This window comes from Allobosea sp. P2_B12 (assembly GCF_056404835.1).
This window is the reverse complement of the sequence record NZ_JBFUDG010000009.1, coordinates 54,553-167,102: the sequence shown is the minus strand read 5'-3', so window position 1 is coordinate 167,102 and position 112,550 is coordinate 54,553. Positions and strand designations below refer to the sequence as shown.

Here is a 112,550-nt window from a genome sequence, read left to right as displayed (position 1 = left end):
TCCATCATATAGGTCAGGAGCTCGCGGAACAGCGAGGTGTAGAGCGCGTCGATCTCGCCGTCGCGATGCCAGACCTCCAGCGCCTTCTGCTCATTGGCCGAGGCATAGGCGTCGAGCACGTCCTTGAGCTGAGCCTGGACCAGGCGGCTCATATGCTCCAGCCCGACGACAGCGCGATGCGGCGGCGAGAACTGGCCTGAGATCGCGACCGCGCGCTTGGCGATGTTCTTGGCGAGATCGCCGACGCGCTCGATGTCGGAGGCGATGCGGATCGCCGAGATCAGCTCGCGCAGATCGTTGGCGAGCGGCTGGCGCCGCGCGATGGTCAGCACCGCGCGCTCCTCGACATCGCGCTGCAGGTTGTCCAGGCGCTGGTCGGCCGAGATCACCTTCTGGGCGAGCGTGGTGTCGCGGCGCACCAGCGCCACGGTGGAATCGCCGAGCATGCGCTCGGACATGCCGCCCATCTCGGCGAGGCTGCGGCGTATGCCTTCGAGTTCGGCGTCGTAGGAGCGGACGATATGGTCGGTCATCGGCGTTTGTCCCTGTGCAGCGCGTGCGAGTCAGCCGAAACGGCCGGTGACGTAGTCCTGCGTCTGCTTCTTGCTCGGGTTCATGAAGATGTTGTTGGTCGCGGCGAACTCGATCACCTCGCCGAGATACATGAAGGCGGTGTACTGCGAGATGCGCGCCGCCTGCTGCATGTTGTGCGTCACGATGACGATGGTGAAATCGGTCTTGAGCTGCTCCAGCAGATCCTCGATCTTGCCGGTCGAGATCGGGTCGAGCGCCGAGGTCGGCTCGTCGAACAGGATGACCTCGGGCTTCTGCGCGATGGTGCGCGCGATGCAGAGGCGCTGCTGCTGGCCGCCCGACAGGCCCATGCCCGAGGCCTTGAGCTTGTCCTTGACCTCGTCCCACAGCGCGGCGCGGCGCAGCGCGCCCTCGATGCGGTCGTCGAGCTCGGATTTCGGCGGCTTCTCGTAGAGGCGGATGCCGAAGGCGACGTTGTCGTAGATCGACATCGGGAAGGGCGTCGGCTTCTGGAAGACCATGCCGATGCGCGAACGCAGCTCGTTCACGTCGATGTCGTTGGAGATGACGTTGCGCCCGTCGAGCAGCACCTCGCCGGTCGCCTTCTGCTCGGGATAGAGCGAGTAGATCCGGTTGAAGATGCGCAGCAACGTCGACTTGCCGCAGCCCGAGGGGCCGATCAGCGCCGTGACGTGGCGGTCGCGGAAGTCGAGGTTGATGTTCTTCAGCGCCTTGTGCTCGCCGTAGTAGAAATCGAGGTTCTTCACCGCGATCCGCACGGGGGCATCGGCGTCGAGCGATTGCGGGCTCAGTTCCAGGGTCGAAAGCATCGAAGGGTTCCTTCGGATCGGACGCGACGAATGTCGGAAGCGACGTAAATTACTTGGAGCCGCGCACGATGCGGCGGGCGATGAGCGAGAGCACCAGGATCGACATGGTGATGATCAGCGAACCAGCCCAGGCGAGCTGCTGCCAGTTCTCGTAAGGGGCCGAGGCGAACTGGTAAATCGTCACCGGCAGGTTCGAGACGCCGCCCTTGAGAGTGGGCGAGAACCAGAAATTGTTGTTCAGCGCGGTGAAGATCAGCGGCGCGGTTTCGCCGGCGATGCGGGCGAGCGCCAGCAGGATGCCGGTGACCATCCCGGACTTCGCCGCCCGCCAAGTGATCGAGGTGATCACCACCGAAGGCGGCGCGCCGAGCGCCGAGCCGGCCTCGCGCAGCGGTCCGGGAACCAGCCGCAGCATGTCCTCGGTGGTCCGCACGATGACCGGGATCGCGATGATGCCGAGCGCCACGCCGCCGGCCCAGCCGGAATAGCCGCCCAGCGGCTCGACCATGATGACGTAGACGAACAGGCCGATCAGGATCGACGGCGCCGAAAGCAGGATGTCGTTGATGAAGCGGATCAGGTCGGCGAGCTTCGAGCCCTTGCCGTATTCGGCGAGATAGGTTCCCGCCAGAACGCCGATCGGCGTCGCCACGACGATGCCCAGGAAGGTCAGCACGATCGAGCCGACGATGGCGTTGGCGAGACCGCCGCCTTCCGAACCGGGGCCGGGCGTGACCTGGGTGAAGGTTGCGACGGAGAGTCCGCCGATGCCCTTCACGATCAACATGCCGAGAATCCAGAACAGCACGAAGATCGCCATGAAGGTAAAGCCGGCAGCGATGACGCGCATCAGCTTGTCGGCGGTCCGGCGCGACTGGCGGACACGCCCCCATTCGGCATGGGGCAGGGCGCGGACGGTGGAGGGTGTCGTCAGGCTCATGACCAGCTCGCTCAGTAGGCTTTGACGCGCGACACGAGAATGCGCGCAATGACGAGGACGACGAAGGTGACGAAGAACAGGATGCAGCCGAGCGCAATCAGGGCGTTGAGCTGCAGGCCCATGGCCTCGTTGAACTCATTGGCGATGCGCGAGGCGATCGTCGAGCCCGGATCCATGATCGAGGCCGAGAGCCGGTTGGCGTTGCCGACGACGAAGGTCACCGCCATCGTCTCGCCGAGCGCGCGCCCGAGGCCGAGCATGATCGCGCCGATGATCGAGACGCCGGCCTGCGGCACCAGCACATGGCGCACCACCTCCCAGGTCGTCGCCCCGATGCCATAGGCGCTCTCGCGCAGAACGGAGGGGATCTGGTCGAGCATGTCGCGGGTGATCGAGGCGATGAAGGGGATGATCATGAAGGCCAGGATGATGCCGGCCGTCAGGATGCCCAGGCCCGAAGGCGAGCGCGAGTACAACACCGTGCCGACGATCGGGAGACCCTCGACGATGTTCGAGAGCGGGATCTGCACGTAGGCAGCAAACAGCGGCACGAAGACGAACAGGCCCCACATGCCGTAGATGATCGAGGGCACGGCCGCGAGAAGCTCGATGGCGGTGGAGACCGGCTGCTTGAACCAGGGCGGGGCGAGCTGCGTCAGGTAGACGGCGATACCCAGCGAGAGCGGCACGCCGATGACCAGCGCCAGGAAGGCGGTCGAAAGGGTGCCGACGATGGCGGGCCAGGCGCCGTACTGGTCGTTCTGGGTGTCCCAGACGCTAGAGGTGATGAAGCCGATGCCCATCTCGCGGAATGCCGGCCAGCCGCCGATGACCATCGAGAGCATGATGCCTGCGAGCAGGACGAGGACGAACAGCGCCGACAGGAAACTGGCGTTCTTGAAGATGATGTCGAAGGTGCCCTTGGGCGTCTTCCGCTGGGGCGCAGCGCCGGGAACGGTCATGTGGTCAGTCACGGCGGTCATCCAAAGGCTCCGGTGCGAAAGGCGCGCCCGTCATTTTCCGGGCGGAGCGGAGCGCAGGCCCGAATGGCTCGGGCCTGCGCGTCCTTGTTTCCGAGATGGCCGGGCCAGGCCCGACCATGACGACCATCCTCAGAAAATCGGCTTGCCAGCCGGGTCGGTGACGCCCTTCCAGGCGTTGCGGACCTGATCCTTGACGCCGGCCGGGAGCGGCACGTAGTCGAGGTCGAGAGCGAGCTTGTCGCCGTTTTTGAAGGCCCAGTCGACGAACTTCAGCGCGGCCTGCACCTCTTCCGGCTTCTCCGGCTTGGCGTGGACGAGCAGGAAGGTCGCGGCCGTGATCGGCCAGGCCTCGGCGCCCTTCTGGTTGTTCAGCGAGATGCCGAAACCGGGAGCCTCGTTCCAGTTGGCGTTGGCAGCAGCGGCCTGGAAGGCCTTGTCGTCCGGAGCCGGGTAGTTGCCGTCGGCGTTCTGGATCAAGGCGAAGTTCAGCTTGTTCTGCTTGGCGTAGGCGTATTCGACATAGCCGATCGAGTTGGCGACCTGCTTGACCGAGGCCGAGACGCCCTCATTGCCCTTGCCACCGATGCCGACAGCCCACTGGACCGACTGGTTGGCGCCGACCTTGGACTTCCACTCAGCCGAAACCTTGGAGAGGTAGTCGGTGAAGACATAGGTCGTGCCCGATCCGTCCGAACGGTAGACGGGGTTGATGTTGGCGTCGGGCAGGGTCACGCCGGCATTGAGCGCGACGATCTTGGGGTCGTTCCACTTCTTGATCTCGCCCATGTAGATGCCGGCGATGATCGGGCCGGTCAGCTTGAGCTTGCCGGCCTCGACGCCCGCCACGTTGATCGCGGGAACGACGCCGCCCATCACGGTCGGGAACTGGATCAGGCCGTCCTTGGTCAGGTCCTCGCCCTTGAGCGGGGCGTCGGTGGCGCCGAAGGCGACCGTCTTGGCCTTGATCTGGCGAATGCCGCCACCCGAGCCGATCGACTGGTAGTTGAGACCGATATTGGTCTCTTTCTTGTAGGCTTCGGCCCACTTCGCATAGATCGGGAAGGGGAAGGTGGCGCCGGCGCCCGTGATGTCGGCAGCCTGGGCCACACCGGACAGACCGATCGTGGCGGCCGCGAGAATGAGAATGTTGCGCATGAGATGTCCTCTCTGGATCGCACGTTTAGCGAGCCGTTCAGAACACCTTCTGCATGACAGCTTCATGACAGTTCGTCACGCACTCTGTCATGAAGCCGTCATCAGAGCTTAAGGATCAAGGCTTGCGCGGCGACGCCCCGAAGCGCGGCAGCACGGCGCGGAAGGTGGCGCCCTCGCCGAGCGCGCTCTCGATCGTCAGCCGGCCGCGATGGCGGAGCACGATGTGCTTGACGATGGCCAGCCCCAGCCCCGTCCCGCCGGCCTCACGGCTGGCTGCGGTATCGACCCGGTAGAAACGCTCGGTCAGGCGCGGCAGGTGCTCGGGCGCGATGCCCGGCCCGTCGTCGCGCACGCCGACGCTGGACTCGGCTTGCCCATCCTGCACCTCGATCAAGACCTCGCCGCCGCGCTTGCCGTATTTGATCGCATTCTCGACCAGGTTTTCCATCAACCGCAGCAATTCGTCGCGATCGCCGGCGACTTTCACCGGCTCGGCCGGCGCATTCAGCGTCAGCGTCACCTCGCGTTCGCGCGCCATCAGCGTCAGCGAATCGACGATCTCGCGCGAGATCCCGGTGAGATCGACCGGGGTCTCCGGCGCCAGATGCGCACGCAGCTCGATCCGCGACAGCGAGAGCAGGTCATCGACGAGCCGTGCCATGCGCAGCCCCTGCTCGCGCATGATGGCGAGGAAGCGGTCGCGCGCACCGGCATCGTTGCGCGCCGGCCCCTGCAGCGTCTCGACGAAGCCGAGCAGCGAGGCCAGCGGGGTGCGCAGCTCGTGGCTGGCATTGGCGACGAAGTCGACGCGCATCCGCTCGGTGACGCGCTGCTCGCTGAGGTCCTCGAAGGTCAGCACGACCGGTCGCCGCCAGCCGGCGCCGGGCAGCGCGGAAATATGGATCCGGAAGGTGCGCTCGACCGGAACGCGTTCGACGAGCTCGATGACCTGGCGACCGCCCTGGCGGGCGACGCCGTCGATCGCCTCGATCAGGTCGGGATCGCGCATCACCAGCGTCAGCGGCTGGCCGGTCTCCAGCGCCGGCATCAGCGCGCGCATCGCCGGGCTCAGCGCCTGGGCGACGCCCTGCACATCGAGCAGGACCACGGCGGAGCCCATCGCCTCGATCAGGGCATGCGTCGCGGAAGCAAAGGGATCGACGGCAATGGCCATGCGGAAGGAACCTCAGGCTCTCGCGCTGACGCGGCGGCCGAGGGGCCGGCTGCGGGACGACGGGGCCGCCCTTCCTGATCGTAAGCCCGGCGCGCGTCAATTCCCTTCGCAAGTCAGGCCGGCTAGGCTGCTCTCTTCACGAGGATCGTTGCGATGGCGAAAACTGTTTCCGGAAACCGGCCGAAAGCTGCGCTGCGGCTCGTTCCCAAGGCAGAGCAGGAGGCAAAACCAGCTCGCAAACCCGCCGCGGCGCGCAAGGCCGCTGGCGCCAAGGGCTTCGACATCGAGGCGGAGACCCTGCCCGCCGTGATCGTCGATGCCGCTTTCCGCAGCGGCGACTATCCCTATGGCAAGCGCATGAAGCGCAAGCGTTATGAGAGGGAGCTCGAGCCGTTGCAGATCGAGCTGCAGAAGCTAGCGAACTGGGCACGCGAGGCGGGCGAGCGCATCGTCATCCTGTTCGAGGGGCGCGACGGCGCCGGCAAGGGCGGCACGATCGGCCGCTTCACCCAGCATCTCAATCCGCGCCAGGCCCGCGTCGTGGCGCTGTCGAAGCCCTCCGACACGGAAGCCGGGCAATGGTACTTCCAGCGCTACGCCGCCCATTTGCCCACCGCCGGCGAGATCGTCTTCTTCGACCGCTCCTGGTACAACCGCGCCGGCGTCGAACGCGTCATGGGCTTCTGCACGCCCGCCCAGACCGAGGCCTTCCTGCGCGAGGCGCCGGCTTTTGAGGGCATGCTGACGCGCGACGGCATCCGCCTGATCAAGCTCTTCATCACCATCGGGCCGCAGATGCAGATGACCAGGCTGCATGCGCGCTGGCACGATCCGCTCAAGCGCTGGAAGCTCTCGCCGATCGATTTCGAGGCGATCCCGCGCTTCGAGGCCTATTCGCAGGCGCTGGACGAGATGCTGGAGAAGAGTTCGACGCGATGGGCGCCCTGGCACGTCATTCGCGGCAACGACAAGCTGCGCGCCCGGCTGAACGCCATCCGCCACGTCCTCCTCGCCATCCCCTACAAGGGCCGCGACGAGGCGGCGATCGGCGAGCTCGACGACAAGATCGTGGTCGATGCCGAGCGCTACCTCAACAAGGGCGGCGAGGCTTGAGCGCCCGCTTGGCCATCCCCTCAGCCCTCATCCTGAGGAGGCCCGCAGGGCCGTCTCGAAGGATGCTCCAGATCCTTCCGGAGCCTCCTGGATCATCCTTCGAGACGCGCCTTCGGCGCTCCTCAGGATGAGGGCTGGAGTGTAGCAACACTCCCACTCACCCCCACCGAGCCACTACTCCCCACACCGGTCATTCCCCTGTCATCGCTGGCGCTGCTTTTGCAGGGCATCGTCGGCCGGAACCAGACGAGCCAGAAGGCACCACCATGAGCAAGACCATCCTGATTTCCGGCGCGACCGCGGGCTTCGGCGCCGCCACCGCGCGGCGCTTCATTTCGGCCGGCTGGAAGGTGATCGGCACCGGCCGCCGCGCCGACCGCCTCGATGCCCTGAAGGCGGAACTGGGCGAGAATTTTTACGGCGCCGCCTTCGACATCACCGACGAAGCCGGGATGACGGCCGCGCTCGCAGCGCTGCCCGAGCCGTTCAAGACGATCGATGTGCTGCTCAACAATGCCGGCCTCGCGCTCGGCACCAAGCCCGCTCCGCAGACCTCACTCTCCGACTGGAAGACGATGATCGGCACCAACGTCACCGGGCTGGTGGCGCTGACGCATCAGCTGCTGCCGGAGCTGATCGCGCGCAAGGGCGCGGTCATCAACATCGCCTCGGTCGCGTCGAACTGGCCCTATTCCGGCGGCAACGTCTATGGCGGCACCAAGGCCTTCGTGCGCCAGTTCTCGCTCGGCCTGCGCTCCGACCTGCACGGCAAGGGCGTCCGCGTCACCTCGATCGAGCCGGGCCTCTGCGAGAGCGAGTTCACGCTGGTGCGCAATGGCGGCGACAAGGCGGCCTATGACGCGCTCTATGGCGGCGCCGATCCGCTGCAGCCGCAGGACATCGCCGAGACCGTGTTCTGGGTCGCGACGCTGCCGGCGCATGTCAACATCAACAGCCTCGAGATCATGCCGGTGAGCCAGTCCTTCGCCGGCTTCCAGATCCACCGCAACGCCTGAACGACGGCTCTCATGGTCTACGATCTCGCCATCGTCGGTGCCGGCGTCATCGGGCTCGGTCACGCGCTTGCGGCCGCCAGGCGCGGCAAGCGAGTCGTGGTGATCGACCGCGACGCCCAGGCCAGTGGTGCCTCCGTGCGCAATTTCGGCTTCGTCACCGTCACCGGCCAGGGCGCCGGCGATTGCTGGTCGCTCGCCCGCCGCTCGCGCGACATCTGGGCGGAGATCGCAGCCGACGCCGGGATCGACATCCTGCAGCGCGGGCTCGTGCTGGCGGCGCGCCTGCCGGAATCGGAAGCCGTGATCGACGCCTTCCTGCGCACGGAGATGGGCGACGGCTGCCGGCGCCTGACCAGCGAGCAGGCCCGCGAGGCGATTCCTGCTTTGCGCCCCGACGCGGCGCGTTTCGCGCTGCACAGCCCGCATGAGCTGCGGGTCGAATCCCGCCAGGCGATCCCGCAGGTGACAGCCCTGCTGGCGGAGCGCCACGGCGTCACGTTCCGCTGGAACACCAGCATCGTCGCCGTCGAGGCACCGCGCCTGATCACGGCCGGGGGCGACGTGATCGAGGCGGAAACCGTCGTGGTCTGCCCTGGCGACGAGTTCACGACGCTGTTCCCCGAGCGGCTCGCCGCCTATGGCGTGACCCGCTGCAAGCTGCAGATGATGCGCGTGCGCCCGGCGAACCCCGTCCCTCTCGCCAGCGCCGTGATGTCAGATCTCGGGCTCGGACGCTATCTCGGCTATGCCGATCTGCCGGAAGCCGAGTCGCTGAAGCGCAGGCTCGACGCCGAGATGGCCGCCGAGCGCCAGAACGGCATCCACCTGATCGTCACGCAATCGGCCGATGGCTCGCTCGTGGTCGGCGACAGCCACCACTATGCCACGACGCCCGACCCCTTCGCTTCGGAGGCCGTCGACCAACTCATCCTCGACGAGTTCGACGCCGTGCTCGATCTGCCCGGCCGCACCGTAAGCGAACGCTGGATCGGCACCTATGCCTCGGCGCCGGATCGCTGGCGCCTGACCGACAAGCCGTCCGATGCGGTGCGGATCGTCGTCGTCACCGCGGGCTGCGGCGCCTCGACCGGCTTCGGCATCGGCGAGGAGACCATCGCCGACCTGTTCGGACCGGCCGCGTGAAGCCCAACATCCTGCTCGTCGACCAGACGCTGGCCTACATCTCGCCGCGATCGGCGCTGTGACGCCCCGGCCTGCCGGCTGACCAGACTGCTCCCGGTATCGCCAATCATAGCCGGCTCGATGAGCCGGATCGTGGCGTCAATCTTGCTTGGTGAACCCCCAGATCAATTGCGGCTCCGCAGGGGCCGCGCCGGGCATGATGCTCGGTGACGATACCGAGGCCTTACGACCAAGAAACGCCATCCATCACAGGGGATCACGATGTCCAAGACGCACAGCAGGGCAACCATCGGCCGCCGTGACTTTCTGAAGCTCGCCGCTGCGGCCGGCGCGGGCGTCGCGATGCCCGCCATCGTCAGCCGCAGCGCCCTCGCCTCCTCAGGCGAGATCAACATCATGATGTGGTCGGACTATCTGCCCGAGAGCTTCGTCAAGGCCTTCACCGCCAAGACCGGCATCAAGGTCAACTTCACCGGCATCGGCTCCAATGACGACATCCTCAACAAGATGAAGGCCAGCAACGGCCAGGGCTTCGACATCGTCACCCCGACGGTGAACCGCTCGCCGCTCTGGAAGGATCTCGGCCTGCTCCAGCCCTTCGACATGAAAAAGGTCGCGCTCGAGAAGGTGAACCCGGCTATGGCGCTGGGCGAGACGCACTGGAACTTCGACGGCAAGGGCACACATTGGCTGCCGCATATCTGGGGCACCGAGGGCGTCTCCTGGCGCACCGACAAGTTCACGCCGGCCGGCTCCGCACCGAGCTATTATGACGTCTGGGATGATGCCAATGCCGGCAAGACCATGGGCCGCGGCCATTCGATGATCCTGGGCCTGGGCCTCGGCATGGAGCGGCGCGGCGAACTGGCGCCCGGCTCGGTCTGGGAGGCCTACAAGACCCCCGACAAGATGACCGAGGTCTGGACCAAGCTGACCGAGATCGCGATCAAGAAGAAGAAGAACATCAAGCTGATCTGGAACGACGCCGACGCGCAGAAGAACGGCCTGCTCAATGAGGGCGTGATCGTCGGCCAGACCTGGGACGGACCGCCGATCGCGCTGAAGACCGCCGGCGAGCCGGTGATGTACCGCGCGCCGGTCGAGGGCGCGATGGCCTGGGTCGACGGTCTCTCCCTGCCGGTCGGCGTCAAGAACATCGACCAAGTCTACGCCTTCATCACCGCCTGCTACGATGCGCAGCTCGCCGGCGAGGCGATCAAGACCCACGGCTACAATTCGCCGGTGGTCGGCGCCGACAAGTTCGGCGGCGATGTCTACGCCAAGAACTTCGCCGATGCCTATCCGGGCGACGCGCTCGCCAAGCTCAACCCCTGGCCGGCCGAAGCCCCCTGGTACGCGGCCAAGCGCTCGGAATTCACCAACAAGTTCATGAGCGCCTGACGCACCGGCTTACCTCTCACAGCCCTCATCCTGAGGAGCCGCGAAGCGGCGTCTCGAAGGATAGTCCAGATGTCTCCGGAACCTTCTGGAGCATCCTTCGAGACGCGAGCCTTGCTCGCTCCTCAGGATGAGGGCTGAGGGGGAACGACGGCCGCCGGGTCGGCGACCGACAGCCAAAACCTCCATCCAGGACCCGCATGACGAAAGATGTCGTTCTCGATCACGTCTCGATCCGGTTCGGCGGCTATACGGCCGTCGAGAACGCGCATCTGACCATCAGGGGCGGCGAGTTCTTCTCCTTCCTGGGTCCCTCGGGATGCGGCAAGACCACGCTGCTGCGCTGCATCTCGGGTTTCGTCCAGCCGAGCGCAGGCCGCGTCCTGATCGGCGGGGAGGACATGAGGAATGTCGGCCCCAACAAGCGCCCGACCGCGCTGATCTTCCAGAACCTCGCGCTGTTTCCGCTGCTCACAGTCGCCGAGAACATCGCCTTCCCGCTCGAGGTCCGCCGCGTCGGGCGAAAGCAGCGCCGCAAGCGCGCCGACGAGTTGCTCGAGATGATCGCGCTGCCCGGCACCGGCGACAAGAAAGTGCATGAGCTTTCCGGCGGCCAGAAACAGCGCGTCGCGATCGCGCGCGCGCTCGCCGCCGAGCCTGACATCCTGCTGCTGGACGAACCGCTCTCGGCGCTGGACCTCAAGCTGCGCCAGCACATGCGTACCGAACTGCGCGCCATCCAGCAGCGCGTCGGCCTGACCTTCATCTACATCACCCATGACCAGGGTGAAGCCCTGACCATGTCGGACCAGGTCGCGGTGATGAATGCCGGCGTCATCGAGCAGATCGATAACCCCGAGACGATCTACAACCGCCCTCGAACACCCTTCGTCGCCTCTTTCGTCGGCGAATCCAACGCCATCCACGGCGTCGTTCTCTCCCAGACCGGCAGGCTCGCGACGCTGGACACCCCGCTCGGGCCCCTCACCGGCCAGGCGGCGGGCGGGCGAACCTATCTGCCCAAGGAGCGCTGCACGCTGTTCGTGCGGCCCGAGCAACTCTTCATCGCCGACACACCGCCCGAGGTGAACACCATCAAGGCCAAGCGCGTCAACGAGGAGTTCGAAGGCTCGATCCGCACGCTCTATCTGCAGGCCGGCGGCGAGGCCTTGCGCCTTTACCACATGAACGCCGCCGTCTCGGCCGCGCTCGCCTCGGGCGACGGCGCGGTCACGGTTTCGTTCAAGCCGGAGCAGGCGACCATTCTCCCCGACGACCCGGCCCTGAGCGGCTGACGCGATGACGAGCCTCGCCCGCTTCTTCCGCGACTTCAGCAGCCGGCACGGGACCGGCGCCGCGAGCTTCGTCGTCGCGGCCGTGCTGTTCTGGATCGTCTTCCTGATCCTGCTGCCGCAGCTCGCGATGCTCGACGTCTCCTTCCGCCACAACCTGCCGCGCCCGGAGGTCGGCGGGCCCAGGGACGTCCATACGCTCGACAACTACCGCTACTTCCTGTTCGGCAACAGCGGCGGCGCGGCGCTGAACGCGCTCGACATCGGCGTGCTCACCAAGACGCTGGTCGCGGCCGTGCTGGTGACCGTGCTCGACATCCTGCTCTGCTATCCGATCGCCTTCATCCTCGCCCATTCGGCCAGCGGCGCCGGCGCCAGGCTGATGGTGATCGGGCTGATCGTGCCCTTCTGGATCAACGATATCCTGCGCGCCTTCGCCTTCCGCATCCTGTTCGGCGCCACCGGCGTCATCAACGGCGTCGGGCTTTCGCTCGGCCTGTGGGATCAGCCGATCGACTTCATCCGCGCCGATGTCGCGCTCTATGCCGGCCTCGCCTACACCTATGTCCTGCTGATGGTGTTCTCGATCTACAATGCCGTCGAGACGCTCGACCGCAACCAGATCGAGGCGGCCCGCGACATGGGCGCGAGCTGGTGGCGCGTGCACTGGCGCATCGTGCTCCCCGTAGCCAAGCCCGGCATCGCGTCGGGCGCCACCATGGTCTTCATGCTGACGGCCGGCGCGCTCGCCGCCCCGCAAATACTGGGCGGCCCCTCGAACCTCTGGTTCACCCAGCTGATCTACCAGTGGTTCAACGACGCCGGAGACTGGGCGCGTGGCTCGGCCTACGCCACCATCCTGCTCGTCGTCTGCCTTGCCTTCGTCTTCGTGATGATGCGGATCTTCCGCGTCTCGATCGGGGCGATCGGACGATGACGCGAGGTCCCGCACGATGAATCGCGGCGTCGGCGGCGGCCTCTTCGCCTTCAGCTACACGCTGCTGTTCTTCCTGTTCCTGTTCGGCCCGCTGATCATCATGGTGATCACCGCCTTCAACTCCTCGGCCTTTCCGCGTGTGGTGCCGTGGGAATGCTTCACCACCGACTGGTTCGGCCTGCTGATCCGCAACGAGCGGTTGATGACGGGTCTCTGGACGAGCCTGGCGATCGGCATCGCCGTGGTGGCGATCGCGGTGCCCTTTGGGCTCGCCGGTGCGCTCGCGCTCGCCGATATCGGCCCGGGCCTGCGGGCCGGGCTCTATGCCGTGCTGATCACGCCGATCCTGATCCCCGGCGTCGTGCTCGGCATCTCCACCATCGTCTTCTGGAGCTTCGTCGGCCGCAAACTCGGCGCCGGCTACGACACCGTCTTCTACAACGGCCTGTTCCTGACCCTGCTCGGCCAGGTCGCCTTCATCGCCTCCTACGCCATGCTGATCCTGAGCGCACGTCTCCAGCGCTTCGACCCGACGCTGACCGAGGCCGCGCTCGATCTCGGCGCGACGCCGGGCCAGGCCTTCCGCAAGATCCTGCTGCCCTTCCTCAAGCCGGCGCTGGGCTCGGCCGCCTTCATCACCTTCCTCGCCTCGTTCGAGAACTACAACACCACCGTCTTCACCATCCTCTCGGGCAACACCTTCACCACGGCGCTGGCCTCCAAGGTCCGGCTCGGCACCGACCCCTCGCTCTCGGCGCTCGCCGTGATCATCATCGCGGTGACGCTGATCGGCGCGATGGTGCAGGAGGCGCATCACCGCCGCCGCGACCTGCTGCGCGGCGGCAGACCGGAGCGCTCGCGGCTCTACGCCAATCCGCTGACGCGGCTTTTGACCCATCCCGCCGCGATCCTGCTGATCCTGGTCGGCTGCACCGGGGCCATCATCTGGCAGGCCAGCCATCACGACGCGCAGGCCTGCCGCGCCGACATCCTCAGCGAGAAGCAGCGCGTTCAGGAGAAGCTGCTGCAGGAGCAGCAGCAGCGCATGCAGCAGCGCCAGACGCAAACGCCGGCCGCGCCCACCGCACCAAGCAACAACCCCTCGCCGTTCGGTGGGGCCTTCAACCCCGGTTCGCTTGCGCCGAAATAACCGTCAGCCCTCATCCTGAGGAGCCGCGAAGCGGCGTCTCGAAGGATGGTCGAGCAGGCTCCGGAACCAGCTGGATCATCCTTCGAGACGCGATCTTCGATCGCTCCTCAGGATGAGAGCTGAGGGTGTCGGCTGAGGTTGTCGCCGGCCGGTCAGCGCCCCATCACCAGATTGGGCAGCCAGGTCGTCAGCGGTGGCCACAGCGTGATCGCGACGAGCACGGCCAGCAGCGGCAGCAGCCAGGGCACGATCGCCCGCGACATCGCCTCGAAGCTGATTCCGGCGATCTTCGAGGTGATGAAGAGCACGACGCCGACCGGCGGCGTGATCGTCCCGATCATCAGGTTGAGCACGAAGATCAGCCCGAACTGGATCGGGTCGATGCCGAACTGCGCCGCCGCCGGCGTCAGGATCGGGATCAGGATCAGCATCGCCGCCAGCGCTTCCATGAAGCAGCCGACGAAGAGCAGCAGCAGGTTGACGATCAGCAGGAACATCAGCGGGCTGCCGGCGAGATCGACCAGCATCGGCCCGACCGTCTGCGGGATGCGCGAGATCGACAGGCACCAGCCGAGCGCGGCGGCCGTCATCACCAGCGCCAGCACGACGCCGGTGGTCTCGACCGTCTGGACGACGAGCTCGGGCAGATCGTCGAGATCGAAGCTGCGATACACGAAAAGCCCGAGCACCAGCGCATAGGCCGTGGCAACGGCCGCCGCCTCGGTTGGCGTGAAGATGCCCGCCATCATCCCGCCGAACAGGATCACCGGCGTCATCAGCGCCCAATGCGCCTCCTTGTAGGCGACCCAGAGCTGCGCCGCGCCGGGGAAGGGATGACGCGGCAGGTCGCGCTTCCGCGCGACATGCACCACCATCGCCATCAGCGCGCCGGCCATCAGCAGGCCGGGGATGACGCCGGCGAGGAACAGCCCGCCGATCGAGACATCCGCCGAGACGCCATAGATCACCATCGGCAGCGAGGGCGGGATGATCGGGCCGATCGTCGCTGACGCAGCCGTAATCGCGGCCGCCGTCTCGGCGTCGTAGCCTTCGTCCTTCATCGCCTTGATCTCGAGCGTCCCGACGCCGCCGGCATCGGCCACCGCCGAGCCCGACATGCCCGCGAAGATCACGCTGGCGAGGATGTTGGCGTGGCAGAGCCCGCCGCGCAGCCAACCAACGCAGGCGGTGGCGAAGGCAAATATCCGGTCGGTGATGCCCGCCGAGTTCATGATGTTGCCCATCAGGATGAACAGCGGCGCCGCCAGAAGCGGGAAGGAATTGGCCGATTGCGCGATCTTCTGCGGCACGATGCCGAGCGGGAAGCCGCCCATGAAGGCAAAGGCGATCGCCGCCAACCCCATAGAGACGAAGAGTGGCACGCCGATCAGGAGCGCGGCGAACCAGACCGGCAGGATCTGCAGCATGATCGTGGTCATAGCGGCTGGCTTCCGGGTTCGGCCGCCGCGAATTTGCGGCCCGCCACGACATCGGCGATCTCGGCCACCGCCTGCAGGATCAGCGCGAGGCCGGCCAGCGGCATGACGATGTAGAGCGCCGCGCTCGACACCGGCAGCGCGATCGAGTCGACATCCCAGTTGCGCTCGATCAGCCCGTAGGAATAGCGGATCAGCACGGCCGCGAAGATGATGATCGCGAGCTGCGTGACGATCTCCAGCAGGCGGCCGGCACCCTCGGGCAGCTTCTCGGCAAAGACCGTGATGCGGATATGCGAGCGCCGCCGCGCCGCGATGATCCAGCCGACGAACCCGTTCCAGACCAGCAGATACTGCGCGAGTTCGTCGGTCCAGGCCAGCGGCGCATTGAGCTGGCGCGACAGAACGCCGAGCAGCACCGAAGCCAGCAGCGCGAGCAGCAACGCCACGGCGGCATAGCGCACGATGCGGTCGGAGAGGTGGAGAAGGGATTTCATCGACGTCCATCCGAGGGCGCGGGGAACCCCTCTCCTGTAAGGAGAGGGGTAGGGGTGAGGTGTCGGCCGTTGGACCAGCGAGGAACTGGGAAATATCGGTGACGGTCAGGTCACGACAGTAGCGCCAAGGGGCCGGCCCCTCACCCTGCCCTCTCCCTACGGGAGAGGGTTCCCCGCGTCTGATGCGGTCAGCACATTGTCTTCACAACGCCGCGAGCGCGTCCCAGGTGCCCTTGCCCCATTTGCCCTCGAACTGCTTGGGCAGGGTGGCGAGCACCGGCTTGGAGAAGCTTTCGAGATCGGGCTCGGTCACGGTCATGCCCGCGGCCTTCAGGGTCGCGACCAGGCTGCCTTCCTGGCTGGAGAGTTCGGCGTCCTGCCAGGTGACGCCCTCGGCGATGGCGGCTTCCAGCAGGCTGCGATCGGCGTCCTTGAGCCCCTTCCAGAAATCGGTGTTCACGATGACGAGGCGCGGCGTGATGATGTGGCCGGTCAGGATCAGGTGCTTCTGCACCTCCTGCAGCTTGGCGCTGTGGATCGTCGGCAGCGGGTTCTCCTGCCCGTCGACGGCGCCCTGGCTCAGCGCCAGATAAAGCTCGTTGAAATTGACCGGCGTCGCCTTGGCGCCCCAGGCCTCGACCATGGCGCGGAAGGTATCGACCGGCGGCACGCGCAGCTTGAGGCCGACAACGTCGGCGGCGCTCTTCACGGCCTTGGAGCCCGTGGTCAGGTGGCGCTTGCCGTAATAGGTCACCGCGGCCATGCGCATGCCGCGCTTCTTCTCGAGCTCCGCATTCATCTGCGCGAAAACCGGCGCCTTGGCGACCTTCGACATATGGGCGGCGTCGCGCCAGAGATAGGGTGCCTCGACCACCGAGAGCTGCGGCAGGAACGAGCCGAGCGCGGCCGCGCCGTCCGTCGTCATCGTCAGCGCACCGGACGCCACCGATTCCATCATGTCCTTGCCCGAGCCGAGCTGGCCGGCAGGGAAGGTCTGGATGTCGATGCGGCCGGAGGTCTTCTCCTTCACCTGCTTGGCGATCCGCTCGACCATCTGCACCTGCGGGTGCGTCGTGGGCAGCATCTCGCCCCAGCGCAGCACGGTCGCCTGCGCGCGCAGGACGGTCGGCATGAAGATCGCTCCGCCGGCGAGAGCGGCAGAACCTGCAAGAAAGTCGCGCTTGGAAATCCTGGTCATGGTCGTTCCTCCCTGTGCGGACCGTCGCCGACACTCTCAGCCCTCATCCTGAGGAGCGCTCGGCACGAGCGCGTCTCGAAGGATGCTCCCGATGGTTCGGGAACCTCCTGGAGCATCCTTCGAGACGCCGCTTCGCGGCTCCTCAGGATGAGGGTTGGGGGATGTCGGATACGGTTCCTTCCCTGATGGCGGCCGGTTATCCGGCTCGTCTGGCTTCGTCGTTCTTGGTCGTCAGTAGCTCATGGCCCGCGTGCGGGCGTTGCCGATATGGATGCTCATCTCTTCCGCCGCGCGGATCGGATCGCGCGCCTCGATCGCCGTGATGATCTTGAGGTGGTCGCGCATCACCGGCACGAGGATGTGGTTCTGGATCCGCGTCTCATATTGCCGGATCAGCCGGATTTTCAGCCAGGTGACGCGGAAGGCCTTGGAGACGATGTCGTTGTCGAGATGATCGATGATCGCCTCGTGCATCAGTCGGTCGACATCCTCGGCATCCTCGATCAGGGTTGCGTCGCCGCCCGCCTCGGCCCGGACGATGATCGCCTCGTGCCGCGCGCGCTGCTCGGCGATCTCTTCGTCGGTCGCGTTGGCCGCATAGAGCGCCGTCGCCTCCCTTTCGAGAAACAGCCGGAACTGGAAGGCATTGCGGATCAGGTTGAGATCGACATGGGCGACCTGCATGCCGCGCTGCGGCACCGTCTTGATCAACCCTTCCGCCTCCAGCCGCGGGATCAGCTCGCGGATCGCGCCGAGCGGCAGGCCGGTCAGCGCGACAAGCTCGCGCTGCGTCACGAACTGGCCCGGCTTGATCTCGCGCGCCAGCAGCCGCTCGGTGAAGGAAGCATAGGCGCGCTCCCTCAGCTTGAGCGGCTCAGCCTCGCGGGGCTCAGAGTCGGGCTGGTTCAAGACGTCGTCCCTCTCCGGCTGCCGTCAGGCGGCCTTTGCCATCGTGATCCTGTCGAACGCCGCGAACAGCCGCTGGCGCGTCGCCTCGTCGAGCGCCTCCAGCGGCGCGCGCATCGCGCCATAGCCGGCATCGCCATGCAAATGCCCGACCAGTGCTTTCACTGCGGGCAGCACCGGATGCGAGCAGATCTCGTCGACCAGCGCATTCACCATCGGGCTGTCGGTGCCCTGATAGACCATCGGCCGCAGCAGATGCGGCACGAGGTTGGCGACGCCGCAGATCGAGCCCTGGGCGCCATTGCGCACGGCCTTGGCGAGCTGGCGCTCGTCGCCGACGAGGATGGCGAGCTCACCATGCGCCTTCAGCAGCGCCTCGGTATTGGCGTAGCTGCCCGACGAATCCTTCACCCCGGCGACGATGCCGGGGAATGCCGTCTTCAGACGCTGGACGAGGTCGACGCTGATGTCGACGGCCGTCACCGACGGGATGTGGTAGAGGATGACGTTGCGCACGGACGAGCCGAGCTTCTCGAAATACTGCGAGAACCAGCGGTAAAGGCCCTCGTCGCTGACGCCCTTGAAATAGAACGGCGGCGCCACGAGCAATCCCTTGGCCCCGGCATCGAGCGCCAGCCGGCTTTGATCGACGGCCTCGTGCAGCGAGGACGCCGCGATGCCGGCGTAGATCTGCTTCGCCGGGTCGATGCCGGCGCCGATCAGCGCGCCCATCATCGCGCCCCGCGCGGCTAAGCCGAGCGCCGCGCCCTCGCCGGTGGTGCCAAACAGCGTGACGCTGTCGCAGCCTTCCGCCAGCACATGCCGCGCATGCTTGACCAGCCGCGGCAGGTCGATGCCACCGCCCTCCCGCATCGGGGTGGTGATGGCGCAGGAGAGGCCGAAGCGGTTGGGGTCGATGCTCATGGAGGTCGTCTTTCAGGATAGCGGGATGACTGACATGTTAGTCGGATGATACAAGCGAGACAAGCGCGCGGAGACCGTATTTTCAGCCATCCTTGAGCCCTCCCGCCGAGAGCCCGGCGACGATCTGGCGCTGCGCCAGCACGGTGACCAGCAGCACCGGCAGCGTCACCAGCAGCGCGGCGGCGGCCAGCGGGCCCCAGGAAATCTGCTCGAAGGTCAGCGAATTATAGACGGCCGAAGGCAGCGTTCGGCTGTTCTTGCCGCCGAGCACCACCGAGAAGATGAAGTTGTTCCAGGAGAAGATGAAGGCGAGGATGCCGCCGACGGTGACGCCTGGCATCGCCAGCGGCAGCGCGACATGGCGGAAGGCCTGCCAGGTCGACGCGCCGTCGATCCGCGCGGCGTCCTCCAGTTCCATCGGAACGTTCTCGAAATAGCCGATCATGATCCAGACGATGATCGGGATGGTGATGACGAGATGGGTGATCACCAGCGCGGTGATCGTCCCCACCAGCCCCGTCATCTGGAAGAGCAGGAAGAGCGGGATCAGATAGGACAAAGCCGGCGTCATCCGCGCGACCAGGATCAGGATCGCGAACTTCGTCGCCTTGCCGCGCGCGATGCCGTAGCCGGCCGGCACCCCGACCGCGAGGCCGATCAGCACGGCGCCGCCGGTGACCAGGATCGAATTCCACAGATAGAGCGCGAAATTGTTCTGCGCGAAGACGTCGACATAGTTCTTCAGCGTCGGCGGATCGGGAATGAAGACTGGCGGGAAGGCGGTGTTGTCGAGCTCGTTCTTGAACGACAGCGAGACCATCCAGAGGAAGACCAGCACCGCCGGCGAGACCAGCACGAAGACGGAAAAATAGAACCCGAGCTTGGTGGCGAGGCGCTTCATGAAGCATGGCTCCCCACACCCTCAGCCCTCATCCTGAGGAGCCGCGCAGCGCCGTCTCGAAGGATGCTCCAGCGCGTGCAGGAGCCTCCTGAAACATCCTTCGAGACGCGCTCCTGCGGAGCGCTCCTCAGGATGAGGGCTGAGGGAGACATCCGCCCCATCACGCGTTCCACTTGGACTTCTGCCGCGCATAGAGCAGCAGCAGCGAGAGCATGATCACGATGACGAAGAAGATCACCACCACGGCCGAGGCGTAGCCGATCTTGTAGAACTGGAAGGCCTGCAGATAGAGGAAGATGTTGAGCGTTTCCGAGGCCGTGCCGGGCCCGCCCTGGGTGATCACGAAGATCGTGTCGAAGGCCTTCAGCGCGTCGATGGTGCGGATCACGATAGCCACCATGATGAACGGCCAGACCAGCGGCAGCGTGATGTGGCGGAACATGTGCCAGGCATTGGCGCCGTCGATCAGCGCGGATTCATAGGGCTCGCGCGGCAGCCCGGCGAGGCCGCCGAGCACGATCAGCATGACCAGCGGCGTCCAGTGCCAGACCTCGACCAGGATCAGCGTCGGGATCACCGTGTCGGGCGAGTACACCCAGTTCTGCGGGCCGATGCCGACGAGCGAGAGCAGGTAGTTCAGCACGCCGAGCTGCGGGTGAAACATCATCGTCCAGACCAGAGCCACCGCCACCGGGGTCGCCATCATCGGCATCACGAAGACGGTGCGCAGCACCCCCCGGAACGGGAATTCGCGGTGAAAGACCAGCGCGGCGGCCGTGCCGAACAAGATCGGCAGCACCACGGCCAGCACCGTGAAATAGAGCGTATGCCCCATCGATTCGAGGAAACGCGTGTCGCGGAACAGCTCGGCGAAGTTCTGCAAGCCGACGAATTCCGGCCCGCCGCCGATCTTCCAGTCATGCGCGGACATGTAGAGCGTGAACAGCCACGGGAACACGATCACCGCCGTGACGACCAGCACGGCGGGCGCCGCAAACAGCCAATAGCGCGGCGTAAAATCGGCCGAGTGCTGGAAGGGCGTGGGCTTGCCCGGCTCGGCCAGTGTCGCTGAAGGCAATGTCGTGGCTGTCATGACTTATGCTCGAACAAACCCGTCATGCTCGCCCTTGTGGCGAGCATCCACGTCTTGAACACGGCCCTCGGCAAGCGAAGACGTGGATGGTCGGCACAAGGCCGACCATGACGGCGAAGTGCGGAACCTCAGCCCTGCTCGCTCTTGACCAGCACCGGGGCGAAGGTTTCCGTCGCCTTCTTCAGCTCGGCCGCGACATCGGCTCCCCCCAGCGCATTGGTCAGCGCCACGCCGAAGACGTCGCGGAACTCAGTCACCGGCACGATCTGCGGCAGCGCCGCGCGCGCAACCTTGGCCGAGCCGAGCAGGCACTCGAAATACTGCTTGCCGAATTTCGACTGCGAGATCGTGTCGGTGTCGAGATAGGCCGAGGCCCGGCCCGGCGCGCCGGCGCCAGCCTTCAGCATGGCGATCTGCTGGGCCTTGTTGGTCATGAACTGGAGATAGAGCCAGGCGGCCTGCTTCTTCCGCGAGCCGCGCGAAATGCCCATGCCGTCGGCGAACATGCCGGCGTGATGCGCCTTGGGACCCGGCGGCGTGATGCCGTAGCCGACCTTGCCGACAATGCGCGACTTGCTGGGGTCTTCGAGCGGGGTCGCAAAGCCGATGCCGTCGAGCCACATCGCGGCGCGGCCCTGCATGAAGCTGGTCTGGCACTCGTTCCAGTTGAAGCCGACCTGGCCGGCCGGGCCGGAATCCTTGTTGAGCTTCTTGTAGAGCTCGCCCGCCCAAACGGCCTCGGGCGTATCGGTCTGGAGCTTGCCGTCGGACGAGGTCGTCTCGATTCCCTGGCCGAGCAGCAGGCTCGCCCAGACCGGGACGTTGGCGTTCTTCAGGCCGCGCGAGACGAAGCCGGCGATGCCCTTGGCCGGATCGTGCAGCTTGGCTGCGACGGTGGCCATCTCGTCCATCGACTTCGGATATTCGACGCCCTTCGCGGCGAAGAGCTCCTTGTTGTAGTAGACCATCCAGTAATCGACGAAGAACGGGATCGTATCGAGCGAGCCATCGGCCTGACGCGCATAGGCGACCGGACCGGCGCCGAAATCGGCGAAGTCGAAATCGGGCGAGGTCAGCGAGGCGTCCTTGATATAGGGCGTCAGATCCTCGAACCACTTGCCCTTCGCGGCCATGCGCTTCTGCACATGCAGCGAGATGCCCGACACGTCGAAGCTCGGCTTGCCGGAGGCGAATTCGATCACCGCCTTCTGGCGCTGCTGCTGCTCGGGCACCTGCTCGGCCGAGACCTTGATGCCGGTGAGTTCGGTGAACTCCTTCTCGGCCGCCTGCATCAGGTCCGAACGCGGATTCTTGACCAGCAGCACGTCGATCGTCGTGCCGGAAAAGCGCTTCCAGTTGAAGGCGGCCTGGGCATGCGACTCGCGCAGCACCAGCGGCGAGCCGATCGCCCCGGCGGCGCCAAGCGCAGCAGCACCGCGCATCAGCGCGCGACGGGTCGGCTTGAGAATGGTCTCGCTCATCGAACTGTCCCTCCCAGGACTTGAGGCGCCCTTTTCGGGCCTGTTGATCTGACGAGCGTACCGGGCTTCACTCCCGCCGCGCCTGCCATCTTGGGGCTGACGGTAGCGCTGATCGAACACGGTTGCAAGCTAACATGTTGGTATGCACATAGTGCCGCCAACGATAATGGAAACGCCTCGCATGCCTACCGCCAACGCCCTCTCGCCGCGCTCGCTCGGCCGCAGCGGACTGCCCGTCTCGACGCTGGGCTTCGGCGCAGCCCCGCTCGGCGACCTCTATGCCCGGCTCGACGAGGCGCAGGCCGTGGCGACCGTCGAGGCGGCGATCGCGGGCGGTGTCACGCTGATCGACACCTCTCCGCTCTATGGCCACGGCCTGTCCGAGCATCGCATCGGCGCCGCCCTGCGCCGGGCCGGACGTGATGGCATCGCCCTCTCGACCAAGGTCGGCCGCGTCGCCGAGCCCTTCGCCGGGCGCGGCGACGGCTCCGGCTATCTCGGCGGCCTGCCGCATGGCCTGCGCTTCGACTACTCGTACGATGGCGCGATGCGCTCGCTCGAGCAATCTGCCCTGCGCCTCGGCGTCGACCGCCTCGACATCGTCCTGATCCACGACGTCGATGTCTGGACCCATGGCGCGGCGCTGATCGAGCAGCGCTTCAGCGAGGCGATGAACGGCGCCTATCGCGCGCTCGAAGCCTTGCGTGCATCGGGCGCCGTCAAGGCGATCGGCGTCGGCGTCAACGAGGCCGCGATGTGCGAGCGCTTCGCCCGCGCCGGCGACTTCGACACCATGCTGCTCGCCGGGCGCTACTCCCTGCTGGAGCAGCCGGCGCTGGCCTCCTTCATGCCGCTGGCGCTGGAGAAGGGCATCGGCCTGATGCTCGGCGGCGTGTTCAATTCCGGCATCCTCGCCACCGGCCCGGTCGCGGGTGCGAAATACAACTACAACCCCGCCCCGCCCGAGATCCTGGCCCGCGTTGCCGCGATCCAGGCCGCCTGCATCAGCCATGGCGTGCCCTTGCGGCGCGCCGCGCTGCATTTCCCGCTCGGCCATCCCGCTGTCGCGAGCCTCGTCATGGGCGCGGTGTCGCCAGCGGAGGTCGAGGACCAGATCGCCGAACTGTCGCAACCCGTTCCCGCCGCGCTCTGGGCCGAGCTGAAGGCGCAAGACCTGCTCGGCGCCGATGTTCCGGTGCCCGCGGATCTTCCGGCGACATCATGAGCGCGCCCCGCATCGACGCCCACCAGCACTTCTGGAGCCTCGCGCGCGGTGATTATGGCTGGCTGACGCCTGAGCTCGGACCGATCTTCCGCGACTTCGGCCCCGACGACCTCGCACCGCTGCTCGCCCGCCACAGCATCGAGCACAGCATCCTGGTCCAGGCCGCGCCAACGGAAGCCGAGACGCGCTTCCTGCTCGACATCGCGGCCCGCACTACCTTCGTCGCCGGCGTCGTCGGCTGGTGCGATTTCGACGCGCCCGATGTCGCGCAGGCCATCGCCGCGCTCGCCAGCGCCCCGCTGCTCGTCGGCTTGCGGCCCATGGTCCATGACATCGCCGACGATGGCTGGCTCGCCCGGCCCGCGCTCGCCCCGGCTTTCGAAGCGATGATCGCGCATGATCTCGTCTTCGACGCGCTGCTGAAGCCGCGCCATATCCCCGCCGCCCTGGCTGTGCTCGAACGCCATCCGCAACTCGCCGTGGTGATCGACCACGCCGCCAAGCCTGATCTGACAAAGCCCGACCTCGTCAGCGGCGATCTCGCCGGCTGGCGCGAGGGCATCACCGCGCTCGCCGCCCATCCGCAAGCGTTCTGCAAGCTCTCGGGCCTCGTCACCGAAGCCGCCGCCGACTGGACGATAGAGACCCTGCGCCCGGTGACCGAGCATCTGCTCGCGAGCTTCGACCCCGAGCGCCTGATCTTCGGCAGCGACTGGCCGGTGCTGACTTTGCGCGCCGACTATGCAAGCTGGTTTGAGACCGCGACCATGCTGCTGTCCGACTGCACGCTGGCGCAGCGCGAAGCGATCTTCGGCGGCAACGCCGCCCGCCTCTATCTCTCCCGCCGGGGACGCCAGTGAACGCCCATTCCGTCACAGCCCTCATCCTGAGGAGCGGGCAAAGCCCGCGTCTCGAAGGATGCTCCAGCAGTCGCCGGAGCCTTCTGGAGCATCCTTCGAGACGGCCGCATGCGCGGCCTCCTCAGGATGAGGGCTCGGAAGTACAAAGGGAACGCCCGCCATGCTGAAGAATCTCGACCCCGTCCTCTCCGCCGACCTGCTCTGGATTCTCGCGGCCATGGGCCATGGCGACGATCTCGCACTGGTCGATGCCAACCACCCGGCCGAGACCATCGCGCGAGCGACCACCAGCGGGCGCCTTGTCCGCCTGCCCGGGCTGACGATGGAACGCGCCGCGCGGGCCATCCTCTCCGTGCTGCCGATCGACGATTTCGAGCCGCACGCGGTGCGCCGCATGCAGGTCGTCGACGAGCCCAAGACGATTCCCGCCGTGCAGGCCGCCGTCCAGCGCGAACTCGACGCGGCGCTGGGCGTGCACATCCCGATCGCCGGCGTCGAGCGCTTCGCCTTCTATGACATGGCGCGACAGGCCTTCGCCGTGGTCCAGGTCGGCGATCCCCGGCCCTATGGCTGCTTCCTGCTGCGCAAGGGCGTCATCGCCGGCGAGCCGGGGTGAGGGCAGGCACGGGAATCCGCGTCATCCTGGACAAGCGGCGAAGCCGCGCAGCTCCGGGATCCATCATAGGTCTCCGTCGGGGCCCTATGATGGATCCCGGGACGACCTGCGGTCGCCCAGGATGACGCAGCGGTTCAGGCGGGAGGAATGGAAGGGGCTCACCCCTCCGCCTTCGCCACCGCCTGCCGCAGCCGGGCCAGCGCCTCGGTCGCGCCGGCCTTCAGCGTCGTGTCAGAGGACTCGGCATCCCTCGCGATCAGCTCGCTCAGCGCGGGAATCGTGATCTCGGCCTTGGCGGCGGTCAGCTTCAGCACGGCATTGGCGATGATGTTGGGCCAGAACGCCGCCGCCCCCTTGGCCAGCCCCTTGGCCTTGCGGCCCTCGAATTCACGGGACAATTGTTCGGGGGTCTTCTTGGCCATGGTCTTGGAACCTGTTTGCGGGTGTGGGCGGTTGCCTATCACGAAATGCCGGGCCTGCCTGCCCCTGTGGGGCGCGCAGCAGAGGCGCCGTCATGCTCGGGCTTGACCCGAGTATCTCAGGACGAGAGGGCTCCGGTGCCGCAGCCTCTTTCGGCCTGAGATTCTCGGGTCTGCGCTGCGCTTCACCTTCGAAGGGCACAGCAAATCCCCGCCCGCGTTTCCGCGTCGGTTGATGAGGGGCAGCGGAGCGCCGCGAGGCGCGAGGGTATCGGACCGCAACCATTGAGCCAGGCTGCGGCGCGGATGGATTGAGCCACCATCCGCACGCCCCGTGGCGCTCCGCTCGTCGGCGTTCTTAAGTCTCCGGGCCGCGCTTATAAGGTCGGGCGGGCCTGCCGTGCCGTCCTGCAGCCTCAACGCCCCATCGGGTGCGCCACACCGCGGTGTCGGACCTGACCGCTTCCGCCGTCCCGTCCAGCGAGCTCCTCGCACAGGGGCCGTAGTACCCCCAGGGCGGTGCCCCGAAGCCTCCCGAGCCTGGCTTGTAAGACCAGCCGCAGGCGCCGACCCCATCCCCACCAACGGCATACCTCCGGATGGCTGCCCCTCGGGGATGAGGTGGTGGGATTATGGGGAAGGTTCGGGTAGCGGGGATAATTCAGCCGCCGGCCACGAGACGGCTCTTGCCGGGGCCTGAATGGAAAAAGGTTGCGCGGAGCACCGAACGATAGTCCGCGCGATTTACGAGGGGCAACAGCACGCTCAATTTCTGCCATTCAGAGGAAAATTAACGCTTCAACCTGATAGCATACAGAAAAACAACAGACGGCAAGACTTAACATCAAGCAACAGAATAATTCTATGGTTTTACAACATTAATATTCAATTCGTCAGCCATCGGCTTTATATCTGAAAGATTTGTCGTTATAATATCATGCCCATCAGGGCAAAATAAAACGAAATAAGCGTCCCCGAACGAGCGACAATCAGACGGAGACATAACACTAGATGGGTGCTTTTCTATCCTTTTTACGACTTCTCTTCTTTTAATAATTTCGCTCTTATCAGACAACTTACCAAGGGCCAACCTAATCTTTTTAAGAGAATTGCTTTTAAGAGACAATTTATCCTTTAAGCAACAATCCGTTCCCTTTGGGCAATCATAAGGCTTATAAACGATCATTCCGTCATCATAGAAAAGTTCGGCATCAGGATAACAACTAAGTGTATCAGTGATGCCGTCAAATAATCTGAATCTTGACGACCAACTTCTGGATATAACGCGGCGAAGCTCCAGCCTGCATGCATCCGCCATCATCTCATCAAAATTTGTCGATCCATAACGCGCAAATACGTCAGCAGTTGCTAAATCGGCAAAATTTGCCGAGAATGCCGTCTGAATTGCCTGGATAGCCGTCGACGTAAAATAACGCTTAGGCGTACGCGACATGCCTTGAACACGTTGAAGAGTTACATTAAAACTTTTCGTTTCGGCTAATTTATTATGTGCCCAAATAAACGTAGTTAGCGGGCCCCGCTTAAATTCTTTCCATGCAAAATGCGGAACAGTTATAAATTCGTAATTCTGTAAAACATCCCTAGCTCGGATTTCGGAACCATCCAATTTCAACAGGAAATCGGTTAAAACAGTTGTTTCAACGAACGCTTTCATAAAAATACCTATTCGATGAGAGCGCCAATCAAATCTCCATACCCCGCGAAACGCAGCTGTCCAGCCGCTCCCTCGATGTCGTCAGCAAGTAAAGATGCTTGATCAAACGTCATATAGGGCGATGAAGCGATAGCATTCAACGACTTAACTATAATTTTAATTATTTTTGGAGAGCGCGTTGTAACGCCGATGGCCGCCGCTGCTTGGATTATCTTTAGAGATACCAAGCCGACTGACTCGCTAATATCCCTAAAGAGGAAAAGCCTCTGGCACTCTCTGCTTGCTAGCATTAGCTCATTATCAGCGGCGAATAAATCATCGCCATCGATTAATTCGATACATGCCTCCAACCGCTTTCGTATATTATCAGAAAGTGAGACAAAATCATTGAGTCTTCCACCTCCTGAATCAATTAATACACTACGAAGATCAAGAACACCTTCATTCGCTGGCCCGTCAGCCCGATCAACATTAAGTCGACCGCCAACGCGTATGCCAGCGGATTCGGCAGCAGGCGCAGCGTCAGAAGCTTGAAAACGAAAGCTGATAACGTTCGAAGCGGAGCTCCCGGTTCCGGACATTAGAAACGCCCCTCCGAAAGACGCTCACTATCAGAATGCATGGATTTTACCCATGCCTGCAGAACGGAGGACGGCAGGAAACTGTCTTTCGACAGTGGTTTTTTTGTAAACATATCAATGTCAATATTTAGATCATGCCTCTCATGTTTCTCTGAGACATCAACGATAGACAAAGCATCTGGCGCTAAATCGAGATTTAGCGTCCGCGTTTGCGTATACAATTGATACGTATAACCAATGTTACCATTATCTACTTCAACTTTATAGTGAGGAGAAACCTTAATCGGATCGATTCCAAAGAAAGTATATTCCGGAATCTTTACAAGATTGTACAATTTGCATCGATTAATCGCCTCTTCGATAGTTTTGCACTCAAATGCAAATATAATTCGCAATCCAATTCTATTAATAAACTTGAAATTCAAATTTGATGAAACTATTGAGTAAAATTTTTCTACTTGAGTTAAGAGATCTTTCTGATTTCCAGAAGGTGTATAATCGGTCAACGACGCTCGATCTAGAAGTACATTCAAAGTATAACGATTGTCAGCAGAAAAACTGATCGCATTAGGGCTTGCGCTTTGATTCTTTAAATTTACAAATCCACGATCGAGTTCTAAGCTAATCGCGCCCGCTCTATCCCAGATAGCGTAAGACGGATCATAGCGTATCTCAAAGATGAGCTGTCGCCGTTTGAACTGAGAAAAAGCGGGCTTTTGCACAAAAATTCTCGCAATGATCCACCGGGCGTTTATGCACGACACTCGGTTTCATCTCAACTGCAGATTGGGGCCCTACCACGCTAAAGGTGGTAGGGCTGTCCCCCAACCCTTGACTCCCTCACCCCCGCCGTCCTAACCCCCGCCTCGGGACACGCCACCCCACCGTGGCGCGCCCATCTGTAAGGATGGAGACATCGATGACGAACACGGCTCCGGCCGCGCTGCCGCGCGTGCCGCATTTCTCGTCCGGCCCTTGCGCCAAGCGCCCCGGCTGGTCCCTCAAAGCCCTCGGTGACGCAGCGCTCGGCCGCTCGCACCGCGCCAAGATCGGCAAGGACAAGCTCAAACTCGCGATCGACCTGACCCGCGAGGTGCTGCAGGTGCCCGCCGATTACCGCATCGGCATCGTGCCGGCGTCCGACACCGGCGCCGTCGAGATGGCGATGTGGTCGCTGCTCGGGGCGCGCGGCGTCGACATGGTCCACTGGGAGAGCTTTGGCGCCGGCTGGGTCACCGACGTCGTCAAGCAGCTCAAGCTGACGGACGTCCGCACCTTCGAGGCTGAATATGGCGAACTGCCCAACCTCAAGAAGCTCGACACGAAGAACCGCGACGTCGTCTTCACCTGGAACGGCACGACCTCCGGCGTGCGCGTGCCGGATGCGGGCTGGATCGCTGATGACCGCGAAGGCCTGACGATCTGCGACGCGACCTCGGCCGCCTTCGCGCAGAAGCTCGACTGGGCCAAGCTCGATGTCACCACCTTCTCCTGGCAGAAGGTGCTGGGCGGGGAAGCCGCGCATGGCATGATCGTGCTCTCGCCCCGCGCGGTCGAGCGGCTGACGACCTACAAGCCGGCCTGGCCGCTGCCGAAGATCTTCCGCATGACCTCGGGCGGCAAGCTGATCGAGGGCATCTTCTCGGGCGAGACGATCAACACGCCCTCCATGCTCGCGGTCGAGGATTATCTCGATGCGCTGGCCTGGGCGAAGAAGGTCGGCGGGCTCGACGGGCTGGTGAAGCGCGCCGACGGAAACCTGCGCGTCATCGCGAAATTCGTGCGCGAGAACGACTGGATCGATTTCCTCGCGGTGAAGCCGAAGACGCGCTCGAACACGAGCGTGTGCCTGACCTTCACCGACCCGGCCGTGACGGCGCTTTCGCCCGATGCGCAGGCGGCCTTCGCCAAGCAGGTCGTCTCGATCATCGAGAAGGCCGGCGCCGGCTTCGACCTCGGCCATTACCGCGACGCCCCTCCCGGCCTGCGCATCTGGTGCGGCGCCACCGTCCAGAGCCGCGACCTCAAGGCGCTGCTGCCGTGGATCGAATACGCCTTCGCCGAGGCCAAGGTGGGGTTGAGCAAGAAGGCGGCGTAAGGCGCCTGCTTCCCACAAACGCGACGTCGTCCCGGACAAGCGGCTGAAAGCCGCGCCGATCCGGGACCCATTCCTGAACCGTTCCGGAATGGGTCCCGGGTCTCCCTTCGGTCGCCCGGGACGACCCGCGCGTTTCCCCGTTTCCTGAATTCACGCACGCGCAGAGCGCACTCGCGCCGCGCCAGTCGGAGCCACCCTCATGACAGCCCCCAAAGTCCTGATCTCGGACGCCCTCTCCCCCGCCGCCGTGCAGATCTTCAGGGATCGCGGCATCGAGGTGACCTTCGATCCCAACCTCGGCAAGGACAAGGACAAGCTCGCCGCGATCATCGCCGACTATGACGGCCTCGCCATCCGCTCGGCGACCAAGGCCACCGCCAAGCTGCTCGAGGCCGCGACGAAGCTGAAGGTCATCGGCCGTGCCGGCATCGGCGTCGACAATGTCGAGATCCCCGCCGCCACGGCGCGCGGCATCATCGTGATGAACACGCCCTTCGGCAATTCGATCACCACCGCCGAGCATGCGATCGCGATGATGTTCGCGCTCGCCCGCCAGATTCCCTCCGCCGACGTTTCGACGCAGGCGGGAAAGTGGGAGAAGAACCGCTTCATGGGCGTCGAGATCACCGCCAAGACGCTGGGGCTGATCGGCTGCGGCAATATCGGCGCCATCGTCGCCGAGCGCGGCATCGGCCTGAAGATGCGCGTCATCGCCTATGACCCCTATCTCTCGCCGGAGCGGGCGGTTCAGCTCGGCGTCGAGAAGGTCGAGCTGGAGGATCTGCTCAAGCGCGCCGATTTCATCACGCTGCATGTCCCGATGACGGCGATGACCAAGAACATCCTCTCCGCCGAGGCGCTGGCCAAGACCAAGAAGGGCGTCCGGATCATCAACTGCGCCCGTGGCGGGCTGGTCGACGAGGCGGCTCTGGCCGAGTTGATCAAGTCCGGCCATGTCGCCGGCGCGGCGTTCGACGTCTTCTCGGTCGAGCCGGCGGAAAGCAACCCGCTCTTCGGCCTCGACAATGTCGTCTGCACGCCGCATCTCGGCGCGAGTACCAATGAGGCGCAGGAGAACGTCGCTTTGCAGGTCGCCGAGCAAATGAGCGACTATCTGCTCAAGGGCGCGATCACCAATGCGGTGAACTTCCCCTCGATCTCGGCCGAGGAAGCCCCGCGCATCAAGCCCTTCGTGGCGCTGGCCGAAAAGCTCGGCTCGTTCCTCGGCCAGCTCACCGAGGCGCCGGTCAAGGGCATCCGGATCGAGTATGAGGGCGCGGTGGCGAGCCTCAACCTCAAGGCGATTTCGGCAGCCGCGATCACCGGTGTGCTCAGGCCCTTCCTGCCCGAGATCAACATGGTCAATGCCGCCATGATCGCCAAGGAGAAGGGCATCGTCGTCGAGGAGATGACGCGCGAGGTCGCCGGCAATCTGGAGAGCGTCATCCGCATCGTCGTCGAGGCCGAGGACATGCCGCGCCACGCCTCCGGCACGGTCTTCCAGGACGGCAAGCCGCGCATCGTCGAGATCCGCGACATCCAGGTCGATGCCGAATTCGCGCCGCACATGCTCTATGTCCGCAACGCCGACAAGCCGGGCTTCATCGGCCAGTTCGGCTCGCTGCTGGGTGCGGCCGGCGTCAATGTCGCGACCTTCTCGCTCGGCCGCGACAAGCCCGGCGGCGACGCGATCTGCTATGTCGCCGTCGACGAGGCGATCTCCGACGAGCTGCTCGACAAGATCCACCAGATCCCGATGGTCAAGCGGGCGCGGCGGCTGCGGTTCTGAAGCCCATGCGCATTCCCGGTCTTGGTACCATCGGCGCGCCCGGCAAGGACGCGCCGATGGCGCCGGTGAAATTCGAGGTCCGTCGTGACGAGGAGGCTGGCGTCTGGTACGCGGTGGCCACCGACGACAGCGGCATCGTCACCGAAGCCGAGACGATCGAGGCCCTGCACGAGCGGCTGAAACAGCTCGTGCCCGATTTCCTCGAGCTCAACTGCGATTGCCCGATCGAACTCGAAATCTGCGACAACGAACTGGCCTTCGGCTCCTGCGAGCTGCCGCCGCGCTGACGCCCCATTCGCCCTCTCCTGTGCGCGCCGCTCACAGGAGAGGCCCATGCTTCGCGCTACTGCCCTCACCCTCGCCTGCCTTGCCGTCTCGCCCGCCCTCGCCGATTGGGACAAGGCCAAGCTCGACAAGGAGATTGCCGGCATCGAGCGACAGTCGAAGGGCCGGCTCGGCGTCGCGCTGCTCGATCTCAGGGATCGCAAGACCTGGTCGCATCGCGGGGCTGAGAGCTTCCCGATGCAGAGCGTATTCAAGTGGCCGCTGGCGATTGCAGCGCTGCAGGCGGTCGAGGCCGGCAAGCTCAAGCTCGATCAACCGATCACGATCAAGCGCAGCGAGTTCTCGCTCTATCACAGCCCGCTCGCCAAGGCGTTCAAAGGCGAGAGCAATACCTATCCGCTGCGCGAACTGATCGCGCTCGCGGCCGGCGAAAGCGACAACACCGCCGCCGACATCCTGATGCGCGAGATCGGTGGTCCGAAGGTCGTCACCGCCATGCTGAAGGGCGGCGGCATCTCCGGCATCTCGGTCGACCGCTATGAGCGGCAGTTCCAGCCTGAGGTCTTCGGCCTGCCCGGCTTCACATGGACCGAAATCATCGACGAGCCGACCTATCGCGCCAAGCTCTCCGCACTCGATCCGAAAAAGCGGCAGGCCGCTTTGCAGGCGGCCCTGAAGGACAAGCGCGACAGCGCCACGCCCGAAGCCAGCGTGCTCTTCGTCGAGACGCAGGCCAAGGGCAACTGGCTGCGCGATCCCGCCCACAGCGCCCTGATCGACAAGATCGTAACCGAGACGAAATCCGGCCCCGACCGCATCCGCGCCGGCCTCCCCGAAGGCGCCCGCTTCGCCCACAAGACCGGGCTGGGGCTGACGATGGACGGCATCAACCACGCCACCAACGACATCGGCCTCGTCACGCTGCCCAACGGCCGCGTCTTCGCGATCGCGGTCTATTTGGCGGGATCGAGCGCCGATGCGAAGCAGCGCGAGGCGACCCATGCGGCCGTGGCGAAGGCTGCGGTGGGCGCATTGCGCTGACGACACGCCGTCATTCTCGGGCGAAGCGAAGCTTCGACCCGAGAATCTCATGACCAGATGGCGATCGTTTCCGAGATGCTCGGGTCAAGCCCGAGCATGACGCGGTCAACCGTCAGCCCCGCCGTCCCAGCCGCTCGGCGATGAAGATGCCGCTGAGCACCAGGAGCAGTGCCAGCGCGTGATAGGGCGCCAGCGTCTCGCCGATGATCGCGACTGCCAGCACCGGCGCGAAGACCGGCACGAGATTGACGAAGACGCCGGCGCGTCCGGGGCCGATCAACTCGACCGCCCGCAGAAAGGTGAGCTGCGCCAGGATCGACGGGCCCAGAACGACGAAGGCCAGGATGACCCAGCCCTGTGTCGTCGGCCAGAAGAAATGCCCGGTCGCGATCTCGAGCCCGAGCAATGGCAGCGAGAACAGGCAGGCGAAGCTCGCCACCGCCACGAAGAAGACGAGGCTCGGGATCGCCGGGCGCTGGCGGATCGCGACCGTGTAGCCGGCATAGAGCATGCAGGCGAGGATCATGTAGAGATCGCCCATCGCGAAGCGGAAATGCGCCAGCACATCGATGTCGCCGCGGCTGGCCGTGACCGCGACGCCGAGCAGCGTGACGCCGACGCCCAGCGCCTGGAGCGGCGCAATCAGCGTGCGATAGGCGATGAAGGCGCCGATCAGCACGAAAATCGGGATTGCGCCCTGCAGGATGCCGATATTGATCGCTGTCGTGGAATAGCCGGCGATATACATCAGCGCATTGAACGCGGTGAAGCCGAGCGCGCCCATCGCCGCGATGAAGCGCCAGCGCTGGCGCAGAACCGGCCAGTGCTCGGCGATCTGCCGCCGCAGCAGGAACGGCACCACCGCGCAGACGAAGACCCAGCGCAGCGAGGTCAGCGCCATCGGCGGGATGTTGCCGACCGCCAGCCGGCTCGCGATCGAGTTGCCGGCCCACATCAGCATGGTCACGACCAGGAGCGGATAAGGATTGCCCCAGAGGCGCTGCGGCCAAGTTCTGGCTGGAGGCAAAGTTCTGGCTGGGGGCAAGGGAAAGGGCCTGCTCATTTGACGGGCACCTGCAATAGCCTTGCGCGTGCTTCCCGTCATGTGGGATGAGGCGCACGGATGCCCGGCGCCCGGCGCATCCCTCCGCAGCAGTCCTTCCGCCGGCCATCTCCCATGATCAAAGTTTCAGCCCGCCCGCTCCGCCTGCTCTTCGTGGACGGCAATACTCGCGAGCAGCGCGAGGCGCATGCCGCCGGCTATGGCACGCAGCCGGCGCAGGCCTATGCCGCCGAGATTGCCGCGATCGTGCCCGGCGCCATCAGCGATATCTGCCTGCCGGCCGATGAGGGCGCGAACCTGCCCGACGGTGCCGGCCTGCAGGCCTATGACGGCATCTTCCTGACCGGCTCGGCGCTGCACATCTACGAGCTCCAGCCCGCCGTCACCCGTCAGATCGCGCTGATGCGCGCGATCTATGCCAGCGGCACGCCCTGCTTCGGCTCGTGCTGGGGCATCCAGATGGGCACGGTCGCGGCCGGCGGCAACGTCATCCGCAATCCCAGGGGCCGCGAGGTCGGCTTCGCCCGCAAGATCATGCCGAACGAAGCCGGCCGGGCCCACCCGCTGCTTGCGGGACGCCCGGCCGCTTTCGACGCCCCGGCGATCCATCTCGACACCGTCGCCCTGCCGCCGCACGACACCACGATCCTGGCGTCGAACGCCTACAGCCAGGTCCAGGCCGCCGAGATCCGCCATGGCGGCGGCGTCTTCTGGGGCGTGCAGTACCACCCCGAATTCCCGCTGCGCCAGGTCGCCTCGATCATGGGCCGCATGGTGCCGCTGCTGATCGAGGAGGGTTTTCGTGCCGATGAGGCCGCCGCCCAGGGCTGGCTCGCCGATCTGCGCGCGCTCGACGCCGACCCCGCGCGGCGCGATCTCGCCTGGGCCCACGCCCTCGATGCCGAGGTGCTAGACGACCAGCGCCGCGTCACCGAGCTGCGCAACTTCCTGACCCACCGCGTCCAGCCGCAGGCGAGCGCGCGCGGACGCGCCTGACATTCGTCACCGGTTGATCGGCGAGCACGGCCCGCACGAAGGCAGCGCGACGATGACGCGCGCGCCCTTACCCAGAGGCGGCGACCTGGGCCACCCGTCGCGCGGCAGATAACGCCTCGGTCGTATGCAAGCCGATAGAATTGCTCACTCCAACGGCAATCACCGAGCTGATTAATTCAATATTAAACAGAACCTGTAGGAATTCTAAACTGACGCAGATGGCGCGACGGCTCTCGCTCTTCGCCTCCGCTGCGGCACCAACGATGCCTGCCTGCTCCCGATCAAAGACGCTCAGTTGCGCCGTAGCCAAGGGCAAGAAGCCTTGAAATCCATCCGCATCAAAATCGTCGCGATCATGGCGATCATTTCGCTGGGCGCACTGCTGTCATCGGCGCTGGGCCTGTGGGCGCTGTCGCGCTCCCACGATCTCAACCAGCGCTCTGCCATGCAGGCCGATCTCGCTTTGATCACCGACCGGATCAATGGCCACGTGCTGGGTGTCGTGATGGATGCCCGCGGCGTCTACATGTCGAAGGCGGCCGCGGATGCCGAGCCCTTCGCCAAGGGCATGGAGGCCCGCTTTCCGCAGTTGCGCGCGCTGGCAGCCGATCTCACCCGGACCGCTCCCGAGGCCGGACGCACCCAGACCCGCGCGATCGAGAAGGCCATCGCGGATTTCATCACCTTCCGCTCGGAAACCATTCGGCTCGCCCGCGAGGTCTCGACGGCCGCCGCCAATGTCCAGGGCAACAACGACGCCAACCGCACCAACCGCAAGGCCCTGAACGATCTGCTGGTGGCTTTCGCCAAGAGCAACGAGGCGACGGGCGAAGCGCTCGGCAAGGACGCAGCCGACTTCACCCAGAAGGCCCAGATCGGGCTGCCGATCGTGCTGGCGGTCACGCTGCTCGGCTCGCTCCTGGTGGCGGTCTTCTTCGCCCAGCGCTCGCTGGTCAGCCCGATGCTGGACATCAACGCCGCGATGGGGGCCCTCACGCAAGGCGATTTCAAGGTCGCGGTTCCCCATCTCGACCGCAAGGACGAGATCGGCGCGATGGCGCAGGCCGTCCTGGTGCTGCGGGAAAGCTGCGAGCAGATTTCGCTGATGCAGGAGCATGAGCGCGCCTCCTCAGCGGCGCGGCTTGCCCGGGCGCAGTCGATGGAAGCCGTGGTGTCGGATGTCGGCGAGGTCGTGGCGGCTGCGGCGGCCGGCGATTTCTCGGCGCGACTCCAGATCGACCAGGCCGACGAGCAGATGCAGAAGCTCGTCGCCGGCATCAACGAGATCAACACCGTGGTCGATGGCGCCACCCGCGAATTCTCGACGGCGCTGCAGGCCATCGCCGCCGGTGATCTGACGAACCGCGTCGACACAGCCTATCGCGGCCGCTTCGCCGATCTGAAGAACGCCATCAACGAGACGGTCGAGCGCCTGTCTTCGACGATGCGGACGATTCAAGCGACCTCGGCCGATGTCGGCCTGGCCGCCCGCGAGATCAACACGGGCGCCGACGACCTGTCGAAGCGGACGGAAGATCAGGCGTCGAGCCTGGAGGAAACCGCCGCCACCACCGAACAACTCGCAGCGTCCGTGAAGGCCTCGGCCCAGGCCTCGCGGCAGGCGGCAGCCCTTGCCGGCGAGGCGATGCAGGCGGCCCAGTCGGGCGGCGCCATCGCTGGCGATGCCGTCGCGGCAATGTCGCGCATCGAGACCGCCTCGCAGAAGATCTCCGACATCATCCGCGTCATCGACGACATCGCCTTCCAGACCAATCTGCTCGCCTTGAACGCGGCGGTGGAAGCGGCCCGCGCAGGCGATGCCGGCAAGGGCTTCGCGGTCGTGGCTTCCGAGGTCCGCACCCTGGCGCAGCGTTCGAGCGAGGCGGCCAAGGACATCTCCGGCCTGATCTCGTCCTCGAACACGGAGGTCGGACAGGGCGTGAAGCTGGTCCGTCAGGCCGGCGAGCAGCTCGAACACATCCTCGCGGCATCGCGCAAGGTCGCCGCCACGATCGCCGAGATTTCCTCGGCCTCGGCGGAACAGGCCAGCGGCGTCGAGGAGATGAGCCAGGCTGTCGCCCATCTCGACGAGATGACCCAGCAGAACGCGGCGCTGTCCGAACAAAGCGCTGCCTCCGCAGGTGCGCTCTCCTCGCGCATCGGCGAACTCAACGCGCTGGTCGCGGTCTTCCGCACAAATGACGGCGGCACGGCGCCGGCACGGACGCCTGTACCTCCGGTTCTGGTCAAGCCTGCAGCGGAGCCCGTGCACTTCGAACCGGCGCGCCTGCGCCAGCTCGCCGAAGCCGCCTTCGTCCAGACCCGCGCACCGGCAAAGAAGGTCGCCAACAGCCGCGGCAGCGACACGGGCTGGGAAGAGTTTTAAACCGGCTGCGCCGCGACCGACATCATCAAGGAAGCCCGGCCCGTTGCGGCCGGGCTTTCGCATCTCTGGACAGGCGCATGGCGTGCTCGCCAGCGCCCTACCGGCGGGCGCCCTCCCCCAAATGCAGGATGCGACGCGGCAAGCGCTGGATGAGGCTGTCCGCAGTCGGGCCCAATTCAGCCTTGGCCGCGCCGAAATCGGACCCGCCTATCACGGCCTCGTGATTGTCGGAGGGGATAGCACACCATGATGACCAGACTTGCCGCCGCCCTGATTCTCGCCCCGAGCCTGGCCGGCGCGGCAGAGACCGAACTGGCCTCCCGCATCGAGCGCGTCACCGTCTATCCGGACGGCGCGGTGGTGACGCGAATGGGCAAGGCGGAGCTGCTCCAGGGCGCGTCGCAAATCGTCCTGCGCGGACTGCCGGCGACGATCGACCCAGCGTCCATCCGCGTCGAGGGCAAGGGCAATGGCGCTTTCGCCGTCGGCGCCGTCGATGTCCGCCTTACGCCCGGCGAGGCCCGCCCGGTGCTCGATGCGGTGATCGAGGGCAAGCTCAAGGCCTTGCGCGAGGAGAAGGAGGTGCTGGCCGGACGTGCCGCCTCGATCGAGGCCAAGCGCGCCACCATCGAGCGCTTCGCCCAGATCGGCCCCGACAAGCTCGGCCCCGACGGCAAGGCCCTGCCGGTCGCCGACTGGCCGGCGGTGTTCGATGCGATCGGCACCTCGCTGGTCAAGGTCCATGAGGAATTGCGCGGCGTCCGTGCCCGCACCAGTGATGTCGATGCCGAAATCGCCGCGCTGGAGCGCGCCCAGCCGCAGACGCTGCGCACCGGCGCGCCCAAGCGCGACATCGCCATCGCCGTCGAGGCGACGGCGCCCGTCGCCGCCGAATTCGCCGTGACCTATCGTGTCGGCGGCGCCGGCTGGACGCCGCAATACGAGGCCAGGCTGACGACCGGCAGCGGCACCGCCAAGCCCGCGATCGACCTCGTCCGCCGGGCCGAGCTGCGCCAGCGCACCGGCGAGGACTGGAGCGACATCGCGCTCACGCTCTCGACCACGCGCTCCGCCGGCGGCACCCGCGCGCCCGATCTCCCACCGATGCAGGTGATGTTCTTCGAGCCGCCGGCGATCTACGAGTCGCGCCAGCGCTTCGGCGCCGCTCCCGCCGCCCCGGCGCCGATGGCAGCCGCCCGCGCCAAGGCCGAAGCCGACGCCGAGAGCACGCAGAAGGTGGCCCGGTCGGTCGCCGCCGAAATCCAGACCGCGCAGGTCGAGGCGTCAGCCTATCAGGCAAGCTTCCAGGTGCCTGGCCGCGTCTCGATCCCGCAGGACGGCTCCTCCAAGACCGTGGTGCTGAGCCAGAACAAGGTCGAGCCGACGCTGTCTGCCCGCGTCACGCCCGAGCTCGAGGAAACCGCCTATCTCGAGGCCGCCTTCACCCATGAGGAGGTCGCGGCTCTGCTGCCCGGCACGGTCGCGCTGCATCGTGACGGCACCTATATCGGGCGCGGGCGTCTCGGGCTGGTGGCGCCCGGCGACAAGGTCGAGCTCGGCTTCGGCGCCGACGACAAGCTGAAGGTCTCGCGCGCCCCGGTCCGTCGCCGCGAGAACGAGCCGACCTGGCTCGGCCAGACCCGCACCGATTTGCGCGAGTTCCGCACGATCGTGAAGAGCCTGCATGCACAACCGGTCAAGGTGACGGTGACCGAGCGCATTCCCTTCTCGGAGAGCACCGCGATCACGGTCGAGACCATCGCGGCCCAGACCACCCCGCCGACGGAAAAGCAGGTCGGAGACAAGCGCGGCGTCTCGGCCTGGACCTTCGACCTGGCGCCCGGCACGGAGAAGGAGATCAAGGTCTCCTACCGCATCAAATGGCCGGGTGATCGCGAGGTCACCTACGCGCCGCAGCCGGCCTCAGCCTCGTCGCAGCGGACGGGGAATTAAGCGGGTCGTGTTATGACCGGATAGCGCAGGACCGGGCCCGTCATCCCGGGCTTCACCCGGGATCCATCGTAAAGCGCATTGCCCTTCGATGGATTCCGGATCGGCGCCGCTTCGCGGCTTGTCCGGAATGACGACGGTGTTTCCGAGGAAAAAACGCAGACCCTCAGAGCGCCATTTCCAGCTCGCGCCCGCGCCCCAGCCGCGTCATCCAGTCGGTGTATTGCGGCTGGATCTTGAGCTGCTGGCCGTAATGCCGGCGCAACGCCCCGACGAGCCGCCCGCCCCGCCCGAGCTGCGCGTCGGCGAAGCCGATCATCACCGAGTTCGGCCAAGCCTGCGGGCGCACTCCGCGCAGGCGCGCGAACAGCGCGTCCTCGTCGGCATCGGCATCGTTCTGCGCCATCAGCGCCAGCATCGCGGCCGTCGAGCGCGAGATGCCCATATGGCAGTGCACGAGAAGATGGCCCTCGACCCGCTCGCTGACGCCCTCGCGCAGGCTCTCGCCGAACTGCAGGATCTGTTCGACATGCACGGGCTCGGGATGGACCTTCCCCGCCGCCGGGTCGATGATGTCGTGGAAGCGCAGCGTCACGCGGTGGTGCTCGCCATAGGTGCCGAAGGCATCGAGCTCCGGCAGATCGGGATCGAGCAGCGACAGCACATGGCTGACGCGGCGCACGCCATGCGACGGCAGCTCCTCGATGCCGCAGATCGTCAAGGTCGAGATGGCGAGCGATTGCATGGTGGTGACCGGCTGGTTTCAGGATGCAAGCCGCTTACAGCGCGGGGGGCAAACCGTGCAACCGACAGGAATGGAGGGGAGCCGTGCATGACGACACGCGGCTGCCCTCGATCTACAGCAGCGCCTCACCTCAGCCCTCATCCTGAGGAGCGATCGCAGATCGCGTCTCGAAGGATGCTCCAGATGTCTCCGGAACCTCATGGAGCATCCTTCGAGACGCCGCTTCGCGGCTCCTCAGGATGAGGGCTGAGGGTTTGTGATGGCGCCTTAAGCCGCCACCGCCTGCGGCTGCATCCCGAGCTCCTCGGCGACGATATTGACCCAATAGCGCACGCCGTCGGGGATGATCGCGTCGTTGAAGTCGTAGAGCGGCGTGTGCAGCCCCTTGAACGAACCGTCGGCGGCGACGCCGTTGCCGATCCGCATGAAGGCGCCGGGCTTGATCAGCATCATCTCCGCGAAATCCTCGCCGCCGGTGCCGGGCCGCAGCTTGGCATCGACATGAGCAGCGCCAACGGAAGCAGATGCCGCAGCGACCGCGACCTCGACCTGCTCGGCCTTGTTGATCAGCGGGCTGGTGCCGCGATGGTAATGCGCTTCGGCCCTGCAACCCCAGGCCAGCGCCGTCGCAGAGGCGAGCTCGCCGATGCGCCGCTCGATCGTGTCGCGGATCTCGGCGGAGTAAGTCCGCGCCGTGCCGCCGAGCACGAGTTCGGAGGGAATCACGTTCGACGCCTCGGTCGAGCCGCCATGGATGTAGCCGACGCTGATCACCGCCGTGTCGAGCGGCGGCACGTTGCGGCCGACGATGCCCTGCAGGCCGAGCACGAACTGCGCCTGCGCATAGGTGATGTCGGTCGAGAGATGCGGCTGCGAGCCGCCATGGCCGCCGACGCCGCGGAAGGTCACCGACCAGCTATCGGCCGAGGCCAGGAACGGCCCGACCGTGGTGCCGAAATGCGAGACCGGCATGCCCGGTGTGTTGTGCAGCCCGTAGATCGCGTCGCAGGGGAAGCGCTCGAACAAACCGTCCGCCAGCATGGCGTTGGCACCGCCGCGCCCCTCCTCCGCCGGCTGAAAGATCAGGATCGCGGTGCCGCCGAAATCGGGGTTCTCGGCCAGGTAGCGCGCCGCGCCGAGCAGCATGGTGGTGTGGCCGTCATGGCCGCAGGCGTGCATCTTGCCGGGCGTGGTCGAGGCGTAGGGCAGGCCGGTATCCTCGATCAGCGCGAGGCAATCCATGTCGGCACGCAGGCCCACCGCCCGCTGCCCGGGACGGCGCCCGCGGATGACGCCGACGACGCCGGTCCCGCCAACGCCCTCGGTGACCTCGACGCCCCATTCGCGCAGGTTCTTCGCCACCAGCGCCGCCGTGCGATGCTCTTCGAGGCCAAGCTCGGGATGGGCATGGATGTCGCGCCGGATCGCGGTGAACTCGGCATGATGCCGTTCAAGCCAGGCGTCGAGTTCGCTCGTCATCTTTGTTTGTCCCCTTCGCGCCGTCGCGCATCTCTGATTCGGGCCACCGGCCCAGCCCCGCGAGGCAAGCATGAAGCCTGCCAGCGCGGCGTGTTTATGGCGCCCGCATACTGTTCTACACGCTGGCGACGGCGCCATCCATGCGCGCCAAGCTTGACCTTGGCGCGCGGTTGGCTCATGAGGGCTTGCAAGAACCTGCCTCGGAACCCCGGTCTTGCGCCGGGGTTTTTCATGTCCGGCCCTTGCCCGAAACGACACGCGCAAGACACGCAGCACGAGACAAGCGGGAAGACCTGAACCATGGCAAATGTGGTGGTGGTCGGCGCCCAGTGGGGCGACGAGGGCAAGGGCAAGATCGTCGACTGGCTGTCGAGCCAGGCCGATGTGGTGGTGCGCTTCCAGGGCGGCCACAATGCCGGCCATACGCTCGTCATCGACGGCAACGTCTACAAGCTCTCGCTGCTGCCCTCGGGCATCGTGCGCGGCGGCAAGCTCTCGGTCATCGGCAATGGCGTCGTCGTCGATCCCTGGCATCTGGTCGAGGAGATCTCGCGGCTGCGGGCGCAGGGCGTGGCGATCTCGCCCGAGAACCTGCGCCTCGCCGACAATGCCACGCTGATCCTGCCCCTGCACCGCGAGCTCGACCATTTCCGCGAGACCTCCAATGCCGGCCTGAAGATCGGCACGACCAAACGCGGCATCGGCCCGGCCTATGAGGACAAGGTCGGCCGCCGTGCCATCCGCGTCATCGACCTGAAGGACCCGGCGATCCTCGAGGCCAAGATCGAGCGCATGCTGGCCCATCACAATGCGCTGCGCCGCGGCCTCGGCATCGCCGAGGTCGACGGCGGTGAGCTGCTCGGCCAGCTCAAGGAGATCGCCCCCCAGATCCTGCCCTATGCCGACACGGTCTGGGCCCTGCTCGACGCGCAGCGCCGCGCCGGCAAGCGCATCCTGTTCGAGGGCGCGCAAGGCGCGCTGCTCGACGTCGACCACGGCACCTACCCGTTCGTGACCTCGTCGAACATCGTCGCCGGCCAGGCCGCGACCGGCTCCGGCATGGGCCCCTCGGCGGTCGGCTATGTGCTGGGCATCGCCAAAGCCTATACGACCCGCGTCGGCGAAGGCCCCTTCCCGACCGAGCTCTTCGACGAGATCGGCGAATTGATCGGCCAGAAGGGCAAGGAATTCGGCGTCGTCACCGGGCGCAAGCGCCGCTGCGGCTGGTTCGACGCCTGCCTGGTGCGCCAGACCGTGAAAACCTCCGGCATCGACGGCATCGCCCTGACGAAGCTCGACATCCTCGACGGCTTCGCCGAGATCAAGGTCTGCACCGGCTACAAGCTGGACGGCGAGATTCTCGAGCACCTGCCGGCCGGCCAGAGCGATCAGGCCCGCGTCGAGCCGGTCTACGAGACGATCGAAGGCTGGGAGGGCTCGACCGCGGGCGCCCGCTCCTGGGCCGATTTGCCGGCGCAGGCGATCAAATATGTCCGCCGCATCGAGGAGCTGATCGGCGCGACCGTCGCTGTGCTCTCCACCAGCCCCGAGCGCGACGACACCATCCTGGTCCATAATCCGTTCGAAGCCTGACCGGGCATGGTGGATTGTCGACCTTCCAGAGGTGGCCGCGCTTCGAAAGTTGCGGAGCTTTCTCAAAAGTAGGCCCGCTTTGAAACACGCCTGGCCTTTCCAGAGTTGACGCGGGCGCCCAACAACGACAAGTGAGGCCAATGGCCGACTTCTATCCCATCCTGGCGCGAGCGATCGCCGGGCTTCCCGACACATCGCCGGCGGCGCGCCACGCCATCTACGACCGTGCCAGGGCAGCCCTCGTGACCCAGCTTCGCAGTCTCGACCCGCCGCTCGGCGAGGCCGAGATCATGCGCGAGCGGCTGTCGCTCGACGAGGCCGTGGCGCGGATCGAAGCCGATTACGACACCACTCCGCCGCGGCTGGACATCGATACGCTGCCGCCCCCGCCGCAAGCCGAGCCGCAGCCGCCCGCTCCGTCTCCTGCCCCTCTCACAATCCAGCCGCCCAAGCCCGCACAGCGGCCTCAGCCGTCTGCGCAGGCCGAGCCGCTGCCCGACGACGCGCGCTATGACGACCTGCCGGAACCGGCCGAGCCGCAGCAGATGCGCCCGCGCCTCGCCCCGCCACGCGAGAAGCGGGTCAAGCCCGGCCATCTGCGCACAGCCGTCGTCGCGACCGGCGTCGCCATCGCGGTCGCGGCCATCGCGGCGGCCGCCTACTACGTCAACAAGGTCAGGCCAGAGACCGCCTCGCGGCCGCGCGTGGAAACGCCGAGCCAGCCGGCGCAGGCCGACAACGCCGGCAAGATCAGCGGGCGCGTCGGTGAAGCCGGCACGCCCGCTCCCGTGACGCGGCCAGGGACCGGCAGCAGTTCGACCGGCAGCACCTCCACGACGGCCCCCTCGCAGGAGATCGCTGTCGCGCAGCGCGCCATCCTCTACACCGAGGACCCCAACAGCCCGCAGGCGCCGCGCTCCGTCAATGGCCGCGTCTTCTGGCGGCTCGACAGCGAGAGCGTCGGCCAGGGCCGCCCGGTCGAGACGATCGTGCGTGCGACCGTCGAGATCGCCGAGGTCGGGCTCGCGCTCGACTTCACCATCCGCCGCAACACCGATTCGGCCTTCCCTGCCTCCCACATCATCGGCCTGCGCTTCACCTCGACCGGCGATCCGGCGACGGAAGCCGTCCGCGAGGTCGGCGTGCCGCAGTTCAAGACCGATGAGGGCGAGCGCGGCGCGCCGCTCTCGGCGATCAACTCGGCGCTGGGCGAGAACCTCTTCGTCGCCGCGCTCTCGAACGTCCCCATCGAGGTCGAACGCAACATCGACCTGATCCTGAACCGAAGCTGGATCGACGTCCCCGTCCGCTTCGCCTCGGGCAAGCGCGGCATCATCACCTTCGAGAAGGGCGTCTCGGGCAGCCAGACGCTGGCGGATGCGTTCGGGCGCTGGCGCTGACTTAGGCGATCCTCCGGGATCGATGCGGGGGTAGCCCCCAATCACGGCGCCATGCAACGCATCTCTGTTCGCGGATCGACCCTTGCGCCGCAGGGAACCGGTCGGTGCTCGCCGGCTTGGACAATCGCCATGACGTCGAGCATGATCACAAAGGTGCGAGCCATACAGCGACGCTGAAGCGACAGGAGCAGGGTTTGGCCGGTGTCATGCGCGCGCTGCTGTTGTCGTCGATGTGCATGGCCTCGCCCACCGGCATGGCAGCTGCCGCCGTACCGTTGGGATGCTTCGTCAGAACCTACGACGCCGCGCATTTGCGGGACCATCGGGGCCAGCAGGTCCGCCGTCTCTGGATCCGCCTCGAAAACTCCCGCTATGACGCCGACGAGACCGACTTCGGCATGAACCTATGGGTCAGGGGCATGCCACAGACCTGGCGTGCCGGCGGGCGCTGCGAACCGAATGGAAACGGATTGAGATGCCGGCCAGATACGGACGGCGCCTCCGAACTGCTGATCACGATGACGGGTACCAGCCTGCGACTCATCAACCCCGGCAAGCTAAAGATCTTCGATGACGCGACCGGGCCGGATCTGAACGAAAAACTGCTGGACGGACCAGATCACTCCGCTTTCCTGCTCGCACCGGTACAGGACGCCGTCTGCAAGGACACTCGGCCATGAATGCGCGCCCTTATGCGGTGACGACCGTGTTCATACTGGCGTCTCTGGCGGCGTTGCCCGCTCTGGCCCAGGGAGCACCCTCGTCACGCTATACGCGAGTAACCCTTGCACAGCCGCAGTGCAGGCCGGCGCCAGCCCCTGTGGAGGGCTTCTCATGCGCGGGGCCGGCAGGCTGGACACTGAATGTCGGATTTCCGGCCTTTGGCACGACGCTGAATTTCAGCCGCGAAAAGGGCCGCGTCTCGGCGGTCTCGGCGACTGATGGCCGCCAGGTCGCGATCGACGGGCTCGCGGGCAAGACGACCACGATCGAATGGCGCGGCACGACTCATGGCAGCGTCTTCGAGCCCTATGCGGCGATCATCCGCGTGCTGGTGCTCGACGCGCGCCAGAGGCAGGAGATGATCGAGCAGGGATCGCCGCCGCCATCGGCCCGGCGAGCGCAGATCCTGATGGTCACGCGCCTCGGCCGGGAAGGCTCCTGCGTGGTCGCCTATGTCGATGCGCAGGCCAACCCGCAGCCAAACGATCTCGCCAGGGCAGCAGCGGATACGGCCGGCAAGGCAACGACGTGTCCCGTCACGCATGTGGAAATCCGGGGAACGGAAACGCCCGTCCTCACCGGCTACACCCAGTAGGGCCGAAGCCCCTCCAATCCCCCCGACCAAGGCGGAACAGCGGTCGAATGAACGCGCACATAGGAAACGGCACATCGACGCCCTGCGGCACGGCAGGGGCACGGACCTTCCAAATGTCAGGTCAGACGTCGGAACTCGCCTTCCCTCAACTCCTCCGCTCAGCCGCGAACCGCGCCGCCGCGCGCAGCACGTCGGCTTCCGCCCCAAACCCGGTCAGAGCCGCGACCGCCGCCGCGCTCAACCGATCCCGCTCGCGCTTCGCCGCATCCAGCCCGAGCGCCGAGACCAGCGTCGCCTTGCCCTTGCCCTGGTCCTTCGCGGTCGCCTTGCCGAGCTGCTCGGGACTGGCCTCGACGTCGAGGATGTCGTCGGCGACCTGGAAGGCGGCGCCCAGCGCCCGGCCATAAGCTACAAGTGCCGCGCGCTGCTCGGCCGAGGCTCCGCCCAGCACCGCGCCGATCTCGACGCTCACCGCCAGCAACGCGCCAGTCTTCATCGCCTGCAGGCGGCGGATCTCGGCTTCCGCAAGCGTCGCGGCAGCCCCCGCCTCGAAACGCCCCTCCGCCGCAAGGTCGAGCATCTGCCCGCCCGCCATGCCTCCTAAGCCCGAGGCGCGGGCGAGCGCCAGCACCAGCGCGGCGCGGATATCGCCCGCCGGGTGTGTTTCCGGATCGGCCAGGACCTCGAAGGCAAGCGTCAGCAGCGTGTCGCCCGCCAGCATCGCGGTCGCTTCGTCATAGGCCTTGTGCACGGTCGGCCGGCCCCGGCGGATGTCGTCATCGTCCATCGCCGGCAGATCATCATGCACCAGCGAGTAACAATGCACGAGTTCGACCGCCGCGCCGGCCCGCAGCGCCTGCGCGGGCACCACGCCGAAGAGTCGGGCGGTCTCGACCGTCAAGAAGGGCCGCAGCCGCTTGCCGCCGCCGAGCGCGCCATGGCGCATCGCCGCCAGCAGCCGCGCCGGGCGGGCGATCTCGCCCTCGCGCACCGCATCGGCGAGCAGGCCGTCCAGCAGGGCCTCGATCTCGGCGGCGGTCTGCGCCAGCCGGGAGGCGAGGTCATCATCATGGCGGGCATCATCGTCGCGTGACGTGGCGGAACTCATGCGGGGGCCTCGCGTTCGCTCACCGGCGGCTTATCCCCGAAAGAAGACAGGACCGATCGGGCCGGGCTTGCCGGAGCGCGCACAAACCGTCAAGCCAATGGGGAGCACGTCGCGGGGAATGACGGACATGGCGGCAGCGCGCGCGCCCAGGCGCGGCATCCTGATCCGCGCCCTGCGCTGGATCTGGCTGGCGGGCCTTGCCCTGCTCGCGACGCTGATTCTCGCGCTCGCGCTCTATCGGTTCGTGCCCGTACCCTCGACCTTGATGCTCGGGCGCTGGCTGACCTTCCAGTCCGTCGAGCGGCAATGGGTGCCGCTCGCGCAGATTTCGCCCACGCTGGTGCGCGCCGTGATCGCGGCCGAGGACCAGCGCTTCTGCAGCCATGCCGGCGTCGACTGGATCGAGCTCAACACCGTGCTGGAGGATGAGGACGGCCCCTCGCGTGGCGCCTCGACGCTGACGATGCAGACCGCCAAGAACGTCTTCCTCTGGCCCGGCCGCTCCTATGTCCGCAAGGCGCTGGAGATTCCGCTTGCCCTGGCGATCGACGTCGCCTGGCCCAAGCAGCGCGTCATCGAAATCTATCTCAACGTCGCCGAATGGGGCGAAGGGCTCTACGGCGCCGAGGCTGCGGCCCAGCGCTATTTCGGCAAGCCGGCCGCGCGCCTCAACGCCGCAGAGGCGGCGCGGCTCGCCGGCGCGCTGCCCAATCCGATCGCCCGCGATCCGGCGCGGCCGAGCCGGGGCCTGCAATCGGCCGCGGCCCGCGTCCAGCGCCGCGTCGGACAGCTGGGACCGCTCGGCGATTGCGCGCTGCCGTGACTCAGTTGATGGCCCGCGCCGGGCTGCCATCCCTGACCTCGCAACCCCAGCCGTCATATTGCCCCCCGAGCGCCAGCGCCGCCCGATAGAGCGGCAGCGCGACCTCGTTGATCTCGCTGGGCCTGTCGTCGCGGGTGAAATCGAGCCAGAGCGCCCCATCCTCGTCCGTGGATTGGGAGGTAACGGCAAAACCCAGCCGCTCGACATCGACGCGGAAGGACGCAAGCGATGCCGCGTCCGAAAACTTGGCGGCATGATCGATGGGGCGCACCTCGTCGTGATCGTCTCCGGCCCGCTCGAGGCTGGCGAGCACCTCGCGATTGCCGATGCGCTGGAAATCTTCCGGCGACGGGTAAAGCGTGTCGAGATAGACCCGCCACTGCGGATCCGCGCGGACGCTCGTCTGGAATGCGTAGTCCGGGAAGGACCGCATCGCCGCCCCGACGCGGGGCTCGAACGCGTCAGGATCGGTGACGAAGAGATGGAAGTCGCGATAGCCGTCGCCGGTGCGGCGGCCGACATGGACCATCCCTCCGCCGGCCTCCAATTCGGGAATGACCCGGTCTTCCAGCGCCATGAGATCGTCGAACTCCTGCCGCAGCGAGAGCCCATCGGCGGACGGGTAGCGCAGCTTCAGGTGCAGGCAGGCGAAATGGCCGTATTCAGCGAGCGGCACGGTGGAAACGATGCCAATATCCACATAGATCGAGGCAGGCCGCTCGGCCTGCTCGTCGAAATAGAACGTCCAACGATCAGACATCCGCCACCTTGACCATGAGACCGCAACACGCGATGCCGGCATCGTCGCAGGATCGGTCGCGGGCAGGCAAGCCTGCGCGCGTCACCACGACTTTTTCGCGCGACGCTCTAGCCATCGCGCGCCGCAGCGTGTATGGGCAACGCCTCACGAGATTGATCCGTCGTCGTGGCGGTGGCGTGGCCTCAGGGCAGCGCTCCCGAGCGGCGGCACGATGGAGAGTATCATGGCCGTTCCGAAGAGAAAGACGTCGCCGTCGAAGCGTGGCATGCGCCGCTCGGCCGACGCGCTGAAGCAGCCCACCTATATCGAAGACAAGAACTCCGGCGAACTGCGCCGCCCGCACCATGTCGACCTGAAGTCGGGCATGTATCGCGGCCGCCAGGTGCTGAAGGCCAAGTCCGAGGCCTGAGACCTGCGGGTCTTAAGTCTCGGGGCGCTGTTCGCAGCGTTGCAAGCCGGCCGCGAGGCCGGCTTTTTCTTTGCGTGATGCCAAGGCCGTAGTGTTTGCGAGCGTCGCGAAAGCCCTCAGGCGCGCATCAGGCTGCCGATTCGCGCCCGCGTCGCAGCCGCACGGTAGAGCCGCGCCGCCATTTCCGGCGTTTCGCGTTCACGGGTGGCAAAAGGGCCGATCTCGGCCTTGCTGGCGGCAAGCTGCAGCAACAGCATCGCGAAGCCCGCCGCTGCGCGCTCGCCGCTCCCCTCCCGATATCCCGAATCGGTCATGTGCCACTCCGACACGCAATCATTGCGTCGAAGGGCAAAGTTGCAATCCGTCGGCCAACCTTAACGGGGTATTAAGACGACGCATCGCATCGTTTCGGAACATTTCCCTTCCTGTCCGGACAGGGCGGTCCGGCACGATTTCCCGATGCCGGGCAGCCCGTCTCATCGAGGCCAAGCGATGCCCGTGCCGTCGATCTTCAACGCTCGTGACGACAGCCGCGTGGATCCGCGCAACCTGCTCTCCTCGATCGGCGAAGTCGTCTACACTTGGGACATCCAGAGCGATGCCCTGACCTGGGGCCCCAATGCGGCCGACGTGCTGGGGCCGATCCCCGAGGGCGCCATGGCGCGGGGGCTCGGCTTCGCCGGCCTCGTCGAGCCCGGCAGCGGCCGCAGCCGCTATGACGCGGTCTTCTCCGCCGGTGGTCAGGACCAGGGCGAGGGCGTGATCTACCGCACGCGCTACGCCGCCGACCTCGCCGGCCGCAGGATGTGGGTCGAGGATGCCGGCCGCTGGTTTTCCGGCACGGATGGCCGCCCGGCCTGCGCCCGTGGCGTACTCCGGCTGGAGCGTCAGGTGCGCCCCGACGAACTGGTGACGCAGACCGGCGATCTCGGCGACCGCTCCGCCTTGCTGGAGCGCATCGGCTCGGCGCTGGCCGAGCATCTGCCGGCCGACCGGGCCATCGTCGTGCTGGTCGGCGCGATCGACGAACTCGCCCGGCTGAACGACGATTTCGGCCATGAGGCCACCGACGAGATCATCGCCGTCGTGCAGGACCGACTGCGCTCCGTGACGCGCCGGCGCGACCATCTCGTGCGCTATTCCAGCAATCGCTTCGCCATCCTGCTGACCGGCTGCCCGCACAGCCAGGTCGAGGCGGCGGCACGGCGCTTCATCAAGGCGGTGGCGAAGACCGCCATCGAGACCCAGCGCGGCATCGCGCTCGTGCGCCTGCGCGTCGGGGCCGCCGTCGCGCCCGACCTGTCCAACCATGCCGGCACGCTGCTCTCGGCCGCGGAGAACGCACTCGGCGGCGCCAAGGCCGGCGCCTCCGATACCGCCGTGATCGCGCGGCGACAGGAGAGCCGCGAGCCCTCGGACTCGCGCACCGGCTTCGATGTCAGCGCGCTGACCGCCCTGAACGAGCGGCGCGTCGAGCTTGCACTGCAGCCGATCGTCGCGGCGAAATCACGCGAGGTCGCCTTCCACGAGGCCCTGCTGCGGGTCGGCCTCGGCAGCGAGGGCGCCTTTTTCGCCACCGCCGAGCTGATCCCCCTGCTGGAGCGTCGCGGCCTCGTGCGGCTCTTCGACCATCGCGTGCTGGAGCTGGCGGTCGAGCTGCTCGCCGCCGATCCGGCGATGACGCTCTCGATCAATGTCTCGCCGCGCTCGCTGGCCGATCCGGAATGGCTCGACGCCTTCGTCGCCTGCACAGGCAGTGCGCGCGGCATCGCGCAACGGCTTGTCGTCGAGATCACCGAAACCGCGACGATCGAGAACCCGCTTAAGGTCGCCAAGCTGCTCGGCCAGATCAAGGACCGGGGTGCCCGCATCGCCATCGACGATTTCGGCGCGGGCCACACCTCGCTGCGGCATCTGCGCGCCTTCCCGATCGACGTGCTGAAGATCGACGGCACCTTCACCCAGAACCTGCGCCGCTCGACCGACGACCGCTTCTATGTCCGCACCCTGATCGACCTCGCCCGCCATCTCGGCGTCGAGACGGTAGCCGAATGGGTCGATGACGAACTCCAGGCCAGCATGCTCGCCGATTGGGGCGTGACCTATCTGCAGGGACATCTGCTGGGGAAGGCGGAGCTCTACAAGCCGACCGCCCAGGCCGCGATGCGCAAGCAGGCGCAGAGCTGAAGCGCAGCCACGGCCACAGGCCGAGGATCGGAGCGCGCCGTCTTTGGTTGGAAAACACCCGTCATTCCGGACAAGCCGCAAACCAACGCCGCTCCGGAATCCATCGTAGAGCCTCGGAGCCCTCCGATGGATCCCGGGGCAAGCCCGAGATGACGGCGGTTGTTCCGAGAATGCACAGCACGCTCCAACCCGGCAGCGCCGCTCTCACTTCCCCTTCGACAGCTTGTCCAGCCGGTCGCGCATCTCGCCGAGCTCGCGCTTGAGGTCGCCGAGATCGTCGCCCTTGGCGGGACCGGCCGCGCTCGCTTCCTGCGCCTTGGCGGCAGCCGCCGCGGCGAAAGGGTTGAACAGCCGGAACGCCTCGGTGAACATGGTCATGTTGGCGCGCGTCTGCGCCTGGATCGCATCCAGCGCGCCGCCACCGATCGCTCCACCCGAAAAGGCCTTGGTCATCTGCTCGCGGAACTGGCCCTGGTCCTTGGTCAGGCTGTCCATCGAGAATTCGAGATAGCGCGGCACCAGCGCCGACATGCTGTCGCCATAGAAGCGGATCAACTGGCGCAGGAAGGCGATCGGCAGCAGGTTCTGGCCGTCCTTGGCCTCCTCGTCGAAGATGATCTGCGCCAGCACCGAGCGGGTGATGTCCTCGCCGGACTTCGCGTCGTAGACGACGAAATCCTCGCCGCCGCGCACCAGACCGGCCAAATCTTCCAGCGTCACATAGGAACTCGTGCCCGTGTGGTAGAGACGGCGATTGGCGTATTTCTTGATGACGGTCGGTTCTTTGTCGCTGGCCATCGGAACCCTGCATCGCGTTGGCACGTACCGCAGCGCGAAGATCGCGTTGCGGGAAGGCTGAACGGTTTCATCCGGGACGATCGTAGCCACTGCGGCGTGCGTCGCAAGTTTTTTGAGCGTGCGGTGCAAAAACAAGACTAAAGCATGACGGCGATTGCCCGTCTTTGCGGCAGCGCGAGGTGGGCCCCGCCCAAGCTTTCGGCGGCGCGATCTCTTATCGCTCACTTGACGGCGGCGCAGCAGGCTTCGAAGGTGGCCCTCGAACAGGCGGCCCTTGATCGAGCGGACCGTCGCGACACCCAGCTAAGGATTTGCCCCATGGCCGATACGGACATCGTGATCGTCAGCGCGGCGCGCACCGCGGTCGGCGCCTTCAACGGCGCTTTCGCCAACACTGCCGCCCATGATCTCGGCGCCGCCGCGATCAAGGAAGCGCTGGTCCGTGCCAGGCTCGAGGGCGGCGATGTCGACGAGCTCATCATGGGTCAGGTCCTGACCGCAGGCCAGGGCCAGAACCCCGCCCGCCAGGCCGCCATGGCCGCCGGCATCCCGCAGGAGAAGACGGCCTGGGGCCTGAACCAGCTTTGCGGCTCGGGCCTGCGCACCGTCGCCATCGGCCTTCAGCAAATCGCCAATGGCGATGCCGACATCATCGTCGCCGGCGGCCAGGAATCGATGTCGATGTCGCAGCATGCCGCGCATCTGCGCAACGGCACCAAGATGGGCGACCTGAAATTCACCGACACCATGATCAAGGACGGTCTCTGGGACGCCTTCCACGGCTACCACATGGGCACCACGGCCGAGAACGTCGCGACCAAATGGCAGATCAGCCGCGAGGAACAGGACGCCTTCGCCGTCGGCTCGCAGAACAAGGCCGAGGCCGCCCAGAAAGCCGGCAAGTTCAAGGACGAGATCGTCCCCTTCACGATCTCGACCCGCAAGGGCGACATCGTGGTCGACGCCGACGAATATCCGCGCCACGGCGCGACCGTCGAGGCCATGGCCAAGCTGCGCCCCGCCTTCTCCAAGGACGGCACCGTCACCGCCGGCAACGCCTCGGGCATCAATGACGGCGCCGCGGCTCTCGTCATCATGACCGCCAAGGAAGCCGCGAAGCGCGGCCTCACCCCGCTCGCCCGCATCGCCTCCTGGGCCACCGCCGGCGTCGATCCCGCGATCATGGGCTCGGGCCCGATCCCGGCGACGCGCAAGGCGCTGGAGAAGGCCGGCTGGAAGGTCGCCGATCTCGACCTCGTCGAGGCCAACGAGGCCTTCGCCGCGCAGGCGCTGGCAGTCAACAAGGACCTCGGCTGGAACCCCGACATCGTCAACGTCAATGGCGGCGCGATCGCGATCGGCCACCCGATCGGCGCCTCCGGTGCGCGCGTCCTCGTCACGCTGCTGCACGAAATGGGCAAGCGCGACGCCAAGAAGGGCCTCGCCACGCTTTGCATCGGCGGCGGCATGGGCGTCGCGATGGCGCTGGAGCGCTGAGACCGGCATGGCGCGTCAAACGACGCTCTACCGCTATCTCACCGGCCCCGATGACGCATCCTTCTGCCATCGGGTCTCGGAGGCGCTGAGCCAGGGCTGGGTGCTGTACGGGCACCCGACGCTGACCTTCGACGCGAAGGAGCAGCGTGTCATCTGCGGCCAGGCCATCATCAAGGACATCGACGGCGCCTACACGCCCGACATGAAGCTATCCGAACACTAAGTTGTCGGAACAAGAGTGCGGCGCCCACGCCGCCATGAGGAGGGACGGACATGACGAAGGTGGCACTGGTCACGGGGGGAACGCGTGGCATCGGGGCGGCGATCAGCCGGGCTTTGGCTGAGGCCGGCCACAGGGTCGCCGCCAGCTATGCCGGCAATGACGAGGCGGCCGCCAAATTTCAGGCCGAGACCGGCATACCCGTGTTCAAATGGGATGTCGGCGACTACGACGCCTGCACTGCGGGCATCGCCAAGGTCGAGGCCGATATCGGCCCGATCGACATCCTCGTGAACAATGCCGGCATCACCCGGGACGGCTTCTTCCACAAGATGACCAAAGAGAGCTGGTCGGACGTGATCCGTACCAATCTCGACTCGCTGTTCAACATGACGCGCCCGGTGATCGAGGGTATGCGCGCCCGCTCGTTTGGCCGCATCATCGTGATCTCCTCGATCAACGGCCAGAAGGGCCAGATGGGGCAGGTCAACTACTCCGCGGCCAAGGCCGGCGACATCGGCTTCGTCAAGGCGCTGGCCCAGGAAAACGCCAACAAGAACATCACCGTCAACGCGATCACGCCGGGCTATATCGGCACCGACATGGTCTCGGCGATGCCGGAAGCCGCGCTCCAGCGCGTCATCGCCGGCATTCCGGTCGGGCGACTGGGCAAGCCCGAGGAGATCGCGGCGATGGTCGTCTTCCTCGCCTCCGAGCAGGGCGCCTTCGCCACCGGCGCGACCTTCGCCGTCAATGGCGGGCAGTACATGGCGTGAGGCCGAAGCGCGGCGGGCTCAGACCCGCCGCGCCGCCTTCGGCAGCAGGAAGGTCAGGAGCCCCAGCGCCGGCAGCCAGGCGCAGATCCTGAACACCTCGACGATGCCGACGCGATCGGCCAGTGCGCCGAGGACCGCCGCCGCGACGCCGGCCAGGCCGAAGGCGAGCCCGTAGAACAGGCCGCCGACCAGCCCGACGCGATGCGGCACGAGGTCGATCGCGTAGATCAGGATCGCCGAGAAGGCGCTCGCCATGACAAAGCTGATGATCACGCTGAGCACGCCGGTCCAGAACAGATCGGCATGGGGCAGCAGCAGCGCGAAGGGCAAAGACCCCACGATGGAAAGCCAGATCACCCGGTCGCGGCCGATCCGGTCGCCGACCATGCCGCCGATGATGACGCCGAAGGTGCTGACCCCGAGATAGAGGAACAGCATGATCTGCGAGAGCTGCACCGTGATCTCGAAGCGGCTGATCAGATAGAAGGTGTAGTAAGAGGTGAAGGCGGCCGTGTAGCCGTTCTTCGAGACCATCAGCAGGATCAGGATCGCCATCGCGAACAGCACGCGCCCGCGCGACAGGCCGTGCCCGGCGACCTCGTCGCCATGCCCCTTCGCCTGGCCGCGCCGGAAGGCGCTGTAGCGCGAGGCGGTCCAGGACATCAGCATCATCGCGATGAGCACGACGATCGAGAACCAGGCCAGGCTCGCCTGCCCGCGCGGCACCACGACCGCGGCCGCCAGCAGCGGGCCGATCGCATAGCCGGCATGGCCGCCGACCTGGAACAGGCCCTGCGCCAATCCTTGCCGCCCGGCCGCCGCATGGCGCGCCATCCGCGTCGCCTCGGGGTGGAACACCGCCGAGCCCAACCCGACCAGCGCGGCCGCGATCAGCACCATGACATAGCTCGTCGCGAAGGCGAGCGTCAGCAGCCCAACCAGCGTCGCGCCCATGCCGGCGACCATCGCATAGGGCCAGGGCCGCTTGTCGGTGAGATAGCCGAGCAGCGGCTGCAGCAGCGACGAGGTCACCTGGAAGGCGAGCGTGATCAGGCCGATCTGCATGAAGTCGAGCCGGTATGTCTCCTTGATCAGCGGATAAAGCGCCGGGATCATCGACTGAAGCAGGTCGTTCAGCAGATGCGCGACGCTGAGCGCGACCAGGATCGGGATCAGCGGGCGGCGCTCGGTGGCGGGCAGCGATAGCGTTGTCATGGCCGGGACGCTTGATCCTTCGCGCCGTCGCCGTCAATGCCGCCGCGCGGCGCCCAGATCATGGCATCCATGGCGTGAAAGCCGTGCTGCGATGCGGCAAATCCGACCCGGACGGGCAAAGAACCATCGGCTTTCGGCCATCCGCCTGCTATCGAGGCGCCAGCCCGCCTAAAGCCACGACATGGTCATGACCACCCGCACCGCCACCCTCATCGGCTTCCTCGCCGTCCTGCTCTGGTCGACGCTCGCTGTATTTACGGCGATGAGCGGGCGCGTGCCGCCCTTCCAGCTCGTCGGCATGACCTTCGTCATCGGCGGGCTGCTGATCCTCGCCATCGCCACCGCGCGCGGCCAACTCTCGCGCATCCGCCCGACGCCGGCCTCCTTCGCGCTCGGGCTCTACGGCCCCTTCGGCGACACCGCGATCTATTATGCGGCGCTGAAGACCGCGCCGGCCGCCGAGGCGAACCTGATCCATTATCTCTGGCCGCTGCTGATCGTGCTGTTCGCCGCCCTGCTGCCCGGCGGCAAGCTGAAGCTCCGCCATCTGGTCGGCGCGCTGATCGGCCTTGCCGCGACCGGGCTCCTGATCTCGGGCGGGATCGAGGGCGGCGGGCTTGCGCTCGGCCATGTGCTGGCAGCGATCGGCGCCTTCATCTGGGCGAGCTATTCGGTGGTCTCGCGTCGTTTCGCCAACGTGCCCTCCGAGAGCCTGTGCATCACCATGCTGGGCTGCGCGGTGCCGGCCTTCGCCTGCCACCTCGCCTTCGAGACGACGATCTGGTCCCTGGCCTGGGTCGAATGGGGCGGTGTGCTCGGCCTGGGGCTGGGCTCGATCGGGCTCGCCTTCGTGGTCTGGGACATCGGCATGAAGCAGGGCGACGTCGCGCTCCTCGGCGTCGCCTCCTATGCCGCGCCGGTGCTCTCGACGATCGTGCTGGTGCTAGCAGGATACACCCAGCCGAGCTGGCTGCTGGCAGTCTCCTGCGTGCTGATCGTGGTCGGGGCGCTGGTGGCGAGCTGGGAACGCTCTCCGAAGAAGGCGCGGGGAACCCTTCTCCTGTAAGGAGAGGGGCAGGGGTGAGGTGTAGGCCCCTGGACCAGTCGAGCGTCCATCTCACAGCATGGCAGCGGCAAGGTCACGGCCAAAGCGTCCAACGGCCGACCCCTCACCCTGCCCTCTCCCTATGGGAGAGGGTTCCCTGCGCCTTTCCGGACAGGTCGCGCAGGCTCAATTCCGCCTGAGCAGGCGCTCCAGATAATCCAGCTCTTCCATCGGCCGCGACGGGTCGCCGAGCCGGCGGCGGAGTTCATCGAGGATGCGCCGCGCACGCTGGGTCGCGCTCTCGTCGGCACCCGGCACGCGCACCCGGCCATCGGCCCAGTCGCGCTGGCGCTGCGGCCGGCCGAGCGGATCCTCGCGGCCGCGCTGCTGCGCCGAGGGACGGCCCGCCGGCTGCCCGTCGGGCTCGCCGAAGGCGCCCTCGCCGGGCTCGCCGCCCTCGCCGGGCTGGCCCTGCATCTGCTGCGCGAGGTTCTGTCCACCCTTGCGCAGCGCCTCAAGCGCCCGCCCTTGAGCATCGAGCGCGCCTTCGCCCTGGCCCTGACCAAGCTGTTCGCCGGCCTCACCCATCGCGTCCTCGGCCTCGCCGAGCTCTCCCTGCTGGGGCGCGCCCATGCCGCGCATCCGCTTCTGCAGCTCCTGCAGACGGTCGCGCAGGGCCTGCTGGCGCTGGGCCAGGCTCTGGCCCTGACCATTTTGGCCCTGACCGTTCTCGCCCTGCTGACCTTCGCCCTCCTCGCCGTCCTCGCCCTGTTCGCCGGGCTGCTGGCCCGGCTGCTGACCGCGCTGGCCCTGCTGGCCGCGCTGCCCCTGCTGGCGCTGGCCCTGCTGGCCGGGACGGGCCTGCTGCTGGCCCGGGCGCTGGCCGCGCTGCGCCCGGTTCTGGCGCTGCTGCTCCTGCTGGAAGGTCTCGTCGCGCAGGCCCTGCTGCTCGCGCGTCATCCGGTCGAGATCGGACAGCGCCTGGTTCATCTCGCGCTGGCGCGGGTCCTGCTGGCCCGGACGCGCCATCTGGAGATTGTTGAGCATCTGGTTGAGCTCTTCCATCAGGCGCTGCGCCTCGGCCATATCGCCGCGCTTCGAGAGCTCCTCGATGCGGTTGAGCATGTTCTGCAGGTCACGCGGCGTCACCGAGCGGAAATTCTCGGGCAGCTGCGACATCTGGTTCTGGTCGCCGTTCTGCTGCTGGCGCTGCATCTGCTCGGCGAGCTGGCGCATGAACTGGTCCATCGCCCGCCGCATTTCCTCGGTGAGCTTCTTGATCTCCTCCTCGGAGGCGCCGCGCTCAAGGGCCTGCTGCAGGTTCTCCTGCGCCGCCCGCAGCGCCCGCTCGGCATCCGACAGGTCGCCATCCTCGAGCTGGAGCGCCAGCGCCCACATCAGCTCGGCGACATCGCGCAACTGGTCGTCCGTGCGGGCCCGGCGCAGCCGCTCGTTGATCATCCGCATGCCGAGATAGACGCCGGTTTCCTTCATAAAGAGCTCGGGTTCGATCAGCAGCGCATCCATGGCGAGCTGCACCTTGCGGCGGTCCTCGACATCCATGACCAGCTTGCGGCGCTGCTCGACCAGGGCCTTGGCCAGCGGCTTGGCGAAGGTGCGCTGCGGCAGCACGACCTCGACGGCCTCGCTGCGGCCTTCCTGGCCGGCCTCGTCGCGCGCGACCAGCGTCATCTTCACCTTCGCGCCGGCCCAGGGATGGGCCGAGAAATCGACGGTGCTCTTCATCTCCTCCTCGCCATCGGGTGAGGACGGCACGCTCAGCGTCTGCTTGGGCGCCTCGACCAGCGAGCGCCCGGCCGAGGGCGGACCGCTGCGCTCGACGGTGGCCTCCACCGACGCCACGCCGTAATCGTCCTTGACCCGATAGGACACCGAGAGCCCGCCGGCCTGGGCGCCGGTGACGGGCTTGGGCGGCTCGATGAAGCTGGCCTGGGGCGGCTGGTCGGCGACGGCCGTGATCGACAGGGTCGTGCCCGGCGCGCCGCCACCGGTCAGGCGCAACGTGCCGTTGCCGGCCAGCGTGAAGCGCTTCTCCAGGACTGCGGGCGTCGCGCCCGCGGCCGCCGGCTTGGCGGTCGGAGCCTGGCCGGTCGCAGCCTGGCCCTCGGCCGGCTTCGCATCCGGCGGCGGCAGCAAGTCGAGCCGGCCCGTCGTCGCGACATCCATCGTGGTCTTGCCGGCGATGCGCACCACGATCGTCGATTTCTCGGGCGCGCTGATCTGCGGGCTGGCAAGCCTCGCGAAGTCGATCAGCACCGGCGGCAGGCGGGTATAGGCCGGCGGATCAATCCAGGCATCGACCCGCACCGCAGGCGTCGGAAGCGACGGCCCGCGCCAGTCGAACGCGGCCGAAAGACGCGGCATCGCCTCATGGCCGGCGACGAAGAAGGCAGTGACGGCGGCCAGCAGCGGCACGGCACGCAGCGCGTGACGATCGCGCCCGGCCATGCGCGGCTGCGGCCCAGCCACGCTCAGCCCGGCGATTCGCGCGCTCTGGCGCTCGACATGAACAGCCCAGAGCGCCTGCGAGACGGGGTCCTTGGCGCCGACAGCGAGGCTGTCCTCCAGCGCCGAGGCCGGACGGTGCCCGCCCACCAGCGACTGGTCGAGCCGCGTCAGCGCATCGCGATGCGTCGGCAGCGCCGTCGTCGCCGCATGCCAGAGGCCCGCGGCGAGCGCGACGAGGAAGAGGACGAGGCCGATCGCCCGCCCCTGCCAGGGCAGATGCGTCCACAGTCCGAACCAGGACACCGCTAGAAATGCGAGAATGACGCCGGCAGGAAGCCAGAGCCGTGGCCAGAGCCGCTCCCAGCCGAGCGAGAACCGCGACGCCATGGCAAGGCGCGCCAGCCGCTGCCGGACGCCTTCGATCGGATCAGGCGCCTTGCGGCGCTGCGCCTCATTCATGCCATCGCTCCGAGCCGCCCCCACTGCCGCCAGGCCATCGCCATTTCCCGAAGGCTAGCACGGGAATGTGGCAAGGCCAGAGCGAAGGCGTGTCACCCACAGCCCGCTCGACGTATCGTGAACGCGGATTCCTGATTTTGGAGCATGACGCGCTCCGAAAACCGGTTCCCACTTTCGGCGTCGTGCTCAGGCGAGCCAGGGCGGTGCACGATCCGTGCCGAGCAGGTCTTCATAGCTCTGGCGCGGCCGTGTCACGGCATATTCGGCGCCCTTCACCAGCACCTCCGGCACCAGCAGACGCTGGTTGTAGGTCGAGGACATGCTGGCGCCATAGGCGCCGGCCGTCATGAAGGCGATCAGGTCGTCGGGCCGCAGCGCCGGCAGCAGACGCCCGGCGGTGAAGGTGTCGCCCGATTCGCAGATCGGCCCGACCACGTCATAGGCGATCTCAGGCGCACCGGCCTCCGGCTCCGACACCGGCCAGATCTCGTGATAGGCCTCGTACATCGCCGGCCGGACGAGGTCGTTCATTGCCGCATCGACGACGAGGAACTGCTTCGTCGGGCGCGGATTGAGATGCAGCACGCGGGTCAGCAGCACGCCGGCATTGCCGACGATGAGCCGGCCCGGCTCGAAGCCGAGCTCGACGTCGAGCCCCCTGGTGACCCGCCCGACCATCTCGGCATAAGCCTCGATCAGGTCGGGGCCGTGGCTGAAGTCCTTCGGGATCTCATAGGGGATGCCGAGCCCGCCGCCGAGATCGAGCCGGTCGACGCGATGGCCCTCAGCCCGCAGGCTTCCGACCAGCGCCACCATCTTGGTGTAAGCGGCCTCATAGGACTCGGTCTCGCGGATCTGGCTGCCGATATGCAGCGCCAGCCCCATCATCCTGACGCCCGGCATATTGGCGGCGCGGGTATAAAGCCGGCTGACCTCCTCGAAGGAGACGCCAAACTTGTTCTCGGACGAGCCGGTGGTGATCTTGGCGTGGCCGCCGGCGCCGATATCGGGATTGACCCGGAACACCGCCTCCTGGCGCTTGCCGAGCAGCCCGGCGACGCGCGACAGCAGGTCGAGTTCGCCTTCCGTCTCGATATTGACCTGGTAGATGCCCTGCTCGACAGCGTAGCGCAGTTCGCTCTCGCTCTTGCCGACGCCTGAGAAGACAATGCGCTCGGGCGGGAAGCCTGCCGCCAGCGCCTTGCGCACCTCGCCCTCCGAGACCGTGTCGGCCCCGGCGCCGAGCGCGGCCAGCGTCTTCAGCACGCCGAGATTGCCGTTGGCCTTCATCGCATAGAAGACATGCGCCTTGCCCGTCGGCGCAGCCGCCTTCACGGCAGCCTCAAACAGCCGGTAATGCCGCTCGATCGTGGCCGAGGAATAGACATAGACCGGCGTGCCAACCTCATCGGCGATCCGGCGCAGATCGACATCCTCCGCGAAGAGGGAGCCGTCGCGATAGCTGAAATGATGCATCGGATGCCCTTAGAGGATCGCGTCGAGCACGAAGGGCTTCTCGGGGACGGTGACCTGCCGGCTGGCCTTGGGCGGCCTGGCAAGAATCGAACTCTGCGTCAGCGATTCCGCATCCCGCTCGACAGCGCCGATCTGCGCATCAGGCAGGTCGATGGCGCCGGTCGCGTTCGGCGGCGCCTCGAGCGGCCCCTTGCGGCCGCAGGCCCCAAGCGCGAGTGCGAGCAGGCTCGCGACCAGGACGGCGCGGCCGATTTTCAGGCGGGAGTGCAGCACGTAAGCGAACCCTTGGGCCAAAGCAAACATTGGGCGAAGCGTGGCGGAGACTGTAGCGAAGGATGGCGGCGGAGGCGAGGCTTTGACGGCCTCAGCCCTTTGCGAGTTTCTTCAGCCAGCGCTTCGCCTGCCGGCGGACATTGGCCGGTGCTGTGCCGCCATAGCTGAGGCGGCTCTTTACCGACTGCTCGACGCCGAGCACCACGAAGACGGCCTGCGTGATCTGCGGCTCGACCGCCTGCATCTCGGCGAGCGAGAGCTTCTCCAGCCCGATCTTCCGCTCCGAGGCGATACCGACGAGACGCCCGGTGACGTGATGGGCGTCGCGGAACGGCATCTTCAGCACCCGCACCAGCCAGTCGGCGAGGTCGGTCGCGGTGGCATAGCCCATGCCGGCGGCCTTCTTCATCACCTTCAGATCGGGTTGCATGTCGCGGACCATGCCGGCCATGGCGGCAAGGCAGAGCGACAGGGTCTGGAGGGCGTCGAAGGTGCCTTCCTTGTCCTCCTGCATGTCCTTGGAATAGGTCAGCGGCAGGCCCTTCATCATCGTCAGCATGGCCTGCAGATGGCCGAAGACGCGCCCCGCCTTGCCGCGCACCAGTTCGGCGGCATCGGGATTGCGCTTCTGCGGCATGATCGAGGAGCCGGTCGAGAAAGCGTCCGACAGCCGCACGAAGCCGAATTGCGGCGTCGCCCAGAGCACGATCTCCTCGGCCAGCCGCGACAGATGCATCGCGCAGATCGAGGCGGCCGCCAGCGTCTCCAGCACGAAATCGCGGTCCGAGACCGAATCGAGCGAATTGGCCGTCGGCCGGTCGAAGCCGAGCGCCTTCGCCGTCATCTCGCGATCGATCGGGAAGGAGGTGCCGGCGAGCGCGGCCGCGCCCAGCGGGCTTTCGTTGAGGCGGGCGCGCGCGTCGCGGATGCGGCCCCGGTCGCGGCCGAGCATCTCGACATAGGCCAGCAGGTGATGGCCGAAGGTGACCGGCTGCGCCGACTGGAGATGGGTGAAGCCCGGCATCACCGAACCGGCATGGGCTTCGGCCTTTTCAGCCAAGGCGAGTTGGAGATCGGCCATCTGCTCGTCGAGGGCGTCTAGCGTGTCGCGCACCCACAGCTTCATGTCGGTGGCGACCTGGTCGTTGCGCGAGCGGCCGGTGTGCAGGCGCCCGGCGGCGGCGCCGATCCGGTCCTTCAGGCTGCTCTCGACATTCATGTGGACGTCTTCGAGCGCGCGCGAGAACGTGAAGCTGCCGGCCTCGATCTCGCTCTCGACCTGCTTGAGCCCGGCGCTGATCTCGGCGACATCCTTTTTCGTCAGGATGCCCGTCTCGCCCAGCATCGCGGCATGGGCGAGCGAACCGCGGATGTCCTGGCGCCACAGGCGCTGGTCGAAATCGATGGAGGCATTGATCTCCTCCATGATGGCATCAGGTCCCGTGGCGAAACGCCCACCCCACATGCGATTGCTCACGACGGTCTTTCCTGCTTTGAGACGCTGATGCTGTCACGATCGAAATGGCTCACCGCCGCCGGAATACTCGATTTGGGCGTGCTGGCCCTTGTCGTGGTCGGCGGCGTCGCGGCCTTCTACTCCGTCTCGGGCAATGCCGGCAATTCCGCATCTTGCAGCTTAGCCAAGGCGACGGCGGCCCGGATGGCGCCGCTCGCACGCGGCGAGGTCGCAGCCGTGCAGGTCAATGCCGCACCGATGCCGACGCCTGATCTCGCCTTCGATGGCCCCGACGGCGTGCCGACCACGCTGGCAGCGTTCAGGGGCCGCACCGTGCTGGTCAATCTCTGGGCGACCTGGTGCCCGCCCTGCCTGAAGGAAATGCCGGCGCTGGACGCGCTGCAGGGCGCGCTCGGCGGCCCTGACTTCGCCGTGGTCGCGATCAATATCGACACCCGCAACCTCGACAAGCCGAAGGCCTGGCTGGCCGAGCGCAAGATCACCACCCTGCCCTATTACGCCGACCCGCAGGCCAAGGTGTTTCAGGATTTGCGCGCCGCCCGCAAGGTCGAGGGCATGCCGGTCAGCCTGATCATCGATGCGGAAGGCTGCGAACTGGCGATCCTGCAGGGTCCGGCCGACTGGGCGAGTGCTGATGCCAAGGCGCTGATCGGCGCGGCGATCAAGCGCTGAGGCGCGTGGCCGTCTGCGGTTCTCACAGGCCCGCGAGATATTCCACGACGCTCCAGGTCACTTCGCCCTTCTTGAAATAGGGATCGACGCCATTGACGAGTTGGCCCTTGCCATTTCCACGTCCTCCTTTCTCATTCGCGCTGAACGTTCCGGCGAAGGTGCCATCCGCCTTGCGGTCCATGCCCTTGAGAAAGATCAGGGCGGTGAAAAGCTGCCCTTCTTCCCCCGTCTTGTGCGAAGCGCTGTCGAATACGGTGCCGATCGTCAGGGTGCGGGCGTCGGCTTGCGACCACTTCCAGCGGCGGTGGACGTGAGACGCCGAGGTGAAAAGGATCGCGTCCTCGGAACCAGGCTCGGCTTCGAAGCTTCGGTCGATGCGCCGGTGATTCCAGCGTCCTGATGCGGACTCTCCGCGCGCTTCCTCGCTATCGATGAGTTCGATCGTCCGCGAGGTCTCGCCTTGCTGGATAATGACATAGTGACGCCGCAGCATGGAACGCCCCCCACTCGTCAGTGGGACACCTTACCATACGACAGAAGGGCGGAACAACGGTCTCGCAATCGACGCATGGAGACGCGAACTGGCGATCCTGCAAGCCCGGCCGACTGGGCGAGTGCTGATGCCAAGGCGCTGATTGGCGCGGCGCTCAAGCGCTGAGGCGCGAACCGCCCGTCACGACCCCCGGTTTGGTCAAATCGCCATAATCGCTCTCTAGCTAGCTCCCCGTCATTCGCCCGATCTCGCAACGGCGCCTCAGCGCCCCCGAAGAGGCATTGCCGATGAGCCTGTCCGTCCGATTCCCTTTCATCGCCCGCATTTTCTCCTGCCTCGCCGCAGCCCTTCTGGGTTTGCTGCCGGCGCAGCCGAGCGTCGCGCAGGAGCGCATCACCGTCCCCGGAACCAGCGTGACGCTCCAGCCGATGAAGGGCTTCGTGCCGTCCTCGCGCTTCGCCGGGCTGGAAAACGCTGAATTGCAGGCCTCGGTCGTGATCGTCGAGATGCCGGCCGTCGCTCATCCCGAAGTGTCGAAGCTCTTTGCCGATCTCGACACCGCCAGGACCAACTTCGCCAAGCAGAATGTCACGGTCGCATCGCTCGACCGGATCAAGGGCGGAGACGGACAAACCGTTCCCTTCGCCACCGGCACGCAGAGCATGGGCGCGGCGCGCTTCGACAAATGGATCGCCCTGCTCAAGGGCGAACGGACCGTGCTCCTGACCGTCCAGGCCCCGACGACCACAAGGCTGCGGACGCAGGACGTGCGCGCGATGGTGACATCCGTCTCGCTCGGCGCCGAAGCGACGCTCGAACAGAAGCTCGAGGCACTGCCTTTCCACATCCGCGCCAGCGAGCCCTTTCGCGTGGTCGACACCTTCGGCGGGCTCGGCGTGCTGATGACCGCCGGCTCCCTGAACGTCGATCCCAAGAGCGAACAGCCGATGCTGATCGCGACCTATCAGACCAGCGGCCAAATCGGGCCGGATCAGCTCGGCGACGCCGCCGAAAAACTGCTCAAGACCACCCGCCATTTCGAGACCGCCGAAATCACGGGCCGCGATCAGGTCCGCTTCGCCGGCTCCGACGGCCTGCTCTTCAGCGGAACGCATCAGATCGACGGCGCCCGCAAGCGCTTCGTCCAGTACATGGCGATCGGCCCCAATGGCCGTTTCGTGCGGCTGATCGCGACCGCCGACGAGGCCCGTTTCGAGACGCTCGAACCCGCCATCAGAACGATCGCCGACAGCGTGGCCTTCACCGGCAAGCCATAGGCCGTCGCGACCGTGCAGCGCGCCTGATTGCGTCCATCGGCTCGCTGCCTCTACCCTGCCGGCATGACCTACACGATTGGCCTTGCCACCACTTTCCACGATCCCGCTCTCGCGATCGTCGACCCCGCCGGCACCGTGCTTTTCGCCGAGGCGACCGAGCGCTATCTGCAGTTCAAGCGGGCTCCCAACTGCGAGCCCGATTCGCCCGCGCGGATGGAATCGCTGCTGAGGCGCTACATTCCCGGGGATGCCGAGGTTGCGATCGCCACGAGCTGGGGCGAGGAGTTCACCGGCTTCCTCGACCAGATGAGCCGTGCCGGCTCGTTCTCGCTCGATGCCCTGCTCAAGCTCTCGCCGGAACTCAACCGCTCGCTGGTGCCTGAGCGCACCGAGCGCGCTCTGATCGCCTCGCTCCATATGGGCCAGCAGCGCGCCGGAATCGGCACGTTGCTCGGGCTCGACCGCGCCTTCGGCCGGGCCAATGTCACCGGCATCACGCGCCATGGCCACCATCTCAGCCATGCGGCCTATGCCTGCTGGTCCTCGCCCTTCACCGACGCCGCCTGCCTCGTCGTCGACGGCATGGGCGAGACCGGCGCCTCGGCGATCTTCGCGCTGGAGGATGGCCGCATCCGCGAGGTCAAGCGCCATCGCGGGCGCGAATCGATCGGCTTCTATTTCGGCCTCGTCACCGATCTCGCCGGCTTCGATCAGGCCAAGGGCGAGGAATGGAAGATCATGGGGCTCGCGCCCTATGGCCGCAGCGACGACCGCCTGATGGCACTGCTGCGCAAGCTCTACCGCATCGAGGACAACAAGCTCTCCTTCGCCACGGCCGACGTCGTGCGCGCGGTGTCGGCCGAGATCCTGAGCCTGCGCCCGCCGGAAGCACTGGACCAGGGCTGGGCCGATCTCGCCCGCTGCGGGCAGGACGTCTTCGCAGAGATGATGGAGGCGTTACTGTCGCAGACCGCAGCCCTGGTGCCCTCCGCCAACCTCGTTCTGGCCGGCGGCTGCGCGCTGAACTCCTCCTTCAACGGCAAGATCGCCGGCCGCCACGGCTTTGCCGAGGTTTTCGTGCCTTCGGCCCCCGCCGATGACGGCAACGCGATCGGCGCCGCCTGGCTCAGCCATGCGCAGTCCAACCCCGACTGGCGCGCACCTAAGGGACCGGCCTCACCCTATCTCGGATCGACCGTCTCGACTGAAACCTTGGAGCGAATGCAGGCCTGGGAGCCGCGCCTGCGCAGGCTCACCCCCGACGAGATCGCGCCCGTCACGGCGAAGCTGCTGACGGAAGGCAAACTGATCGGCTGGGTCCAGGGCCGGGCCGAATTCGGCCCGCGCGCGCTCGGCAACCGCTCGATCATCGCCGATCCGCGCCCGGCCGACGCCAAGGACATCCTCAACGCCAAGGTGAAATATCGCGAGGCCTTCCGCCCCTTCGCGCCGTCGATCCTGGCGGAGCATGCGGCCGACTGGTTCGAGGACTATCAGGACGCGCCCTATATGGAGCGCACTCTGGTCTGGAAGGAAGCGGTGCGATCCCGCGTGCCCGCCGTCGTGCATGAGGACGGCACGGGCCGCCTGCAGAGCGTGACGGCAGAGCGAAACCCGCGCTATCACGCGCTGATCTCGGCCTTCCACGAGCTGACCGCGGTGCCAGTGATCCTCAACACCTCCTTCAACATCATGGGCAAGCCGATCCTGCATACGGCCGAGGACGCGATCCTGATGTTCTATACGAGCGGCCTCGATGCGCTCGTCATCGACGATTGGCTGCTGGTGAAGTGATCGCGCTCATCAGCAGGATGCATTGGTCAAGCGGCCGCAGAGCCGGCATCCTCAACCGACCCGGAGGAGGCCTCGATGCTGCAACTGCGCCCGAACTGCGAATGCTGCGACCGCGATCTGGCCCCTGATGCGCGCGACGCGATGATCTGTACCTTTGAGTGCACCTTCTGCGCCGATTGCGCGGAAGGTCGCTTCAAGGGCATCTGCCCCAATTGCGCCGGCGAGCTGGTGCGCCGGCCGATCCGTCCCGCGAATAAGCTCGCAAAAAACCCGCCCTCGACAGAGCGGATTCTGAAACCTCATCCGGAATGCGCGGCAGCGTGATGCCCGCCGCGCCGGCAGGCGCGAAGCTCAGCTCGCCTGCTTGACCGTGATGCCCTTCTCCTCGAAGAGCGCCTGCAGTTCACCGGCCTGGAACATCTCGCGGGTGATGTCGCAGCCGCCGACGAACTCGCCCTTGACGTAGAGCTGCGGGATCGTCGGCCAGTTCGAATAGGCCTTGATGCCCTCGCGAATCTCTTGGTCTTCCAGAACATTGACGCCCTTGAAGGGCGCGCCGATGTAGCTGAGGATCTGCACGACCTGGCCGGAGAAGCCGCACATCGGGAATTGCGGCGTGCCCTTCATGAAGAGCACGACATCGGCGGACTTCACTTCGGCATCGAGGCGGGCGTTGACGTCGGTCATGGCTTGATCCTTGGTTTATCAGTGGCTGGAAGATGCTCTGCCGAGCAGAGCTTCCAGGCCGGTGCGATGGTCGAAAGCGGTGTCCAGAAGCCGGTCGAGCCCGAAGGGGCTTTGGGGCGGGATGCCAGGTGGAATGCGGACGCCATAGATTCGAAGCGCATCGGCGGCGAACCTGAAGGCGCTCTGCCAGACCATATCCATGTCGATATGCGGGCGCATCGACGGGCGATAATCGTCCCGGGCCTCGGCAAGTGCTCGATTGGTCTCACCCTCCCAGACACGGCAAGACAGGGCATTGGGATCGCAATAAGCCTTGAGAATATGCTCCAGCGCCACCCGGAGTTTCGAAGCGAAGCCCTTCCACTCGCTGCGCCCCAAGGTCTCGATCTCCTCGGCTATGTTCTCCCAGTCGAGCAGGTTCGACAGCTCCGGGCGCGTGCGGGCAAGCTCGCGAATACCCTGCGCCTGTCGCTCGGCCCAAGTCACGATGTCGTCCTCGTAAAGCGTATCGGCCGGCATGGCAGCCTCCGCAGAAATCCCGATCCCCTAATTCTGGGGAACCGAGGTCGTCAGCGCAAGGGCATGCAGCACGCCGCCCATGTTACCTTTCAGCGCGGCATAGACCATCTGGTGCTGCTGCACCCGGCTCTTGCCGGCAAAGGCGGCCGAGGTGACGGTCGCGGCGTAATGGTCGCCGTCCCCCGCCAAATCCTTGATCTCGACGATCGCGTCCGGCAGCGCCGCCTTGATCATCGCCTCGATGTCGTGAGCATTCATCGCCATGGCGTCTCTCCTCAGGCGGCCTTGCCGGCCATATAGGCCGGCAGCCAGGCTTCATGGGCGGCCTTGAGATCGGCGATGGCGACCGCCGCCTCACCCGGCAGGGCAAGCGCGTTGCCGCCGGTCCGGCCAAGCGCCAGAGCGGGAACGCCAGCAGCCTTCGCCTCGGACAGGATAGCTTCGACAGAAGCCGCCGGCACCGTCACGAGATAGCGCGCCTGATCTTCGCCGAAGAGCACGGCATGGGCCGGCCCCACAGGCAGTGCATCGATCATCGCGCCGATGCCGCTTGCCATCGCCATCTCGGCCAGCGCGACAGCGAGCCCGCCATCGGACAGGTCGTGGCAGGCGGTGACGCGCTGCGCCGTGATCAGGTTGCGGATGACATCGCCGTTGCTACGCTCGACGGCGAGATCGACCGGCGGCGGGGCGCCCTCCTCGCGGCCGCAGATCGTCGCGAGATAGGACGACTGGCCGAGCCAGCCCTGCGTCGCGCCGATCAGGATGATCGCCTCGCCTTCGGCCTTGAAGGCGATCGTCGCATGCCTGGTCACATCGGCCAGCACGCCGACGCCGCCGATGGTGGGCGTCGGCAGGATCGAGACGCCGTTGGTCTCGTTGTAAAGCGAGACATTGCCGGAGACGACGGGGAAATCGAGCGCCCGGCAGGCCTCGCCGATGCCGCGGATGCAGCCGACCAGCTGGCCCATCACCTCGGGCCGCTCGGGATTGCCGAAATTGAGGTTGTCAGTGACGGCGAGCGGCGTCGCGCCGGTCGCGGTGAGATTCCGCCAGGCTTCCGCCACAGCCTGCTTGCCGCCCTCGAACGGGTCGGCCTCGCAATAGCGTGGATTGACGTCGGCGGTCATCGCGAGACCCTTGGGTCCGTCCTCGATCCGGATCAGGCCGGCATCGCCGCCGGGCGTCACCACGGAATTGCCGAGGATCAGCGTGTCGTACTGCTCGAAGACCCAACGCTTCGAGCACAGATCGGGAGAGCCGATCAGCTTGAGCAGCGCCTGCGCGTTGCTCAGCGGCGCCTCGACGCTCTCGGGCGCGATGCGCTGCTGGAGCGGCGTCTCGATCCAGGGCCGGTCATATTCGGGAGCCTCGTCGCCGAGCTCCTTGATCGGCAGGTCGGCCATGGTCTCGCCCTGGTGCTTCACGACGAAGCGCAGATTGTCGGTGGTGTAGCCGACGACGGCGAAATCCAGGCCCCACTTCTTGAAGATCGCCTCGGCCGGCTCCTCATGGCCCGGCTTGATCACCATGAGCATGCGCTCCTGGCTCTCCGACAGCATCATTTCATAGGCGCTCATGCCGTCCTCGCGGCAGGGCACGGCATCCAGGTTGAGCTCGACACCAAGATCGCCCTTGGCCCCCATCTCGACGGCCGAGCAGGTCAGGCCGGCGGCGCCCATGTCCTGGATCGCGTCGACATGGCCGGCCGCCATGATCTCGAGGCAGGCTTCGAGGAGGAGCTTCTCGGCGAAGGGGTCGCCGACCTGCACGGTCGGGCGCTTCTCCTCGGCGCCCTCGCTGAAAGCGGCCGAGGCCATGGTCGCGCCATGGATGCCGTCGCGGCCGGTCTTGGAACCGAGATAGACGATCGCTTTCCCGACGCCCGAGGCCTTGGCGTAGAAGATCTCGTCGGCCTTGGCGATGCCGACCGCCATGGCGTTGACGAGGTTGTTGCCATCATAGCGGGTGTGGAAGCCGGTCAGGCCGCCGACATTGGGCACGCCGAAGGAATTGCCGTAGCCGCCGACGCCGGCCACGACGCCCGAAACCAGATGGCGCGTCTTCGGATGGTCCGGCGAGCCGAAGCGCAGCGCGTCGAGCACCGCGATCGGCCGCGCGCCCATGGTGAAGACGTCGCGCAGGATGCCGCCGACGCCCGTCGTCGCGCCCTGATAGGGCTCGATGAAGGACGGGTGGTTGTGGCTCTCCATCTTGAAGACGATCGCCAAACCGTCGCCGATGTCGATCACGCCGGCATTCTCGCCCGGCCCCTGGATCACCCAGGGCGCCTTGGTCGGCAGGGTCTTGAGATGGATCTTCGAGGATTTGTACGAGCAGTGCTCGTTCCACATCGCCGAGACGATGCCGAGCTCCGTGATCGAGGGCTCGCGCCCGATCAGATGCAGGAAGCGCTGATACTCGTCGGGCTTCAGGCCATGTTCGGCCACGAGCTGCGGCGTGATCTTGATGTCGTTGGGAATCACAGGCGACGGTCCCTGGCGTTCTGGCGGCGCGGCAGATCTTCGATCGCCGCACGTCTTCGGTTGCGCGGGGCATAGCGCGCCTGACCGCAGGAGACAACGCATTCCGGCGCTGCGCCGCCCTGCTGGCACGCGATCTGCGCTGTTTTCCATGACACGGGGCGGACCGTGCCATGGAGGAACAATCGATGTCGCTCTTGTCCCGTTTCAGGAAGGATGCCTCCGGCACCACCGCGGTTCTGTTCGGCTTCGTCGCCATTCCGATGATCGGGATCGCCGGCGCCTGCGTCGACTATGCCCGCGCCAGCTCCGCCCGCGCCACCTTGAACGCGGCGGTCGATTCGGCTGCGCTGATGGTCGCCCGTGACGCGACCAAGCTGACGGACGCCCAGCTCAAGACCCGTGCCGAAGCGCTGATCCGGGCCAACCTCGCCGGCAATTCCGACGCCAAGCTCGGCACCTATACCGTCGCGATCAACCGCACCGCCCGCACGGTCGACGTCACCGCGACCACCGCCGTCGAGACCAGCCTGGCCAAGGTCATCGGCATCGACACGATTCCCGTCTCCTCGACCGCCCAGTCGGTCTGGGGCACCAACCGCGTCGAACTTGCTCTGGTGCTCGACAACACAGGCTCGATGGCGTCGTCCGACAAGCTGACCGAACTGAAGAAGGCCTCGCTCGACCTGCTCAAGATCATGAAGGAAGCCTCGACCGAAACCGATCAGATTCGGATTTCGGTCGTTCCCTTCGCCACGCAGGTGCGCCTGCCGACCACCTACAAGGTCGCGCCCTGGCTGCGCTTCGACCTGACCAAGGGCAGCGGCTCGAACAAGAAAACGATTAGCCCGGCGACCTGGGAAGGCTGCATCAGCGATCGCGACAAGCCCTATGACGTCAGCGATGCCGGCGCGGTGATCGGCCAGAACGCGACTCTGTACCCGGCCGACTTCTGCGCCCAGTCCACCCTGACGCCGATCCGCCCGCTGACCAGCGACTGGACCGCGCTGGCGGGCACGATCAACGCGATGACGCCTGTGGGATATACAAACGTCACGATCGGCGCCGCCTGGGGCGCAGCGAGCCTGAGCCCGATCGCGCCGCTGCCGGAAGCCGTGCCGGTCAACACGCCGCGGCTGACCAAATACATGGTCCTGCTCACCGATGGCGACAACACCCAGAACCGCTTCGGCGACAGCCAATCGACCATGGACGACCGCACCGAGGCCGCCTGCAAGAGCGCCAAGGCGGCCGGCATCCGGATCTATTCGATCCGCGTCATCGACGGGAACCGCAACCTGCTGCGCGGCTGCGCCAGCGAGACGGCCATGTATTACGAGGTCACCAACGCCTCGCAGCTCACCCCGATCTTCCAGCAGATCGCCCGCGAGATCAGCCAAATCCGCCTGACGATGTGAGGGCTGAGAGCGCCGCGCGCAGATCGGTCGGGATCGGCACCGGGCGCTGCGTGGCGCGATCGACATAGACATGGGTGAAGCGCCCCTGCGCCGCCGCCAGCGCGCCGCCTTCGCGGAAGACGCCGATCCGGTAGGTCACGGAGCTGTTGCCCAGCCGCTCGACGCCGAGGCCGACCTCGACGGGTTCGGGAAAGGCAAGGCTCTCGAAATAGCTGCAGCTCGTCTCGACCACGAGGCCGACGACCGCGCTCCCGGCGATGTCGAGGAAGCCGCGCTCGACCAGCCAGGCATTCACCGCCGTGTCGAACCAGGAATAATAGACGACATTGTTGACGTGGCCGTAGACGTCATTGTCGGCCCAGCGCGTCGGCACCGTCCGGAACAGGCCGAAGGCGTCGCGGCCCAGACGCTCCTGTTTCTCGCTCACGACGGGTTCCCCGCATTGGACATAGGCACCATTTCAAGCCCTCATCCTGAGGAGCGATCGAAGATCGCGTCTCGAAGGATACTCCAGGAGGCTCCGGAGACATCTGGAGCATCCTTCGAGACGCCGCTTCGCGGCTCCTCAGGATGAGGGCTGAGGAGAAATCGAGTTCCCCCCAGCTCATCCGCCCGCCATGTCCCCGGTGCCGATCTCCGGCACGCCCAGCGCATCGGCCAGCCTTGCCTTGGCCGAACCCGGCCGCAGCGGCTTCTGCTGGCTTTCATGCGGCGCCCAGCCCGAAAGCCAGACGATCTCGAAGGTCGCGCGCAGGCGCCCATCCGCATCGGCGAAGCGCTCGGCATAGAGCGCAGCCGCCCGCAGCAGCGTTTCACGCCGCATGCCGGTCCGGCGGCGTGCAGAGAGCGCATTGCCCCAGCCCATCGCGCGCAGATCGCGCAGCAGGCCGAACATGTCGCGATAGCGCACCGTCACGACCTCGCTGTCGATAACGGGCAGCGCAAAACCGGCACGCTGCAGCAAGCTACCGAGATCGCGCAGATCGGCGAAGGGCGCGATGCGCGGGCTGACGCCGCCCGCCGTCTCGGCCTCGGCCTCCAGCAGCACCTGCCTGAGCTCCTGCAGCGTCCGGCCACCGAGCAGGCAGCCGATGAACAGCCCATCCGGCCGCAAGCTCCGGCGGATCTGGATCAGAGCGCCCGGCAGATCGTTGACGCCGTGCAAGGCGAGCAGCGAAGCCGCGAGATCGAGGCCGCCGGAAGCCAGCGGCAGCTGTTCGAGATCGCCGACCAGATCGGCCGGCCCACCCTGAACCTCGGCCATGCGCAACAGCGAATCGGCCTTGGCGAGCAGCACGGGGCCTGCGAGCGGTAGCGGCGTGCCGAGATCGGCCGCCACCGCGAAGCGCCGCAGCACCGCGGCCAGCCGCTCCTCCAGATCCTGCACCGCGCGCTGGAGCAGGAAATCGGGATAGCCTGCCGCGAGCGCCCGCCTCAGACGCAGGGCGCCGAGCGCACGGTCGAAGACGATGCTGCCTTCGCTCACCCGCGCGATTCCCGCCCAGCGACGGGCATCAGCGCTCCAGCAGCCGCTCGATCTCCTGCCGGATTTGCGGGCCGAGATCGCCGCGGTCGAGCGCATAGGCGATGTTGGCGGTCAGGAAGCCGATCTTCGAGCCGGTATCGTAGATGTCGCCGTCGAAGCGCACGGCATGGAACGGCTCCAGCCGCGACAGCGCGATCATCGAATCGGTCAACTGGATCTCGCCACCGGCACCCGGCTCCTGATTGGCGAGCAGGTTGAAGATCGTCGGCTGCAGGATGTAGCGGCCGGTGATGTGCAGGTTCGACGGCGCGGTGCCCTTGGCCGGCTTCTCGACCATCTTGGTCACCTTCGAGACCTTCGCATCGCGGTTCTCGACGCCGACGATGCCGTATTGATGGGTCTGGTCCTCAGGCACCGGCGCCACCGCGATATGGTTGCCGCCATGCTTGTTGTAGGCATCGATCATCTCGGCGAGGCAGCCCCTGCCATGGGTATGATGCAGCATGTCAGGCAGCAGCAGGGCGAAGGGCTCGTCGTCGCCGATGATGTCGCGCGCGCACCAGACGGCATGGCCGAGCCCGAGCGGCGCCTGCTGGCGGGTGAAGCTGGTGGCTCCTGCGGCCGGCAGGTCGGCCAGCAGCGCCTCGAGTTCCCTGGTCTTGTTGCGCTTGCGCAGCGTGTCGTCGAGTTCGTAGGCGAGGTCGAAATGATCCTCGATCACCGCCTTGTTGCGGCCGGTGATGAAGACGAAATGCTCGATGCCGGCCGCGCGCGCCTCGTCGACAACATGCTGGACGACAGGCCGGTCGACGATGGTCAGCATCTCCTTCGGGATCGCCTTGGTGGCGGGCAGGAAGCGGGTGCCGAGACCGGCGACGGGGAAGACGGCCTTGCGGATGCGTTTCGTCATGGAAGGTCCAATTGGCGCCTTGGCCTGGCTTGCCTGCGGCGGTGCGGGTGGAAAGCGTCCGGCCCCTGACTTGTCGGGAGCCGGTCACAACGTACTATTAGCAGGACGAGCTTGAGAACCCGTCAACGCTTTTTGCTTAAGGGCGGTTCGGGGTAGCGCGGAGCGGACATTCGATCATGGCTGTACTTGTTTCTGGTGGGGCGGGCTATATCGGCAGCCATATGGTGCTTGAACTGCTCGACCGTGGCGAGAGCGTGGTGGTTCTCGACAATCTCTCGACCGGCTTCTGGTGGGCCGTGCCGAAAGAGGCCGTTCTGGTGCAGGGCGACATCGCCGACCAGGAGCTGGTCGCGCGGGTCATCGCCGAACATGGCATCACCGAGATCGCCCATTTCGCCGCCAAAATCGTGGTTCCGGAATCCGTCTCCGACCCTCTCGGTTATTATCTCAACAATACCGTGAAGACGCGCAGCCTTCTGGAAAGCGCCGTGCGCGGCGGCGTCCAGCGAATCATCTTCTCCTCGACCGCGGCGGTCTATGGCGAACCCGCGATCAGCCCGGTGCCGGAGGAGATCGAGCTCAACCCGATCAACCCCTATGGCCGCTCCAAGCTGATGAGCGAGTGGATGCTGTCCGACGTCGCCCGCGCCCATGGGTTGAGCTTCGTCGTGCTGCGCTATTTCAACGTTGCTGGCGCCGATCCCAGGGGCCGCTCCGGCCAGTCCTCGCCGAACGCCACCCATCTGATCAAGGTTGCGGGCCAGGCGGCGCTGGGCCAGCGCGCCGGGCTCGAGGTCTTCGGCACCGATTACCCCACCCCCGACGGCACCTGCATCCGCGACTACATCCATGTCACCGACCTCGCCCGCGCCCATCTCTCCGCGCTCGACCATCTGCGCGCAGGCGGAAAAAGCCTGACGCTGAACTGCGGTTATGGCCGGGGCTATTCGGTCAACGAGGTCGTCGCCGTGGTCAAGCAGGTCTCCGGCGTCGACTTCCCGGTCAAGCTGTCGGGCCGCCGCGCTGGCGACCCGGCCTCGCTCATCGCCAGGGCCGATCGAATCCGCGACGAACTCGGCTGGCAGCCCGAACATGACGACCTCGAGGAGATCGTCCGCCAGGCGCTGGACTGGGAGGAGAAGCTGAAGACGCGCAACGCGATCTGACGCAGGCGCGCTCAGCTTGCCATCGCCAGTTCGGCCGGGTCCCTGACCTCCGTCACGGTCAGACGGCGGCGGTCGCCGGAACGCGTCGTCCAGTCGATCGACTTCCCGGCCGCCATGCCGATCAGCGCCACGCCGACCGGCGTCATCACCGAGATCCTGCCAGCATCGACATCGGCATGCTGCGGCGCGACCAGAGTGATCGTCGATTCCTTGCCGGAAGCCTCGTCGCGGAAGGTGACGCCGCTACCGATGCGGACATGATCGGCCGAGCTGCGGCCATCCGGCAGGATACGGGCGCGATCGAGCTCACGGGCCAGTTCGGCCGCGAGATCGGCCAGACCTTCGCCGGCACCGGCGACGGTGCGGCTCAAAAGGAGATGGTCGCCGGCGGTGAGCACGATAGCGGGCCGCGACGGGCGCTTCGAAGAAATGGTCATGACGTATTCCTGAGAAAGGGAACGGCAGCCGGCCGCGGGGTCAAATCGACCGCGCCGTCTCCCGACTGTCCGAAACGATAAGGTGGTGAAGGATGGAGGCGCCAAATGGCGCGGCATTGGCCCCGAACCCGGAGCGCGCTGCGCGGCGGGCGCGGGGCTAATGGCCCGCGATGAGATTGCCCGAGCGGTGCAGACCGCAGCAGAACCGGAGATGGCTGTTCATGTCGGCAAGGCTCGGCCAAGCGCCGCGCTTTGTCAAATCGGGCCGCAGCAGCGCGTGTCGCATGGACGGCATTGCCGCCGCGCTTAACCTTTGGTTAATCTTGTTCAGGCGCTTTGGAGCGACCCATCTTTCCAGCCAGTCCGAGTGCCCCCATGCGCCTGTCCGTCATCGCCGCCACGGCCCTGATCAGCCTCGCGCCGGCGTTCGCGCAGACTACGGGGTCGATCAACGCCTCAGCTGCAAAAGCCCGAGATGCCAAGCCGGCCACGAACACGGCGCCGGCCAACGCCTCCTTCGACGGGTTTCTGCAGCGCCTCTGGCCTCTGGCCCAGGCACGCGGCGTCTCGCGCGCGACTTTCGACACCGCCTTCAAAGGCGTCACGCCCGATCCCGGGATCGCCGCGCTGACGAAAAAGCAGTCCGAGTTCACCGCGCCGATCTGGGGTTATCTTAACAGCGCGGTCGGCGGCACGCGCATTCCGCGCGGCCGCGATGCTGCCGCCGACAATGCCAGCGTGCTGGCGCAGGTCGAGGCGCGCTACGGCGTGCCGAAGGAAATCGTGCTCGGCGTCTGGGGCATGGAAACCAATTACGGCGCGTTCAAGGGCGACAAGGATACCATCCGCTCGCTCGCGACCTTGGCTCATCTGCGCTATCGCGGCGACTTCTTCCGCGACGAACTCCTCACCGCGCTCGAACTGATCGAGGAAGGCCATGTCGAGCGCCGCGAGCTGCGCGGCTCCTGGGCCGGGGCGATGGGCCACACCCAGTTCATGCCGTCGAGCTACCGGAAATATGCCGTCGACTTCACTGGCGACGGCCATGCCGACATCTGGAGCTCGACCTCCGACGCACTCGCCTCCACCGCCAACTACCTGAAGGGCTATGGCTGGGTGCAGGGCCTGCCCTGGGGCCTCGAAGTGACCTTGCCCGAAGGCTTCGACCACAAGCTCTACAAGGCGAGCTTCTCCTCCTTCGCCTCGGCCGGTGTGCGCCGCACTGACGGCCGCGCGCTGCCCTCGTCCGGCGAGGCGAGGCTGTTCTACCCCGCCGGCCATCGCGGCCCGGTGATGCTGCTGACCGAGAATTTCGATGTCATCAAGAAATACAACTCGTCGGACGCCTATGCGCTCGCTGTCGGCCATCTCGGCGACCGCATCATGGGGCGCCCGGCGATCCAGGCCGACTGGCCGGTCCAAGCGCCGCGCCTCGACAAATCAGGCATGCAGGATGTCCAGCGCCGGCTGAAGGCGCTCGGGCTTTATAACCACGACGCCGACGGCCGCATCGGCACCGGCACGCGCGAGGCCGTCAGGCAATACCAGCTTCGCAACGGCGAGATCGCCGATGGCTGGCCGACCCCTGCCCTGTTGGCGAAGATGCGCGCCGGAAGCTGACGCTAGCGCGGTTTCGCACTATATAGGCTGTGAAAGCCGCTCGCCGGCGCGGGATCGAGAGCCCGATGCGTTTGCGCTCCCTCCTCATGCTGTTCGCCGCCGCCGGCCTGCTGATCCTGACCGGAGGGCCGACGACGCTCGCCCAGCAGGCGCGTCAGCAGCAGCCCCAGCCGCAACCCCAGCGCGGCTTCTTCCAGTTCTTCTGGCAGCAGCCCGCGCCGCCGCCCGTCGCCCAGCCGCAGCGCCAGCGCGTCGCGCCCGTCGTGCGCCGCCGCCCCGTGGCGCCGGTCGTGGTTCGGGACGATCCCGTCATCCCCAAGGTCGATGTCGCCCATCATCTGCTGGTGATGGGGGATTCGCTCGCCCATCTGCTCGCCGGCGGCCTCGAGGAGGCGCTGGAAGACCGGCCCGACCTCGCCGTGCTGCAGAGGGCCAAGCCGGATTCCGGCCTCGTCCGCAGCGATTTCTACGACTGGCCCAAGGCCGCGGCCGATCTGTTGGCGGGCGACCAGAAGATCAGCCTCGGCGTCATGATGATCGGCCTGAACGACCGGCAGGCGATCCGCGAGGGCGAGACCGTCCATGAGCCGCTGAGCCCGCGCTGGCTCGAACTCTATCGCGAGCGCATCGCGGCCGTGGCCCAACTCTTCGCGGCTAAGCGCATCCCGCTGATCTGGGTCGGGGCACCGCCGGTGCAGAATGCCAGGCTCTCGGCCGATTTCGTCACCTTCAACGAGCTGTACCGCCAGCAGGTCGAGCGCGCGGGCGGGCAATATGTCGATCTCTGGGGTGCCTTCGTCGATTCAGAGAACCGTTACACGGCGATGGGCCCCGACGTCTCCGGCCAGACCGCCCGGCTGCGTCTCGGCGACGGCATCCATTTCACCTCGGTCGGTGCCCGCAAGGCGGGCCATTTCGTCGATCTGCTGGTGCGCCGGATGTTCGAGCCGGGCGCACAGGGCAGCGTGATCGCGCTGCCGGTTTCGCCCGACACCGGCGCGCCGAGCAACCCGGAACTGCAGCCGGGCGGTGTCGAGCGGTTGATCGATCGGATGGTCAGCGGCCTGCCCACGATCAGCCTGCCGGCTGCACTCCAGGCCAAGCCGCTGGCAGGGCCGATCCTGCCGCTCACCGGCGGCGCTGCGCAGGGCGAGCAGGCGCTGCTGGTCTCGATCCCCGATGCCAGGGGCCGCGGCGAGGTCGCAACCCAGCTCGACCGCATCTTCGGCGAGGGCATCATGCCGGAGCCGAAGCCCGGACGCATGGACGACTATCGCTGGCCGCGGTGAAGGCTCGACGCCTCTTCCCTTCTCCCGGATGGGAGAAGGTGGCGCGGAGCGCCGGATGAGGGCCTGCCGTTGCAGTAAGAAGTAGCAACGGCTCCGTCTCATTTCATTAAGCAGCGGCGGGCCCTCATCCCTGCCCTTCTCCCATCCGGGAGAAGGGTTCCCCGCGCTCTACAACCAGCGGCCGATCGCTCACACCGGCAGGATCGTCTCGCCCATCAAATGCTTGTCGATCGCATGCGCCGCCTGGCGACCTTCGCGGATCGCCCAGACGACCAGCGACTGGCCGCGCCGCATGTCACCGGCGACGAAGACGTTGTCGGCGCTGGTGCGGTAATCGGTCTCGTTGGCGATGACGTTGGCGCGCTTGTCGACGGCCACGCCCGACTGCGCGATCATGCCCTCGATCAGCGAGCCGGCAAAGCCGATGGCGAGGAAGCAGAGATCGGCCTGCAGGACGAATTCGGTCCCTGCGATCGGCTTGCGCTTCTCGTCGACGCGCACGCATTTCACCCCGGTCAGGCGGCCGTTGCGGCCCTCCAGCCCCAGCGTCGCGGCCTGGAACTCGCGCTCGGCGCCCTCGGCCTGCGAGGACGAGGTGCGGAACTTCGTCGGCCAGTACGGCCAGACGGTGAGCTTGTCCTCGAGCTGCGGCGCCATCGGCCGGATGTCGAGCTGCGTCACCGACAGCGCGCCCTGCCGGAACGCCGTGCCGACGCAGTCAGACGCCGTGTCGCCGCCGCCGATGACGACGACATGCTTGCCGCCCGCCAGGATCGGCGTGATCTTCGAGACGTCCTCGCCGCCGGTGCGCTTGTTCTGCTGGGTCAGGTACGGCATCGCGTAATGCACGCCCTGCAGATTGGTGTCGGGCAGGCCGGGATCGCGCGGCGCCTCGGCCCCGCCGGTCATCAACACGGCGTCATGCTCGGCGGTCAGTGTCGCGAAGGGCACGGTGACGCCGACATTGACGTTGTAGTGGAAGGTGACGCCCTCGGCCTCCATCTGCTTCACGCGGCGGTCGATGTGCTTCTTTTCCATCTTGAAGTCGGGAATGCCGTAGCGCAGCAGGCCGCCGGCGCGCGCCTCGCGCTCGTAGAGATGCACGTCATGGCCGACGCGGGCGAGTTGCTGCGCGGCCGCCATTCCGGCTGGGCCAGATCCGACCACGGCGATGCTCTTGCCGGTGCGAAGCGCCGAGGGCTCGGGGATGATCCAGCCCTCCTGCCAGCCCTTGTCGGCGATCGCCTGCTCGATCGTCTTGATCGTGACGGGCATGTTCTCGAGGTTCAGCGTGCAGGCTTCCTCGCAAGGAGCCGGGCAGATGCGGCCGGTGAACTCCGGGAAGTTGTTGGTCGAGTGAAGGTTGCTCAGCGCGTCCTGCCAGCCGCCGGAGAAGACCAGCTCGTTCCAGTCTGGGATCTGGTTATGGACCGGGCAGCCGGTCGGGCCATGGCAGAACGGGATGCCGCAATCCATGCAGCGCGCCGCCTGCTTCTTGATGTCGCGCTCCTCCAGCGGGAGCGTGAACTCCCGGAAATGCCGGATGCGGTCGCCGGCGAGCTGATACTTCTGCTCCTGCCGGTCGTATTCGAGGAAGCCCGTGACCTTGCCCATGTCGTGTCTCTCGCCGTCCTGCCCGGCTTAGCGCCGGGCATCCCCGCTCGGCCGGGGCGCCTGTCCTGATGAGGTTCCGGATCGAACGCGCCGACCGGAGCTGACGTCCCGTCCTATTCGGCCGCCTGCAATGTGCGCGCCTGTTCCATCTCGCGCAGCGCCCGGCGGTATTCCACCGGCATCACCTTGACGAATTTGGTGCGGTATTCGGCCCAGTTGTCGAGGATGCGACGCGCCGTCTCCGAACCGGTGTAGTCGGCATGGTTCGTCAGCATCTGCATCAGGCGCTCCTCGTCATGGCCCGACATGTCGGCCATGTCGATGCGGCCCTTATGCTCGAGATCGCCGCCATGATGGTGCAGCCGCTCCATCAGGTCCTCTTCCTCCTCGACCGGCTCGAGATCGACCATGGAGAGGTTGCAGCGCGCCTTGAAGCTCTTGTCCTCGTCGAGAACATAGGCGATGCCGCCCGACATGCCGGCCGCGAAGTTACGCCCGGTCGGCCCGATCACGGCGACGACGCCGCCGGTCATGTACTCGCAGCCATGGTCGCCCGTGCCCTCGACCACCGCGATGGCGCCGGAATTGCGCACCGCGAAGCGCTCGCCGGCGACGCCGCGGAAATACGCCTCGCCCGCTATCGCACCATAAAGCACCGTGTTGCCGACGATGATCGAGCGTTCCGGCACGGCCTTCGAGGCCGGGTCCGGCTTGACGATCAGCTTGCCGCCCGACAGCCCCTTGCCGACATAGTCGTTGGCCTGCCCGGTCAGTTCGACGGTGACGCCAGCCGCCAGGAACGCCGCAAAGCTCTGGCCTGAGGTGCCCTTGAGCTTCACCGTGATGGTGTCGTCGGGCAGGCCGGCATGACCGTACTTCTTCGCCACGACGCCAGACAGCATCGCGCCGACGCTGCGGTCGACATTGCAGATCGGGTGTTCGAGCACGACCGGGGTGCCGGTCTCGACGGCATCCCTGGCGCCTTCGATCAGCTTGCGGTCGAGGACATCGTCGATCGGGTGCTTCTGCAATTCGACATGGCGGATCGCGACGCCGGGCATGTCGACCTTGTGGAACAGCCGGGTGAAATCGAGGCCCTTGGCCTTCCAGTGGTCGATCGCCTCGCGCTTGTCGAGCAGGTCGGAGCGGCCGACGATCTCGTCGAGATGGGTGAAGCCCATCTGCGCCATGATCTTGCGGACGTCCTCGGCGACGAAGAAGAAGTAGTTGACGACGTGCTCGGGCAGGCCCTTGAAGCGCTTGCGTAGCACCGGGTCCTGCGTCGCGACGCCGACCGGGCAGGTGTTGAGATGGCACTTGCGCATCATGATGCAGCCCGCCGCGATCAGCGGCGCGGTCGAGAAGCCGAACTCGTCGGCCCCCAGCAGCGCGCCGATCACCACGTCGCGGCCGGTGCGAAGCCCGCCATCGACCTGCAGGGCGACCCGCCCGCGCAGCTTGTTCAGCACCAGCGTCTGCTGCGTCTCGGCGAGCCCGATCTCCCAGGGGGAGCCTGCATGCTTCAGCGAGGTCAGCGGGCTTGCGCCCGTGCCGCCCTCGAAGCCCGAGATGGTGATGTGGTCGGCGCGCGACTTGGCGACGCCGGCCGCGACCGTGCCGACCCCGATCTCCGAGACCAGCTTGACCGAGACATCGGCCGCCGGATTGACGTTCTTCAAATCGAAGATCAGCTGCGCCAGATCCTCGATCGAATAGATGTCGTGATGCGGCGGCGGCGAGATCAGCCCGACGCCCGGCGTCGAGTGCCGGACCTTGGCGATCTTGGCGTCGACCTTGTGGCCCGGAAGCTGCCCGCCCTCGCCCGGCTTGGCGCCCTGCGCGACCTTGATCTGCATGACGTCGGCATTGGCGAGATACTCCGCCGTGACGCCGAAGCGGCCCGACGCGACCTGCTTGATCGCCGAGCGCTTCGAGCGCCCGTCCGCCATCGGCTTGAAGCGGATCGCTTCTTCGCCCCCCTCGCCGGTGTTGGACTTGCCGCCGATCTGGTTCATCGCGATGGCCATCGTCTCATGCGCCTCGCGCGAGATCGAGCCGAAGGACATCGCCCCGGTGGCGAAGCGCTTCACGATCTCCGAAGCCGGCTCGACGCTCTCCAGCGGCACGGGCTGGCGCCCGTCCTCGCTCGCCTGCCTGAGCTTGAAGAGGCCGCGGATGGTGGTCAGCCGCTGCTCCTCGTCATTCACCTGACGGGCGAAGTCCTCATAGCGATCCTGTGCGTTCAGCCGGACCGCATGCTGCAGCGAGGCGACGACGTCGGGCTGCCAGACGTGGTCCTCGCCGCGGATGCGGTACATGTACTCGCCGCCGATATCGAGGCTGTTGCGGTAGATCGGCGCATCACCGAAGGCGTCGCGGTGGCGGCTGACGCTCTCCTGCGCGATCTCGTCGAGGCCGACGCCCTCGATCGCGGTCCCCGTGCCGAAGAAGTAACGCTCGACGAAGTCGCTCTTCAAACCCACCGCGTCGAAGATCTGCGCGCCGCAATAGGATTGATAGGTCGAGATGCCCATCTTGGACATGACCTTGAGCACGCCCTTGCCGACCGACTTGATGTAGCGCTTCACCACCTCATAGGCGTCGACCTCGGTCGGGAACGCACCCTGCGCATGTTGATCGAGCAGCGTGTCGAAGGCGAGGTAGGGGTTGATCGCTTCCGCGCCATAGCCGGCGAGACAGCAGAAATGATGGATCTCGCGCGGCTCGCCGGATTCGACGACGAGACCAACCGAGGTGCGCAGGCCCTTGCGGATCAGGTGATGATGCACCGCCGCCGTCGCCAACAGCGCCGGGATCGGGATGCGATCGGCCCCGACCTGCCGGTCGGACAGGATGATGATGTTGTAGCCGCCATGGACCGCCGCCTCCGAGCGCTCGCAGAGCCGCTCCACCGCTGCCACCATGCCGACAGCGCCATCGCGCGCCGGATAGGTGAAGTCGATCGTCTTGGTGTCGAAGCGGTCCTCGTAATGGCCGATGCAGCGGATCTTCTCGAGATCGTCATTGGTCAGGATCGGCGTGCGGACCTCGAGCCGCTTGCGACGCGAGGTGCCCTCCAGATCGAGGATGTTCGGCCGCGGCCCGATGAAGGAGAGCAGGCTCATCACCAGCTCCTCGCGGATCGGGTCGATCGGCGGGTTCGTCACCTGCGCGAAGTTCTGCTTGAAATAGGTGTAGAGCAGCTTCGACTTGAACGAGAGCGCCGAGATCGGCGTGTCGGTGCCCATCGAGCCGACCGCTTCCTGGCCGGTCACCGCCATCGGCGCCATCAGCAGGCGGACATCCTCCTGCGTATAGCCGAAGGCCTGCTGGCGATCGAGCAGCGGCACGTCAGTGCGCGAGGCCCGCGCCTCGACCGGCGGCAGGTCCTCGAGCACGATCTGGGTGCGCTTCAGCCAGTCCTTGTAGGGGTTGGCGAGGCAGAGCGTCGTCTTGATCTCGTCGTCGCCGATGATGCGGCCCTGTTCGAGGTCGATCAGCAGCATCTTGCCCGGCTGCAGACGCCACTTCTCGATGATCTTCTCCTCTGGGATCGGCAGCACGCCGAATTCCGAAGCCAGCACCACGAGCCCGTCATCGGTGACGAGATAGCGCGCCGGCCGCAGGCCGTTGCGATCGAGCGTGGCGCCGATCTGCTTGCCGTCGGTGAAGGCGATGGCGGCCGGCCCGTCCCAGGGCTCCATCAGCGCGGCGTGGTATTCGTAGAAGGCGCGCCGCTCCTCGTTCATCAGCGGGTTGCCGTTCCACGCTTCCGGCACGAGCATCATCATGGCATGGGCCAGCGAATAGCCGCCCTGCACCAGGAATTCGAGCGCGTTGTCGAAGCAGGCGGTGTCGGACTGGCCCTCATAGGAAATCGGCCAGAGCTTGGAGATGTCGGGTCCGAACAGCTCGGAATCGACCGAGGCCTGCCGCGCCGCCATCCAGTTGACGTTGCCGCGCAGCGTGTTGATCTCGCCGTTATGGGCGACCATCCGGTAAGGATGCGCCAGCCGCCAGGACGGGAAGGTGTTGGTGGCGAAGCGCTGGTGGACGAGCGCGAGCGCGCTCTCGAAGCGCGGATCGGTCAGATCCTTGAAATAGCTGCCGAGCTGGGTGACCAGCACCATGCCCTTGTAGACGATGGTGCGGGCCGACATCGAGACCGGGTAATAGGTCGCGGTCGCCCGATCCTTGAGCTTGTAGACCTGGTTGGAGACCGACTTCCTGAGGACATAGACCTTGCGCTCGAAATCCTCCTCCGTGGCGATCTCCGCCGGGCGCCCGACGAAGAGCTGGCGATGGACCGGCTCGCTCTGCTTCACGGCTTCGCCGAGATCCGACCCATCGACAGGCACGTCGCGCCAGCCGAGGAAGATCAGCCCCTCCTCGGTCACCGTCTGCGCGACGATGTCCTCGCAGATCGTCCGGTCGGCGGCGTCCTGCGGCATGAAGAACTGGCCGATCGCATAATGGCCGACTTCGGGCAGTTCGATGCCGAGCCTGGCGCATTCCTCGCTGAAGAAGCGATGCGGGATCTGGGTGAGGATGCCGCAGCCATCGCCGAGCTTGGGGTCGGCGCCGACCGCGCCACGATGGTCGATATTGCGCAGAATCTGCAGGCCCTGCTCGACGATGGCGTGGCTCTTGCGGTTCTTCATGTCGGCGATGAAGCCAACGCCGCAGGAATCCTTCTCCATCGACGGGTCATAGAGACCCTGGCGCACCGGCATGGCCGGATCGCGGACCTCCGGGAAGCGCTCGAAAGGCTCCACGCCGTTCCAAGATTCGGCCTCGGCCACAAACTTGGCACCGCTCGACTGGCTGGTTTCGCTCATCGTCAAACCCCGCTTGCCCAAAACCGCTTGCTTGCCAATGCCCCGCCAGCTTCCGCCGGGAGGCACCTTTGAGTCCATATAAACCTTCCGCCGCAGCAGGCCGCCGCCGCTCGCGCGCGGCCCCTGGGAGCCGGCAGCAAGGATGGGGCCAACATGGCCGGACCGTTCGTCTGTCGGAGGCTTGCTTGCGCTGGTCTCGGGGCGCCCGCGTCCTCCGCAGGCGCCGGGGCTTTCGCCCTGTCGCGCCTGTCCTAGGCCGCCGCTTTGCGGGCGGCGCACGTACGATTGGCTTTGGCGTGTTTTGCCGTGCCCTTCGTCATCGATCCGCTCCGTTGCGATGGCGCGACAGCCACCCCTTGAGGGTCGCAATCGACGCAGTTGAAAATGGGACAGCAACACTGTCCTATCGCGATGAACTTGCCAGAATTCTAATCTCCGCACAAGGGGCGATTTCGCAGGCGCGCGACATTTTATTTCGATCGCGCGCGCCCACGAGACATATCCGGCACGAAAGGCGGAGTCGGGCTGCACGGTTCTTGTTTTGATGGGCATTTTGCGCAGGGCCGCCCGGCCCGCATGCGCTTGGCAGGCAGGCGCCACGCCGCTAACGCAAAGGCATGAACTTCATCAGCGACAATACCGCGGGCGCGAGCCCGTATGTCATGGCCGCGATCATTGCCGCCAATGACGGCCCGGCTTCCGCCTATGGCACCGACATCTGGACGCAGAAGGCCGAAAGCCGCTTCGCCGAGATCTTCGAGCACGAGGTCGCGGTCTTCCTCGTGACATCAGGCACGGCGGCGAACGCGCTCGCGCTCGCCAGCATCACCCGCCCCTGGGGCGCGGTGCTCACCCATGAGGAAAGCCATGTCGCCGACGACGAATGCGGCGCGCCGGAATTCTTCAGCGACGGCGCCAAGCTGATCGGCCTGCCCGGCGCCAGCAACAAGATCTCGCCGGATCTCGTCACGCAGACGCTGACCCGCTTCCGCCAGGGCGCCCTGCATCAGGTCCAGCCGCAGGCGATCTCGATCACCCAGGCGACCGAATGCGGCACGATCTATTCGCTCGACGAGATCCGCGCGCTCAAGGCCGCCGCCACGCCGCGCGGCCTGACCCTCCACATGGACGGTGCCCGTTTCGCCAATGCGCTGGTCACGCTCGGCTGCAGCCCGGCCGAGATGACCTGGAAGGCCGGCGTCGACGTGCTCTCCTTCGGGGGCACCAAGAACGGCGCCTGGGCGGCGGAAGCCGTGATCTTCTTCGACCCCGCCAAGGCTGGCGAGATGAAATGGCGCCGCAAGCGCGCCGGCCAGACGCTGTCAAAGGGCCGCCTCATCGGCGCCCAGTTCGAGGGGCTGCTGGCGAATGGCCACTGGCTCGACCTCGCCCGCCACGCCAATGCCATGGCCGCGAAACTGGCAAGCGCGATCGAAACGAGCAGCCAGGCCCGCCTCGCCTGGCCCTGCCAGGCCAATGAAGTGTTTCCGATCTTGTCGGCTTCCTTGCAGGAGCGGCTCAAGGCGGCCGGCGTCGGTTTCCTGACCTGGTCCGACCGGGCGCTACCGGCAGGCGTCGCTCTTGCGGAGGGCGAGATCGTCGGCCGTTTCGTGATGTCCTTCGCGACGCCGGAAGCACAGGTCGACCGACTGATCGCGCTGCTCGCCGCGCAAGAAGGCTGACGTCCGTCCTAATTCCAGCCCCATGCATGCCGCAATCCCTAACGAAGACTGAAAGCCTGACTTTCAGTCCTTGAAAGGGGATGACCCATGGCATTTCGTTCGACCGCGCCGAAACGTACCGCGTTGATGGGCCTGGCGGTTGCCGGCGCATTGGCCGGCACCGCCGGCGCCGCATCGGCCCAGTCTTATCTCTACGAGGAAGATGCGCCCTATCTCGAACAGCGTTTCGGCTACAGCTATCGCTACGCCGCACCGCGACCGCCCGCGCAGATTCCGTCGCGCGCCCTTGGTCGCATCGCGGCGCGCGATTTCGGCCTCGCCCAGGTCGATCGCACCGCGTTGACGGCGACAGGCTCCGCTTACGTGATCGACGGCCGGACGCGGTCCGGCAGCCGCGTGCGACTGATCGTCGATCCCTATAGCGGCCAGCTGCTCGACGAGATCGTGCTGCAAGGGCCGCCCCGCGCTCCGCGCGTCGCCGGCATCGCCCCCCGCGACGACGTCCGCCAGCCGCGCACCCTGCCGCGCCCGCCGGAACGGCCCCCGTCGCTGAAGCCGCCGGGCCAGGCGAATGCGCCGGCATCGGTGGTGCCGCCGGCACCGGCCGCCCCGCCGCGTGCCGAACCTGCGCCACCCACGGAGAAGCCGCCGGCCGCAGCCAGCGCACCTGCGACACAAAGCCTGCCCTCGCCGGCGGCACCACCGCGCGCCGAGCCCGCACCGCCTGCCGAAAAACCGCCGGCTGCCGCGACCGCGCCCGCGACCGTGGTGCCGCCCTCACCCGCAACGCCGGCCGTGCCGACACCGGGCCCCAGCGACCCCGCCACGGGCGCCGAGAAACCCCGGCTGGTCAATCCCAGCGACGTGCGTGGCACCGAGAAGACCGAGCGCGAGCCGCCGCTCGCCCGCACCGAGCAGCCCGGCATCCCGGCGCAGCTCCCGCCGGTCCAGACGGAGGATGCGACGCCCACGACGCCCAAGCCGGAAACGCCCGAGGTGCCGGTCACGCCGATGGACTGAATCGATAGCGCAATTTTCGGAAATACCGCGTCATCCTGGACAAGCGGCAAAGCCGCGCAGCTCCGGGATCCATCGGAGGGCTCCGGCGCTCCAGGATGGATCCCGGGGCAAGCCCGGGATGACGGATGTGGTTCCGAGCCTTTCGACAGAACATGAAAAAGGGTGCTTCCGGTTTCCCGGAAGCACCCTTCCTATTCAGACAGGGACTGCTGAAGGCTTACGCAGCTTTGGCGGTCTCGACCTTGGCCTCGAGAACCTTGGCCTTGCCGCCGCCGATCGCGATCTGGCGGGGCTTCTTGGCCTCGGGAATCTCGCGCACGAGATCGATATGGAGCAGTCCGTTCTCGAGGCTGGCGCCGGTCACCTGCACATAGTCGGCAAGCTGGAAGCGACGCTCGAAGGCGCGCGCCGCGATGCCCTGGTGCAGGACCTCGCGCTGCTCGCCATTGTCGTTGGCCTGCTTCTCGCCGCGCACGGTGAGCGCGTTCTCCTTGCTCTCGATGGCAAGGTCGCCCTCGCCGAAGCCCGCGACCGCGATGGTGATGCGGTAGGCGTTCTCGGCAGTGCGCTCGATGTTGTAGGGCGGATAGGTCGGCGCGGCGTCGGCGCTGGTCGCCTGGTCAAGCAGCGAGAACAGGCGGTCGAAGCCGACGGTCGAACGATAAAGCGGGGAAAGATCAAAGTGACGCATGATGTCCTCCAAAGGAAGCGACGTTTTCGTCCAGCCCGCCTCGGCATGAGCGCGGGCCTGGTTCAGGTTCGCGCAGCCGGTTTGAGGCCTGCGCAGCATTGAATTGGGAAGGTGTTTTCGGCTTTTCAAGAGGCCGTTGCGGCAGGCATAACCGAGACCGTTCGTCCCGCAGTGGGCGCGCCGATTCGACAGCGGCCGGAGCTTCGAGATCCATCATGGCTTCGACATCAGCTCTGCCAGACGCGGGACTCTTCGCTCACCCCGACTATCCGGTGCCCGGCCATGGCAAGGTCTGGTTCGCGGCGACGCGCGATCGCGCGCAAATCCGCTTCGCGAGCTGGCGGCCAACGGTCAAGGCCGTTCGCGGCACGGTCGTCCTCGTCCAGGGCCGCGCCGAATTCATCGAGCGCTACAGCGAGACCATCGCCGAGCTGCGCCGGCGCGGTTTTCATGTGCTGGCCTTCGACTGGCGCGGCCAGGGTGGCTCGCAGCGCTTCGTCTCACGCGAACGCAAGGGCCATGTCGGGCGGCTGCGGCACTACGAGGATGACCTCGCACTCGCCATGGCGCAGATGCACGAGAAATTGCCCGGACCTTATTTCGTGCTCGCCCATTCCATGGGAGCGGCCATCTGCCTCGACGCCGCCAGGCAGAATGCACTGCCGGTCTCGCGGCTGGTGGCGCTGGCGCCGATGCTGGGCCTGACCATCATCGAGCGCCCGGGTCCGGCCAGCAGGCTCGCAAGCCTGCTGTTCTGGCTCGGCTTCGGCAAAGCCTTCGTGCCCGGCGGCGGCGAGACCGCGATCGCGACCAAACCCTTCGACGGCAACCGGCTGACCGGCGATCCCGAACGCTATGCCCGCAACAGCGCGCTCTCGGCGGCTGCCCGCCAGCTCAGCATCGGCGACCCGACCATCGCCTGGGTCCACACCGCCTTCCGGCTGATGGCACGACTTAACGCCCCTTCGGCTGCGCGCGAGGTCCGCGTGCCGACGCTCGTCATCGCCGCTGGCCAGGACCGCGTCGTCTCGACGCCGGCGATCGAACGCTTCGCCGCCCGCCTCAAGACCGGCCAGGCGCTGATCCTGCCGACCGCGCGGCACGAGATCCTGATGGAGACGGACGCGATCAGGAACCAGTTCTGGGCGGCCTTCGATGCCTTCATCCCCGGCGAGGATGCGGGCCTCAGTTCAGGCCCCTCAGCTCCGGCCGGCGAGCAGCGCGAGCGCGGCCTCATGCAGCGGCTTGCTGGCGGCGGCAATGACGCGCCCGCCCCCGGCGGCACTGCCGCCCTCCCATGAGGTGACGATGCCGCCGGCACCCTCGATGATCGGGATCAGCGCGACGATGTCGTAGGGCTTCAGCCCGCTCTCGATGACGAGATCGACATGGCCAGCGGCCAGCATGCAATAGGCGTAGCAATCGCAGCCATAGCGTGCGAGCCGCACCTGACTCTCGACGCGGCCATAGGCGGCCGCCTCCTCGCCCTTGAACAGTGCCGGCGATGTCGTCATCAGCGTCGCCGCGGCAAGATCGGCTGCCTGGCGCGTGCGCAGCTTCTTCGCACCCCCCGGCCCCTCGTAGCGCGCCTCGCGGCCGTCGCCGGAATAGCGCTCGCCGGTGAAGGGCTGGTGCATCATGCCGTAGACGGGCGTACCGCCCCGGGTCAGCCCGATCAGCGTGCCCCAGACCGGGATGCCGGAGATGAAGGCGCGGGTGCCGTCGATCGGATCGAGCACCCAGACATATTCGGCATCGGTATTCTCGTTGCCGAACTCCTCGCCGAGAACGCCATGGGCCGGGAAGCTGCGCTTGATCAGATGGCGCATGATGTTCTCGCCGGCTCGGTCGGCTTCCGTGACGGGATCGAACACGCCGCCCGCCGACTTGTCCTCCATCGCATGATGCGCCCGGAAGAACGGCAGGATCGCCCGGCCGGACTCGGTCGCGAGCTCAGCCACGAAGGCTCCGAAATCGACCGCGCTCATCAAAGCCCCCACATCTGCGCCGCGCTGCCGCGCCACCAATCCAGTCGTCCAGCCCTGATGGGCGGGCAGGCGTGGAAAGGCAAGGCGCCCGACGCTCAGCGTGTCTTGTCCCGCGTCAGGCGCATGCCCCATACGACGCCCGCTCCGTGACAATTTTGGTAAGGCCACTTGCTTTTTTGCGCTGCACCTTCATATTGTGCACTGCGAAGGGGCGATCACCTCAAGCCTTCGTTGCCCTCCTTGGGCGTTTCCTCCCTAGACTTGGGCCGCCACGAAAGTGCGCGGCCCTTTTTTTGGGTTGCGTCGGCAACCGACGCCGCGAACTGTGCCGCCGCGCCTATTCCGCCGCCTGCCGGAACTCGTCGAGCCAGCCGCTCCAGCGCGCGAAGCAATCGGCCATCGCCGAGGAAACCGCCTGCTCGAGCGCGGCAAAGCCCGCATGCGGCATCAGCGTGGTCTCGTTCATGTAGAGCGCGCGGTTGATCTCGATCTGCAGCGTGTGCACGCCGGCGCTCGGCGCCCCGTAATGCTCCGTGATGAAGCCGCCGGCATAGGGCCGGTTGCGCGTCACGCTCAGCCCGAGCTTCGCAAAGGCGGCCTCGGCGATGTCGGTGATGTAGCCGGCCGCGCTGGTGCCGAAGCGGTCGCCCAGGATGATGTCCGGCTTGGCCGGGCCGTCGCGGTCGAGCCCGCTCGACGGCATCGAATGCGCATCGACCAGGATGCAGGTGCCGAAGGATCGCTGCGTGCGCTGCACCAGATCGCGCAAGCCGGCATGATAGGGCCGGTAGAGCCGTTCGATCCGTGCCAGCGCCTCCTCCACCGGAATGCGCCCGAAATAGATCTCGTGCCCGTCCCCGACGATGCGGGGGATCGTGCCGAGCCCGCCGGCGACCCGCATCGAGCGGGTATTGGCGAAGGCCGGCAGCCGCCCGTCGAACATCCGTGGGTCGAGCTCATAGGGCTCGCGGTTGACGTCGAGATAGGCGCGCGGGAACTCGGCGACGAGCAGCGGAGCGCCCAGCGCCACGCTGCGTGCGAAGAGCTGGTCGACGAAGGCGTCCTCCGAGCGGCGCAGCGAGCGCAACGGCAACCGCGCCCGCTCGACGAAGGCACGCGGATAGCGTCGCCCGGCATGAGGCACGTCGACCACCACGGGCACGATATGGAGCGCCGGCTGATACAGCGTGAACGGCCGCTCGATCTCGGCGACGACATCCTCGGAACCAAGCGGGAAAGGCGTAGTTGCTGCGGTCATGCCCCTGGACACAAGCACACAAAGGGCCGCTGTTGAAGCGCTCCCCGCGCGCAGCCGCCATCGGCAACGGATTCACCCGTTGTTTACCATGGTGATGCCTTATAGAAACGCAGGGTTCCAAGCACGGGGATGGGCCGATAACCCTGCCGGCGCTAGTCCCGGCAACGGCGCGGGCGCCAGACAATGAACGAGGCGAGGTGGCCAGGCCGGCATCTTCGACCTCTTGAAGACAGGCCTTACGGGACGGACACATCAGGCCCATGACCAAGATACTTCTCGCCGAAGACGACAACGACATGCGCCGTTTCCTGGTCAAGGCCCTGCAGAATGCGGGCTACGACGTGGCCTCCTTCGACAACGGGCTTTCGGCCTATAACCGCCTGCGCGAAGAGCCCTTCGAGCTGCTGCTGACGGACATCGTCATGCCGGAGATGGATGGCATCGAGCTGGCGCGCCGCGCCACCGAGCTCGATCCAGACATCAAGGTGATGTTCATCACCGGCTTCGCCGCAGTCGCGCTCAACCCCGATTCGCAGACGCCCAAGGATGCGAAGGTGCTCTCGAAGCCCTTCCACCTGCGCGAGCTGGTGAACGAGGTCGAAAAGCTGCTCGCGGCCTGAGACGCTTTCTCGCGAAAGCGCCTTGCAAGCCTTGAGGCGAGCGGCTATAGCCGCACACCTCGCAACATGGTCAGCCGGCAACGGCAGGGCCTGTTCCGACCGCCGCGACGATATCCCGACGCGGCAGACGGGCGCGTAGCTCAGCGGGAGAGCACTACGTTGACATCGTAGGGGTCACAGGTTCGATCCCTGTCGCGCCCACCATATTCCAGGCCCCGGAGGTCGCTTCACAGAAGCGGTGTCCGGGGCTTTTGTTTTTGGGTGCGCGGATCGGCCTCGTCCGGGCGCGCCGGACAAGAAAGCGCAGCCGCCCCTTCGAGAGGCTGGCTGCGCGATTGCGTGATCTGATCGAGGCGGGCGTTGCCCCATCAGGCCGTCAGGCCGAAAATCCCCGTCTCCGCCTGGGCAGACGTCGGCGCAGCCGTCAGCCCGCCGCCTCCATTTCCTTGAAAGCCTCGCGTGCGATCCGGAACGAATCGACACCCGCGGGAATGCCGGCATAGATCGCGACCTGGAGGAAGACCTCTCGAATCTCGTCCTTGCTGACGCCGTTCCGAAGCGCGCCCTTGACGTGCATCTTCAGCTCATGGGGGCGGTTCAGCGCGCTGATCATAGCGAGGTTCAGCATCGAGCGCGTCTTGCGCGGCAGGCCCTCGCGGCCCCAGACGGCGCCCCAGCAGTACTCGGTCGTGAGTTCCTGCATCGGCATGTTGAATTCGTCGGCCGTCGCCAGCGAGTTCTCGACGAATTCCTTGCCGAGCACGTCCTTGCGGATGGCGAGACCACGATCGAAGACGTCCTTGCTCATGTCATTCTCCAGGTTGGGCGGGGTCGGAAACGCCCGGGCGACGCCCGGACGGGCGCGGCCGGCAGGGAGCCGGCCGCGATCGGCGTCACTTCTTGGGCCAGCGTCACTTCTTGGACCAAACCGCCTGGCTGACCGCGAGGTCGGGCGGGAAGACGGTGTTGGGCACGCCGTTCTGCCACTGCACGATCGTCAGGCCCGCATTCACGCGCCGGCCCTTCTCGTCGAACTTGATCAGGCCGCCGGGGTAGTATTTCGACGGGCCGAGATCGAGCGTGCGCAGCGCCTGGGCGACAGCTTCCTTGTCGGCCTTGCCGGCCTTTTCGAGCGCGGCGGCGACGACCCACATATCGGCATAGGTCGAGATGCCATTCTGGGTCATCCAGGGCTCACCATACTTGGCCTTGAGCTCGGCGATCAGCGGCTCATGGCCCTTCGAGCCCCAGCTTCCGACGCAGGTCATCACGCCCTGCAGCATATCCGCGCCCATCGTCTTGAGAATCTCAGGCTCGGCGATGGCGATGCCGAAGGAGATCGTCGGGATGCGGGCCTGGCCAAGGCCGAACTCGTTCATCTTCTCGAGGATGAGCTTGCCGTCAGAGATCACCGTCGGCAGGAAGAACAGCAAATCGGGCCGCGTCGCGCGGACCTTCTGGACCAGCGGCGTCGCATCCGAGAGCGGCGGAGTGAAGGTCTCGTCGACGACGAGGGTCAAGCCGTGCTCCTTGAGCAGGCGCTCGCGCATCGGCTTGACCGAGGCGACGGATGCACCGGTGTTGTCGGTGATGATCGCGACCGTCTTCGGCCTGATTCCGGTCGCCTTCTCCGCGACCTTCATCACTTCGGGCAAGCACTGCTCGGCCTGCGAGGCTGCCGTCGCCGAGGTCTGGAAGACGTATTTGAAGCCGCGATCGGTGATCAGGTCCGAATAGGACAGGGTCAGCAGCGGCAGGCTGGCACGCTCGGTGACCTCCGTCGCCGCGAGCGTGAAGGAGGACAGATAGGCGCCGCTGGCGGCGACGAGGTCGGTCTCCTGCGCGACCATGCGCTGGGCGGCGTTCTTGGCCTTCTCGACCGTATCGCCGGAATCGAGCAGGACGAGTTTGAGCTTGGCGCCGCCGAGCGCCTTGATGCCGCCCTGCGCGTTGATGTGCTCGATCGCCATCTCGGCGCCCATCTTCATGACCTGGCCGGGGCGGGCATAAAGGCCCGACAGCGGCACCAGCAGGCCGACCTTCACCTCGGCCGGGTTCTGGGCGGCGGCGGGGAAGGCGAGGCCAAGCGCCGCGAGTGCGGGCAGCGCGGCCCAGTTGCGGATCAGGGATCGTCTCGTCGTCATGGTCAGGTCTCCTCCAGGATGTCGCCGCTGTAGCCGCGGCTTTCGGGGTCGTCGGTGAGGCTCGGTCGCGAAGCCCGAAAGGCCCCGTGCCGAGAATGGGGTCACATTCCCAGGTACGCCTGCCGAACGCGGTCATCCGCGCGCAGCGTCGTGTTGTCGCCTTCGAGGACGACGCGGCCGGCCTCGAGCACATAGCCGTGGTCGGCGGATTCGAGCGCCTCGGCGACGCGCTGCTCGACCAGCAGGATCGTCAGCCCGGTGTCGCGGCGGATCTCGATCAGCTTCTCGAAGATGAAATCGGCGATGGCGGGCGCGAGCCCCATCGACGGCTCGTCGAGCATCAGAAGCTTCGGCGAGGATGCGAGCCCGCGGCCGATCGCGACCATCTGCTGCTCGCCGCCCGAAAGCGTGCCGGCGAACTGCGCGCGCCGCTCGGCCAGCACCGGCAGCCAGGTGAAGATGCGCTCGATATTGTGCTTCCAGTCGCGCTGGCCGGCGGCGGTGTAGGCACCCATTTCGAGGTTTTCGAGCACGCTGAGCGAGGGAAAGACCTGCCGCCCCTCCGGCACATGGGCGATGCCGAGATGCGCCCGGCCCGAGGGCGGGACGCTGGCGAGATCGACGCCCTCGAAGGTGATGCGGCCCTGTCGCGGCTGGAGGATGCCCGAGATCGTCTTGAACAGGCTCGTCTTGCCCGCGCCATTGGGGCCAACGACGGCGACGAACTGCCCGGCATCGACGGCAAGCGAGACGTCGCGCAGGACCGGGACGGCCGAGTATCCCGCCAGGACGTTTTCAAGCCTGAGCATCGGCCACCCATTTCTTGCCGAGATAGGCCTCGATCACGCGCGGATCGCGCGTCACGGCGGTGGGCTCGCCATCGACGAGGACGGCGCCGTGATCGAGGACGAGGAAGTGATCGACCAGCTTCACCATGGCCTGCATGGTGTGCTCGATGATCACGATGGTGACGGAATCTGCCGCCAGGCGACGGATCACCGCGACGACCTCGTCGGCCTCGCCATGACCCAGCCCCGCCAGCGTCTCGTCGAGCAGCAGGAGCTTCGGCTGGCCGGCGAGCGCACGCGCCAGCTCCATCAGCCGCAGCTCCTTGGTCATCAGCTCGCCGGCGAGCTTGTCGGCAACATCGGAGAGGCCGACGCGCGCCACGGCTTCAGCGGCCAGCCGCTTCGCCTCCTCGTCGTCATCAGTCGCGACATAGGCGCCGAGCACGACGTTCTCCGCCACCGACATACGCAGGAAGGGCCGCATCACCTGGAAGGTGCGACCGACGCCGAGCGCGCAGATCTGGTGCGGCTTCATCCCGACCGTCTCGCGGCCATAGACCTTGACCTCGCCCTGATCGGGCTTGAGGAAGCCGTTGAGCAGGTTGAACAGCGTGGTCTTGCCGGCGCCGTTGGGGCCGATGATGCCGAGGATCGCGCCCTCGGGCACATCGAAGGAGATGTCCCGGTTGGCCTTGAGGCCGCCGAAGGACTTCGAGACGTTGCGGACGCTGAGCGCAACCGGCGCATCTTTAGCCGGCTTGATCCGTGCGGGTGCCGCCACCGACGTGGCCACGACGGGCAGGATAGCGGCAGCACCGGCGCGGCTGCGCTTGATGAACCGGTCGCGCAGCTTCCAGTAGACACCCTCCGGCGCGATCAGGATGACGCCGATGATGGCCAGCCCGTAGACCACGCCCTGGATGCCGGGAAAGCGCGAGCCGAGCTCCGCATGCAGGATCTCGGCGACCGGGATCAGGAAGGCGGCACCAATGACCGGGCCCCAAACGCTGCCGATGCCGCCGAACATGGCGACGGTGAGCGCCTGCGCCGAGACCAGCATCCCGAAGACCGATGGCGGCGTCACGACCAGCAGGACGATGGCGTAGAAGCCGCCGACCATGCCGGCGATGGCGCCGGAGATGGCGATGGCCTTGAGCTTCCAGGCGAGCGTGTCGATGCCGGCGGCCTCGGCCGCGGCCTCGTTCTGCTTGATCGCCATCAGCGCACGGCCGAAGCGCGAGCGCTCGATCCATTGCGAGAACAGCATGACCGCGACGAGCAGGCCAAGCGCCAGCAGGGTGTAGACCCTGTGGTCGGCGAACTGCATGTAGGCGATCGGATTCTCGCGCTTGATCGGCAGCGTGAGCTCCTGATAGCCGAGCCATTCGAAAACGTAGAGCAGCGCCAGCGGATAGGCGAGCATGGCGAGCGCGAAGTAATGCCCGCGCAGCCGGAAGGTCGGGAAGCCGACCGCCAGGCCCGCGAGCCCGCCGACCAGCGCCGAGACCGGGATCATCAGCCAGGGCGTCAGGTCGAAATGGATCTGGCCGAGCGCGGTCGTATAGGCGCCGAGCCCGAAGAAGGCGGCGTGGCCGAAGGAGACGAGGCCGGTATAGCCCGAGAGCACGTTCCAGGAGAGGCCGAAGCAGGCCCAGACGAGGACCAGCGTCAGCATGAGCTGGTAGTAGGAATTGGTCACCAGCAGCGACAGCACGGCATAGGCCGCAGCAAAAGCCAGAACCGGGACGAGAGAGGACAGACGCATCTCAGGTCCTCTCCACGACGCGGCCGAAGAAGCCCTGCGGCCTCAGGAAGACGATCAGCAGGAAGACGACGAAGATCGCCGCGTTCTGGAGCTGCGTCGGCAGGATCAGCGTCGAGAGCTGCTGGACGAGGCCGATGGTCATGCCACCCCAGAAGGCGCCGACGATCGAGCCCATGCCGCCGAGCACGACGCCGGCATACATGACGATCACGTATTCGAGCCCGATATAGGGCTGGAACGGGTAGTTGGTGGCGAGCAGCCCGCCGGCGATCGCGGTGATGCCGACGCCGAGCGCAAAGGCGATGCGGTGCGCCTGGTCGACGTCGATGCCCATATAGGTCGCGGCCTCGGGATTGTCGGCCGCCGCGCGCAACGATTTGCCAAGCCGCGAGCGCGCGATCATCAGCGCCAGCACGACGATCGTCGCGATCGAGAACAGAGCCGCGATGCCGCGCGACTTGTTGACGAAGATGCTGATGAAATCGCCCCAGACCGGGCCGAGTTCCCAGGCGCTGCTGGAGAGCGGCGTGCGGATCGAATGCAGCTCCGAGCCGAAGACGATCATGCCGCCGTTCTGCAGCACGAGCGCGATGCCGAGCGTCAGGATGAGCTGGGCGTAGTGGCCCTCGCCATCGAGCTGGGCCGTGCGGGTGCCGGTAACCCTTGAGATCAACGCCTTGTGAATGACGTAGCCGAACAGGAAGAGCAGCGGCCCGGCGAGCAGGATCGCGATATACGGGCCGATCAGGCTGCCCGCGACCGCCTGGATGCCGAGCGCGCCGAAGAGGAACCAGGCGGCGTACATGCCCAGCATCATGAAGTCGCCATGGGCGAAGTTGATCACCCGCATGACGCCGAAGATGAGGCCGAGGCCGACGCACATCAGCCCGTAGATCGCGCCGGCGAGCAGGCCTGCGGCGAGCGCCTGCAGGATGTTCTCGATCATTTGCGCGGTCATCGCACGGTTCTCCGTGCGGCCGCGTCCCGCGGGCGTCTGGTCACGACAGGCATTTCTCACTCCCCATTCGTTCACGCCGGATCGTGTCGCCCGGCCTTGGTCTTCCGCCCGCCCTATGGGGCGAGCGTTCAGGCTTTCGCCGCTGCTCGTTTCGTGCGTGCCGGACCGGCGCTTTCGCCGGCCAGGCAGAGCCTGCCGATGCGCCCGGCGTCAGTCAGTGTTTCGAGCCCGTCGATCAGGGCCTCGATCTCGTCGGCCCGACGCAGGCCGAGGCGCTCGCCGGCTGCCGCACGAAAGCGCGCCCGGATTTCGGATTCCGTCGCGGGCACCACATCGGACAGGCGGTGGTTGATGCGGGTGCCGTTGCGCAGCGTGACCGCGACCTCGGCGCCCTGGCGCCCCGGAAAGGCAGCGGTGAAGCCGGCGTCGCGGCGCAAGGTCGCCAGCCGCGCCAGATGCAGGATCATCGGCTCGTCGAGGCGGGCGTAGTTCGCCTCCTCGACGACGCCACGCCGGAGTGCGGCCGCGACGCCGTACTGGATGCTCATCTTGGCCTGAAGCGCATGGGCGAAGGGGCCGGCGAAGTCGCAGCCGGGATAGCGGATCGCGGCATCCGGCAGGTCGATGGTCAGCGTCTCGATCTCGCCGGGATCCTCGATCTGCCCGGCGACGCGCAACGCCGCCTGGCAGGCTGTCTGGGCGAAATTGCAGGCCGGAACGGGCTTGTTGTAGACGACCATAATTTCCGCCTTGCCATCCGCGAAGAGCGCGACCGGCGCCCGCGGCGGGCCGCGGCGGAAGGCAGCGAAGAGCCCGGCCTCGCCTTCCAGAATCGTCTCCGAGGCATAGGCGCCGGCAGCCGCCAGATCGACCGCCGTCACCGCGCTGCGGGCCGCGAAACCGGGGTGAAAATACATGTCGCTGGCCCCCGTATGGGGCCACTGATTCAGGCCGCCCGACGTGTTGGCGGCGAGACCCAGCGCCGCGACGATCTCGTCCTCACCCAGGCCCAACAGGATCGCGCCGGCTAGCGCGCCGCCGATGGGTCCGACCGTCCCGGTCGGGCGGAAGAGCCGCGCGAGGTCGGCATCGAACAGGGCGCGGCCGAGCCGCGCGCCGCCCTCATAGCCGACCAGCGCCGCCTTCAGCATCGCGGCGCCGGAGCAGCCATGATCCTGGGCGAGCGCCAGCAGCGTCGGCCAGATGACGACGCCGTGATGGCTGATGCTGCCGGCATGCATGTCCTCGCGCACCAGGCCGTGGCCGGTCGTGCCATTGGCGAAGGCGGCCTCGCCGGGTGTCGCCAGAATGTCGGAGCCGATGATCGTCGCGCCGTCGGCGCGCGGTTTCGCGATGGACCGCGCCTGCCGACTCGTCGGCAGGCCGTAGGCCTCGAAGCAGCAGGAGAGGAAGTCGATCAGGCAGATCTTGAGCTTGGCCGAAACCTCCGCACCGAAGCCGGCGGGTTCGGCCGCCAGCGCAGCCCGCGCGAGAACGCGGGTCAGCGAGGCGGCAGACGGAGTTGGCATATCGGCGTGGACAGCGGCCATGGCGCGCTCCTTCCGAAACCGGCCTGATCGGGGTTCAGTTCAGCCGCGGATCTCGACCCCGGCCCATTCCTCCAGAACCTTGGCGATGCTGGTGAAATCGGACTGCGCCCCGAATTTCGCCTGCGTCACCGCGAGCATCTGGCGCACCGCTGCGCCAACCACCATCGGCACGCCCATCGCCTCAGCCTCATCGACGCAGAGGCGGACATCCTTGTAGGAAAGCCCGGTCGCGAAGCCGAAATCGAAGGTGCCCGGCAGAACCGCGCGTGGGAACTTGTCCTCGCTGGCGCTGTTGCGGCCGCTGGAGACGTTGATGATGTCGATCAGCACCCTGGCGTCGAGCCCGGCCTTGACGCCCATCGCCATCGCCTCGGAGGTGATGACCAGCGCGGCCGCCGCCATCAGATTGTTGGCGAGCTTGGCGGTCTGGGCGAGACCCGGCTTCTCGCCGGTGAAGAAGATCTTGCCGAAGGTCTTCAGGATCGGTTCGAGCTCGTCGAAGGTCGCCTTCGGGCAGGAGACCATGACGGCGAGCGTGCCGTTGGTCGCGCCCTTGATGCCGCCGCTGACCGGGCTGTCAACGGAGATGATGTTCTTCTCGGCGAGGCCCTTGGCGACGATGACCGCGGCGCCCGGGCCCGAGGTCGAGAGATCGACCATGACGCGGACGCGCTTGCCTTCGGCGACGCCGTCGGAACCCAGCGCAACCGCCTTGACGATGTCAGGCGTCGGCAGGCTGACCAGCACGATCTCGGCCTCGTCGGCGACCGCCTTCGGCGAAGCCACCACCTTGGCGCCCTTGGCGGCGAGCGCATCGGTCGCCTGTTTCTGGGTGTCGAAAATGACGAGCTGATGCCCTGCCTCGATGAGGCGCGACACCATCGGTGCGCCCATGCGGCCAACGCCGACGAAGCCTAGAAGTGCCATCCCTGAAATCTCCCTGCGCCGGGCGCTGCGGCCCCGGCGTCTTCGTTCGTTGTCGCTACGCTAGCGAAACCGTGCAGCCGGCGGCATCGCCAAGGGTCGAATATCAGTCATGTCGTATCCGTCATGCCGTGCCGGCCTGCCGGTGGTTTCGCCTCAGCGGCCTTTCGGCAGCCAGAGCCCCTGTTCGGTCAGGCTGCGGACCTCCTGGCGCACCATCGCGACAAGCGAACGCATCGCCGGCGTCGTCGGCCGCTGGCTGGAGGTCGCGAGGATGAGCTGGCGGGTGATGCCAGGCTCGACGATCCGCCAGGCGCGCATACGACCCGCCTGTACGCGGGCATGCGCAGTCGAATAGGACAGGATCGTATAGCCGACGCCGTTCTCGACGAGGCCGAGCGTGGAGGGCATCGCCTCGACCTCGATCTCGACGCGCGGCACGATGCCGGCCTCGCCCAGCATCGAGTCGATCAGCATCCGCAGGCCATGCGGGCGCGCCGGCAGGATCAGCGGAATTTCGGAGAGCAGGCGGGCCGGCACGCTTTCGGCGTCCGGCAAGATGCCGCCCTCTGCCGGACCGAGCAGGAAAAGCTCGTCGGTCAGCAGCGGCTCGGCCCGCAGGCTGCCGGTGCGCGGGGCGTTGTAGAGCACGGCGACATCGATCTTGCCGGTCAGCAGCCATTCCAGCACATGGCCGCTGAAGCCCTCGATCACGCGCAGCGAGATCAGCGGGAAGGCCTCGCGGAAATGCTGCACGAGCGGCACCGTCAGCACTATCCCGACCGAGGGCGGCAGGCCGATCACGATCGTGCCGCGCGGGCTAGACTTCAGTGCCATGACCTCGCTCGCGGCGCGGTCGACGGTGTCGACCAGATCCTTGGCGTACTGGTTCAAAACTTTGCCGGCTTCGGTCAGCACGGTGCCACGGCCATTGCGGTAGAACAGCGCGACGCCGAGCTCCTGCTCCAGCGCCTTGATCTGGCGGCTGAGCACCGGCTGCGCCACGCCGAGCACGCCGGCCGAGCGCGAGAAGCTGCCGAATTCGGCGAGCGTCGAGAACGCCTTGAGCTGCTTGAGATCGATCATCGCCCCTCTCCCGCGCGGCCATAACCGGCATAACAGCTAGCACGTCCGCGACGGCGGACAGTCCGGGAGCGCTGTGGCAGGTTCACCACCGAGGAACGTTCACGAGCGGGGCGCCGGAGGCGAACCCGCCGAAGGAGAAAACCATGCCCGTCGAGACCACGCCCATTGAGAACACCCGCATCGTCCTGCTGACCGGCGCTGCCGGCGGGCTGGGGCGCGCCTTCGCCAAGGCGCTCGTCGCCAGCGGCCGGCGCGTCATCCTGGTCGACCGCAACAAGGAACGCCTCGACGAACTGGCCGCGGAACTGGGTCCGTCGACCTATCCGATCGTGCTCGACATCAGCGATGCCGCGGCGGTCGACGCCCTGCCCTCGAAAATTCCGGCCGAATTCCAGCCGGTCGACGTGCTGTTCAACAATGCCGGCCACGACATCGGCGGACGCACCGCTTTTGCCGAAGGCTCCCCGGACGACTGGACCGCGATCATCGAGACCAACCTGATCGGCCTGATGCGCGTCACCCGCGCCATCCTGCCCGCGATGGTCGCGCGCAACCGCGGCCATATCCTCAATATCAGCTCGATCAATGCGGTCAGGATCGTCCCCGACATGACCGCCTACAGCACCAGCAAGGCCGGCGTGCACATGTTCACGCAGACGCTGCGCGGGGAACTGGCCGAAACCGCGTTGCGCGTCACCGAATTCCAGCCCGGCCTTGCCCGCACCGGCATCATCGTGACGCGCTATCGCGGCGATACCGAAAAGGAAAAGGCCTATTTCGACCAGTTCAAGATGGCGCTCGATCCCGAGGACGTCGCCCGCTGCGCGCTCTTCGTGCTCGACCAGCCGCCGCATGTGCAGATCGCCGAGATGATGATGCTGCCGGTCAACCGGTTCTGATGGACGAGCGAGGCCGGCGCGCCCCGGCCTCATTCCGGCTTCACGCCAGCGCGCGCCATGGCGGCCGACCACTTCTTCAGCTCCGCGCCGAGGAATGTCGCCAGCGCCTTGGGCGTGGCCTGCTCCTTCGTCACCGGCTCCATGCTGAGATCGGCGAAGCGCGAGACCACGGTCGGATCAGCCAAGGCGGCCTGGAGCGCGGCGCTCAACTTCGTCACGACGGGTTCGGGCGTGCCCGCCGGGGCGTAGAGCCCATACCAGGTCGAGACCTCGAAGCCCGGCAGCCCCGCCTCATCGGCGGTTGCGAGATCGGGCAGCGTCTTCAATCGCTTCTTGGTGGTCAGCGCATAGCCCTTGATCTTGCCGGTCTGGATCAGGGGTGTGGTTCCGGTCGCAGGGTCGCAGTAGACATCGACATGGCCGGCGACGAGGTCATTCACCACCTGCGAGCCACCGCGATAGGCCACCCAGGTCAGCGGTTTGCCGATGGCGTCCATGAACAGCACGCCGCAGAGATGCGCCGCCGAACCGCGCCCGGAATGGCCGAAGGTGACCTTGTCACCCTTCGCCTTCAGATCGGCCACCAGTTCGCGCAGATCCCTGGCAGGATAGTCGGGACGCCCGACCAGCGTCATCGCGACGTCGGTGACGAGCCCGATCGGAGCCAGATCCTTGACCGGGTCGAAGGGCAGCTTCTCGTAGAGAGCCGGCGCGGTCGCGAGACCCGTGTGCATCAGCAAGACCGTGTAGCCGTCCGGCGCAGCCCTGGCGACGCGGGCGGTGCCGATCGTGCCGCCGGCACCGAGCGCGTTCTCGACGATGACGTTCTGGTCGAGCGCCGTCTTCATGGCCACGCCGACAAGGCGCGCGATCGTGTCGCCCGGCCCGCCTGCGGCGAAGGGCACGACGATCGTCACCGGCTTGGCCTGCGGGAAGTCCTGGGCCGTGGCTGCGCCAGTGGCAATCAGCATCGCGGCCGTCAAAACACTCTTGAACATGATGTCCTCCCTCTATCTGCCGGCCGTCGGTCTTCAGACCGCGGCGGTCTTCTTGGGCTTCGAAAACGGATCGACCTCTTGCTGGGAGGTGGGTTTGTAGGGAATCTCCGCCGGCAGGCCGGCGAGCTCGCGGATCACCGGATAGATCGCGGTATAGTCCTGCGCACCGCGCCCCAGCGCACGCGCCACCGAATAGCTCTGCAGCGCGGCCGCGCCCATGAAGACAGGGACGTGGTTGCGCGCCGCGAGCTCGATCGCGAGCCCGAGATCCTTATGGGCGAGATCGACCTGGAAGCCGGCCGAGAGATCGCCGCGCAGCACCTTGTTCGGGTAGGTGATGCTCATATGGCCGAGGCCGGCGATGGTGCCGCGCATCACGTCGAGCGCGAGCTCGATCGTGATGCCCGCGGCTTCGGCCAGCGTCAGCGCCTCGGCGGTCAGGGCATTGAGCGAGATGCCCATGAAGTTGTTGACGATCTTGGCGCGGGAGCCGCCGCCGAGCGCGCCGCAATCGACCGTCTGGCTACCCATGACGTCGAAGGCGAACTGTGCCTTGCGGATATTTTCGGGTTCGCCGCTGGCCAGGATCAGGAGCGCGCCACGCCTGGCTTCGATCGCGGAACGTCCGACCGGCGCGTCAAGCATGCGCAGGCCACGCGCCTTCATGTCGGCGGCGAGCGCATCGGTCTCCTGCGGCAGGATCGTCGACATGTTGACGAAGACGGCATCCTTGCCGAGCGTGTCGGCGATGCCGAGCGGCCCGAGCAACGCGCCGCGCACATGCGAGGCGTTGGGCAGCATGGTGATGACGAGATCCGCGCCGTCCGCCGCCGCAGCCGCCGATGTCGCGATGCCGCCGCCTGAGGCGGCGAGCGCCTGGCAGGGCTTCGGCCACAGGTCGAAACCGGTCACCTTGAACCCGGCTGAGATCAGATTCTCGGCCATGGGCAGCCCCATCGTGCCCAGCCCGACGAAGCCGATGCGCTTCTCTTGTGCCATGGCGTTTACTCCCGTTTTTGTGTGCGGGGCCGCTTCAGCGACCCTCGTCGATGTCCTTGAAGACCTCGACCGCGACCTTCATGCAGTCGAGCGCGGCCGGCACGCCGCAATAGATCGCCGCCTGCAGGACGATCTCCTGGATCTCCTCGCGGGTGACGCCATTGTTGAGTGCGCCGCGGACATGCAGCCTGATCTCGTTGGGGCGGTTCAGCGCGGTCAGGAAGGCGAGGTTGAGGAAGCTGCGGGTGCGGCGGTCGAGGCCGGGGCGACCCCAGACCTCGCCCCAGCACCATTCGGTGACGAGCTTCTGCAGGGGCGCCGTCATGTCGGTCGCGCTCTCGACGGATTTGTCGACATAGGCCGAGCCCAGCACCTCGCGGCGGATTTCGAGGCCTTTCTGGAACTGGTCTCCCAGGAATTCCGGGCGGGTCGTCATGAGCGGCTATCCTGTCTGGGCTGGTCCGGCAGTCGGGCAGCGGGGGCATCGGCGGGAGGCGTCTTTGCCATGCATAAGACAGCGACCGGCCGAGCGTCAATTATTGTATGACGGTATTATTGTGTGCTGATATGAAGCGCGCGACGCTGCGGAGATAACGCCGTGCCGCCGACGGGAGGAGAAGACCGGAATGACGACGACGCAGCCGAACCGGGCCGGCGCGCCCGAGCCCTTCGCGCTCTATGCGCTGCGCTATGCCAACCATGGCGGACGCAAGGCCTGGGACAACATGATCGGCGGCGATCCGCATGAGGCGGGCTCGGATCTCGACTATTTCGTCTGGGTCGCCCAGCGTTCCGACCGGACCTTCGTGATCGACACCGGCTTCGACACCGATCAGGCCGTCGCCCGCAAGCGCGACCTGATCCGCAAGCCGCATGAGGCGCTCGCCCTGATCGGCATCGACGCCGCCAGGGTCGACGAGGTGATCCTGACCCATCTGCATTACGACCATGCCGGCACGCTCGGGTCGTTTCCGCGCGCCTGTTTCCATGTCCAGGATTCGGAGGTCGCCTATGCCACCGGGCGCTGCATGTGCCACGGCTTCCTGCGCCACCCCTTCCATGTCGAGGACGTCGTCTCCTTCGTCCGCCATGTCTATGCCGGGCGCGTCGCCTTCCACGATGGCACCGTCGAACTGGCCGATGGCTTGAGCCTGCACCGCACCGGCGGGCATTCAGGCGGGCTTCAGGTCGTGCGGGTCTGGACCAAGCGCGGCTGGGTCGTGATCGCCTCGGATGCCTCGCATCTCTACATGAACATGCAGAAGGGCCTGCCCTTCCCGGCCGTGCACGATGCCGGAGCGATGATGGAGGGCTACCGCACGATCAACCGGCTGGCCGATTCGCCTGAGCATGTCGTGCCGGGCCACGACCCGCTGGTGATGGCGATCTATCCACCAGTCTCGGCCGAGCTTGCAGGCATCGCGGTCCGGCTCGACGAGACGCCGAAGGCGCTGCCATGACCGTTGGAATGCTGGCGGGGCGGCACGCTCTCATCACGGGCTCCGTCGCCGGACTTGGCTACGCCATGGCGCGCGGTCTGGCACTGCAGGGCGCAGCGGTCACCCTCAACGGGCTGGCCGCGCCCGGTGTCGGCGAGGCCGCGGCGGCAGCGCTCGCCGAGGAAGCCGGCGTCGCGGTCGCCTTCGACGGCGCCGACCTGGCTCAGGTCCCGGAGATCGAGGCGATGATGGCGGCGGCCGCTGAACGATCCGGCCCGGTCGACATCCTCGTCAACAATGCCGTGATCCGGCATTTCCAGCCGATCGAGAGCTTCACAGCGGCGCAATGGGACGCCTCGCTGGCGGTCAACCTGTCGGCGGCCTTCCATGCGGCGCGCCTCGCTTTGCCCGGCATGAAGGCGAAGGGCTGGGGCCGGATCATCAACCTGTCCTCGATCTATGGCGCGCGCGGCGCCGAGAACCGCATCGACTACGTCACCACCAAGACGGCGCTGCTCGGCATGACCCGCGCGATCGCGATCGAGACGGCCCGCACCGGCATCACCTGCAACGCACTCTCGCCCGGCACGGTGCCCTCTCCGGCGATCCTCGACCGCATCGCCGGCATCGCGCGCGAGCAGGGCATCAGCGCGGACGAGGCGGCGCAGGACTACATCGCGCCGCGCCACCCGACGCAGCGCTTCGTCGCCTTGGACAGCGTCGCGGCCATGCTCGTCTTCCTGTGCAGCCCGGCAGGCCAGGACATCACCGGCACGACCCTGCCGATCGATGGCGGCTGGCAGGCGCGCTGACTCAGCCGAAGGCGGACAGCGCGATGACGCGGCCCGCATCCGGGGCCTCGTCGAGGCGCCAAAGCGCGTCCAGTAGCGGCTCCGGATCGAAGCCGGGGCAGCCATAGCCGGCCAGCGTCCGGAACTTCTCCGAGATCTCGGCGTCCGACAGGGGGTTGCCTGTGCTGCCGCGCGCCGCCTTCACGACATGGTCGAGCACCGTGCCATCGACCAGCGTGATCTCGACGCGCGCGCCGTCGACGCTGTGGCCGGTCTCCTCATGAACCGAGACCTTGCCGCGCAGCGCCAGCACGTCTCGCGCCTTGACGCGGTCGTCGCTGAACTCCGTCACCCCGGCGCGGCCGTCGATCCAGGCGACCGCGACCGCATGCTGGGCGCTGACCTGCCCCTCGCGGCCGGTGGTGACGGCCGGACGGTCGGCCCGCTCGCCCAATAGCGGATGGCCGAGCACCCGGATACCGGCGATGCGCTCCGCCGCGACACGGCTCTGCGCGCGCAAGCTGAGCACGGCGTCGATCACCGGATTCAGCACGACGCCGCAGGGATAAGGCTTGTAGGTGTTGCGCAGCAGTTCCCAGCGCTCGCCCAGCCCTTCGGTGAGGCCCGCGAGATCGGGTTCGCTGCCCATGACCCGGAGGAAACCGCGCGGCCCTTCGAGTGGCAGTTCCGGCCCCTCGACGCCGTTCTGTGCCAGCAGGGCCGCCAGCAGCCCGCCCCGCGCCGACTGGCCGACGCCGATGCTCTTGGCCATGGTGCCGAGCGTCTCGACCAACCCGCAGGACTGGGCCGAGGCGTTGCCGAGCGCCCAGAGCATCCGCGTCTCGTCGAGGCCCAGCACCTTGCCGAGAGCGGCGGCCGCGCCGAAGACGCCGCAGGTCGCGGTGATGTGCCAGCCCTTCTTGTAGTGGAAGGGCGAGACGGCGTTGCCGAGCCGGCACTCGATCTCGACGCCGAGGATGAAGGCGTGGAGCAGGTCCGCGCCGCTCATCGGCCGCCGCTGCGCGAAGGCGAAGAGTGGCGGCGCCACCGGAGCAGAGGGATGGATGATGGTGCCGGGATGGGTGTCGTCGAAATCGAAGACATTCCCGGCGAGCGCGTTGACGAAAGCGGCATCGAGGCAGTTCATCTGCTCGCGCCGCCCGATGATCGTCGCCTCCGCCGGCGCCGAGAAGGGCGCCAGCGTCCCGACGGTGCGCCGCGTGGCCGCATCGCTGGAGCCGCCAAGCGCCGTGCCGATGACGTTGACGACGGAGCGCTTGGCCTCGTGGCGCAAGGCCTCGGGCATCTCCCGCCACTGCGAGTCGACGACGAAGCGGGAAAGGCTGCGGGAGATCATGCGGAGCTCTCGGTAAAAGGAGGAATCTTGTGACTCACCCGACCTGCTTCGGCAGCCAGGTCACGATCCCCGGGAAGAAATACAGCAGCCAGATGAAGCCCAGCATGACGAAGATGTAGGGGATGACGCCATAGGCGATGTCACGCAACGAGACGTCGCTGCTCATGCCCTTGAGCACGAACAGCACGAGCCCCACCGGCGGTGTCACCAGGCCGATCTCGACCAGCAGCACCAGCACGACGCCGAACCAGATCGGGTCGAGGCCGATCGAGACGATGACCGGGAAGGTGACGCTCAGCGTCATCAGCATCATCGCGATCGATTCGATGAAGCAGCCGAGGATCAGGTAGATGCCGACGATGATCGCGAAGACCAGCCAGGGCGCGAGGTTGGCATCGGTGACGAGCTGCACCATGGCGCGCGGCAGGCGCAGATAGTCGAAGACCCAGCTCATGATCGCCGCGCCGACGACGATCAGCATGATGAAGGCCGTGACCTTCACCGTGTCGATCAGGCAGGCATAGAAGCCGTCCCAGTCGAGCTTGCCGCGCTTGACCGCCATGCCGAGCGCCGCGACCGCGCCGATCGCACCAGCCTCGGTTGGGGTTGCGATGCCGAGATAAAGCGAGCCGAGCACGGCCGCGATCAGGAACAGGAAGGGCAGGACGCCGACCGTCGAGGTCAGCTTGCGGCTCCAGGGATAGGACTCGCCCTTCGGGATCGCGCTCGGCGAGACGAGACCCCAGATGAACACCGTCACCATGAACAGCAGCGACAGCAGCAGGCCCGGGATGATGCCGGCGAGGAAAAGCTGCGTCACTGCGACGCCGACGACGTTGCCGTAGATGATCATCGCGATCGAGGGCGGGATCAGGATGCCCAGCGTCGCGCCGGCCGCGACGACGCCATAGGTCAGCCGTGGGCTGTAGCCGCGCCTGACCATCTCGGGCGCCGCGACGGAGCCGAGCGTCGCGGCGGTGGCGAGGCTCGAGCCGCAGACTGCGGCGAAGGTCGCCGACGCCGCGACGCTGGCATGGGCGAGGCCGCCCGGCGTCTTGCCGAACCAGGTGACGAGCGCGTCGAAGAGTTCGGTGGTGATGCCGCTGCGCACGAGCAACGCCCCCATCAGCACGAAGCTCGGCACCGCCGTCAGCGTGAAGCTGTTAATGCTGGTCCAGGAACGATCGGCCAGCACGGGCAACTGCGTCTGCGGCAGCAGGAAATAGAGCCCGAGCAGGCCGACGATGCCCATGGCGAAGGCGACGCGCACGCCGGTGAAGAGCAGCACCAGCAGGGTGAGGCCGAGCAGGCTCCCGAGCCAGAGCAGCGAGGTGCCGCGCGAATAGTAGAAGATCAGGGCAAGGCCGCCGAAGGCGAGCACCGTCGCGGCGGCGATGCGCCAGCCGCTCCAGGCCACCATCGCGACGATGATGGAAGCGCAGATCAGGATGGTGCCCCAGTCGAAGCGCGTGCCGGGAATGCGCCAGTCCGAGCGGCCCATGACCGTGAGGGCGAACATCAGCGACAGCGCGACGGCGGGGACAATCCATTGCGCGGCGACCGAGCGCGGCGGCCGCAGTTCATGGAGATCGCGAAGGATGGCGACCGCAAAGAGAATCAGCCCCAGCGTCATCGGAATCTGCGGCAGCCATTGCGGCGTGCCGAGCAGGCCCCAGTCGCGGGCGCCGTGGACATATTCGAGGAAGGTGAAGCGCGCCGTGTGCCAGGCGGCGAAGACGACGAAGACGAGGCCGAGCCAGAGCGTCACCAGTTCGAGGCGGGTACGCCAGGGCGTCGAGACGGCATCGACCAGGATTTCGACCTGGATATGGGCATTGGCGCGCTGGGCCGGCGCCATGCCGAAAAAGACGATCGCGACGAAGAGATAGGTGCCGATCTCGGTCACCCAGCTCGTCGGCTCGTTGAAGACATAGCGCGAGATCACCTCGAAGACGACGACGGCCGTCATCACCACCAGCGCCAGCGCGCCAATGAAGCCGCCGAGATCGGAGAGCCGGTCGATGCCGCGGATCACCGGGGAGCGCGGCTCCGAGAGGGAATGCAGCGATCCCGTCGCCACCATCGTGTCGGCCATAGGCGTATCTCCCGAAATCTCTTGTTGAAGCCGCGTTAGCACGGCGTCTGATTGACACGCAATCCTACTGTCATATTGTATGATTGGATGACGGGTCGCAATATCCATGACCAATCCGGCCGGCTGTCATCAACAGGGCGGGCGCCACGTTCCGCCGTCGAATTTTCGGATCCATGGGAGGGTTTCATGCTGATTTCCACACAGGCGGCCGGGCCACGCCGATGCCGTCATCTGCTCGCCGCCGTGCTGGGTGCGACCTTCGTCCTCAGTGGCGCGAGCCTGGCGCAGGCGCAGAAGATCGACCTGACGATGGGCATCATCGTTTCGCCGGGCGACGCCTATTCCGCGATGACGGCGAGCGTGCCGGAGCGCATCGCCAAGGCGACGAACGGCCGGGTCTCGGTCACCGTCAGCGATTCACTCGTGGCGCCCGCGCAGATCGCGTCCGCCGTGCGCGACGGCCGCCTGCCGATGTCGGCCTCGCTGCACACCTATCTGGCTGCCGACGAGCCACGCATGGGTATCTTCAACCTGCCCGGGCTGATCAACAACATCGAGGAATACCAGAAGGTGCGCGACGCCTTCTGGGCCAAGGACGTCGCCAGGATCTGGGAGGAGAAATGGGGCGCGATCGTGCTCGCGGAGGGCGCCTGGTGCCCGACCCGCCTGTTCTCGAAGACGCCGATCCGCACCGTCGAGGACTTCAAGAACAAGCGCCTGCGCGTGCATAACCCGCAGACGGCGGCGCAGATGAACGCGCTCGGCGCCAAGCCGACGCCGATGGCCACCACCGAGATCATGCCGGCGCTGGAGCGCGGCGTCATCGACGGCGTCTTCATCTCGACCTGCGTCGGCGGCGCGATGGAGTTCTGGCGGCTGGCCAAGAACGTTCAGGACTGGGGCGTCGGCGCCATCACCGGCTGGGCCATCCTGATCAACAAGGCGGAATGGGAGGGCATGCCGGCCGATGTCCGCGCGCAGGTGAAAAGCGCGATGGACGGGCTGCAGAAGGACGCCTTCGGGACCTACAACGCCTTCGTCCAGACCGCCCTCGACAACATGAAGAAGAACGGCGTCGAGCCGTGGAGCGCCTCGGACGCGGAGCGAGCCGCTCTCAACGACCCGAAATTCGCCAAGGCCGCCTATGACAGCTGGCTCGGCCGCGCCAAGGAACTCGGCATCGACGGGCCGGCCTATGTCAACCAGGTCCGGCAGGCGCTGGGCAAGCCGACGCAGTGAACTCCAGCGCCGGCGGGCATGCGGGCTTTGGCTCCTGCCTGCCGGTGCAGCTGCGATTATGCGCGATCACGGGCCTGGGCTAGGATAGCGACGCCGAATGTGACAATGGCCTTTGGAGTCGGACAGGGAGCATGCGGACGGTGATGAATGATGCGGGGTTTCCGGAGCGCGACTTCCGCGTCGAGCGCGTGGCGGCACCGCTGCGCCACAGCGTCACCGAGAATATCCGCTATGCCATCGCCACCGGACGCTTCAAGGGCGGCGAACGCCTGCCCGAGCGCGAACTCTGCGAACTGACCGGCGTCAGCCGCACCCTGATTCGCGAAGCGCTGCGCCAGCTCGAATCGGAAGGGCTGATCGAGGTCGTGCCGCATCGCGGCCCGGTGGTCGCCTCGCTGTCCGCCGATCAGGCCCGCGACATCTACGAGGTCCGCATCCAGCTCGAGGGGCTCGCCTGCAAGCTCTTCGCCGAGAAGGCGACCGATGCGCAGCGTACGGCATTGAAGCAGGCCTTCGAGAAGCTGCGCGCCTCCTTCGACATCCCCGACCCGATGGCGCGGCTCGACGCCAAGAACAAATTCTACGACTGCCTGATCGAGGGCTCCGGCAACGGTGCCCTCGGTCTCAGCCTGAAGATGCTCAATGCCCGGATCATGCTGCTGCGGGCGACATCCCTGCAGGCTCCGGGGCGCAGCAAGGAGAGCATGCGCGAACTGGCCGATTTGATGGACGCGCTGGACTCCCGCGACGGCGACGCTGCCGCGCGCGCCGCGACGCGCCACGTCGAGAGCGCCGCCAGGGCCGCCATGTTTTTCCTCAAAGGCTGATCCGGACGCCACCATATCTTTCCGCTCGACCCGCTCCCGTTGATCGAGTCTTCCTGCCCATTCAGGTCTTGAAAGGCACCCTTTTCGCTCACAAATCTGATCGGCAGATTGTTCCTG

General features: G+C 66.6%; 103 protein-coding genes and 1 tRNA gene (2 of these 104 only partly in view). 47 read left to right on the top strand and 57 right to left on the bottom strand.

Going from position 1 to position 112,550, the window contains the following annotated elements:
- From phoU to AC1DYU_RS20320, 6 genes are all read right to left on the bottom strand, one after another.
- Positions 1-533: the 5' portion of a phosphate signaling complex protein PhoU gene (phoU, locus tag AC1DYU_RS20345; RefSeq protein ID WP_158482830.1), read on the bottom strand. Its footprint begins 187 nt before the window's first position; 533 of the gene's 720 nt are visible here — the first part of the coding sequence; it begins with the start codon at positions 531-533; the stop codon falls past the left edge of the window.
- Between the two features lie 30 nt (positions 534-563).
- Complete coding sequence (gene pstB, locus AC1DYU_RS20340; protein ID WP_476793198.1) at positions 564-1,364, bottom strand: phosphate ABC transporter ATP-binding protein PstB; 801 nt, start codon at positions 1,362-1,364, stop codon at positions 564-566.
- Between the two features lie 49 nt (positions 1,365-1,413).
- On the bottom strand, positions 1,414-2,304 hold the full coding sequence (gene pstA, locus AC1DYU_RS20335) for a phosphate ABC transporter permease PstA (protein ID WP_476793197.1): 891 nt from the start codon (positions 2,302-2,304) through the stop codon (positions 1,414-1,416).
- An 11-nt stretch (positions 2,305-2,315) separates the two neighbouring features.
- Positions 2,316-3,287 carry a phosphate ABC transporter permease subunit PstC gene (gene pstC / locus AC1DYU_RS20330; RefSeq protein WP_476793196.1) on the bottom strand — a complete coding sequence of 324 codons (972 nt, stop codon included), beginning with the start codon at positions 3,285-3,287 and terminating at the stop codon, positions 2,316-2,318.
- A 129-nt stretch (positions 3,288-3,416) separates the two neighbouring features.
- Positions 3,417-4,442 carry a phosphate ABC transporter substrate-binding protein PstS gene (gene pstS, locus AC1DYU_RS20325; RefSeq protein ID WP_476793195.1) on the bottom strand — a complete coding sequence of 342 codons (1,026 nt, stop codon included), beginning with the start codon at positions 4,440-4,442 and terminating at the stop codon, positions 3,417-3,419.
- Positions 4,443-4,557: 115 nt separating this feature from the next.
- A complete protein-coding gene (locus AC1DYU_RS20320; protein ID WP_476793194.1) occupies positions 4,558-5,616 on the bottom strand; it encodes an ATP-binding protein in 1,059 nt (352 codons plus the stop codon).
- A gap of 153 nt (positions 5,617-5,769) precedes the next feature.
- On the opposite strand from AC1DYU_RS20320, the gene ppk2 reads away from it, so the two are divergent.
- The 7 genes from ppk2 (at position 5,770) to AC1DYU_RS20285 (ending at position 13,665) form a co-directional block, all read left to right on the top strand.
- Entirely contained in the window at positions 5,770-6,729 is a 960-nt protein-coding gene (ppk2, locus tag AC1DYU_RS20315) for a polyphosphate kinase 2 (RefSeq protein ID WP_476793193.1), read from the top strand.
- A gap of 266 nt (positions 6,730-6,995) precedes the next feature.
- Positions 6,996-7,745, top strand: coding sequence for an SDR family NAD(P)-dependent oxidoreductase (locus tag AC1DYU_RS20310; protein WP_476793192.1), 750 nt, complete (start codon positions 6,996-6,998; stop codon positions 7,743-7,745).
- Between the two features lie 12 nt (positions 7,746-7,757).
- On the top strand, positions 7,758-8,888 hold the full coding sequence (locus tag AC1DYU_RS20305) for a TIGR03364 family FAD-dependent oxidoreductase (RefSeq protein WP_476793191.1): 1,131 nt from the start codon (positions 7,758-7,760) through the stop codon (positions 8,886-8,888).
- A gap of 261 nt (positions 8,889-9,149) precedes the next feature.
- The gene (locus AC1DYU_RS20300) at positions 9,150-10,289 is read left to right on the top strand and encodes an extracellular solute-binding protein (protein ID WP_476793190.1); all 1,140 of its coding nucleotides are present in this window, start codon (positions 9,150-9,152) and stop codon (positions 10,287-10,289) included.
- Positions 10,290-10,486: 197 nt separating this feature from the next.
- Entirely contained in the window at positions 10,487-11,581 is a 1,095-nt protein-coding gene (locus AC1DYU_RS20295; protein ID WP_158482820.1) for an ABC transporter ATP-binding protein, read from the top strand.
- Between the two features lie 4 nt (positions 11,582-11,585).
- Positions 11,586-12,515 carry an ABC transporter permease gene (locus tag AC1DYU_RS20290; RefSeq protein ID WP_476793189.1) on the top strand — a complete coding sequence of 310 codons (930 nt, stop codon included), beginning with the start codon at positions 11,586-11,588 and terminating at the stop codon, positions 12,513-12,515.
- Positions 12,516-12,531: 16 nt separating this feature from the next.
- Positions 12,532-13,665: an ABC transporter permease gene (locus tag AC1DYU_RS20285; protein WP_476793188.1), complete on the top strand. Its 1,134-nt coding sequence runs from the start codon at positions 12,532-12,534 to the stop codon at positions 13,663-13,665.
- A 152-nt stretch (positions 13,666-13,817) separates the two neighbouring features.
- Here the strand turns inward: AC1DYU_RS20285 and AC1DYU_RS20280 are convergent, their stop codons facing one another.
- The 8 genes from AC1DYU_RS20280 to AC1DYU_RS20245 all read right to left on the bottom strand — a co-directional run bounded on the left by AC1DYU_RS20280 (position 13,818) and on the right by AC1DYU_RS20245 (position 22,101).
- Entirely contained in the window at positions 13,818-15,104 is a 1,287-nt protein-coding gene (locus AC1DYU_RS20280) for a TRAP transporter large permease (protein WP_476793187.1), read from the bottom strand.
- Positions 15,101-15,598, bottom strand: coding sequence for a TRAP transporter small permease (locus tag AC1DYU_RS20275; RefSeq protein WP_476793186.1), 498 nt, complete (start codon positions 15,596-15,598; stop codon positions 15,101-15,103). Before AC1DYU_RS20275 ends, AC1DYU_RS20280 begins: the two co-directional genes overlap by 4 nt.
- Before the next feature lie 202 nt (positions 15,599-15,800).
- A complete protein-coding gene (locus tag AC1DYU_RS20270; RefSeq protein WP_158482815.1) occupies positions 15,801-16,796 on the bottom strand; it encodes a sialic acid TRAP transporter substrate-binding protein SiaP in 996 nt (331 codons plus the stop codon).
- A 231-nt stretch (positions 16,797-17,027) separates the two neighbouring features.
- Positions 17,028-17,705, bottom strand: a complete 678-nt coding sequence (locus AC1DYU_RS20265; protein ID WP_476793185.1) for a GntR family transcriptional regulator — start codon at positions 17,703-17,705, stop codon at positions 17,028-17,030.
- A 24-nt stretch (positions 17,706-17,729) separates the two neighbouring features.
- Positions 17,730-18,626, bottom strand: a complete 897-nt coding sequence (locus AC1DYU_RS20260; protein WP_158482813.1) for a dihydrodipicolinate synthase family protein — start codon at positions 18,624-18,626, stop codon at positions 17,730-17,732.
- A gap of 82 nt (positions 18,627-18,708) precedes the next feature.
- Positions 18,709-19,527 (bottom strand): carbohydrate ABC transporter permease, encoded by an 819-nt coding sequence (locus tag AC1DYU_RS20255; protein ID WP_158482812.1) that lies wholly within the window; start codon positions 19,525-19,527, stop codon positions 18,709-18,711.
- 160 nt (positions 19,528-19,687) lie between these two features.
- Positions 19,688-20,620: a carbohydrate ABC transporter permease gene (locus AC1DYU_RS20250; RefSeq protein WP_158482811.1), complete on the bottom strand. Its 933-nt coding sequence runs from the start codon at positions 20,618-20,620 to the stop codon at positions 19,688-19,690.
- A gap of 128 nt (positions 20,621-20,748) precedes the next feature.
- Positions 20,749-22,101, bottom strand: a complete 1,353-nt coding sequence (locus AC1DYU_RS20245; RefSeq protein WP_476793184.1) for an ABC transporter substrate-binding protein — start codon at positions 22,099-22,101, stop codon at positions 20,749-20,751.
- 181 nt (positions 22,102-22,282) lie between these two features.
- Here AC1DYU_RS20245 and AC1DYU_RS20240 point away from each other — a divergent pair, with 181 nt between their 5' ends.
- The 3 genes from AC1DYU_RS20240 to AC1DYU_RS20230 all read left to right on the top strand — a co-directional run bounded on the left by AC1DYU_RS20240 (position 22,283) and on the right by AC1DYU_RS20230 (position 24,802).
- Complete coding sequence (locus tag AC1DYU_RS20240) at positions 22,283-23,326, top strand: aldo/keto reductase (protein ID WP_476793183.1); 1,044 nt, start codon at positions 22,283-22,285, stop codon at positions 23,324-23,326.
- Positions 23,323-24,186 (top strand): amidohydrolase family protein, encoded by an 864-nt coding sequence (locus AC1DYU_RS20235; RefSeq protein WP_476793182.1) that lies wholly within the window; start codon positions 23,323-23,325, stop codon positions 24,184-24,186. The genes AC1DYU_RS20240 and AC1DYU_RS20235 overlap by 4 nt, the downstream gene beginning before the upstream one ends.
- A gap of 160 nt (positions 24,187-24,346) precedes the next feature.
- Positions 24,347-24,802: an RbsD/FucU family protein gene (locus tag AC1DYU_RS20230; protein ID WP_476793181.1), complete on the top strand. Its 456-nt coding sequence runs from the start codon at positions 24,347-24,349 to the stop codon at positions 24,800-24,802.
- 158 nt (positions 24,803-24,960) lie between these two features.
- Here AC1DYU_RS20230 and AC1DYU_RS20225 read toward each other — a convergent pair whose 3' ends face one another.
- From AC1DYU_RS20225 to AC1DYU_RS20210, 4 genes are all read right to left on the bottom strand, one after another.
- Complete coding sequence (locus AC1DYU_RS20225) at positions 24,961-25,224, bottom strand: hypothetical protein (protein ID WP_476793180.1); 264 nt, start codon at positions 25,222-25,224, stop codon at positions 24,961-24,963.
- Positions 25,225-26,083: 859 nt separating this feature from the next.
- Positions 26,084-26,896, bottom strand: coding sequence for a hypothetical protein (locus AC1DYU_RS20220; RefSeq protein ID WP_476793179.1), 813 nt, complete (start codon positions 26,894-26,896; stop codon positions 26,084-26,086).
- Positions 26,897-26,904: 8 nt separating this feature from the next.
- A complete protein-coding gene (locus AC1DYU_RS20215) occupies positions 26,905-27,477 on the bottom strand; it encodes a hypothetical protein (protein WP_476793178.1) in 573 nt (190 codons plus the stop codon).
- Positions 27,477-28,199 (bottom strand): hypothetical protein, encoded by a 723-nt coding sequence (locus tag AC1DYU_RS20210; RefSeq protein ID WP_476793177.1) that lies wholly within the window; start codon positions 28,197-28,199, stop codon positions 27,477-27,479. The genes AC1DYU_RS20215 and AC1DYU_RS20210 overlap by 1 nt, the downstream gene beginning before the upstream one ends.
- Positions 28,200-28,396: 197 nt before the next feature.
- On the opposite strand from AC1DYU_RS20210, the gene AC1DYU_RS20205 reads away from it, so the two are divergent.
- The 4 genes from AC1DYU_RS20205 (at position 28,397) to bla (ending at position 32,690) form a co-directional block, all read left to right on the top strand.
- Complete coding sequence (locus tag AC1DYU_RS20205) at positions 28,397-29,575, top strand: phosphoserine transaminase (protein ID WP_476793176.1); 1,179 nt, start codon at positions 28,397-28,399, stop codon at positions 29,573-29,575.
- Between the two features lie 199 nt (positions 29,576-29,774).
- Positions 29,775-31,364 carry a phosphoglycerate dehydrogenase gene (gene serA, locus AC1DYU_RS20200; protein WP_476793175.1) on the top strand — a complete coding sequence of 530 codons (1,590 nt, stop codon included), beginning with the start codon at positions 29,775-29,777 and terminating at the stop codon, positions 31,362-31,364.
- A 5-nt stretch (positions 31,365-31,369) separates the two neighbouring features.
- Entirely contained in the window at positions 31,370-31,651 is a 282-nt protein-coding gene (locus AC1DYU_RS20195) for a DUF1902 domain-containing protein (RefSeq protein ID WP_476793174.1), read from the top strand.
- Between the two features lie 46 nt (positions 31,652-31,697).
- The gene (bla, locus tag AC1DYU_RS20190; protein ID WP_476793173.1) at positions 31,698-32,690 is read left to right on the top strand and encodes a class A beta-lactamase; all 993 of its coding nucleotides are present in this window, start codon (positions 31,698-31,700) and stop codon (positions 32,688-32,690) included.
- A gap of 112 nt (positions 32,691-32,802) precedes the next feature.
- On the opposite strand, the gene AC1DYU_RS20185 is transcribed toward bla, so the two are convergent.
- On the bottom strand, positions 32,803-33,753 hold the full coding sequence (locus AC1DYU_RS20185) for a DMT family transporter (RefSeq protein WP_476793172.1): 951 nt from the start codon (positions 33,751-33,753) through the stop codon (positions 32,803-32,805).
- Positions 33,754-33,867: 114 nt separating this feature from the next.
- On the opposite strand from AC1DYU_RS20185, the gene AC1DYU_RS20180 reads away from it, so the two are divergent.
- From AC1DYU_RS20180 to AC1DYU_RS20170, 3 genes are all read left to right on the top strand, one after another.
- Positions 33,868-34,749, top strand: coding sequence for a type 1 glutamine amidotransferase (locus AC1DYU_RS20180; RefSeq protein ID WP_476793171.1), 882 nt, complete (start codon positions 33,868-33,870; stop codon positions 34,747-34,749).
- A gap of 322 nt (positions 34,750-35,071) precedes the next feature.
- Positions 35,072-37,135 carry a methyl-accepting chemotaxis protein gene (locus tag AC1DYU_RS20175; RefSeq protein WP_476793170.1) on the top strand — a complete coding sequence of 688 codons (2,064 nt, stop codon included), beginning with the start codon at positions 35,072-35,074 and terminating at the stop codon, positions 37,133-37,135.
- 246 nt (positions 37,136-37,381) lie between these two features.
- Positions 37,382-39,088, top strand: coding sequence for a mucoidy inhibitor MuiA family protein (locus tag AC1DYU_RS20170; protein ID WP_476793169.1), 1,707 nt, complete (start codon positions 37,382-37,384; stop codon positions 39,086-39,088).
- Between the two features lie 163 nt (positions 39,089-39,251).
- Here AC1DYU_RS20170 and AC1DYU_RS20165 read toward each other — a convergent pair whose 3' ends face one another.
- Together AC1DYU_RS20165 and AC1DYU_RS20160 are read right to left on the bottom strand one after the other, a co-directional pair.
- Positions 39,252-39,830 (bottom strand): tyrosine phosphatase family protein, encoded by a 579-nt coding sequence (locus tag AC1DYU_RS20165; RefSeq protein WP_476793168.1) that lies wholly within the window; start codon positions 39,828-39,830, stop codon positions 39,252-39,254.
- A gap of 267 nt (positions 39,831-40,097) precedes the next feature.
- Positions 40,098-41,309 carry an amidohydrolase gene (locus tag AC1DYU_RS20160; RefSeq protein WP_158485003.1) on the bottom strand — a complete coding sequence of 404 codons (1,212 nt, stop codon included), beginning with the start codon at positions 41,307-41,309 and terminating at the stop codon, positions 40,098-40,100.
- Positions 41,310-41,609: 300 nt separating this feature from the next.
- Between AC1DYU_RS20160 and AC1DYU_RS20155 the strand changes: the two genes are divergently transcribed.
- The 4 genes from AC1DYU_RS20155 (at position 41,610) to AC1DYU_RS20140 (ending at position 45,620) form a co-directional block, all read left to right on the top strand.
- Positions 41,610-42,902 carry an adenylosuccinate synthase gene (locus AC1DYU_RS20155; protein WP_476793167.1) on the top strand — a complete coding sequence of 431 codons (1,293 nt, stop codon included), beginning with the start codon at positions 41,610-41,612 and terminating at the stop codon, positions 42,900-42,902.
- Between the two features lie 140 nt (positions 42,903-43,042).
- The gene (locus tag AC1DYU_RS20150) at positions 43,043-44,302 is read left to right on the top strand and encodes a histidine kinase (RefSeq protein ID WP_476793166.1); all 1,260 of its coding nucleotides are present in this window, start codon (positions 43,043-43,045) and stop codon (positions 44,300-44,302) included.
- Positions 44,303-44,406: 104 nt separating this feature from the next.
- Positions 44,407-44,982: a hypothetical protein gene (locus tag AC1DYU_RS20145; RefSeq protein ID WP_476793165.1), complete on the top strand. Its 576-nt coding sequence runs from the start codon at positions 44,407-44,409 to the stop codon at positions 44,980-44,982.
- On the top strand, positions 44,979-45,620 hold the full coding sequence (locus tag AC1DYU_RS20140; protein WP_476793164.1) for a hypothetical protein: 642 nt from the start codon (positions 44,979-44,981) through the stop codon (positions 45,618-45,620). Before AC1DYU_RS20145 ends, AC1DYU_RS20140 begins: the two co-directional genes overlap by 4 nt.
- A 145-nt stretch (positions 45,621-45,765) precedes the next feature.
- Here the strand turns inward: AC1DYU_RS20140 and AC1DYU_RS20135 are convergent, their stop codons facing one another.
- Positions 45,766-46,728: a polyprenyl synthetase family protein gene (locus tag AC1DYU_RS20135; RefSeq protein WP_476793163.1), complete on the bottom strand. Its 963-nt coding sequence runs from the start codon at positions 46,726-46,728 to the stop codon at positions 45,766-45,768.
- Positions 46,729-46,855: 127 nt separating this feature from the next.
- On the opposite strand from AC1DYU_RS20135, the gene mtgA reads away from it, so the two are divergent.
- Positions 46,856-47,551, top strand: coding sequence for a monofunctional biosynthetic peptidoglycan transglycosylase (mtgA, locus tag AC1DYU_RS20130; protein ID WP_476793162.1), 696 nt, complete (start codon positions 46,856-46,858; stop codon positions 47,549-47,551).
- Between the two features lies 1 nt (position 47,552).
- On the opposite strand, the gene AC1DYU_RS20125 is transcribed toward mtgA, so the two are convergent.
- Positions 47,553-48,311, bottom strand: a complete 759-nt coding sequence (locus tag AC1DYU_RS20125; RefSeq protein WP_476793161.1) for a DUF695 domain-containing protein — start codon at positions 48,309-48,311, stop codon at positions 47,553-47,555.
- 223 nt (positions 48,312-48,534) lie between these two features.
- Between AC1DYU_RS20125 and rpmF the strand changes: the two genes are divergently transcribed.
- Positions 48,535-48,720 (top strand): 50S ribosomal protein L32, encoded by a 186-nt coding sequence (gene rpmF / locus AC1DYU_RS20120; RefSeq protein ID WP_056710300.1) that lies wholly within the window; start codon positions 48,535-48,537, stop codon positions 48,718-48,720.
- A gap of 116 nt (positions 48,721-48,836) precedes the next feature.
- Here the strand turns inward: rpmF and AC1DYU_RS20115 are convergent, their stop codons facing one another.
- On the bottom strand, positions 48,837-49,034 hold the full coding sequence (locus AC1DYU_RS20115) for a hypothetical protein (RefSeq protein WP_158484996.1): 198 nt from the start codon (positions 49,032-49,034) through the stop codon (positions 48,837-48,839).
- Between the two features lie 178 nt (positions 49,035-49,212).
- Between AC1DYU_RS20115 and AC1DYU_RS20110 the strand changes: the two genes are divergently transcribed.
- Positions 49,213-50,907, top strand: coding sequence for an EAL domain-containing protein (locus AC1DYU_RS20110; protein WP_476793160.1), 1,695 nt, complete (start codon positions 49,213-49,215; stop codon positions 50,905-50,907).
- A 204-nt stretch (positions 50,908-51,111) separates the two neighbouring features.
- On the opposite strand, the gene phaR is transcribed toward AC1DYU_RS20110, so the two are convergent.
- Positions 51,112-51,705 carry a polyhydroxyalkanoate synthesis repressor PhaR gene (gene phaR, locus AC1DYU_RS20105; protein WP_476793159.1) on the bottom strand — a complete coding sequence of 198 codons (594 nt, stop codon included), beginning with the start codon at positions 51,703-51,705 and terminating at the stop codon, positions 51,112-51,114.
- A 318-nt stretch (positions 51,706-52,023) separates the two neighbouring features.
- Between phaR and AC1DYU_RS20100 the strand changes: the two genes are divergently transcribed.
- The 3 genes from AC1DYU_RS20100 to phbB are packed head-to-tail and all read left to right on the top strand — an operon-like array spanning position 52,024 to position 54,198.
- A complete protein-coding gene (locus tag AC1DYU_RS20100; protein ID WP_476793158.1) occupies positions 52,024-53,202 on the top strand; it encodes an acetyl-CoA C-acetyltransferase in 1,179 nt (392 codons plus the stop codon).
- A 7-nt stretch (positions 53,203-53,209) separates the two neighbouring features.
- Positions 53,210-53,425 carry a DUF1737 domain-containing protein gene (locus AC1DYU_RS20095; protein WP_158484992.1) on the top strand — a complete coding sequence of 72 codons (216 nt, stop codon included), beginning with the start codon at positions 53,210-53,212 and terminating at the stop codon, positions 53,423-53,425.
- Positions 53,426-53,475: 50 nt separating this feature from the next.
- On the top strand, positions 53,476-54,198 hold the full coding sequence (gene phbB, locus AC1DYU_RS20090; RefSeq protein ID WP_476793157.1) for an acetoacetyl-CoA reductase: 723 nt from the start codon (positions 53,476-53,478) through the stop codon (positions 54,196-54,198).
- A gap of 18 nt (positions 54,199-54,216) precedes the next feature.
- Here phbB and AC1DYU_RS20085 read toward each other — a convergent pair whose 3' ends face one another.
- Positions 54,217-55,413 (bottom strand): MFS transporter, encoded by a 1,197-nt coding sequence (locus AC1DYU_RS20085; RefSeq protein WP_476793156.1) that lies wholly within the window; start codon positions 55,411-55,413, stop codon positions 54,217-54,219.
- Between the two features lie 187 nt (positions 55,414-55,600).
- On the opposite strand from AC1DYU_RS20085, the gene yddG reads away from it, so the two are divergent.
- The gene (gene yddG / locus AC1DYU_RS20080; RefSeq protein WP_476793155.1) at positions 55,601-56,479 is read left to right on the top strand and encodes an aromatic amino acid exporter YddG; all 879 of its coding nucleotides are present in this window, start codon (positions 55,601-55,603) and stop codon (positions 56,477-56,479) included.
- Between the two features lie 165 nt (positions 56,480-56,644).
- On the opposite strand, the gene AC1DYU_RS20075 is transcribed toward yddG, so the two are convergent.
- From AC1DYU_RS20075 to argH, 4 genes are all read right to left on the bottom strand, one after another.
- A complete protein-coding gene (locus tag AC1DYU_RS20075; protein WP_476793154.1) occupies positions 56,645-59,386 on the bottom strand; it encodes a TIGR02302 family protein in 2,742 nt (913 codons plus the stop codon).
- 186 nt (positions 59,387-59,572) lie between these two features.
- Entirely contained in the window at positions 59,573-60,862 is a 1,290-nt protein-coding gene (gene lysA / locus AC1DYU_RS20070) for a diaminopimelate decarboxylase (RefSeq protein ID WP_476793153.1), read from the bottom strand.
- Between the two features lie 9 nt (positions 60,863-60,871).
- The gene (lptM, locus tag AC1DYU_RS20065; RefSeq protein ID WP_476793152.1) at positions 60,872-61,135 is read right to left on the bottom strand and encodes an LPS translocon maturation chaperone LptM; all 264 of its coding nucleotides are present in this window, start codon (positions 61,133-61,135) and stop codon (positions 60,872-60,874) included.
- 91 nt (positions 61,136-61,226) lie between these two features.
- Positions 61,227-62,612 carry an argininosuccinate lyase gene (argH, locus tag AC1DYU_RS20060; protein ID WP_476793151.1) on the bottom strand — a complete coding sequence of 462 codons (1,386 nt, stop codon included), beginning with the start codon at positions 62,610-62,612 and terminating at the stop codon, positions 61,227-61,229.
- Between the two features lie 27 nt (positions 62,613-62,639).
- Between argH and tlpA the strand changes: the two genes are divergently transcribed.
- Positions 62,640-63,284 carry a thiol:disulfide interchange protein TlpA gene (gene tlpA / locus AC1DYU_RS20055; protein WP_476793150.1) on the top strand — a complete coding sequence of 215 codons (645 nt, stop codon included), beginning with the start codon at positions 62,640-62,642 and terminating at the stop codon, positions 63,282-63,284.
- A gap of 22 nt (positions 63,285-63,306) precedes the next feature.
- Here the strand turns inward: tlpA and AC1DYU_RS20050 are convergent, their stop codons facing one another.
- On the bottom strand, positions 63,307-63,777 hold the full coding sequence (locus AC1DYU_RS20050; protein ID WP_158484983.1) for a hypothetical protein: 471 nt from the start codon (positions 63,775-63,777) through the stop codon (positions 63,307-63,309).
- A gap of 287 nt (positions 63,778-64,064) precedes the next feature.
- On the opposite strand from AC1DYU_RS20050, the gene AC1DYU_RS20045 reads away from it, so the two are divergent.
- The 3 genes from AC1DYU_RS20045 (at position 64,065) to AC1DYU_RS20035 (ending at position 67,172) form a co-directional block, all read left to right on the top strand.
- Positions 64,065-65,054, top strand: coding sequence for a hypothetical protein (locus AC1DYU_RS20045; RefSeq protein WP_476793149.1), 990 nt, complete (start codon positions 64,065-64,067; stop codon positions 65,052-65,054).
- A 63-nt stretch (positions 65,055-65,117) separates the two neighbouring features.
- The gene (locus AC1DYU_RS20040; RefSeq protein WP_476793148.1) at positions 65,118-66,848 is read left to right on the top strand and encodes a carbamoyltransferase family protein; all 1,731 of its coding nucleotides are present in this window, start codon (positions 65,118-65,120) and stop codon (positions 66,846-66,848) included.
- A gap of 75 nt (positions 66,849-66,923) precedes the next feature.
- Positions 66,924-67,172, top strand: a complete 249-nt coding sequence (locus AC1DYU_RS20035; protein WP_476793147.1) for a DUF1272 domain-containing protein — start codon at positions 66,924-66,926, stop codon at positions 67,170-67,172.
- A 27-nt stretch (positions 67,173-67,199) separates the two neighbouring features.
- On the opposite strand, the gene grxD is transcribed toward AC1DYU_RS20035, so the two are convergent.
- From grxD to purL, 4 genes are read right to left on the bottom strand one after another with little or no spacing between them, the layout of a single operon-like run.
- A complete protein-coding gene (gene grxD / locus AC1DYU_RS20030) occupies positions 67,200-67,535 on the bottom strand; it encodes a Grx4 family monothiol glutaredoxin (RefSeq protein WP_158484979.1) in 336 nt (111 codons plus the stop codon).
- An 18-nt stretch (positions 67,536-67,553) separates the two neighbouring features.
- Positions 67,554-68,054, bottom strand: coding sequence for a DUF29 domain-containing protein (locus AC1DYU_RS20025; RefSeq protein ID WP_476793146.1), 501 nt, complete (start codon positions 68,052-68,054; stop codon positions 67,554-67,556).
- A 27-nt stretch (positions 68,055-68,081) separates the two neighbouring features.
- Entirely contained in the window at positions 68,082-68,318 is a 237-nt protein-coding gene (locus tag AC1DYU_RS20020) for a BolA family protein (protein ID WP_476793145.1), read from the bottom strand.
- Positions 68,319-68,329: 11 nt separating this feature from the next.
- Positions 68,330-70,540 carry a phosphoribosylformylglycinamidine synthase subunit PurL gene (purL, locus tag AC1DYU_RS20015; RefSeq protein ID WP_476793144.1) on the bottom strand — a complete coding sequence of 737 codons (2,211 nt, stop codon included), beginning with the start codon at positions 70,538-70,540 and terminating at the stop codon, positions 68,330-68,332.
- A 185-nt stretch (positions 70,541-70,725) separates the two neighbouring features.
- Here purL and AC1DYU_RS20010 point away from each other — a divergent pair, with 185 nt between their 5' ends.
- Complete coding sequence (locus tag AC1DYU_RS20010) at positions 70,726-71,955, top strand: vWA domain-containing protein (protein ID WP_476793143.1); 1,230 nt, start codon at positions 70,726-70,728, stop codon at positions 71,953-71,955.
- Here the strand turns inward: AC1DYU_RS20010 and AC1DYU_RS20005 are convergent.
- The 3 genes from AC1DYU_RS20005 to AC1DYU_RS19995 all read right to left on the bottom strand — a co-directional run bounded on the left by AC1DYU_RS20005 (position 71,930) and on the right by AC1DYU_RS19995 (position 74,351).
- Entirely contained in the window at positions 71,930-72,382 is a 453-nt protein-coding gene (locus tag AC1DYU_RS20005) for an acyl-CoA thioesterase (protein ID WP_476793142.1), read from the bottom strand. The two genes, AC1DYU_RS20010 and AC1DYU_RS20005, sit on opposite strands and share 26 nt — an antisense overlap.
- Before the next feature lie 177 nt (positions 72,383-72,559).
- On the bottom strand, positions 72,560-73,441 hold the full coding sequence (locus tag AC1DYU_RS20000) for a methyltransferase domain-containing protein (RefSeq protein ID WP_476793141.1): 882 nt from the start codon (positions 73,439-73,441) through the stop codon (positions 72,560-72,562).
- A gap of 28 nt (positions 73,442-73,469) precedes the next feature.
- Entirely contained in the window at positions 73,470-74,351 is an 882-nt protein-coding gene (locus AC1DYU_RS19995; RefSeq protein WP_158484972.1) for a UTP--glucose-1-phosphate uridylyltransferase, read from the bottom strand.
- A gap of 176 nt (positions 74,352-74,527) precedes the next feature.
- Here AC1DYU_RS19995 and galE point away from each other — a divergent pair, with 176 nt between their 5' ends.
- Positions 74,528-75,517, top strand: coding sequence for a UDP-glucose 4-epimerase GalE (gene galE, locus AC1DYU_RS19990; protein WP_476793140.1), 990 nt, complete (start codon positions 74,528-74,530; stop codon positions 75,515-75,517).
- A gap of 11 nt (positions 75,518-75,528) precedes the next feature.
- On the opposite strand, the gene rnk is transcribed toward galE, so the two are convergent.
- Complete coding sequence (gene rnk / locus AC1DYU_RS19985) at positions 75,529-75,954, bottom strand: nucleoside diphosphate kinase regulator (RefSeq protein WP_476793139.1); 426 nt, start codon at positions 75,952-75,954, stop codon at positions 75,529-75,531.
- Positions 75,955-76,329: 375 nt separating this feature from the next.
- Between rnk and AC1DYU_RS19980 the strand changes: the two genes are divergently transcribed.
- Positions 76,330-77,574 (top strand): lytic murein transglycosylase, encoded by a 1,245-nt coding sequence (locus AC1DYU_RS19980; protein ID WP_476793138.1) that lies wholly within the window; start codon positions 76,330-76,332, stop codon positions 77,572-77,574.
- A gap of 65 nt (positions 77,575-77,639) precedes the next feature.
- Positions 77,640-78,863 carry an SGNH/GDSL hydrolase family protein gene (locus AC1DYU_RS19975; RefSeq protein WP_476793137.1) on the top strand — a complete coding sequence of 408 codons (1,224 nt, stop codon included), beginning with the start codon at positions 77,640-77,642 and terminating at the stop codon, positions 78,861-78,863.
- A gap of 189 nt (positions 78,864-79,052) precedes the next feature.
- On the opposite strand, the gene AC1DYU_RS19970 is transcribed toward AC1DYU_RS19975, so the two are convergent.
- The gene (locus AC1DYU_RS19970) at positions 79,053-80,477 is read right to left on the bottom strand and encodes a glutamate synthase subunit beta (protein WP_476793136.1); all 1,425 of its coding nucleotides are present in this window, start codon (positions 80,475-80,477) and stop codon (positions 79,053-79,055) included.
- 113 nt (positions 80,478-80,590) lie between these two features.
- Positions 80,591-85,210 carry a glutamate synthase large subunit gene (gene gltB, locus AC1DYU_RS19965; protein WP_476793215.1) on the bottom strand — a complete coding sequence of 1,540 codons (4,620 nt, stop codon included), beginning with the start codon at positions 85,208-85,210 and terminating at the stop codon, positions 80,591-80,593.
- A gap of 722 nt (positions 85,211-85,932) precedes the next feature.
- Between gltB and AC1DYU_RS19960 the strand changes: the two genes are divergently transcribed.
- Positions 85,933-86,997: a threonine aldolase family protein gene (locus AC1DYU_RS19960; protein WP_476793135.1), complete on the top strand. Its 1,065-nt coding sequence runs from the start codon at positions 85,933-85,935 to the stop codon at positions 86,995-86,997.
- An 87-nt stretch (positions 86,998-87,084) separates the two neighbouring features.
- Positions 87,085-88,017 carry a hypothetical protein gene (locus AC1DYU_RS19955; protein WP_476793134.1) on the top strand — a complete coding sequence of 311 codons (933 nt, stop codon included), beginning with the start codon at positions 87,085-87,087 and terminating at the stop codon, positions 88,015-88,017.
- Positions 88,018-88,234: 217 nt separating this feature from the next.
- Here AC1DYU_RS19955 and AC1DYU_RS19950 read toward each other — a convergent pair whose 3' ends face one another.
- Positions 88,235-88,708: an Hsp20 family protein gene (locus AC1DYU_RS19950; RefSeq protein WP_476793133.1), complete on the bottom strand. Its 474-nt coding sequence runs from the start codon at positions 88,706-88,708 to the stop codon at positions 88,235-88,237.
- 215 nt (positions 88,709-88,923) lie between these two features.
- On the opposite strand from AC1DYU_RS19950, the gene AC1DYU_RS19945 reads away from it, so the two are divergent.
- Entirely contained in the window at positions 88,924-90,009 is a 1,086-nt protein-coding gene (locus AC1DYU_RS19945; protein ID WP_476793132.1) for an alpha/beta fold hydrolase, read from the top strand.
- Here AC1DYU_RS19945 and hisN read toward each other — a convergent pair.
- Positions 89,908-90,696: a histidinol-phosphatase gene (gene hisN / locus AC1DYU_RS19940; protein WP_158484961.1), complete on the bottom strand. Its 789-nt coding sequence runs from the start codon at positions 90,694-90,696 to the stop codon at positions 89,908-89,910. The genes AC1DYU_RS19945 and hisN overlap by 102 nt on opposite strands.
- Before the next feature lie 337 nt (positions 90,697-91,033).
- The gene (locus AC1DYU_RS19935; protein ID WP_158484960.1) at positions 91,034-91,954 is read right to left on the bottom strand and encodes an N-formylglutamate amidohydrolase; all 921 of its coding nucleotides are present in this window, start codon (positions 91,952-91,954) and stop codon (positions 91,034-91,036) included.
- 260 nt (positions 91,955-92,214) lie between these two features.
- On the opposite strand from AC1DYU_RS19935, the gene cpdR reads away from it, so the two are divergent.
- Both cpdR and AC1DYU_RS19925 read left to right on the top strand, forming a co-directional pair.
- Positions 92,215-92,574 (top strand): cell cycle two-component system response regulator CpdR, encoded by a 360-nt coding sequence (gene cpdR / locus AC1DYU_RS19930; RefSeq protein WP_038363805.1) that lies wholly within the window; start codon positions 92,215-92,217, stop codon positions 92,572-92,574.
- 129 nt (positions 92,575-92,703) lie between these two features.
- Positions 92,704-92,778: transfer RNA gene (locus AC1DYU_RS19925), tRNA-Val, on the top strand.
- A 220-nt stretch (positions 92,779-92,998) separates the two neighbouring features.
- Here AC1DYU_RS19925 and AC1DYU_RS19920 read toward each other — a convergent pair.
- The 8 genes from AC1DYU_RS19920 to AC1DYU_RS19885 all read right to left on the bottom strand — a co-directional run bounded on the left by AC1DYU_RS19920 (position 92,999) and on the right by AC1DYU_RS19885 (position 101,789).
- Positions 92,999-93,382 (bottom strand): carboxymuconolactone decarboxylase family protein, encoded by a 384-nt coding sequence (locus AC1DYU_RS19920; protein ID WP_158486592.1) that lies wholly within the window; start codon positions 93,380-93,382, stop codon positions 92,999-93,001.
- A gap of 103 nt (positions 93,383-93,485) precedes the next feature.
- Positions 93,486-94,718, bottom strand: coding sequence for an ABC transporter substrate-binding protein (locus AC1DYU_RS19915; protein WP_476793131.1), 1,233 nt, complete (start codon positions 94,716-94,718; stop codon positions 93,486-93,488).
- A 101-nt stretch (positions 94,719-94,819) separates the two neighbouring features.
- Complete coding sequence (locus AC1DYU_RS19910) at positions 94,820-95,527, bottom strand: ABC transporter ATP-binding protein (protein ID WP_476793130.1); 708 nt, start codon at positions 95,525-95,527, stop codon at positions 94,820-94,822.
- Positions 95,514-97,271 carry a branched-chain amino acid ABC transporter ATP-binding protein/permease gene (locus AC1DYU_RS19905; protein WP_476793129.1) on the bottom strand — a complete coding sequence of 586 codons (1,758 nt, stop codon included), beginning with the start codon at positions 97,269-97,271 and terminating at the stop codon, positions 95,514-95,516. The genes AC1DYU_RS19910 and AC1DYU_RS19905 overlap by 14 nt, the downstream gene beginning before the upstream one ends.
- A gap of 1 nt (position 97,272) precedes the next feature.
- Positions 97,273-98,229, bottom strand: a complete 957-nt coding sequence (locus AC1DYU_RS19900; protein ID WP_476793128.1) for a branched-chain amino acid ABC transporter permease — start codon at positions 98,227-98,229, stop codon at positions 97,273-97,275.
- 128 nt (positions 98,230-98,357) lie between these two features.
- Positions 98,358-99,779 carry an MmgE/PrpD family protein gene (locus tag AC1DYU_RS19895; protein WP_476793127.1) on the bottom strand — a complete coding sequence of 474 codons (1,422 nt, stop codon included), beginning with the start codon at positions 99,777-99,779 and terminating at the stop codon, positions 98,358-98,360.
- Positions 99,780-99,818: 39 nt separating this feature from the next.
- On the bottom strand, positions 99,819-100,706 hold the full coding sequence (locus tag AC1DYU_RS19890) for an NAD(P)-dependent oxidoreductase (RefSeq protein ID WP_476793126.1): 888 nt from the start codon (positions 100,704-100,706) through the stop codon (positions 99,819-99,821).
- Positions 100,707-100,859: 153 nt separating this feature from the next.
- Positions 100,860-101,789, bottom strand: coding sequence for a LysR substrate-binding domain-containing protein (locus AC1DYU_RS19885; RefSeq protein WP_476793125.1), 930 nt, complete (start codon positions 101,787-101,789; stop codon positions 100,860-100,862).
- Between the two features lie 143 nt (positions 101,790-101,932).
- Between AC1DYU_RS19885 and AC1DYU_RS19880 the strand changes: the two genes are divergently transcribed.
- A complete protein-coding gene (locus tag AC1DYU_RS19880; RefSeq protein WP_476793124.1) occupies positions 101,933-102,688 on the top strand; it encodes an SDR family oxidoreductase in 756 nt (251 codons plus the stop codon).
- 29 nt (positions 102,689-102,717) lie between these two features.
- Here AC1DYU_RS19880 and AC1DYU_RS19875 read toward each other — a convergent pair whose 3' ends face one another.
- The 3 genes from AC1DYU_RS19875 to AC1DYU_RS19865 are packed head-to-tail and all read right to left on the bottom strand — an operon-like array spanning position 102,718 to position 105,121.
- On the bottom strand, positions 102,718-103,686 hold the full coding sequence (locus AC1DYU_RS19875) for a tripartite tricarboxylate transporter substrate-binding protein (RefSeq protein ID WP_158486598.1): 969 nt from the start codon (positions 103,684-103,686) through the stop codon (positions 102,718-102,720).
- Between the two features lie 33 nt (positions 103,687-103,719).
- Positions 103,720-104,685, bottom strand: coding sequence for a sulfolactaldehyde 3-reductase (yihU, locus tag AC1DYU_RS19870; RefSeq protein ID WP_158486599.1), 966 nt, complete (start codon positions 104,683-104,685; stop codon positions 103,720-103,722).
- 34 nt (positions 104,686-104,719) lie between these two features.
- Positions 104,720-105,121: a carboxymuconolactone decarboxylase family protein gene (locus AC1DYU_RS19865; RefSeq protein WP_476793123.1), complete on the bottom strand. Its 402-nt coding sequence runs from the start codon at positions 105,119-105,121 to the stop codon at positions 104,720-104,722.
- 190 nt (positions 105,122-105,311) lie between these two features.
- Here AC1DYU_RS19865 and AC1DYU_RS19860 point away from each other — a divergent pair, with 190 nt between their 5' ends.
- Together AC1DYU_RS19860 and AC1DYU_RS19855 are read left to right on the top strand one after the other, a co-directional pair.
- A complete protein-coding gene (locus AC1DYU_RS19860; protein ID WP_476793122.1) occupies positions 105,312-106,145 on the top strand; it encodes an N-acyl homoserine lactonase family protein in 834 nt (277 codons plus the stop codon).
- Positions 106,142-106,936: an SDR family oxidoreductase gene (locus AC1DYU_RS19855; RefSeq protein ID WP_476793121.1), complete on the top strand. Its 795-nt coding sequence runs from the start codon at positions 106,142-106,144 to the stop codon at positions 106,934-106,936. Before AC1DYU_RS19860 ends, AC1DYU_RS19855 begins: the two co-directional genes overlap by 4 nt.
- A gap of 1 nt (position 106,937) precedes the next feature.
- Here the strand turns inward: AC1DYU_RS19855 and AC1DYU_RS19850 are convergent, their stop codons facing one another.
- Both AC1DYU_RS19850 and AC1DYU_RS19845 read right to left on the bottom strand, forming a co-directional pair.
- Complete coding sequence (locus AC1DYU_RS19850; protein WP_476793120.1) at positions 106,938-108,272, bottom strand: MmgE/PrpD family protein; 1,335 nt, start codon at positions 108,270-108,272, stop codon at positions 106,938-106,940.
- A gap of 34 nt (positions 108,273-108,306) precedes the next feature.
- Positions 108,307-110,367 (bottom strand): TRAP transporter large permease subunit, encoded by a 2,061-nt coding sequence (locus AC1DYU_RS19845; protein ID WP_476793119.1) that lies wholly within the window; start codon positions 110,365-110,367, stop codon positions 108,307-108,309.
- A 186-nt stretch (positions 110,368-110,553) separates the two neighbouring features.
- On the opposite strand from AC1DYU_RS19845, the gene AC1DYU_RS19840 reads away from it, so the two are divergent.
- From AC1DYU_RS19840 to AC1DYU_RS19830, 3 genes are all read left to right on the top strand, one after another.
- Positions 110,554-111,606: a TRAP transporter substrate-binding protein gene (locus AC1DYU_RS19840; RefSeq protein ID WP_476793118.1), complete on the top strand. Its 1,053-nt coding sequence runs from the start codon at positions 110,554-110,556 to the stop codon at positions 111,604-111,606.
- A gap of 131 nt (positions 111,607-111,737) precedes the next feature.
- On the top strand, positions 111,738-112,433 hold the full coding sequence (locus tag AC1DYU_RS19835; RefSeq protein WP_476793117.1) for a GntR family transcriptional regulator: 696 nt from the start codon (positions 111,738-111,740) through the stop codon (positions 112,431-112,433).
- Positions 112,434-112,501: 68 nt separating this feature from the next.
- Positions 112,502-112,550 carry the start of a hypothetical protein gene (locus AC1DYU_RS19830; RefSeq protein WP_158486607.1) on the top strand. It continues 260 nt past the right edge of the window, so only the first 49 of its 309 coding nucleotides appear in the window; its start codon is at positions 112,502-112,504; the stop codon falls past the right edge of the window.

Excerpts from the sequence above, each read along its gene's own strand:
- pstB (WP_476793198.1), bottom strand. The coding sequence starts at position 1,364 with ATGCTTTCGACCCTGGAACTGAGCCCGCAATCGCTCGACGCCGATGCC.
- pstA (WP_476793197.1), bottom strand. The coding sequence starts at position 2,304 with ATGAGCCTGACGACACCCTCCACCGTCCGCGCCCTGCCCCATGCCGAA.
- pstC (WP_476793196.1), bottom strand. The coding sequence starts at position 3,287 with ATGACCGCCGTGACTGACCACATGACCGTTCCCGGCGCTGCGCCCCAG.
- pstS (WP_476793195.1), bottom strand. The coding sequence starts at position 4,442 with ATGCGCAACATTCTCATTCTCGCGGCCGCCACGATCGGTCTGTCCGGT.
- AC1DYU_RS20320 (WP_476793194.1), bottom strand. The coding sequence starts at position 5,616 with ATGGCCATTGCCGTCGATCCCTTTGCTTCCGCGACGCATGCCCTGATC.
- ppk2 (WP_476793193.1), top strand. The coding sequence starts at position 5,770 with ATGGCGAAAACTGTTTCCGGAAACCGGCCGAAAGCTGCGCTGCGGCTC.
- AC1DYU_RS20310 (WP_476793192.1), top strand. The coding sequence starts at position 6,996 with ATGAGCAAGACCATCCTGATTTCCGGCGCGACCGCGGGCTTCGGCGCC.
- AC1DYU_RS20305 (WP_476793191.1), top strand. The coding sequence starts at position 7,758 with ATGGTCTACGATCTCGCCATCGTCGGTGCCGGCGTCATCGGGCTCGGT.
- AC1DYU_RS20300 (WP_476793190.1), top strand. The coding sequence starts at position 9,150 with ATGTCCAAGACGCACAGCAGGGCAACCATCGGCCGCCGTGACTTTCTG.
- AC1DYU_RS20295 (WP_158482820.1), top strand. The coding sequence starts at position 10,487 with ATGACGAAAGATGTCGTTCTCGATCACGTCTCGATCCGGTTCGGCGGC.
- AC1DYU_RS20290 (WP_476793189.1), top strand. The coding sequence starts at position 11,586 with ATGACGAGCCTCGCCCGCTTCTTCCGCGACTTCAGCAGCCGGCACGGG.
- AC1DYU_RS20285 (WP_476793188.1), top strand. The coding sequence starts at position 12,532 with ATGAATCGCGGCGTCGGCGGCGGCCTCTTCGCCTTCAGCTACACGCTG.
- AC1DYU_RS20280 (WP_476793187.1), bottom strand. The coding sequence starts at position 15,104 with ATGACCACGATCATGCTGCAGATCCTGCCGGTCTGGTTCGCCGCGCTC.
- AC1DYU_RS20275 (WP_476793186.1), bottom strand. The coding sequence starts at position 15,598 with ATGAAATCCCTTCTCCACCTCTCCGACCGCATCGTGCGCTATGCCGCC.
- AC1DYU_RS20270 (WP_158482815.1), bottom strand. The coding sequence starts at position 16,796 with ATGACCAGGATTTCCAAGCGCGACTTTCTTGCAGGTTCTGCCGCTCTC.
- AC1DYU_RS20260 (WP_158482813.1), bottom strand. The coding sequence starts at position 18,626 with ATGAGCATCGACCCCAACCGCTTCGGCCTCTCCTGCGCCATCACCACC.
- AC1DYU_RS20255 (WP_158482812.1), bottom strand. The coding sequence starts at position 19,527 with ATGAAGCGCCTCGCCACCAAGCTCGGGTTCTATTTTTCCGTCTTCGTG.
- AC1DYU_RS20250 (WP_158482811.1), bottom strand. The coding sequence starts at position 20,620 with ATGACAGCCACGACATTGCCTTCAGCGACACTGGCCGAGCCGGGCAAG.
- AC1DYU_RS20245 (WP_476793184.1), bottom strand. The coding sequence starts at position 22,101 with ATGAGCGAGACCATTCTCAAGCCGACCCGTCGCGCGCTGATGCGCGGT.
- AC1DYU_RS20240 (WP_476793183.1), top strand. The coding sequence starts at position 22,283 with ATGCCTACCGCCAACGCCCTCTCGCCGCGCTCGCTCGGCCGCAGCGGA.
- AC1DYU_RS20235 (WP_476793182.1), top strand. The coding sequence starts at position 23,323 with ATGAGCGCGCCCCGCATCGACGCCCACCAGCACTTCTGGAGCCTCGCG.
- AC1DYU_RS20230 (WP_476793181.1), top strand. The coding sequence starts at position 24,347 with ATGCTGAAGAATCTCGACCCCGTCCTCTCCGCCGACCTGCTCTGGATT.
- AC1DYU_RS20225 (WP_476793180.1), bottom strand. The coding sequence starts at position 25,224 with ATGGCCAAGAAGACCCCCGAACAATTGTCCCGTGAATTCGAGGGCCGC.
- AC1DYU_RS20220 (WP_476793179.1), bottom strand. The coding sequence starts at position 26,896 with ATGAAAGCGTTCGTTGAAACAACTGTTTTAACCGATTTCCTGTTGAAA.
- AC1DYU_RS20215 (WP_476793178.1), bottom strand. The coding sequence starts at position 27,477 with ATGTCCGGAACCGGGAGCTCCGCTTCGAACGTTATCAGCTTTCGTTTT.
- AC1DYU_RS20205 (WP_476793176.1), top strand. The coding sequence starts at position 28,397 with ATGACGAACACGGCTCCGGCCGCGCTGCCGCGCGTGCCGCATTTCTCG.
- serA (WP_476793175.1), top strand. The coding sequence starts at position 29,775 with ATGACAGCCCCCAAAGTCCTGATCTCGGACGCCCTCTCCCCCGCCGCC.
- AC1DYU_RS20195 (WP_476793174.1), top strand. The coding sequence starts at position 31,370 with ATGCGCATTCCCGGTCTTGGTACCATCGGCGCGCCCGGCAAGGACGCG.
- bla (WP_476793173.1), top strand. The coding sequence starts at position 31,698 with ATGCTTCGCGCTACTGCCCTCACCCTCGCCTGCCTTGCCGTCTCGCCC.
- AC1DYU_RS20185 (WP_476793172.1), bottom strand. The coding sequence starts at position 33,753 with ATGAGCAGGCCCTTTCCCTTGCCCCCAGCCAGAACTTTGCCTCCAGCC.
- AC1DYU_RS20180 (WP_476793171.1), top strand. The coding sequence starts at position 33,868 with ATGATCAAAGTTTCAGCCCGCCCGCTCCGCCTGCTCTTCGTGGACGGC.
- AC1DYU_RS20170 (WP_476793169.1), top strand. The coding sequence starts at position 37,382 with ATGATGACCAGACTTGCCGCCGCCCTGATTCTCGCCCCGAGCCTGGCC.
- AC1DYU_RS20165 (WP_476793168.1), bottom strand. The coding sequence starts at position 39,830 with ATGCAATCGCTCGCCATCTCGACCTTGACGATCTGCGGCATCGAGGAG.
- AC1DYU_RS20160 (WP_158485003.1), bottom strand. The coding sequence starts at position 41,309 with ATGACGAGCGAACTCGACGCCTGGCTTGAACGGCATCATGCCGAGTTC.
- AC1DYU_RS20155 (WP_476793167.1), top strand. The coding sequence starts at position 41,610 with ATGGCAAATGTGGTGGTGGTCGGCGCCCAGTGGGGCGACGAGGGCAAG.
- AC1DYU_RS20150 (WP_476793166.1), top strand. The coding sequence starts at position 43,043 with ATGGCCGACTTCTATCCCATCCTGGCGCGAGCGATCGCCGGGCTTCCC.
- AC1DYU_RS20140 (WP_476793164.1), top strand. The coding sequence starts at position 44,979 with ATGAATGCGCGCCCTTATGCGGTGACGACCGTGTTCATACTGGCGTCT.
- AC1DYU_RS20135 (WP_476793163.1), bottom strand. The coding sequence starts at position 46,728 with ATGAGTTCCGCCACGTCACGCGACGATGATGCCCGCCATGATGATGAC.
- mtgA (WP_476793162.1), top strand. The coding sequence starts at position 46,856 with ATGGCGGCAGCGCGCGCGCCCAGGCGCGGCATCCTGATCCGCGCCCTG.
- AC1DYU_RS20125 (WP_476793161.1), bottom strand. The coding sequence starts at position 48,311 with ATGTCTGATCGTTGGACGTTCTATTTCGACGAGCAGGCCGAGCGGCCT.
- rpmF (WP_056710300.1), top strand. The coding sequence starts at position 48,535 with ATGGCCGTTCCGAAGAGAAAGACGTCGCCGTCGAAGCGTGGCATGCGC.
- AC1DYU_RS20115 (WP_158484996.1), bottom strand. The coding sequence starts at position 49,034 with ATGACCGATTCGGGATATCGGGAGGGGAGCGGCGAGCGCGCAGCGGCG.
- AC1DYU_RS20110 (WP_476793160.1), top strand. The coding sequence starts at position 49,213 with ATGCCCGTGCCGTCGATCTTCAACGCTCGTGACGACAGCCGCGTGGAT.
- phaR (WP_476793159.1), bottom strand. The coding sequence starts at position 51,705 with ATGGCCAGCGACAAAGAACCGACCGTCATCAAGAAATACGCCAATCGC.
- AC1DYU_RS20100 (WP_476793158.1), top strand. The coding sequence starts at position 52,024 with ATGGCCGATACGGACATCGTGATCGTCAGCGCGGCGCGCACCGCGGTC.
- AC1DYU_RS20095 (WP_158484992.1), top strand. The coding sequence starts at position 53,210 with ATGGCGCGTCAAACGACGCTCTACCGCTATCTCACCGGCCCCGATGAC.
- phbB (WP_476793157.1), top strand. The coding sequence starts at position 53,476 with ATGACGAAGGTGGCACTGGTCACGGGGGGAACGCGTGGCATCGGGGCG.
- AC1DYU_RS20085 (WP_476793156.1), bottom strand. The coding sequence starts at position 55,413 with ATGACAACGCTATCGCTGCCCGCCACCGAGCGCCGCCCGCTGATCCCG.
- yddG (WP_476793155.1), top strand. The coding sequence starts at position 55,601 with ATGACCACCCGCACCGCCACCCTCATCGGCTTCCTCGCCGTCCTGCTC.
- AC1DYU_RS20075 (WP_476793154.1), bottom strand. The coding sequence starts at position 59,386 with ATGAATGAGGCGCAGCGCCGCAAGGCGCCTGATCCGATCGAAGGCGTC.
- lysA (WP_476793153.1), bottom strand. The coding sequence starts at position 60,862 with ATGCATCATTTCAGCTATCGCGACGGCTCCCTCTTCGCGGAGGATGTC.
- tlpA (WP_476793150.1), top strand. The coding sequence starts at position 62,640 with ATGCTGTCACGATCGAAATGGCTCACCGCCGCCGGAATACTCGATTTG.
- AC1DYU_RS20050 (WP_158484983.1), bottom strand. The coding sequence starts at position 63,777 with ATGCTGCGGCGTCACTATGTCATTATCCAGCAAGGCGAGACCTCGCGG.
- AC1DYU_RS20045 (WP_476793149.1), top strand. The coding sequence starts at position 64,065 with ATGAGCCTGTCCGTCCGATTCCCTTTCATCGCCCGCATTTTCTCCTGC.
- AC1DYU_RS20040 (WP_476793148.1), top strand. The coding sequence starts at position 65,118 with ATGACCTACACGATTGGCCTTGCCACCACTTTCCACGATCCCGCTCTC.
- AC1DYU_RS20035 (WP_476793147.1), top strand. The coding sequence starts at position 66,924 with ATGCTGCAACTGCGCCCGAACTGCGAATGCTGCGACCGCGATCTGGCC.
- grxD (WP_158484979.1), bottom strand. The coding sequence starts at position 67,535 with ATGACCGACGTCAACGCCCGCCTCGATGCCGAAGTGAAGTCCGCCGAT.
- AC1DYU_RS20025 (WP_476793146.1), bottom strand. The coding sequence starts at position 68,054 with ATGCCGGCCGATACGCTTTACGAGGACGACATCGTGACTTGGGCCGAG.
- AC1DYU_RS20020 (WP_476793145.1), bottom strand. The coding sequence starts at position 68,318 with ATGGCGATGAATGCTCACGACATCGAGGCGATGATCAAGGCGGCGCTG.
- AC1DYU_RS20010 (WP_476793143.1), top strand. The coding sequence starts at position 70,726 with ATGTCGCTCTTGTCCCGTTTCAGGAAGGATGCCTCCGGCACCACCGCG.
- AC1DYU_RS19995 (WP_158484972.1), bottom strand. The coding sequence starts at position 74,351 with ATGACGAAACGCATCCGCAAGGCCGTCTTCCCCGTCGCCGGTCTCGGC.
- galE (WP_476793140.1), top strand. The coding sequence starts at position 74,528 with ATGGCTGTACTTGTTTCTGGTGGGGCGGGCTATATCGGCAGCCATATG.
- rnk (WP_476793139.1), bottom strand. The coding sequence starts at position 75,954 with ATGACCATTTCTTCGAAGCGCCCGTCGCGGCCCGCTATCGTGCTCACC.
- AC1DYU_RS19980 (WP_476793138.1), top strand. The coding sequence starts at position 76,330 with ATGCGCCTGTCCGTCATCGCCGCCACGGCCCTGATCAGCCTCGCGCCG.
- AC1DYU_RS19975 (WP_476793137.1), top strand. The coding sequence starts at position 77,640 with ATGCGTTTGCGCTCCCTCCTCATGCTGTTCGCCGCCGCCGGCCTGCTG.
- AC1DYU_RS19970 (WP_476793136.1), bottom strand. The coding sequence starts at position 80,477 with ATGGGCAAGGTCACGGGCTTCCTCGAATACGACCGGCAGGAGCAGAAG.
- gltB (WP_476793215.1), bottom strand. The coding sequence starts at position 85,210 with ATGCCGGTGCGCCAGGGTCTCTATGACCCGTCGATGGAGAAGGATTCC.
- AC1DYU_RS19960 (WP_476793135.1), top strand. The coding sequence starts at position 85,933 with ATGAACTTCATCAGCGACAATACCGCGGGCGCGAGCCCGTATGTCATG.
- AC1DYU_RS19955 (WP_476793134.1), top strand. The coding sequence starts at position 87,085 with ATGGCATTTCGTTCGACCGCGCCGAAACGTACCGCGTTGATGGGCCTG.
- AC1DYU_RS19950 (WP_476793133.1), bottom strand. The coding sequence starts at position 88,708 with ATGCGTCACTTTGATCTTTCCCCGCTTTATCGTTCGACCGTCGGCTTC.
- AC1DYU_RS19945 (WP_476793132.1), top strand. The coding sequence starts at position 88,924 with ATGGCTTCGACATCAGCTCTGCCAGACGCGGGACTCTTCGCTCACCCC.
- hisN (WP_158484961.1), bottom strand. The coding sequence starts at position 90,696 with ATGAGCGCGGTCGATTTCGGAGCCTTCGTGGCTGAGCTCGCGACCGAG.
- AC1DYU_RS19935 (WP_158484960.1), bottom strand. The coding sequence starts at position 91,954 with ATGACCGCAGCAACTACGCCTTTCCCGCTTGGTTCCGAGGATGTCGTC.
- cpdR (WP_038363805.1), top strand. The coding sequence starts at position 92,215 with ATGACCAAGATACTTCTCGCCGAAGACGACAACGACATGCGCCGTTTC.
- AC1DYU_RS19920 (WP_158486592.1), bottom strand. The coding sequence starts at position 93,382 with ATGAGCAAGGACGTCTTCGATCGTGGTCTCGCCATCCGCAAGGACGTG.
- AC1DYU_RS19915 (WP_476793131.1), bottom strand. The coding sequence starts at position 94,718 with ATGACGACGAGACGATCCCTGATCCGCAACTGGGCCGCGCTGCCCGCA.
- AC1DYU_RS19910 (WP_476793130.1), bottom strand. The coding sequence starts at position 95,527 with ATGCTCAGGCTTGAAAACGTCCTGGCGGGATACTCGGCCGTCCCGGTC.
- AC1DYU_RS19905 (WP_476793129.1), bottom strand. The coding sequence starts at position 97,271 with ATGCGTCTGTCCTCTCTCGTCCCGGTTCTGGCTTTTGCTGCGGCCTAT.
- AC1DYU_RS19900 (WP_476793128.1), bottom strand. The coding sequence starts at position 98,229 with ATGACCGCGCAAATGATCGAGAACATCCTGCAGGCGCTCGCCGCAGGC.
- AC1DYU_RS19895 (WP_476793127.1), bottom strand. The coding sequence starts at position 99,779 with ATGGCCGCTGTCCACGCCGATATGCCAACTCCGTCTGCCGCCTCGCTG.
- AC1DYU_RS19890 (WP_476793126.1), bottom strand. The coding sequence starts at position 100,706 with ATGGCACTTCTAGGCTTCGTCGGCGTTGGCCGCATGGGCGCACCGATG.
- AC1DYU_RS19885 (WP_476793125.1), bottom strand. The coding sequence starts at position 101,789 with ATGATCGATCTCAAGCAGCTCAAGGCGTTCTCGACGCTCGCCGAATTC.
- AC1DYU_RS19880 (WP_476793124.1), top strand. The coding sequence starts at position 101,933 with ATGCCCGTCGAGACCACGCCCATTGAGAACACCCGCATCGTCCTGCTG.
- AC1DYU_RS19875 (WP_158486598.1), bottom strand. The coding sequence starts at position 103,686 with ATGTTCAAGAGTGTTTTGACGGCCGCGATGCTGATTGCCACTGGCGCA.
- yihU (WP_158486599.1), bottom strand. The coding sequence starts at position 104,685 with ATGGCACAAGAGAAGCGCATCGGCTTCGTCGGGCTGGGCACGATGGGG.
- AC1DYU_RS19865 (WP_476793123.1), bottom strand. The coding sequence starts at position 105,121 with ATGACGACCCGCCCGGAATTCCTGGGAGACCAGTTCCAGAAAGGCCTC.
- AC1DYU_RS19860 (WP_476793122.1), top strand. The coding sequence starts at position 105,312 with ATGACGACGACGCAGCCGAACCGGGCCGGCGCGCCCGAGCCCTTCGCG.
- AC1DYU_RS19855 (WP_476793121.1), top strand. The coding sequence starts at position 106,142 with ATGACCGTTGGAATGCTGGCGGGGCGGCACGCTCTCATCACGGGCTCC.
- AC1DYU_RS19850 (WP_476793120.1), bottom strand. The coding sequence starts at position 108,272 with ATGATCTCCCGCAGCCTTTCCCGCTTCGTCGTCGACTCGCAGTGGCGG.
- AC1DYU_RS19845 (WP_476793119.1), bottom strand. The coding sequence starts at position 110,367 with ATGGCCGACACGATGGTGGCGACGGGATCGCTGCATTCCCTCTCGGAG.
- AC1DYU_RS19840 (WP_476793118.1), top strand. The coding sequence starts at position 110,554 with ATGCTGATTTCCACACAGGCGGCCGGGCCACGCCGATGCCGTCATCTG.
- AC1DYU_RS19835 (WP_476793117.1), top strand. The coding sequence starts at position 111,738 with ATGCGGACGGTGATGAATGATGCGGGGTTTCCGGAGCGCGACTTCCGC.